This window comes from Chromobacterium piscinae (genome assembly GCF_021129175.1).
In the GTDB taxonomy this organism is placed as follows: Bacteria; Pseudomonadota; Gammaproteobacteria; order Burkholderiales; family Chromobacteriaceae; genus Chromobacterium; species Chromobacterium piscinae.
Genome location: NZ_JAJOHV010000003.1, coordinates 1 through 113,278, shown reverse-complemented (window position 1 = coordinate 113,278; position 113,278 = coordinate 1). Strand labels below are relative to the sequence as shown.

Genomic DNA, 113,278 nt, shown 5'->3' with positions numbered 1-113,278 from the left:
GCGCCCGCTCCAGGTCCGCGATCAGCGCCGCTTCGCCCTCGACGCCGACCGAGAGGCGGATCAGGTTGTCGTGTATGCCCAGCGCCGCGCGGCGCTCCGCCGGAATCGACGCATGGGTCATCGCCGCCGGCAGGCAGACCAGACTCTCGACGCCGCCCAGGCTCTCGGCCAGCGTGAACAGTTTCAGCCTGGACAGGAAGGCCTTGACGTCTCCCTTCAGGTAGAACGACACGATGCCGCCGTAGCCCTGCATCTGGCGGCGCGCCAGCTCATGCTGCGGATGGCTCTCCAAGCCCGGATACAGCACTTTCTCCACCCAAGGCTGTGCTTCCAGCCAGCGCGCGATGGCCAGGCCGTTGCGGTTGTGCTGCTCGATGCGCAGCGCCAGCGTGCGCAGGCCGCGCAGCACCAGGAAGCTGGGGAAGGCGTCCAGGATGGCGCCCACCGCGTTGTGTAGGAAAGCCAGCTGCTCGGCCAGCTCCGGCTTGTCGCGGCTGACCACGGCCACGCCGGCCACCACGTCGGAATGGCCGTTCAGGTACTTGGTGGCGGAGTGGACGACGATGTCGAAGCCGAAGTCCAGCGGCCGCTGGTTGACCGGCGAGGCGAAGGTGTTGTCGACCACACCGATCAAGCCGTGGCGGCGGGCGATGGCGGACACCTGCTGCAGATCCACCAGCTGGTTCAGCGGATTGGACGGCGTTTCCACCCAGATCATCCGCGTGTTCGGCCGGATCGCGGCCTCCAGCGCGGCGCTGTCCTCGGAGGCGACATAGGTCACTTCCAGATTGGCGCTGGCCTTGCGCACCTTCTCGAACAGGCGGTAGGTGCCGCCATACAGGTCGTTGACCGCGATCAGGTGGCTGCCGGCCGGCAGCAGCTCCAGCACGGTGGAAATCGCCGCCAGGCCGGAACCGAAGGCGTAGCCGCGGGCGCCGCCCTCCAGTTCGGCCACCGCCCGCTCCAGCGCTTCGCGAGTCGGGTTCTGCGAGCGGGAATACTCATAGCCGGTATGTTCGCCCGGCGCGCTCTGGCGGTAGGTGGAGGTCGCGTAGATCGGCGGCATCACCGCGCCGAACGGGTCCTCGTGGGCGCCTGCGGTCACGGCCAGGGTGTGGAAATCGGTCATGTTTTATCCTTTCTCAAAATCATGCGCCCCGGCGCATGGCGCCGGGGCGGAAAATCGGTTTAAGCAGCGCGCGGCTGGCGTCGCCAGAACGACAGCAGGTCGGCCTGGGTAATCAGGCCCAGATAGCGTCCCTTGTCGACGATCAGCGCGATGTGGCCGTCGTTGAACACCTGCAGCAGATCCTGCAGCGAGGCCTGCGGCGACAGCGTGCGCACATGGCCGCTCATCGCCGTGGCCACGGTCTGGCGGAAGTTCTCCGGCTCGCCATGCACCGACAGCAGCAGATCCCACTCGTCCAGCACGCCAACCACCTTGTCGTCGTCCAGCACCGGCATCTGCGACACGTCGTGCAGCCGCATCCGCTGGTAGGCGACGTTGAGCGGCTCGTCCGGATGGCACGACACGGTGCTGCCGTCCTGATGGCGGCGGACGATCAGGTCGGTCAGCCCGCCCACCTCGGGCAGGCGCAGCATGCCCTGGTCCACCAGCCAGTCGCGGTTGTACATCTTGGACAGATACTTGTTGCCGCTGTCGCACACCAGCGTCACCACCCGCTTGGGCTCAGTCTGCTCGCGGCAGTAACGCAACGCCGCCGCCAGCAGCGCGCCGGACGACGAGCCGGCCAGAATGCCTTCGCTGCTCAGCAGTTGCTGCGCTGTGTCGAAGCTTTCCTGGTCGCTGATGCGGAAGGCGCGCTTCACCATCGACAGGTCGGTCAGCGGCGGGATGAAATCCTCGCCTATGCCCTCGATCAGCCAGCTGCCCGCCTGGCCGAAACTGCCGGTCTCGACGTAGTCGGCCATCACCGAGCCCACCGGGTCGGCCAGCACAAAGGCGGTGGCAGGCGATTGCGCGCGGAAGAAACGGGTCAGGCCGGTCAGCGTGCCACTGGAGCCGACGCCGACCACCACCGCGTCCACTTCGCCGTTCATCTGGCGGAAGATCTCTGGTCCGGTGGTGGTTTCGTGCGCCAGCGGATTGGCCGGATTGTTGAACTGGTCGATGTAGTAAGCGCCCGGCGTCTCGCTGGCGATGCGCGCCGCCATGTCCTGGTAATACTCCGGGTGGCCCTTGCCGACATCCGAGCGGGTCAGCACCACTTGGGCGCCCAGCGCCTGCAGGTGCAGAATCTTTTCCCGGCTCATTTTGTCCGGCACCACCAGCGTCAGTGGATAGCCCTTCTGCGCCGCCACCAGCGCGAGGCCGAGCCCGGTGTTGCCCGCGGTGGCCTCGATGATGGCGCCGCCGGGCTTCAGTTTGCCGTCGCGCTCGGCCGCCTCGATCATGGTCAGCGCGATGCGGTCCTTGATCGAGCCGCCCGGATTGTGGCTTTCCAGCTTCAGATACAACTCGCACGGGCCGGTGTCCAGATGGCTGACGCGGACCAGCGGCGTATTGCCGATCAACGATAGAACGCTATTTTCCTGCATTTCCATACTCCTGGCTATTTTAAAATTACTTTTAGTAATTTTTTGTTATATAAAAATTGCAAAAACTTCTACAAAATCGAAGTAGTCCTACTAAATATAATAAGCCTTCACACCACCGCACTGGCCTGCATGAAGCTGTAGAAGAATACCAGTTCCGGGTCGCTCCTAAGCAACCTCAATTCCTTTGTCATTGACTCGACCAGCTCGGCATCCACCCTGCCCGCTTCTATCAACTGGTCGGCGGCGGACAGCAAGAGCTCAGTCCAGTAATCCAGCACCTGCTGGCGCCGGTGCGGCTCGCGGCTGTCCAGATGCCAGGTTTTCACCTTGGTCTCCACATGGCGGAAGCCAAGCCGCATCAGGATGTTGCCCAGCTTGGCGCCGACAAAGGGATCGCCGCCCACCGACAGCTGGTGGTCGTTGAAAGCCATCCAGTACTTTTGCAGATTGGCCGAATACGGCGCCAGGAAGAAGGTGGCGTTCATCGCCTCCGTCGCGTACAACCTAGCGCCGGGCTTCAGCACCCGCCTCACTTCAGCCAGCACGCGCTCCGGCGAATGCACATGCTCGAGAATCCAGCACAGGAAGGCGCCGTCGAAGCTGGCGGGCGGGAAGTCCAGATCCTCGGCGTCCATGTGCAGCAGCGTCGCCCTGCCGTGCTCGGGGCTGCCTTGCAAGCGCTGGCGCGCCACCGCCAGCTGCCGCTGGCTGAAATCCAGGCCGGTGATGTCCACCTCTGGGAAGCGGCGCAGCAGAATCTCGGTCTGCGCGCCCACGCCGCAACCGACCTCCAGCAGCTTTTGCACGCCGGAAAAATCGACGTCGCGGTACACCATCGCCTCGGAAAAGCGCGCCTGGCGCACCAGCCTCGCCTGCTCGGTGGCGGAAAACCCGTGGATGTAAGGCAGATCGGACTGCGTCTGCGTCAATTGCAATGCACTCATCTCGATGACCTCGCTCGAATAGCAACAGGCCATCATTATATTTCTTTCAGCTATTTTGAAATCAAACTTTATTTTCTATTTGAATATAGAAAAAAACTCTAACGGCATGTCGGGCGATAAAAAACCCCGCATCGTCGGATGCGGGGTTGGCAATGAAAACGGGAATCAGGCGTCAGGCCAGCGCGGTCTGCCTCAGATTCTGCGAGAAACGCTGCAGCGCGGCGATGCCGGACGCTTCGGCGCGCGCGCACCAGTCCTGCAACTCCTGCAGCAATTGCTCGCGGGTCAGGCTGGAACGCTCCCACAGACGGGTCAGCTCCTGGCGCATATTGTAGATGGTCGCCAGCACGTGGCTCTGCTCCAGGATGCGGGCCAGTTGGTCGCGGTCGCACTCGGGCAGGTCTTTGGCGTCCTGCTTCAGCCACACCTTCATCTTGCGCGGCAGGTTGACCTGCGGCAACTCGGGCAGGCTCAGCTTGGCCAATTCCGCGCCGCACTCGGCCTTCAGCTCCCGCGCGTAACGCGAGGCGATCGCGTAGCGGTTGGCAATGATGGCCTGCAGGTGTTCCAGATCCAGCTGCGGGCGCGACGGATCGTGGGCCAGTTGCGGCGCCACCTTGCGCACCTTGGCCAGGCCGCAGATTTCCAGCATGCGGATGTACATCCAGCCGATGTCGAACTCGTACCACTTGTACGACAGTTTGGCCGAGGTGCCGAAGGTATGGTGATTATTGTGCAGCTCCTCGCCGCCCACCAGGATGCCCCAAGGCACCAGATTGGTGGAAGCGTCCTCGTTCTCGAAGTTGCGGTAGCCCCAGAAGTGGCCCAGGCCGTTGATCACGCCGGCGGCCCAGAACGGAATCCACACCATCTGCACGGCCCAGATCGACAGGCCGATCGGCCCGAACAGCGCCAGATCGATGAGCAGCATCAGCACGATGCCTTTGGCGTTGTGCTTGCTGTAGACATTGCGCTCCAGCCAGTCGTCAGGTGTGCCGTGGCCGAACTTGTCCATGATGGACTGGTCCTTGCAGGCGGCGCGGTACAGTTCGGCCCCTTCCCACAGCACCTTCTTGATGCCGAGCACCTGCGGGCTGTGCGGGTCTTCCTGGGTTTCGCAGCGCGCGTGGTGCTTGCGATGGATGGCCGCCCACTGCTTGGTGACCATGCCGGTGGTCAGCCACAACCAGAAACGGAAGAAGTGGCTGGGAATCGGGTGCAGGTCCAGCGCGCGGTGGGCCTGGTGGCGGTGCAGGAAAATCGTGACCGCGGCGATGGTGATGTGGGTCAGGATCAGGGCGGCGACGATATTGCCCCACCATGGCAGATCCAATAGACCGTTGAGCCAGTTCAGGTTCATGTATTCGATGCGTCCGTCGACTTAGAGACAAAGCTCTATTCTATAACAAGCCCTGCCGCCATGCAGAACCAAATTTGCCGGTCAAGCGCGCTGGGAGCGCATCCGCCGGTGCATTGGTGTACCATAGGGCATCATTTCACCCTAGTTCAGAAAAATACTAGTGTTGCCAAAACGTCGACTGATCATTGCCGGCGCCGCCATCGGCGGCTTGTTCGTCCTATACGCGGGCTCCAGCTACTGGGCCGGCGTCAAGGCCGAGGAAACCTTGCAGGAGCAGTACCGGATGCTCTCCGGCCTGCCGCTGTTCAAGGTCAAATCGCACAGCTATCAACGCGGCTGGTTCTCGTCCACCGAGACCACCGAGCTGGTGTTCAACCGCCATCTGTCCGGCCCGTACGAGAACATGCTGCCGGACAATATGAAGCCGCTGCTGAACTCCACGATCAAGTTCACCAACAACGTCAAGCACGGCCCGCTGCCGGGCCTGGCTGGCTTTGACTTCCGCCCCGGCCGCGCGCTGGTGCGCACCGAGTTCGCGATGAGCGACGCCACCCGCAAGACGCTGAAGACCTTCTTCGGCGACAAGGAGCCGATCGCCATCACCAACCGCATCGGCTTCGGCGGCGGCGGCCTGCTGGAAGTGGCGGTGCCCGCCTTCGACTACGAAGAGGCGCTGTCCGGCGTCAAGATGAAATGGAAAGGCTTCGACCTCAAGGTCGATTACGCCAACGGCTACAAGGAATACAAGACCGAGGCGCTGTCGCCCGGCTTCCTGCTGGAAGCCGCCAGCAAGGGCAGCATCTCGTTCGAAGGCGTGCGTTATGTGTCCGACATGCGTCCGGGCAACACCGGCATCAAGCTCGGCACCAGCGAACTGACCATAGGCAATGTGCAGCTGAGCTCGCGTGAGAGCGTGCCGTACAGCATCAAGCTGAACGAGCTGATCTACCTGATGACCCGCGTCCGCGTCGGCGAGTTCGTCAATCCGTCCGGCGAGTTCAAGCCGTCGTCGGTGGTGCTGAAGAACTTCAGCTACCAGATCGTCACCAGCGAGCAGGACGAATTCGTCAACACCCGCGGCAAGGTGAACTTCGCAGAGCTGAGCTTCAACGCCAACCGCTACGGCCCGCTGCGGCTGGACGTGTCCGCCAACCACCTGCACGGCCCGACGCTGGTGAAGCTGGACAAGGCGATCAGCGAGATTCCGTTCGAAGGCGTGGATCCGGCGGTGCTGCGCAAGCAATACGTCGACACCATCAAGAAGAACGCGATCCCGCTGCTGGAAAACAATCCCAAGCTGCTGATCAACGAGTTCTACCTGAAGATGCCGGCCGGCGAGGCCAAGCTGCAGGGCAGCCTGGGCATCAACGGCTTCACCCCGGCCGACTTGAACGACATCACGCAGCTGGCCAAGCGCATCGAAGCCGACGCCAAGCTGAGCCTGCCGCGCCAGACGCTGGAAGAGCTGGTGCTGACCCAGGCCCGCAACCTGTTCACTGTCGATCAGAGCGCCGAAGAGCAGCCGAACATGCAGGAAGTGGAAGACCTGGCCAGAAGCCTGCTGGACAGCCAGCTGACGCAATGGAAATCGGGCGGCTATCTGGTGGAGGACAACGGCCAGATTTCCACCGACCTGAAATACGACGCCAAGGGCCTGACCATACACCAGCAGAAGGTGCCGCTGCCGTGGGAGGAAAGCGAGGAAACCATCGACGCCTCCGCTCCCGCCGCGGAACCAAGCAAGCCTGCGGCGAAGAAATAAGCCGGACGCAAAAAAGGGCTGTCGCAACGACAGCCCTTTTTTCTTGCATCCCACAGATCAGGAAGCGTCTTCCATCTGGCTTTGCAGATAGTTCTGCAGGCCGACTTTCTCGATCAGGCCCAGCTGGGTCTCCAGCCAGTCCACGTGCTCTTCCTCGCTCTCCAGGATGTCTTCCAGCATGTCGCGGCTGACGTAGTCCTTGGAGGTTTCACAGTAGGCGATGGCCTCGCGCAGCAGCGGCAGCGCCTCCAGCTCCAGCTTCAGGTCGCACTCCAGCATTTCCTTCGGATTCTCGCCGATGTGCAGCTTGCCCAGGTCCTGCAGATTGGGCAGCCCTTCCAGAAACAGCACGCGCTCGATCAGCTTGTCGGCGTGCTTCATTTCGTCGATGGATTCTTCATACTCGTGCTCGTTCAGCTTCTTCAAGCCCCAGTTCTTGTACATGCGGGCATGCAGGAAGTACTGGTTGATCGCGGTGAGCTCGTTCTTGAGAATCTGGTTCAGGTACTTGATGACCTTCTTGTCGCCTTGCATGTCATATTCTCCTGAAAAATCGTCCAGGCATTATGGCACAGCAGGCGCATAGCTCAAGGCATAAATGGGAACAGCCAGCTCGCGGGCTGGCAGAAGGGCGGCTTGCCCCCTTGGGAGAAGATCAGGCGGCGGTGCGGGCCACCGAGCAAGCGGTCAGTTCGCTTTGCGCGTCCTTGCGTATCTGATTGGCCATGCAGGCGCACTTGCCGCAATCGGAGGCGACGCCCAATTCCCGACGCAGGTCGCACATGCGCGTGGCACCGCCATGAACCGCCTGGCGGATCTGGCTGTCGGTCACTGCATTGCACAAGCAGACATACATCGGAAGCCCCCTCTGGCTTACAATCAAGAATAATTATCATCATCATAGAAATAAACAAGAATGATTGTCAATAACAAAGCGCGTCAGTGGAAGCCAAATGCAACAGTCGCCGCCATCATCGAGCGCGACGGCCGCTTCCTGATGATCGAGGAGGAAACGCCGGACGGCCTGCGGCTCAACCAGCCCGCCGGCCATCTGGAGCGCGGCGAGACGCTGCTGCAAGCGGTGGCGCGCGAGACCCGGGAGGAAAGCGGCTGGCTGTTCACGCCGCGCGGCCTCACCGGCATCTACCTGGCCGACGCTCAGGATGGCGACATCACCTATATGCGCTTCGCCTTCCACGGCGATGCCGTCCCGCCCGGCTCCCCGCCGCGGCTGGACGAGGGCATCGTCGCCGTGCACTGGCTGGCCTACGAGGACATCGCCACGCAGACTGCGCGGCTGCGCAGCCCGGTGGTGCTGCAATGCCTGGCAGACTATCGCAATGGCATCGCGTATCCTCTGCAACTGATAAGCGACCTGCGCTGACCCGCCCGCCACAGGATGTCCGATGCGACTATTGATACCGCTGCTGCTTGCCCTGCTCCTTCCCGCCGCGCGCGCCGACGGGCTAAACATCTGTTATCATTACGGATGTTCCAGGCACGCCCAATTCGACATCTCCGACGAGGAGCATGACTGGCTGGCCGCGCGCATGAGCCGATCCGACTCCGCCGCGTCCGAGCGCGAAGCGGTGGCCGACGCCGTTCTGACGCTGTATCGCATCGCCGCGCGCGACACGCCGATCTGGCAGGACAAAGGCGGCAATTTCCGCGACGGCCCGGCTCAAGGCCGGATGGACTGCGTGGACCACAGCAGCAACGTCACCACTTTCCTCAACTACCTGCAGCGGCAGGGATGGTTGAAATTCCACCGCGCGGCGCCACCTGAATGGCGGGCGCCGTGGATTCTGGATCTGCACTACACCGGCGTGCTGCACGACAACGCCGCCAATCAGGATTGGGCGGTGGACACCTGGTTCAAGGATTTCGGGGAACCGCCCGTGGTGGTTCCCCTTTCAATTTGGATGACGGGATACGAGCCCCCGGCCGTATCCGAGCCTGTCAGACAGGCAAGCAAAAGCAAGGAAGGAAACGCCCCGTGACGGGTAAGAAACGCATAGTCGTCGGCATGTCCGGCGGCGTGGATTCGTCGGTGACCGCCTGGCTGCTGAAGCAGCAAGGCCATGAAGTGATCGGCGTGTTCATGCAGAACTGGGAAGACGACAACGACGACGAATACTGCTCGATCAAGCAGGACGCGCTGGACGCGATGAGCGTGGCCGACATCGTCGGCATCGACATGGAAATCGTCAACTTCGCCAAGGAATACAAGGACCGCGTGTTCTCGTACTTCCTGAAGGAATACTCGGCCGGCCGCACGCCGAACCCGGACGTGCTGTGCAACGCCGAAATCAAGTTCAAGGCCTTCCTCGACTACGCGATGGAGCTGGGCGCCGACTGCATCGCCACCGGCCACTACGCCCGCAAGCTGGAACAGGACGGCACCCACTACCTGATGAAGGCGGTGGACCACACCAAAGACCAGAGCTACTTCCTGTACCGCCTGCAGCAGCATCAACTGGCCAAGGCCATCTTCCCGCTGGGCGACATCCGCAAGACAGAAGTCCGCCAGCTGGCCGAACAGGCCGGCCTGCCGACCGCGGCCAAGAAGGACTCCACCGGCATCTGCTTCATCGGCGAACGCCCGTTCCGCGAATTCCTGAAGCGCTACCTGCCCACCTCGCCCGGCCAGATGGTGACGCCGGACGGCAAGGTGGTGGGCGAGCACATCGGCCTGATGTACTACACGCTGGGCCAGCGCAAGGGCCTGACCATAGGCGGTTCGCGCGACGGCAACGGCGAGCCGTGGTTCGTCGCCGGCAAGGATATCCCGGCCAACAGGCTGATTGTGGTCCAGGGCCACGACCACCCGCTGCTGCTGAAGCCGACGCTGGCGATGGCCGACCTCAGTTGGACGCTGCCGGACGCGCCGCAGCCTGGCGAATACAGCGCCAAGAACCGCTACCGGATGGCGGACGCCGCCTGTTCGCTGTCGCCCATCGTCGACGGCCAGGCCACGCTTACCTTCACGGAAAAGCAATGGGCGGTCACCCCCGGCCAATCGGCCGTGCTCTACCACGGCGACATCTGCCTGGGCGGCGGCATCATCCGCTAAGCCCCGACAGACAAAGCCCCGCAACGCGGGGCTTTTTCATTGCTGGTTCAGGCCTGCGGCAAGGGTTGCAGCCGCCTCAGCCATAAACTGACCCCCATCAGGACCAGCAAGGCCAGCGCCAACGCCGAAGCCACGCCGTGCCAGCCGCCGCGCCCCCACATCAAGCCCGACATCGTGCCGAACACGCTGGAGCCCAGATAGTAGGCAGTCAGATACAGCGCCGAAGCTAAGGCCCTGCCCTCTCGGGCTCTCAGGCCCACCCAGCTGCTGGCCACCGAGTGCGCGGCGAAGAAGCCGAAGGTGAACAGCGCCACGCCCGGCACCAGCAGCCACAAGGTGTCGCCCAGCGTCAGCAGCAGTCCCGCCAGCATCATCGCCACCATCATCCACAACACATTGCGCCGCCCCAGGCCGTCGGCCAGCCGGCCCACCCAGGCGGACGACCAGATGCCCACCACATACAGCGAGAACACCAGCGCCAGCGCGCTCTGGCTCAGATTGAACGGCGCGGCCAGCAGGCGGAAGCCCAAATAGTTGTACAGGCTGACGAAACAACCCATCAACAGGAAGGCGGTGAGGAACAGCCACGGCAGGCCGCCGTCACGCAGCATGCCGCGCAACTCGCGCCCCATGCGGGCGAAATCATGGCGTCGGGGTTGGAAATGGCGCGAGGCCGGCAGCAAGCGCCAGAACTGCCAGGCGCCGACGCAGCCGATCACGGCCAACGCCAGCACCGCGCCGCGCCAGCCGACGTGATCGGCCAGCAGCGAAGCCAACAGCCGGCCGCACATGCCGCCCAAGGCGTTGCCGGCGATGTAGAGCCCCATGGAATGGCCCAGCGATTTGGCGTCCACCTCCTCGCTCAAATAGGCCATCGCCACCGCCGGCAAGCCGGCCATCACCAGGCCGAACACCGCCCGCAACTGCAGAAAAGCGCCAAAGCCAGCGACGAAGGCCGACATCAGCATCAACACCGCGCCCAAGGCCAGCGCCAAATTCATCAAAACGCGGCGGCCGAAGCGGTCGGCCAGCAGACTGGCCGGAATCAAGGCCAGCGCCAGCGCGCCGGTGGACATCGACACCACGCCGCTGGCCGCGGCCGGCGTCAGCGAAAAATCATGGGCGAACAGCGGCATCAAGGGCTGGGTGCCGTAAACCATGGAGAAGGTGCAGAAACCGCCGATGAACATGGCGCGCGCGGTAGAGCGGAAAGCCGGCGTGCCGGCATGCAGCTTGGCGGCGGGCGGCTCGGAAATGGTTTGGCTGTCTTGCAGCGCAACGGAGGGGACGGACACGGCATCAATCTCTTCTTCAACGACACCGTCAGCTTAGGCTTGGGAAAAACCTCAGTCCAATATATATTTCAACCACGATTAATACTTTTAAAATATCAATATGGAACTGCGCCATCTGCGCTACTTCATCGCCGTGGCCGAAGAGCTGCACTTCACCCGCGCGGCCGAGCGGCTGCACATCGGCCAGCCGCCGCTGAGCCAGCAGATCCAGGCGCTGGAGGCAGAGCTGGGCGCGCCGCTGTTCCGCCGCCACCAGCGCAAGGTGGAGCTGACGCCCGCCGGGCAACAGCTATTGCCGCGCGCGCGCCAGATCCTGGCCGACAGCGCGGCCGCCGCCGCCGCGGTGCGCCGCGCCGCCAACGGCGAAACCGGCGAGCTGCGCATCGGCTTCACCTCGTCCTTGCCACTGACGCCCATCCTGCACCACAGCCTGCAGCATTACCGTCGGGACTATCCCGAAGTCAGGCTGACGCTAAGCGAAATGTTCACCGCCGGCCAATTCGACGCGCTGGAGCGCCGCCAGCTGGACCTGGGTTTCGTCCGTTTCAACGGCCCAACGCCCAGCCCCTTGATCCGGGTGGAGGAGCTGCACCGCGACCGGCTGCTGGCGGTGGTGCCCAGCGCCCATCCGCTGGCCGCGGAAAAAGCGCTGGCGCTGAGCCGGCTGGCCGGCGAGCCGCTGATCGGCTATCCGCGCGAATCCGGCTCCGGCCTCAGCGATGTGGTGCGCCAACTGGCGCTGCAGAACGGGCTGGAATTGAAAATGGTGCAGGAGGCGGGCGAGGCGATCACCCAGATCGGCCTAGTGGCGGCCGGCGTCGGCATCGCCATCCTGCCCTCGCCGCTGGAATGCGTGCAGATACCGGCGGTGCGCTACGTGCCGCTAGCCGACGACGGCGCCTATCTGTCGATGGGCATCGCCGTCCGCCGCGACGAGAACTCGCCGCTGGTGGCCAATTTCCTGGCCGGAGTGCGGGGAGACTAACGGCCGCCCGACACGTCCAGCAGGCTGCCGGTGCAGAATGAGGCGGCGTCGGACAGCAGCCAGACGATGGCCTCCGCCACCTCTTCCGGCTGGCCGCCGCGCCGCATCGGCACCGTAGGCGCCAGCCGCGCCACGCGACCCACCTCGCCGCTGGCGGCGTGGATATCGGTTGCAATCAGGCCGGGACGCACCGCGTTGACGCGTATGCCCTCTTCCGCCACCTCGCGCGCCAGGCCCAGGGTCAGCGTGTCTATCGCGCCCTTGCTGGCGGCGTAATCGATGTATTCGCCAGCGGAACCCAGCCGCGACGCGGCCGAGGACACATTGACGATGGCGCCGCCGTCGCCGCCATGGCGGGTGGACATGCGCCTCACCGCCTCGCGGCAGCACAGCAGCGGCCCCAGCACGTTGACGCGCAACACCCGCTCCACCCGCTCGGCGCTGTAATCCTCCAGCCGGCACATCGGCGCGGTGACGCCGGCGTTGTTGACCAGCCCGTCCAGCCTGCCGTAATGGCACATCGCATCGTCGAAGAGCCTGACAATGGCCTTTTCATCGGACGCGTCGGCGCGGAACAGCTGCACCGCATCGCCCAGCTCGGCCTTCAGCGCGGCGGCGCTGGCTTCGTCCGTACAGTAATTGGCAGCCACCCGCCAGCCGGCGGCGACCAGCAAGCGCGTGGTGGCCGCGCCGATTCCGCGCGTGCCGCCGGTCACCAAGGCGACTTTGCCGTCCATCCTAGCCTCTCCTCAGAAATTGCTGATGCCAGCGGGTGCGTGCGGCGCGCGCCTCGCCGAACAAACGGTTCAGGCCCTCCGCATCGCCGGCTTCCAGCAACGCTGCCATCCGGTCCAGGCCGGCTCGGTAATCGGCCAGCTCGGCCAGCAAGGCATCGCGGTTGGCCAGGCTGATGTCGGTCCACATCTCGGGATGGCTGCCGGCGATGCGGGTGAAATCGCGGAAGCCGGTGGCGGCGAAATCGAAGCAGCGCTCGGCGTTAGCCTTGGCCGCCACCCGGTCCACATAGGCGAAGGCCAGCAAATGGGGAAGATGGCTGACGCTGGCGAACACCGCATCGTGCTCGGCGGCGTCCATGCAGTGGATTTCCGCGCCGCAGGCGCGCCACAGATCCGCCACGGCGTCCACCGCCTCGGGCGCGGTTTCCGCCAGCGGCGTCAGCACCACGCGGCGGTTCTCGTACAGGCCGTATTGGGCGGCCACCGCGCCCGACATGTCGGAGCCGGCGATCGGGTGGGCCGGCACGCACCACGGCAGGTGATCGGGCAAGTATTGGCGGTACAACGCGGCCACATCGCTCTTGGTGCTGCCGCCGTCGGTGACCACCGTCCCCGGACGCAGCTCCGGCGCCAGCGCCGCCAGCAACGCGCCCATCTGGCCCACCGGCGACGCCAGCAGCACCATGTCGGCGCGATGGGCGACAGCGCCGATGTCCTGGCTGATCTCGTCCGCCACGCCCAACGTCAGCGCTTTTTCCAGATTGGCCAGCGTGCGCCCGACGCCGATCACGGTCTTCACCCTGCCGGCGCGCTTGAGCGCCAGCGCGAACGAGCCGCCGATCAGGCCGACGCCCGCCACCACCAGGGTGTCTATCTGCTGCTGCACCTGCATCCCCCTTGTCCTGCCGCCACTTCCGCGGCGAGAAGGTCTATCATAAACAATTTTGCCGCCATGGCCAGTCTGGAGATTTGGATGACCGCGACGCTGTATTGTTACTTCAAGGCGCCTGCCGAGCCTGAAACCGTGCTGGGCAGATTCCGCGCGCTGCAGATGGAGCTGGCCGCCGCCGGCTGGACCGGCGAGCTGCTGCGCCGCTGCGACGACGCCGACACCTGGATGGAGGTCTACCCCGGCATCGCCGACCGCGACGTATTCCGCTCGGCCTGGCAGGCGGCCCGCCTGCGCCATGGTCTGTCCCTGCCGGCCAGCGAGGAATGGTTTCAGCCGCTATAGCCGCAAAACGGACGGGCAAGAAAAAGCCGGGCGCGCGGCCCGGCCAAAACAAACACGATTAACGAGAGAAACCGAAACCCCCGCGCTGAGGCGGCAGCCAAACGGTCAGGCGAACACTATAACCAGCGCCGCCCATTCTCCCAAATCACTTGTTCTGCTTAGCAAATCACCGTCAGCCGCGCTGGACGGCCGCCTCGCCTGCCGGCTGCGGAGCGCGGCCCACCAGGCGGTCCACCCACAACGCGACCACGCCGTCGCCGGCCACATTGCAGGCGGTGCCGAAACTGTCCTGCGCCAGATAGAGCGCGATCATCAGCGCCAGGCTGGCTTCGGGGAAACCCAATACGCTAGACAGGATGCCCAGCGCCGACATCACGCCGCCGCCCGGCGCACCCGGGGCGGCCACCATGGTCACGCCCAGCAGCAGGATGAAGGGCAGCATCACGTCCCAGCCTGGCACTTCCAGACCATGGGTCATCAGCATCACCGCGGTAGCGCAGCTCACCAGCGTGATGGTGGAGCCGCACAGGTGAATGGTGGCGCACAGCGGCATCACGAAATTCACCACCGGCGGCGACACCTTCATTTTGCCGGCCGAGCGCAGCGCCACCGGGATGGTGGCGGCGGACGACATGGTGCCCAGCGCGGTGAAATAGGCCGGCAGCATCGCGCGCAGCAGCGACAGCGGATTGCGGCCCAGCAGCGTGCCGCTGGCGCCGTACAGCGCGGCCAGCCACAGCCAGTGCAGGGCAATCGCCATCAGCAACACCACGCCGAAGGTTTTCAGCGTGGCGAAGGCGGTGCCGGCGGCGGCCATGTCGGCGAATTCGCAGGCGATGTAGGCCGGCAGCAGCGGCACCAGCACACGCGCCAGCACCATCTCGACAATGTCCTTGCCCTGATCGGCGATCTCGCGCAGCCGCGCCGCGCCGGTGGCGGCGATGCCCAGGCCGAAGACGAAGGCCAGCATCAGCGCCGTCATCACGTCGAACAGCGGCTTGATCTCCAGCTTGAACAGCGGCGCCAGCTTGTCGGCGGCGGCCGGAACGGCGGCTGCCTCGCCCAGCCATTGCGGCAGAAATGTGGATGCCGCGGCAAAAGCCAGCACGCCGGACAGAATGGTGGACGCGTAAGCCAGGCCCACGGTCCAGCCCAGCATGCGGCCGGACCCGGTCTCCAGCGCGGCGATGCCGCTCATGATGTAGAACACGATGATCAGCGGGATCATGAAGCCGATGAACTGGCTGAACAGTCCTTTGAAAGTCAGCATCAGCGTCAGCAGCGGTCCGGGCGCGTACAGGCCCAGCAGCAGGCCGACCGCCATGCCGGCCAGCAGTTTAAGAATCAATTTCACAGGCAACCTCTTCCGGGTTATCCAGCCCGCCGCGCCTGGCGCGACGCCGGACAAAACCCGTCCGCTCCGGCGCGATCGGATCGATTCGGAAGAAGAGAGGGAGCCGGCCGGCGCGGCAAGCGGAACATTGCGCCGACGTTCCCCGGCGCCATGCATCAGGCTTGTTGTAGTAAGGCTTGCCGCAATGCCTGCAGCAAAGGTGAAGGCATCCAGACGCGCTCGCCCAGGCGAGCCAGCGGCCAGATGCCTATCAGGCTATTGGAGAGAAACACCGCGTCAGCGTCAATCAAATCGGCAGCAGAAAGTCGCTTTTCTGAAAATTTAAGTCCGAAATTTGAAATATTATCCGTCAACCAATCCCGCACCGCGCCGTTCACGCCGCAGCGATCGAGCAAAGGGGTCTGGATCTCCCCGCACCGCAGCAGGTAGACATTGCTCATCGTGCCCTCGGCCAGCCAGCCATCCTGGTCCAGCAATAGGCCTTCCTGTATCGCCGGGTCGTTCCATTCGGACCGCGCCAGCACGCTCTCCAGCCGGTTCAGGTGCTTGACGCCGGCCAGGCGCGGCTGCAGCGACAGCCTCAGCTCGCACCAGCGCGCCTCGATGCCCCGCTCGCCGTACTCTGCCGGATAACCGTCCCACGATACGGCCGATACGATGCGTGTCGGGGCGCCGGCGCCGGCCATCGCGTAGCCGCGCGCGCCGACGCCGCGGGTGATCACGATCTTGCCCACCGCCAACGCGTGTTCGCTGCCCAGCGCCATCAATTCGTCCAGCAACAGCTGCTCGTCCGGCAGCGTCAATGCCAGCCGCGCGGCGTCGTCGGCCAGCCGCGCGTACTGCCAGCGCCACATCCATGGCCGGCCGTGGCGCAACTGCATGGTGCGGAACACGCCGTCGCCGTAATTGAAGCCGCGGTCCAGCGCCGACACCGCCTCGCCCGGCAGACCGTTGACCAGCATCGCCATCAGGCCTGCTCCACGCCCAGCGCCCTGAGCAGGCCCCGCGCCTTGTGGCGGGTTTCCTGCAATTCGCGCTCGGGATCGGAATCGGCGACGATGCCGCCGCCGGCGCGGAAGCGCAGCTTGCCGCCTTCCTGCATGAAGGTGCGGATCAGGATGTTGAAGTCCATGGTGCCGTCGCGGTTCAGATAGCCGAGGCTGCCGGTATAGGCCCGGCGCGCGCTGTTTTCCAGCTCGCGGATGATCTGCATGGTCCGCACCTTGGGACAGCCGGTGATAGTGCCGCCGGGGAACAGCGCGCGCAGCACGTCCGCCGGCGCGACGTCGTCGCGCAGCTTGCCGCGGACATTGGACTCGATGTGATGGACGTAGGCATAGCTGGCCACCGCCATCAGCTCGTTGACCTCGACCGTGCCCGGGCGGCTGATGCGGCCCAGATCGTTGCGCTCCAGATCGATCAGCATCACATGCTCGGCGCGCTCCTTGATGCTGGTGATCAGCCGCTTCTTCAGCTCGGCGTCCTCGGCCGGATCGGTCGAACGCGGATGGGTGCCGGCGATCGGCCGGGTCTCGGCCCAGCCGTCGCGCACCCGCACCAGCCGCTCCGGCGACGAGCTGACGATCTGCGCGTCGCCGAAGTCCGCCAGCGCCGAGAACGGCGCCGGATTGGCGCGGCGCAGCGCGGCGAACAGATCCGGCGCGGCGATGCCATCGGCCAGCTCCGCCCGCCAGCCGCGCGAGATGTTCACCTGGAACACGTCGCCTTCGTAGATGTAGCGCTTGAGACGGGCCACCGCGTCGGTGTACCACTCCGGCGGATCCTCCTCCAGGCCGGCCAGCGCCACCGCCTTGGGCGCGAAAGCCGGCTTCGCCGCCACCAAGCGTTCCAGCGCATGCCAGTCGTCGGCGGTCTCGCCGACCAGCCAGGCCTCGTTCTTGGCGCGGTCCACCAGCACCGCGGCGGGCGCGCGCGCCCATACCGCCAATGGGAAGCTGTCCGGCAAGGCTGAGGGCACACGCGGCTCGAATTCCGACAACAGATCGTAAGCTAGGTAGACGAACCAGCCGCCGACGAAAGGCAGGCCGTGCGGATTGGACACCGCCTGCGGCCTGAATGCGCGCACCTCGTCGAGAAAAGCCTGCCCCTCGCCCGCCATGAACACGCGCCGCTCGCTCTGCATCAGCAGCAGATCCCAGCCGCCGTCGCCGGACGATTGCATCAGATAGGGAAAGTTTTCGCGATCGGCGGCATGCAGCGCCAACAGATCGGGAATGAAGTCGAGTTTCTGAGTGAACATCTACGATCCTGGGCCGGCAAGGCCCGGCACTGATTTGCAACACCGCCGCCCACCTTGAGCGGCGGCGAAAAAAGAAAAACCGCTGCGAGTGTAACGCAGCGGTTCGCTCTGTCAATCGCCTGCGGCGACGATCAGACCCGTTTGAACACCAGGGTGCCGTTGGTGCCGCCGAAACCGAAGGAGTTGGAAATACCCACCTCGATCTTCATGTCGCGCGCGGTGTTGGCCACGTAATCCAGATCGCAGCCGGCCTCCAGATCCTGCTCGACCAGATTGATGGTCGGCGGGGACACCTGGTTGTGGATCGCCAGAATGGTGTAAATCGCCTCCACGCCGCCTGCGCCGCCCAGCAAATGGCCGGTCATCGACTTGGTGGAGTTGACCACCAGCTTCTTGGCGTGATCGCCGAAAGCCATTTTGATGGCAGTCGTTTCGTTGGCGTCGCCCAGCGGAGTGGACGTGCCATGAGCGTTCACGTACTGCACCGCGTCGGCGTTGATGCCGGCGTCGCGCAGCGCGTTGCTTACGCCGCGGGCCGGACCTTCGGAGCTGGGCGCGGTGATGTGGTGCGCGTCCGAACTCATGCCGAAGCCGATCAGCTCTGCATAGATCTTGGCGCCGCGCTTCACCGCATGGTCATAATCCTCCAGCACCAGCACACCGGCGCCTTCGCCCATCACGAAACCGTCGCGGCCCTTGTCCCATGGTCGGGACGCGGCCTCGGGGTCGTCGTTGCGGGTGGACATCGCCTTCATCGCGGCGAAGCCGCCGATGCCCAGGCGCGAAACCGCGCCCTCGGAACCGCCGGCCACCATGATATCGGCGTCGCCGTACTGAATCAGGCGAGCGGCGTCGCCGATGCAGTGCGCGCCGGTGGTGCAGGCGGACACGATGCCGTAGCTGGGTCCCTGATAGCCCTTCAGGATGGAAACCTGGCCGGCGATCAGGTTGATCAGCGAGCCCGGAATGAAGAACGGGCCGATCTTGCGCGGACCGCCCTCCATCAGCGCCACGCCGGTATCCTCGATCAGCGGCAAGCCGCCGATGCCGGAACCGATGTTGACGCCGACGCGGGTCTTGTCCAGACCCGGGATGTCATCCAGCCCGGCGTCGGCGACGGCCTGCAGGGCCGCGGCGATGCCGTAATGAATGAACAGATCGTTGCGCCGCGCTTCCTTCGGCGTAATGTAATCGCCGATATTGAAGCCCTTGACCTCGCCCGCGATCTGGCAAGCCATGTCGCTGGCGTCGAATCGGGTGATCTTGGCGATGCCGCTCTTGCCGGCCAACAGGTTGGCCCAGCCGGTGGCGACATCGTTGCCGACCGGGGACACATGGCCCAGGCCGGTGACTACTACTCTGCGTTTGGACACGAAGAATCTCCGTGATAGATGGGAGGGCAGTCTCCCGATGAAACCACGCGCGTCTGACAAGCACAAGTCAGGTTCAAACGCGCGTTTGGAACCTTCTTAACAAAAGAACCTCTGCAGGCGAGCCGAAGCACCACCACGCAGAGGTCCTGGTCCCGAAAAGAGGGATTACTTGTTCAGATGGCCAGTCACGTAGTCGATGGCTTGTTGAACCGTGGTGATCTTCTCGGCTTCTTCGTCCGGGATCTCGCACTCGAACTCTTCTTCCAGTGCCATCACCAGTTCAACGGTATCCAGGGAATCGGCGCCCAGATCGTCGACGAAAGAGCTTTCCACCTTGATTTCGGCTTCGTTCACGCCCAGTTGCTCGGCAACGATCTTCTTGACGCGCGCTTCGATGTTTTCCATTTGTTTAAACCCTTGACCTTTCTGATTCGGGATCACAAAACCCCGGTATTCTACAAAAAAAAATTAGAGCAGCCTACCTAAATCTCTATCCAGCGCTAGCCGGACAGAAATTAAGGCATCAGCATGCCGCCATTAACGTGCAAAGTCTGGCCCGTAATGTAGGATGCCCGGTCCGACGCCAGGAATACCACGGCATCGGCAATGTCCTTGGCATCGCCCAAACGGCCCAGCGAAATCTGCCCAACCAGCGTCTCGCGCTGCGCTTCCGGCAGCGCGCGGGTCATGTCGGTGTCGATAAAGCCCGGAGCCACGCAGTTGACTGTGATGTTGCGGCTGCCTACCTCGCGAGCCATTGACTTGGTGAAGCCCATGATGCCAGCCTTGGCGGCCGCATAATTGGCCTGACCGGCGTTGCCCATCGCGCCCACCACAGAGGCGATGTTGATGATGCGGCCGCTACGGACCTTCATCATGCCGCGCATCACGGCCTTGGACGTCTTGAACACCGACTTCAGATTGGTATCCATGATCGCGTCCCAATCCTCATCCTTCATCCGCATCAGAAGACCGTCGCGGGTGATGCCGGCATTATTGACAAGAACCGCCACGGCGCCGAACTCCTTCTCAACCGACTCGATCAGCGCCTCGACGGCGCCCTCCTCGGTGACGTTCAGCACGCGGCCGGCCCCGCCGGCTGCCGACAGGCGCTCATGAATGGCGGCCGCGCCGGATTCGGACGTGGCGGTGCCGACGACCACTGCGCCCTCGGCGGCCAGCGCGTCGGCGATCGCCGCGCCTATGCCGCGCGAGGCGCCGGTCACCAACGCCACTTTGCCTTGCAGACTCATCAATGTGTCTCCTTATTGTCAACATCCCACCCGGCACCAGCCTAGAGAGGGACGATAGCAACCCGGCATCAAGCCGGCCCGCTGGAATTTCCCGTCAGACCAACTCTTCGCGCGCGGCTTCGAGCGCCGCGCGGTTGGTCAGCGCCAGGCACGTGATGTCACTGTCGATGCGCTTGGCAAGCCCGGCCAACACTTTACCCGGACCGCATTCCGCCATCATCGTCACGCCGTCAGCGGCCAACTTCTGGATTGTCTCAGTCCAGCGCACCGGCATGTAAAGCTGGCGAATCAGCGCGTCGCGGATCTGCGATACATCGCTGTAACTGGCGACATCAGCGTTGTGCAGCACCGGAATCGCCGGCGCGCTCAGATGCACGTCTTGCAACGCCTCGGCCAGACGCTCGGCAGCCGGCCGCATCAACGAGCAATGCGACGGCACCGATACCGGCAAAGGCAGCGCGCGTTTGGCGCCCTTGGCCTTGCACAGCTCTATCGCCCGCTCCACCGCAGCCGTGTGTCCCGCGATCACCACCTGGCCCGAGGAGTTGAAATTGGCGGCCTCCACCACTTCACCCTGAGCGGCCTCAATGCAGGCCGCATGGATGTCTTCGTTGGACAGATTGATGATGGCTGCCATAGCGCCGGCTCCAGCCGGCACCGCGGCCTGCATCGCCTCGGCGCGCACGCGCACCAGCTTCACCGCCTCGGAAAACGGCAGCGCGCCAGCCGCCACCAGGGCGGTGTATTCGCCCAAGCTATGGCCGGCCACGATGGACGGCTGCTTGCCGTTCAGCTCCTGCCACGCCAGATAAGTGGCATAACCAGCGGCCAGCATGATGGGCTGGGTGTTCACGGTAGCGTTTCTCGCATCGGCGCCATCGGCCTGCAACATCGCCCACAGATCCAGCGACAAGGTGTCCGACGCTTCTTCGAAAGTATGTTGCACCACGGGCAGGTCGGCGAAGCCGTCCATCATTTTCAGACTCTGCGAGCCCTGTCCCGGAAAAAGAAAAGCAAAAGCCATAGTCGACTCCACAGAATTCGACGCAAAGGATGACGCAAAGCGGCCGGTCGCGCCACGCCGCCGATCAATAAACGTTGTCATTATCGGCGATCATGCGGCGAAAAAGCCACTTTGCGGAATTCCAATCAGAAGGTCAGCAGCACCGCGCCCCAGGCGAAACCGCCGCCGATGCCCTCCAGCATCACGGTTTGGCCACGCTGAATACGCCCATCCCTCACCGCGACATCCAGCGCCAGCGGGATGGAGGCTGCCGAAGTATTGCCCTGCTCCGGCAAAGTGACGACAACCTTATCCATGGACAGGCCCAAATGCTTGGCCGTGGACTCGATAATGCGTAGATTGGCCTGGTGCGGGACCAACCAATCCAGATCGGCCTTATCGACGCCCGCCTCGGCCAGCGTGGCAGCGGCGATTTCAGACAGCGACTTGACGGCGAACTTGAACACCGCCGGGCCATCCATGTGCAGATAGGGCATGCCCTGAATCTTGCCGCCGGAGATTTGCGCCGGAGTATTCAGCAAGCCCTGATAACGACCGTCGGCCGCCAGCTTGGCATGCAGGATGCCGGGCTCGTCGGACGCGCCCAGCACCACCGCGCCGGCGCCGTCGCCGAACAGCACGCAGGTCCGGCGATCATCCCAGTCCAGCACGCGCGACATGATTTCCGCGCCGATCACCAGCGCCTTCTTCGACATGCCGCTCTTGATGTAGGCGTTGGCGGTGGCCAGCGCGTAAGCGAAGCCGGCGCACACCGCCTGCACGTCGAAAGCCGGCACGCCGGGCAAGCCCAGCTTCTCCTGCAAGATGCAGGCGGTGCTGGGGAAAATCATGTCGGGAGTAGTGGTGGCGACGATGATCAGGTCGATCTCGCCCTTGTCGATGCCGGCGCTGGCGATGGCGGCTTCCGCCGCCCTCAGCGCCAGATCGCTGGTCTTGTGCCCTTCATCGGCAATATGGCGCGCGCGGATGCCGGTGCGAGAGACAATCCACTCGTCGCTGGTTTCCACCCGTTCGGCCAATTGCGCATTGGTGAGCACCTGGGACGGCAGGAAGCTGCCAGTGCCGAGAATGCGGGAATAGCCCATATGTTTCAGTTCGCTTCCGCCTCGGATTGCTTGAGGTTGTCTAGTTGTTTGGCAACCCGATCGGCGATGTGTGCAATCACGTCGGAACCGGCCTCCTCGCATGCCTGCGCCAACGCGTAACGAAATCCCGTGACATCGGCGCCGCCGTGGCTTTTCACCACGATGCCGCGCAGGCCCAGCAAGCTGGCCCCATTGTAGCGGCGCGGATCGATGCGCTTCTTGAAAAGGCCCAGCACCGGCAGCGCGGCCAACGCGCACAAGCGCGTCCACCAGCTGCGGCCGAACTCTTCCTTCAGGAATACGGCGAACATGTGCGCCAGCCCCTCAGCTGTCTTGAGCGCCACATTGCCGGTAAAACCATCGCAGACTACCACATCGGTCGTGCCCTTGCAGATGTCGTCACCTTCCACGTTGCCGTAGAAATTCAGCTCCGACTGGCGCAACAGCTCGGCAGTCTTCTTGATATTGTCGTTGCCCTTGATATCTTCGCTGCCGATATTCAACAGGCCGACGGAAGGATTGGCCTTGCCTTGCAGGCAGGCCATCAGTTCGGAACCCATGATGCCGAACTGCAAAAGTTGTTCTGGGGTGCAATCGACGTTGGCGCCCAGATCCAGCACGCAGGAAGTGCCCTTTACATTGGGCAGCAGCTTGGCGATGGCGGGACGGTCGATGCCCGGAATGGTCTTGAGGACGAAGCGCGCGGTAGCCATCAGCGCGCCGGTGTTGCCGGCGGAGACTGCGGCCTGCGCCCTGCCTTCCTTGACCAGATTGATCGCCACCCGCATCGACGAATCTTTTTTATTCTTGAGGGCGAGCTGAGGCGCCTCGTCCATTCCCACCACTTGGGTGGCGTGCTGGATGAGGATGCGCTCACGCACGGCGCCATCGTGCAGGGCCAATTCAGCCTCCAGGGCTGGCTGGTCGCCTACGAGAATCAGATGGATGTCGGGGTGGTCTTGCAGGAATTGGATCGATGCCGGGACGGTAACCTTGAGGCCAACGTCACCGCCCATAGCATCAACCGCGACGGTGATAGTCATCAACGATTGCGGTATAAAGTGCCTACCAAAAAAGGAAAGGAAGTGAGGACGGGGAGATTACTCGCCCTTGGTCTTCACAACCTTGCGGCCACGGTAGAAGCCGTTCGGGCTGATGTGGTGACGCAGGTGGGCTTCACCGGTGCTGGCTTCAACTGCCAGGGCCGGGGCGGTCAGAAAATCGTGTGCACGATGCATGCCGCGCTTGGACGGGGACTTTTTGTTCTGTTGAACAGCCATGGTCGACTCCTAAGAAATTCAAGTAGATTCTAATGCGAATCCGGGTTACTCGGACTTGGGTCTCTTAAGCGCCGCCAGCACCGCAAACGGGTTGGGCTTGTCAGCCTTGGCGAGCGAGAGAGTATCCCTGCTGCATTCGTCGTGTTTCGGCGAATGCGGCAAGCCCATGATGATTTCGTCTTCGATCAGCGCAATCACGTCCAGTTCGGGTTCGGCGAGAACCGCGTCCAGCTCTTCATCCTGCTCGCAGGCCTCGTCCAGCTTTTCCTGGCTGGCGAACAGCGTGACCACCGAATCGGTGTCCAGGCTGAACGGCATGCCGTCCAGGCAACGCTGACAGGTGACTCGCAGGTCCGCCGTCAGGCGGATGCGCAGCGTAAAACGCTGCAGCTCGTCGCGAGAGCCGTCGAGCTGATAAGACACCTCGCCAGAGGTGTCCGACAGGTCGCTATGAACGCGCTCATCCAACCCGCCGACCGGCAGTTTGCCGGACAGCGAGCGCCCCTCCCGGGCGAACTTGAGCGGATCGATCAAAATCGGTTTAGACATAAACTCCGCATGGTACAATCCATTCCCCTGATTTGTCAAAAGAAACAAGGCAAGGCCGAACCGTGGCCGCCGGCCGACGCGGCCGCGCCGCCGGCGTTGCCGTCAACCGGCTCGCATCATGCACATCGTACTGGCTTCCACCTCCCGCTACCGCCAAGAAATCATCGCCCGCCTGGGTCTGCCTTTCAGCGCCGAACCGCCGATCTGCGACGAAACGCCGCTAGCCGGCGAAACCGCGCTGGAAACCGCAGTGCGCCTGGCCCGCACCAAGGCGCAATCGCTGGCCGGCAAGCATCCCGGCGCGCTGATCATAGGCTCCGATCAAGTAGCGCTGCTGGATGGCAAACAGATCGGCAAACCCGGCGGCTTCGAACAGGGCGTGGAGATGCTGATGTGGATGAGCGGCCGCACCGTAGTCTTCCACTCGGCGTTGGCGCTATACAACAGCGCCAGCGGCCGGCTGCAGGAATGCGTGGGCATCACCCGCGTCACGCTGCGCGCGCTGACCGAGGCGCAGATCCGTAATTACCTCACCCGCGAACCAGATGCCCTCCACTGCGCGGGCAGCGCCAAAAGCGAGGGCCTGGGCGGCGCGCTGCTGGAAAAAGTGGAATCCGACGACCCCAACGCGCTGATCGGCGTGCCGCTGTTCCAGTTGATATCCATGCTGGGCAACGAGGGCGTGGAGGTGCTGAAATGAGCAGCACCCTATTCCTGATTCCCGCTCCACTGGGCGACGAAAACATCGCTTGGCTGCCGGAAGGCGAGCGCGCCAAAGTCGTCCACATCAGCCATTTCGTTGTCGAGGCGGAAAAGACCGCGCGCAAGCACCTGAAAGCGCTGGGCGTGACAACGCCGATCCGCGAGCTATCCATGAGCACGCTGAACGAGCACACCAAGGAGGCGGATGTCGCCGCGCTGCTGGCGCCGCTGAAGGCCGGACACGATGTCGGCCTGATCTCCGAGGCCGGCTGCCCGGCCGTGGCCGACCCCGGCGCTCAACTAGTGGCGCTGGCGCACAAGCACGGCATCCACGTCGAGCCGCTGATCGGCCCCTCCTCCATTCTGCTGGCGCTAATGGCCAGCGGCGCCAATGGCCAGTGCTTCGCCTTCCACGGCTACCTGCCGGTGGACGCCACCGACAAAGCCAAGCTGGTGAAAGAACTGGAACAACGCTCGCGCAAAAACAACGAAACCCAATTGTTCATCGAAACGCCATACCGCAACAACGCTCTGCTGGCCCAGCTGCGCGAAACGCTGGCGCCCTCCACCCGGCTCGCGGTAGCCTGCGACCTGACCCTGCCGACGCAGACCATCGTCAGCCATCGGGTGCAGGACTGGCCGCAAAACCCGCCCGATCTGCACAAACGGCCGGCGATCTTCGTGATCCACGCCGCCTGAGAAGCGCCATGCCCAAGAACACGCCCATCATCCAGTCGCTGCTGGATACCGATCTTTACAAGTTCACCATGCTGCAAGTGGTGCTGCACCAATTCCCCGCCGCCCACGGCGAGTACGAATTCCGCTGCCGCAATCATCCGGATACGCCGCTGACGCAATTGAGGCAACAGCTGGAAGCGCAGCTGGACCTGCTGTGCGAACTGCGCTTCAGCCAGGACGAGCTGGATTACCTGCGCGGCCTGCGCTTCATCAAAAGCGATTATGTCGACTATCTGGAACTGTTCCACCTGCAACGCCGCTTCATCAGCGTAAGCGAGGAAGGCGAGCAGCTGGCCATCCGGATCAAAGGCCCGATGGTGCAAGCGATGTTCTTCGAGATCTTCGTGCTGGCAATCGTCAACGAGCTGTATTTCCGACCACTGGACAGCAAGGCGGTGCGCGAGGAAGGCCGCCGCCGGCTGGAAGCCAAGCTGGCCGAACTGGAGCGCTTCCAGCGCGAAGAGGCCGCCGGCCAGCGCTTTCCGCTGCTGATCGCCGACTTCGGCACTCGCCGCCGTTTCAGCCGCGACTGGCAGGCCCACGTGGTGGAGAGGCTGAACCATGCGCTGCCGCAGGTATTCCGCGGCACCAGCAACGTCTACCTGGCCCGCAAGCTGGGCATCACGCCGATCGGCACCATGGCCCACGAATTCTTCCAAGCATTTCAGGCGCTGGGCGTGCGGCTGCGGGACTTCCAGAAAGCGGCGCTGGAATCGTGGGTGCAGGAATACCGCGGCGACCTGGGCATCGCGCTGACCGACGTGGTCGGCATGGACGCCTTTCTGGCCGACTTCGACCTCTATTTCGCCAAGCTGTTCGACGGCCTGCGCCACGACAGCGGCGATCCTTATATATGGGGAGAGCGAGCGATCGCCCATTACCGCAAGCTGCGGATCGATCCGGCGACCAAGATGCTGACCTTCAGCGACGGACTCAGCGTCGACAGCGCGCTGGCGCTGCAGCGCTACTTCAGCCCGCACATCCAGGTCAGCTTCGGCATCGGCACCCACTTCACCAACGACATGGGGCTGGAGCCGCTGCAAATCGTGCTGAAGTTGGTCAGCTGCAACGGCCAGCCGGTGGCCAAGCTGTCCGACAGCCCGGGCAAGACCATGTGCAGCGACGAAACCTTCCTCGCCTACCTGCGCCAGGTATTCAAGGTGCCCGCCCCGCGCCAAGAGCCGCCGACAACCCCCTGACCCTGCGCTGCGCCTATTCGACTGGCACCGCCCGCGTCGTCGCGCCTTGTTCAGGCGCTCCGCGAGCTTTTGCCAGGCGCCAAGCCGGCTCAGTACAGCAGCGCCAGCAACTGCTGGCGCGCCGGCTCCTGCAGGCGCTCCCCGGCCAGCGCCGCCACCTGGCGGCCCAGCGCGCGGTAGGCGGGAAGCAAGCCGGTATCGGCCAGCACCTCCAGATGGCGCTCGACAGTGCCGATATCCCCGCGCAGGATAGGCCCGGTCAGCGCGTCGTACGGCCCCATCTCCAGCGCATTGTCCAGCGTCTGCCGCATCAAGCCGCCCAGCAAAGGCTGCGTCAATTCCGGCGGCACGCCGGCGCGGACCGTCAGCTGCCGCGCCATCTCGGTCAGCGCCACCAGAAAATTGGACGCCACCGACAAGCCTGCGTGATAGGCGGCCTTGCCGCCAGGCGCCAGCCGGAACGGCCGCCCGCCCAGCGCGCGCGCGAAAGCCTCCAGCCTGCGGCAGGCTTCCTCGTCGCCCTCCAGCGCGCACAGCGTGCCGGCAAAGCCCTCCACCGCCCGCCCAGGATCGGCGAAGGAAAACGCCGGGTGCAAGCTGGCGGTCAGCGCCCCCTGCTCCGCCAGCGGCTGCAACAACGAAGCGTCGCCCACGCCGCTGGCGTGAAACACCACAGAGCCCTCAGGCGCCACGCCCGCCGCCGCCAGCGCGCGCGCGCAGGATGCGATGGCGGCATCCGGCACCGCCAGCAGATACAGGTCGGCCCGCGCCAACTGCCTCATGTCGCTCACCAGCCGCCCGGCGCCGACAAAGGCGCGCGCCTCCTCCAGCGGCGGCAAACGCCGCCCCATCACATCGAGCAGACGATACGCGCCGCTCAACGCCGCCAGCCTGGCCACGCTGCGCCCCAATCTGCCCAGCCCCACCACTGTCAGTGTTTGCATACCTTATATATACCTGGCCGCAGCCTCGAATCCGAAGGCGACATTGTAGGGGATTTCCGCCATCGCCAGCCGCCGCGCCAGGCACGCATCAAGCCCCCAAACGCATGATTTCGTAGCCAAAATGCCTCACCACAGGACGATAGGTGCGCATTTTTGCAACTTATTCGACATGTAAATTTTCAAACAAAATCAATACGTTGAATACAATCCACATTAACAAATAATTCAAAAATAGAATATCCACTCCATTTACAGAGTCAACGCTTTCTTTTATCATGATTGAAAGCGAATTCACGTGGATGCAATCCGCGCCTGCTGGATTCACTTCAAGTCACGTTGATTTTTCAGCCCGCCCCTTCCGGACGGGCTATTTTTTTGCCAGTTGCAGGCAGCCATCCTCATAAAACCCAATAATCATAAGCATTTCATAACATTGATGCTTTTTTGCAACACACTCTAAAGCCACACACAACCACAGTAACAATCCTGACGATTCAGCAACTTACAACAAACAAAATCGAATTTCGTACTGCGCAAAACACAACAAGAGTTGCTTGATAGCAACACAATTCGGCAGGTGAAGTTGCATTTTCACAACCCAGCCAATAGCATTTGCTCACATTCCTAAACCTAAAAAAGGATGACTTGACCATGAAAAAGAGTCTGATCGCCCTGCTGGTAGCCACCCTGCCGGCTGCCGCATTCGCCGACGTAACCATCTACGGCAAAATCAAAGGCGGCGTTGAATACGTCGACAACGGTTCCACCAAGCAAACCAACGTTGACGATCTGGGTTCCCGCATCGGCTTCAAGGGTTCCGAAGACCTGGGCAACGGCCTGAAGACCATCTGGCAAGTTGAAACCGGTTTCGGCATCGACGGTACCAGCAGCAAGCCTTCCGACAGCGGCACCTTCGCTAACCGTGAGTCCTTCATCGGTCTGCAAGGCGGCTTCGGCACCGTACGCCTGGGTAACGTGTCCAACTTCCTGGACAGCGACATGGGCACCGTTGACACCTGGGAATACAAGAGCGACGCTCTGGGCCTGAGCATCTTCACCCGCGACGGCGACCGTCTGAAGAACTCCGTACGCTACGATCTGCCGACCGTGGTTCCGGGCCTGACCGCCGCTCTGCAATACGGCGTGAAGGAAAACAAGGGCACCGCCATCGGCCAGCCTAACAAAGATCGCGAAACCACCGTTCTGGGCCTGGGTTACGAAAACAGCGGCTTCTTCGGCAAGTACGCTTACACCCATCAGAGCAAGGCAACTTCTTCGGTTAGCGCCTCCATCGATGGCGTTACTCTGAATAACACCGCCAACGACAAGCATCGCCTGGAAGTTGGCTACAACGCCAACAACCTGTTCGTAGGCTTCGGCTATCAACAAGCCAAGGGCGGCGTTGACGTTGTCGGTTCTTCTTGGTACGGCCTGGTTAGCAATGACCTGACCTTCTCCGCCGTTCCGGATGTAAATGGCAAGGTCAAGACCCGCGAATACGCTCTGACCGCTGCCTACACCTTCGGCGCCATCACTCCGAAGTTCTCCTACGTGCACGGCGACAAGGTTGAAGTTGGCGGCGTGAAGGTAGGCAACTCCCAGTACGACCAGTACGTTCTGGGCGCTGACTACGCCATCTCCAAGCGCACCACCTTCGGCGCTCAATACGGCCAGATCGCCGTTAAGGGCAAGAACGAAGACCTGAAGGCTTTCGGCCTGAACATGGTTCACAAGTTCTAATAGCCGGTTCGACGCAAGAACCTGCGAACTTAGACGCAAAAAAGACCCGCTCCGGTGGGTCTTTTTTCATATCTGCTTCAAATGAATAGCGACTGAGCCGCGCGGGCGGCAAACGCCGTCGCATAGCTGGCAAACCCTTCAGTTAGCCTCCTGCCAGCGTCAAGACAGATAGGCAAACAAAAACCCCGCCGCAGGCGACGGGGTTTTCAGCTGAAAAACGGATATTCAGAACGGCAGCTGGTAAACCGGGTTACGGGTATCCGCCCCTTCCTGCCGTATCCGCTCCAGCTCGGCTCTCAACGCGGACAGAAGCCATTGCTCGCGCATCTTGTCGCCTTCCGGATGCTCTGCCAGCGTGCGGTACAGCGCCATGCCGTGCATCGTGGTCATCATGGTGAGCAGGGTGGCGAAGAAGCCGGTGGAGATCGCATAGCGCGGAAACAGCGAGGCCATCATCGCGACGAAGCGGTCGCGGAAATAGGTGCTGGAGCTGCCCAGGAAGATGTCGCGCAGATCCGGCGTGGTGCGCGCCGCCATCAGCAGCTCCAGCAGCACGATGTGGCGCGGCGACATCACCAGCGCCTTCATCAACGCGATGATGCGCTCCTCCTCGGACATGCCGGCAGGCAATTGCGCCGCCAACGAGAGCGCGGACTCGAAGATGTCGTCCACCACCTTGCGCCCCACCGGCTGCATCAGCTCGTTCTTGGTGGCGAAGTGGCGGAACAGCGCGCCTTGCGAAACGCCGGCGCGGCCGCAGATCAGTTGCACGCTGGTGCCGTGGTAGCCGCTCTCCATCAGGCATTCGATCGCCGCCTCCACCAGTTTACCTATGGTGGACTCCCTGCGGCTTTGCTGTGTTCGTCTAGTTTGCATCTATTGTTTTATCATTTATCGGCCCGAGCCCGGCGGATGATACGCGAAAGCGCATGTTCAAGCGAGGGCGGGCACATTCTAAGAACAAGCAAGACACGCCAACGGCAAGGCGCTCCTCTCTCTCCTGACGGCCGCGCCAAACGCGACCGCTCCAGCAATACTACCAAATCCCGGCATCCTGCATGCAACTGGCAACGCGGCTCAAAGCACTTTGTCGCGGCAATCACTCATCCTGCGCGCCATCAAGCATTATCTCCGCCCGGGACGAATGCGGCTTTGCTTTGGCGCAAGCTCCAAAAAAAGAAAGAGACCACTCTGTTTATAAAACGGAGTGGTCTATTTTTACTCGAGAAATCGTTTATTTCAAGCCAACACTAGCGAAATTGACCCGTCCATAAGGATTAACCACATAACCCGTCACCTCCTTGCGAGCCAAGCCATAAGCGATCGGATGCGCCAGCGGCAGCCACAGCGCCTGCTCGTGGATGGCGTGCTGGGCGGCTTGGTACAATTTGGCTCTGGCCTTGAAATCGCTGGTTTTCTTGCCGTCGGCGATCAGCTTGTCCAGCTTGCTGTCGCAATAACGAGCGAAATTGGTGCCGGACTGCACTGCGGCGCAGGAAAACTGCGGCGTCAGGAAGTTGTCCGGATCGCCGTTGTCGCCGGCCCAGCCCATGAACAGCATCTCGTGCTCGCCGGCCTTGCCGCGCTTGATCAGCTCGCCCCACTCCAGCACCTTGATCTGCAGCCGGATGCCCACTTTGGCCAAGTCGGCCTGCAACAGCTCCGCGCCGGCCTTGGGATTGGGGTTCAGCGTGCTGCCGCTGGGCCGCACCCACACCGAAACATCAAAACCGTTGGGGTAGCCCGCCTGGGCCAGCAGCTTCTTCGCCTGCGCCGGATCATAGGCGTAGGGCTTGATAGTCTTGTCGTAGCTCCAGGTATTGGGCGGATAGACCAGGTTGGCGGCGCTGGCGGCATTGCCGAACACCGTCTTCAAATAACTTGCCTTGTCGAAGGCGAGATTGATCGCCTGCCGCACCTGCGGGTTGTCCAACGGCTTCTTCTGGCTGTTGAAGGCGACGAAGGCGGTCATGAAGGCAGGCGTCTGCGATATCTGCAGCTTGCCGTCCGCCTTGGCTGCCTGCACGTCCTGCGGCTTGGGCGACAGCGCGATCTGGCATTCGCCGGCGCGCAGCTTCTGCAGACGCACATTGGAATCCGGCGTGATCGCGTAGATCAGCGCGGATACTTTGGGCTTGGCGCCGAAATAGACCGGATTGGGCGCGTAGCGCACCAAGGCATCCTTGGCGAAGCTCTTGAACACGAAAGGCCCAGTGCCGACAGGCTTGCTGTTGAGCTCGCCGGTCTTGCCGGCAGCCAACAGCTGCGACATGTATTCGGCGGAATAGATGGAAGCGAAGCCCATGGTCAGGCTGGACAGGAAGGTGGCTTCCGGATAATTGAGCTCGAAGCGCACCGTCAGCGGATCGAGCTTGCGCACCGCCTTGATCAGCTTGGGAAACTGCATCGCCTGCGCATGCGGATAGCCGGCCGGCGCGGTCTTGTACCAGGGATTGTCCGGATTCAGCATCCGGTCGAAAGTGATCGCCACATCGTCGGCGTTCAGCTTGCGCGTCGGCTTGAAGTAGTCGGTGCTATGGAAGCCGACGTTGGGCCGCAGATGGAAGGTGTAGCTCAGGCCGTCCGCGCTCACCTCCCAGCTGCTGGCCAGGCCCGGCTGCAGCTTGCCGGCGGCGGCGTCGTACTCCACCAGGCGGTTCATCAATACGTCGGCGGAAGCGTTGGTGGTGACCAGCGAGTTGTACTGCACCACATCGAAGCCTTCTGGATTGGCGTCGGTGCATACGGTCAGGGGCTTGGCCGCGACAGCGGCCATCGGCAGCAGGGCCGCCAGCGCGGCGGCGCACAATGTCTTCATCTCATTCTCCTTGCCGCAGGCCGGAACATGCCGCCTGCATTACCGGCATAGGGTAAGCGAAGAATGCCGCGAATCCAACGATTTAATCCACATATTGATATAAAGAGGCCGTCCATGGCGCCCGGCGACCGTGGAGCAGAAACGATTATCAGGGGCCGCTCTCGCCTCCCCCGCCTATCGACAGCGCTAGAACAAGCGCTGCAGGAATTCCTGCGCGGACAAGGCCGGGCTGCACAGATAGCCCTGGTATTCCTGGCAGCCGCGCTCGGCCAGCCAGGCCAGCTGCGCTTCGGTTTCCACCCCCTCCGCCACCATGTTCAGTCCCATCATCCGGCACAGAGTCGTGATCAGCTCGGTGATGGCCGACTTGTCGTCCAGATCGGCGATGAAGGAACGGTCTATCTTCAGCGAGGTAAGCGGATAGCGCTGCAGGTAGGCCAGATTGGAATAGCCGGTGCCGAAATCGTCCACCGCGATGCTCAGACCCAGCGCGCGCAAGGCCTGCAAGGTGTGCATGGTTTGCTCGTCGTGCCCCAGCAGCACCGACTCGGTGATCTCCAACTCCAGCTTGTCCGGCTGGCAGCCGCTGTCGGCGAGTATCTGCTCCACCAGGGCAGGCAGGCCGGGATCGACAAACTGGCTGGCGGACAGATTGACCGACACCAGCAAGTCCAGTCCCCGGTCGCGCCACAGGCGCTGCTGGCGCGCGGCCTGAACCAGGATCTGCCGGCCCAGCTCCATCACCATGCCGCAGTCCTCGCAAATGGGAATGAAGCTGTCCGGCATCAGCAAGCCGCGCAAGGGGTGGCGCCAGCGCGCCAAGGCTTCGGCGCCGACCACCTGTCCGCTGGCAATATCCACCCGCGGCTGGAAATAGGCGATGAATTCGCCGTGCTCCAGGCCTCGGCGGATATCGTTCTCTAGCGCCAGCTGCGCCTGGCTGCGCGCCTCCAGCGCCGGCGTGAAGAACATCAGGTTGTTGCGCCCCGCATCCTTGGCGGCATACATCGCCAAGTCCGCATGGCGCATCATCTGCTCCAGGTCCAGCGTCCGGCCCTCGCACACGCTGACGCCGATGGACGCCGACACGCCGACGTCCATGCCCTCCAGCCGCATCGGCACCGCCAGCGCCTGCAGGATGCGGCGCCCCAGCGCCTCGGCCCGCTCCGCCACCTGCGGCGCGCTCAGCATCACCAGGAACTCGTCGCCGCCCAGCCGCGCCGCCTTCTCGTCATGGCCAAGCAAGCCGACCAGCCGCCCGGCCATCCGGATCAGCAGCTCGTCTCCGCAGGCGTGGCCCAGCGAATCGTTGACGTTCTTGAAGCGGTCCAAATCGATGAACATCAACGCCACCTGGCGGCCATTGCGCAGCGCCTGCTGCAGATGCGGCAACAACTCGCTGCGGATGCCGTTGCGGTTGGGCAAGCCAGTCAGCACGTCGTGATTGGCCAGGAAGCTGGCGCGTGCCTCGGCGTGCTTGAGATCGGTGATGTCCACCTCGCTGACCAGCAGCGCATCTTGCCCTGTGACCGCGTCGCGGCAGGCGCGGGCTGACACTTCGTGCCAGCGCATGCCTTCCCGCGTATTCACCCGCGCCAGCAGCCGCGATTCACCGCACGCGGCCACGCCTTGCCGCAACTGCTGCCAGTCGCTGTCGTGGACGAAATGCTGGCGCCAGCCTTCGCCGGCCACCGCCACCTGCTCACGCGACGCGGGGTTGCGATACAGCGCGCCGCCGTTGCCGTCGTAAAGCGTGATCAGCACCGAGGTATGCAGCAATGCTTCCGTGCTGCGCAGGGACGCCGGGTCGGCGCTGAGGCTGTTCTGCGCCTCGCAGAACATCAGCATCCGGCCATTCACCCGTATGCCGCGGAACTTCACCTTGAGCACGCTGGGCCGGCCGTTGGGATACAGCGTCCAGCTTTCCACGAAACAAGCGCCTTCGCGTTCGAAGTCCTGCTGATACTGGGCCAGCCTTTGCGCCACCGACACCGACATGTCCTGCGACATGTCGCGCGCCTGCAATTCCAGCAGGCTGGCCGCTCCCCACACCTGCAGCCCGGCCTCGTTGGCCCAGAACACCCGCTTGTGGTCGATATCGAAAATCCATACCGGCAGGCTCAAGGCCTCCAGCAGTTCCAGGTCGGCCCCCTGCCAGGAAAGTACGCTTCTTATCGGCATGTCCGCCGCTAACCTTTTATTTATTCATCAAAAAAGCGCCGCGCGACTGCCATCGCGGGCGCCTGCCATTGTAACAAACACGTCTCATTTCCTGACGCGTTTTTTGCTCATCGGGGAAGCAAGCCCGGGTGATCCTGGCCCGATGCGCATTCCCGCTATGCATTCCTGCAATGAAAAACAGGGCTTGCGCCCTGTTTTCTTGGTTTGCGATCGCGCGCTCAGGCGGCCTGCTTATAAGCGAACAACCTGGCCATGCTGTGATGGTGCGGATGCCCATGGCTGAGATCCAGCGCGAACTCTTCCTGGTATGCCAGAGGAGTCAATCCGGAAAACTGCTCGCGCAGCTCGCCCGGCTGGTAGTAGTGGCGGACATAAGCCGCGGTTTCGCTGACGCCCCCGCCCGTTCCTGAGCAGCCTGGGTCGTCCACCATGAACACCGCGGCGAACAGATAGCCGCCCGGCTCCAACCCCTCCATCATCGCCTGGGCCAGCCGCTCGCCGGCGGCGGCGTCGACATGGTCCAGCGCGGTATAGGCGACAATGATGCGGTAACGCTGCGGCTCGATTTCCAGCTCGGTCAGATTGACCACCTTGCCGCTGACATCCAGACGCCGCCTATCGGCCTGCTCGCCCATCTTGGACACGGCCTCGGACGATTCGTCCACGCCGAACATGGAGAATCCGCGGTTCGCAAGGTACAGCGCGTTGCGTCCCTGGCCGCAAGCCAGATCTAGCCCTCTTCCGCCGCCGCCCACGCCGTACTTCTCCAGGAAATACATCAGCGACAGCGCCGGCCGGTCGCCATAAAAGGAATCGTTCCCTCGATAAAAAGCATCAAAATTAGCGACACACATTTCCGCTCACTCCCGCTTGCCTCTTGCCCCAGATATGCGCCTGCGCGCCTTCCCCACCAGGCCGCGTTGCATCCCCCTTAGTGATAGTTCGTACGTGAACGTATGACTACTTAGTTACTATTTCTAAGTATTTACCCTTACACATTTATCAGACATAAAAAACCCGCCGACTGAATGCGGCGGGTTGAGGTTGAACCGGCAAGTCCTGCAGGCGTTTACGCGTAGTTTTCCATCCCCGGGCAGCTGCATACCACGTTGCGGTCGCCGTAGACGTCGTCGATGCGGTTCACACTCGGCCAGAACTTGTTTTCCAGCACATAAGGCAGCGGGAACAGGCCCTGCTCTCGGCTGTACGGGCGGTTCCAGTCGCCGGCGATGTCAGCCTTGCTGTGCGGCGCGTTGCAGAGCGGATTGTTGTCCGCCGGCCACGCGCCGCTTTGCACCTGGTCGATCTCGGCGCGAATGGAAGCCATCGCCGCGATGAAGCGGTCTAGCTCGGCCTTGGGCTCCGACTCGGTCGGCTCGATCATCAGCGTGCCCGGCACCGGGAAGCTCATGGTCGGCGCGTGGAAGCCGTAGTCCATCAGGCGCTTGGCCACGTCCACTTCGGTCACGCCGGAGGCCGCCTTCAGCGGGCGCAGGTCGATGATGCACTCGTGGGCGACGCGGCCGTTGGCGCCGGTGTACAGCACCGGGAAATGCTCGGCCAGGCGGGTAGCCAGATAGTTGGCCGACAGCAGCGCGTTCTCGGTCGCCTGCTTCATGCCCTCGGCGCCCATCATCGCGATGTACATGTACGAGATCGGCAGAATGGAGGCCGAGCCGAACGGCGCGGCCGAGACCGCAGTTTGTCCTTCCACCGCGCCCGGCACCGGCGCCACCACGTGGTTGGCGATGAACGGCGCCAGATGGGCCTTCAGGCCGATCGGGCCCATGCCCGGCCCGCCGCCGCCGTGCGGGATGCAGAAGGTCTTGTGCAGGTTCATGTGCGACACGTCGGCGCCGATGTCGGCCGGGCGGGTCAGGCCCACCTGGGCGTTCAGGTTGGCGCCGTCCATGTAGACCTGGCCGCCGTGGGCGTGAACGATCTCGCAGATCTGTTTGATGCCCTGCTCGAACACCCCGTGGGTGGACGGATAGGTGATCATCAGCGCGGCCAGATTGGCGGCGTGCTGCTCGGCCTTGGCCTTCAGGTCGGCCACGTCGACGTTGCCGGCCTCGTCGCACTTCACCACCACCACTTGCATATTCATCATCTGCGCGGTGGCCGGATTGGTGCCGTGCGCCGATTGCGGAATCAGGCAGATGTCGCGGTGGCCTTCGCCGCGCGACTCATGGTAGCGGCTGATGGCCAACAGGCCGGCGTACTCGCCCTGGGCGCCGGAGTTGGGCTGCATCGAGATGACGTCGAAGCCGGTGATGGCGCGCAGCTGCTTCTCCAGGCCGGCAATCATTTCCAGATAGCCGACGGTCTGCTCGCGCGGCGCGAACGGGTGCATATTGGCGAATTCCGGCCAGGTGATCGGGATCATCTCGCTGGTGGCGTTCAGCTTCATGGTGCAGCTGCCTAGCGAAATCATCGAGTGGTTCATCGCCAGGTCGCGGTTTTCCAGCTTCTTCATATAGCGCAGCATCTCGTGCTCGCTATGGTGGGTGTTGAACACCGGGTGGGTCAGGATGGCTGACTCGCGCTTCAGCGCCGCCGGGATGGCATCCTGGGCGGCGGCGTCCAAGGCGGCGATATCCGCCGGTTTGCCGGTAAACAGCTCAATCAGCTTGGCCAGGTCCGCCTCGGTGGCGGCCTCATGGAAGGCCACGCCCAGCACGGTCTTGCCGACGCGGCGCAGGTTGTAGCCGGCGGCCAGCGCGGCGGCGTAGATGGCGTCGGCCTTGGGCGCGTCCACCTGCACGGTATCGAAGAAGCGGTCGAACGCCAGCTTGCCGCCGGCCTCTTTCACCGCGTGGGCGAAGATGGCGGCTAGGCGATGGATGCGGGCGGCGATGCGCTGCACGCCTTCCGCGCCATGGTAGACCGCGTACAGGCCGGCGATATTGGCCAGCAGCACCTGGCTGGTGCAGATGTTGGAGTTGGCCTTTTCGCGGCGGATGTGCTGCTCGCGAGTCTGCAGCGCCATGCGCAGCGCGGTCTTACCCTTGGCGTCGATCGACACGCCGATGATGCGGCCCGGCGCCGAGCGCTTCATCTCATCCTTGAACGCGAAGTAAGCAGCGTGCGGGCCGCCGAAGCCCATCGGCACGCCGAAGCGCTGGGTATTGCCCAGGGCGATGTCGGCCCCCATCTCGGCCGGCGACTTCAGCGCCACCAGCGCCATCACGTCGGCGGCGACGGCGACCACGCCGCCCTTGGCCTTGATCGCGGCGATGTGCGGGGTCAGGTCGATCAGGTCGCCGGCTTCGCCCGGATACTGGAACAGCGCGCCGAAGTAATCGCCGTTGCCGGCCTCTTCCGGATGGCCCAGCACCAGCTCGAAACCGAAGTACTTGGCGCGGGTCTTCATCACATCCAGCGTCTGCGGCAGCACGCGGCTGTCGACGAAGAAGCTGGCGGACTTGGACTTGGACACGCGCTTGGCCATCGCCATCGCCTCGGCGGCGGCGGTAGCCTCGTCCAACAGCGAGGCGTTGGCCATTTCCAGGCCGGTCAGGTCTATCACCATCTGCTGGAAGTTCAGCAATGCTTCCAGACGGCCCTGGGCGATCTCGGCCTGGTACGGGGTGTAAGCGGTGTACCAACCCGGGTTTTCCAGCACATTGCGCAGGATGACGGTGGGCGTCAGCACCGGGTAGTAGCCCAGGCCGATGAAGGATTTGTTGACCACGTTCTTGGAGGCGACAGCCTTCAGCGCGGCCAGCGCCTCGGCTTCCGGCTGCGGCGACGGCAGGTCCAGCCGGCGGTTCAGGCGGATATCGGCCGGCAGGGTCTGGTCGACCAGCGCGTCGATGGACGGCAGGCCGACGGCGGCCAGCATCTCGGCGCGCTCGGCGTCGGACGGGCCAATGTGGCGGGCGATGAATTCGTGGCGATTGAAGAGTTCGGAGAGCGACATGCTTGAGACTTCCTTCTTTGCGGCGGCCTGCGCGAGGCCGCGCCGGGAAAAACAACGCCCCGGCGTCTTGCGACGGCGGGGCGGTCAGGCTATCAGGCGCCGATTTCCTTGGCGTAGGCGGCGGCGTCCATCAGGCCGTCCAGATCCGCGGCGTTGGCCGGCTTGATCTTGAAGAACCAGCCGTCGCCGTACGGATCGCTGTTGGCCAGTTCCGGCTCGCCTTCCAGCTCCTCGTTGACGGCGAGCACTTCGCCGGCGATCGGACAGTAGACGTCGGAAGCGGCCTTCACCGACTCCACCACGCCGGCCTGCTCATCCTTGGCCAGATTCGCGCCGGCTTTCGGCAGCTCGACGAAGACGATGTCGCCCAGCAATTCCTGCGCGTGCGCGGTGATGCCCACGGTGACGGAACCGTCGGCTTCCAGGCGCAGCCATTCGTGGCTGTCGACGTATTTCAGTTCGGCGGGAATGTTGCTCATCTTGAAGTTCTCCAGCTTAAGATCAGATCAATGGTGACGGCAGTCGCCTCGAGGCGCTGCCCGATTATTCGAAAACTTTCTTGCCGTTGCGCACGAACGGCATCTTCACCACGCGGACGTCGGTAAGCGTGCCGCGCAGGTCCACCTGGGCGGCGGCGCCGGTGGCGGCCGGCACGCGGGCGATGGCGATGGAATGCTTCAGCGTGGGCGAGAAGGTGCCGCTGGTGATCACGCCTTCGCCGACGCCCTCCACCACCACCTTCAAGCCTTCGCGCAGCACGCCGCGGCCTTCCAGCACCAGGCCCACCTGCTTCATCTTCACGCCGGCGGCCTTTTGCGCCTCCAGCGCCTCGCGGCCGTTGAACTTGCGCTCGGCCGGCTCCCAGGCGATGGTCCAGCCCATGCCGGCCTCCAGCGGCGACACGGTCTCGTCCATGTCGTGGCCGTACAGATTCATGCCGGCTTCCAGGCGCAGCGTGTCGCGCGCGCCCAGGCCGATGGGCGACACGCCGGCATCTTGCAATTGATTGAAGAAGGCGATGGCCTGATCGGCCGGAACCATGATTTCCAGACCGTCTTCGCCGGTATAGCCGGTGCGGGCATAGAACCATTCGTCCTGCGGCAGGCCCTGGAATACTTTCAGCGCGCGGATGGCGTCGGCCAGTTCCGGCTTCACGGCGCAGACTTTGTCTATGGCTTGCGGGCCCTGCACCGCCAGCATCGCCAGATCGCGGCGCACCTTCAGCGCCACGTCGAAGCCGGCCTTCTGGCTCTCCATCCAGGCCAAGTCTTTTTCGGTGGTGCCGGCGTTGACCACCATGCGGTAGCCATAAGAAGTGAGATAGACGATCAGGTCGTCGACGACAGTGCCTTCCGGGGTCAGCATGCCGGAATACAGCGCCTTGCCCTCGAAGCCGAGCTTGGAAACGTCGTTGGCGATCAGTTTTTGCAGCCAGGCTTTGGCGTCGGAGCCGGTGATGTCGACCACCGTCATGTGGGAAACGTCGAACATGCCCGCGTCGGCGCGGACGATCTCATGCTCTTTCAGCTGGGAACCATAATGGATGGGCATTTCCCAACCGGCGAAATCGACCATCTTGGCGCCGGCGGCGAGGTGGGCTTCATACAGCGGAGTACGTTTCGGGGCCGTCATGGCGCGGTTCCTTCGAGCAAAGTGTGGATATCCTCTATCAACCACACCCCTCTGTCCCTGCACCTGAGATTTTCCGGCCGGATAAGCCGTTAGCCCCTTCGGTGGACGCCGCGCGGGCGCCGCTCTCCAGATTGCGCGAACCGGCTGCCGCCGGCCGATAATACAGTCCTTTTGCCTGAGCGATTGCGGGTGCGCTTGCGCCTTCGGCGGCGGCCGAAAAGCCGCTCTCTCCTGTATGACCCGGCGATTATGGTGTCAATATCCGGACCTTGGCAAGCCAATATTATTTCTATATCAAACAGTCTGGATAAATGTTTTTCAAGGAAAAAAACCGCTCATTTTCATGCACCAAAATGGTTCGAAAACGAAAAAAGCGCAGGCTATCGCGCTGCGCTTTTTCTCTGATCGGGACACCGGTCAATCTCTGGCGAACCGTTCCTTCAACTGCCAGACATAAATGGGCAGGCCCATCAGCAACAGCAACATGCCCCACATCACGATGTCGGCGCCGGAGCCGTACAGCGCCCACAGCGAATAAACGAAGCCGATACCGGCGAAGAAGCCGGGCGCGACGTAATCCTTGGGCGAGAACTCCTTGCCGCGCATCAGCATGATCGCGATCAGCGCCATCGAGCAGAACGCGTAGGGCAGCAGCGTGGTGGCGGTGGCCAGCAGGATGATGAACTCGAAGATCTTCACGCCGCTGTCGCCGCCGGCATACTTCATCGCCATCAGAATGGTGACCAGCGCGCTGGACAGCACCAAGCCGAAGATGGGCACGCCGGCCGCGTTGCGCTGGTCGAAACGGCTGGGGAACAGGCCATCCTTGGCCGCGGCCGCCGGCACGTGCGCCTGCATCAGGCTCCAGCCGTTGAGCGCGCCGAAGCAGGACACCACCGCGCCGAAGCCCACCAGCCAGTAGCCCCAGTCGCCCCACATCAGTTTGGCCGCGTCGGCGAACGGCGCCTGCGAAGCCGCCAACGTATCCGCCGGCATCAGGCCCATCAGCGACACCGTGGACAGGATATAGAGCACGGTGGCCAGCAAAGTGCCGATCACGGTGGCGCGCGGGATGGTCTTCTCCGGCTCCACCACGTCGCCGGCCGGCACCGACGCCGACTCCAGGCCAAGGAAGGCCCACAAGGTCAGCGCCATCGTCGCGGACAACGAGGACAGCAGCGGCTTGTTGTGCGGATTGAATGCTAGGTTTTCCGGCTGGAAATGGAAGAAGCCTATGAAGGTGACCGCCGCCAGCGGCAGCAGCTTCAGCAGCGTGGTCACCACCGCCACCACGCCGGAGCTGCGCGCGCCGCGGCTGTTGATCCAGGTGACGATCCAGATCAGGCCGATGGCGACCGCTCCGGCCAGCGGCTCGCTGTGCCCCAATACCGGGAAAAACACCTGCATATAGCTGGTGGCCGCCACCGCCAGCGCGGCGTTGCCGGCCCATAGCGCGATCCAGTAACCCCAGGCGATCCAGAAGCCGGCGAAATCGCCGAAGCCCGCGTGGATGTACGCGTAAGGCCCGCCCTCGCGCGGCAGAATGGCCGACAGGCGGGCGAACACCAGCGCCAGGCAGATGGCGCCGCAGGAGGTCAGCAGCCAGCCCAGCATCGACACGCCGCCAAACGGCGCCAGCGAGGCCGGCAGCAGGAAAACGCCGGAGCCTATCATATTGCCCACCACCAGGGCGGTGCACATCCAGACTCCGAGCGAGCCCTTCTTTTGAGTGGAACTGTTTTCGTTCAAACCTGACTCTCCGTGGGAACGAAAGCATCGCGCGCCGGGATAGTCACACCCGGCGCCAGACATGCGGAAAAAGTCAAAACCGCATCGACAGGCCTATGGGCCATGGCTTCAAGATAGCCGAAGCCGGAACGCTCGGCTGCGCCGCAGCCGGGTGCGGCCTGCCGCCGCGCCAAAAAAAGGGCGCATTAAAACACAGTTTTGACGTAAAAACATGTCGCATTGACGATTTTTTTCATCAAAAAACCGTTAGCAGACATATGCTTATGTCATTCACGTGGAAAATCGTCAGGAATGAGGAAGTTGCAAGGGGCCGGCCGGCACGCGGCTCAATAACCAATTCGCCGCCGCCCAGCGCCACAGATCGTCCAGGCTCTCGCAGTCTGCCGGCGGGACATGCCCCAGCAGCTCAAGCGCCGCGCGCAACTGCCGCGCGGCGTCGCGGGTCGATATCGCCGGCGCCAGCGTCTGCTTGGACAATTTCTCTCCGGCTGCGTTGGTCAGCACCGGCAGGTGGCAATAACCGGGCGCGGGCAGGCCGAGCGCGTCGTAAACCGCCAACTGGCGCGGCGTGGACACCAACAGATCGGCGCCGCGGACGATGTCGGTGACGCCCTGCTCGGCATCGTCCACCACCACCGCGAGTTGATAGGCCCAGAAGCCATCTGCGCGCAGCAGCACGAAATCGCCAATATCGCGCGCCAGATCCTGCCGGTACGCGCCCTGCAGCCTGTCGTCCACCACCGCGTCCCCTTCGGCCACGGCCAAACGCCAGGCCCGGCCCTCGCGGCCGTCGGGACAGCCGCGCCGGCAGGTGCCCGGGTAAACATAGCCATCCAAGCCGCGCCGGGCATGCGCGGCGATTTCCTTGCGGGTGCAGCAGCAGGCGTAGGCTTGGCCAGATGCGGCCAACCGTTCCAGCGCGGCGCGGTACAAGCCATGGCGGCGGCTCTGGTACGCCACCTCGCCGTCCCACTCGAAGCCGAAAGCTTCCAGCGTGCGCAAGATGTCGTCGGCCGCGCCCGGCACCTCGCGTGGCGGATCCAGATCCTCCATCCGCAGCAGCCATTCGCCGCCGCGGCTGCGCGCTTCCAGGTAGCTGCCGACGGCGGTGCTGAGCGAGCCCGCGTGCAGCAGGCCGGTGGGACTGGGGGCGAAACGGCCCCGGTAGATCGCATTGGACATCTTGAGGAATTTGCCGGAGCGTCAGAAAGGAAATTTACCGCTAAAATGACGATTATCCCGAATCACGATCCAGCCTTACTGAGGATACACGAATGGCGTACGTTGTAACCGATGCCTGTATCAAATGCAAATACACCGACTGCGTCGAGGTTTGCCCGGTCGACTGCTTCCGCGAAGGACCCAACTTCCTGGCGATAGACCCGGACGAGTGCATCGACTGCTCGCTATGCGTGCCTGAATGCCCCGTCAGCGCCATCTACGCGGAAGACGACGTGCCCAAGGACCAGCAAGGATTCATCGCGCTCAATGCGGAACTGGCCAAGAACTGGCCGAGCATCGTCGAGCGCATCGATCCGCTGCCCGACCACGCGGACTGGGCCGACGTGAAGGACAAGCTGCCTCATCTGGAACGCTAACCCGCATTCCGCTCAAAACCAGAGGCGGCCTTCCGGCCGCCTTTTTCGTTCAGGGCCCGCTCGCCGGCTCAGATGAACAGATCGATGTCGCCGGTCCTGGCCCCTTCGTTCTGATCCACGATGCGGCCGCGATACGGCTGCTCTTGCTTGATCGCCGCGCTGGTGCGCTTCAATTTCTTGATCAGCACCTTGCCCGTCTCCGTGAAGAAATACACTTTGCGCGCGTACTCGCCCAATAAATCCTCGGCCAAGATGGGAATCTGCTCGTTGGCCAGGTAGCTGCGGATGAAATGGCTGTTGCGCTCCCCCACCCTGACCATCGTCATGCCGTCCAGCACATTGCCGGCTCCGAAAATCTTGGCCTCCAGCCGGTTGCGCATCGCGCCGAGCTTTTGCATGTCGGTGATCAGCAGTTCCATCGCGTTGACGCCGAAGCGGGCGGCAGACGCGCCGGAACCCAGCTCCAGCGAGCCTTCGGGCAGCAGAAAGTGGTTCATGCCGGCCACGCCGGAAAGGCGATCGCTCAAACAGACTGACACGCAGGAACCCAGCAACGTCATCAGCAGTCTGGGCTGGTTGGTGGCGTGGTACTCGCCGGGAAACACCTTGACCGCCATGATCTGGAAATGCTTGTCGTAGTACTGGTGGCTGTAGCTGGGCGCCGGATCGGCATGGCTCATGTAATCGCCCCTTCGGCGTGGCCCTGCAGGCGCTCGACCACCTTTTCCGCCAACCGGCTCAAAGGATGCACATGCATCACCGCGCCTATCTTGAACGCTTCGCGCGGCATGCCATATACCACACAGCTGGCTTCATCCTGCCCGAAGGTGGCGGCACCGGCGTGGCGCATCTGCAACAAGCCTTCCGCTCCGTCCTTGCCCATGCCAGTGAGGATCACGCCGATGGCCTTCTTGCCCAGCAGTCTGGCCGCGGACTCGAACAAAGGGTCTACCGCCGGCCGGTGGCGGTTGACCTTTTCCCCCTGGTCCAGCGCGATCCGGAAGCCGCCGCCGGCGGCCGGTGCCACCCGCATATGTGAATGACCAGGCGCGATGTAGGCGACCCCCGGCTTCACCGCTTCTCCATCCTCCGCCTCCTTTACCCGTATCGGGCACAGCCGGTCCAGCCGCATCGCAAAAGTGAAAGTAAAGTGCTCGGGCATATGCTGAACGATCAGAATGGGCGGTCCATCGGCCGGCATGCCCATCAGAAAGTCCTTGATCGCCTCGGTTCCTCCGGTAGAGGCCCCGACGAATACCAGCACGTCCTTTCTCAGCAGCGCGGCCATGCCCATACGCCTCGCCGGTCCCGGCTGGAGGAATCGGCTTGGCTGCCTCAACCGGGCCGCGGCGGCCGTCCTGATCTTCTCGCGTATTTCCTCGGCGTACTCCTGCATATGCCGCGCGATGTCGTTAGCCGGTTTATGGATGAAGTCGACGGCGCCGATCTCAAGCGCTGCGAGCGTGGTTTCCGATCCCGCGTCGGTAAAGGACGAGATCATCAGCACCGGCGTCGGCCTCAGCCGCATCAGGCGGCGCAGGAATTCCAGCCCGTCCATCCGCGGCATTTCCACATCCAGCGTCACCACGTCGGGACTGGTTTCCCGTATTTTTTCCCGGGCGATGATGGGATCGGCCGCCGTCGCCGCCACCTCCATGTCCGGCGCCTCGTTGACGATGGCGGTCAGCAGGCTGCGCACCAGCGCCGAATCATCGACCACCACCACTCTTATCTTCCTGCCCGCAGCGCTCATCCGCCCTCCTCCCCTCCGTCAGGGTACGCCAGCCGGTAGGTGGTTCTGCCGCAGCCGGCATAGGCGTCGGTCAGGTGCGTGATGTTTTCCGAGTGTCCGAGCATCAGCAAGCCATCCGGCCGCAGACAGGCTGCCATCCGGCTCAGAATGCCGGCCTGGGTGGGCTTGTCGAAATAGATCATCACATTGCGGCAGAAGATCGCGTCGAAGCGGCCGATGTCCGGCCAGCTTGGCGCCACCAGGTTGAACTGGAAGAAGGACACCGCCTCTCTCACCTGCCGCTTGAGCCGGATCAAGCCTTCGTTGCGGCCCACTCCCTTGTCGAAATATCGCTGGAGCTGGGCGCCGGACACCTTCTCGGCCCGCTCCCTGGCATAGATGCCGTGCGCCGCCTGCTGCAGCACATTAGTATCGATATCGGACGCCAGCAGCTGGAAGGTCCCTCCGCCGGCCTCCCGCCACAGCTCGAGCAAGGTGATCGCGATCGAGTACGGCTCCTCCCCGGTGGACGACGCCGCGCTCCATACCCGGAACGTTTCACCGGGCTTCCGGCGCGCCCTGGCGTGCTCGCGCAAAATATCGAAATGATGGGACTCGCGGAAGAACGAGGTCAGATTGGTGGTCAGCGCATTGATGAAACCTTGCCACTCATCGCTTTCCTCACTGCTCTGCAGCAAATCCAGATAGTCGGAAAAGCTGCGCAGCCCGCGTGAACGTACCCGCTTGGACAGCCGGGCGTACGCCATATGGGTCTTGGAATCGCTGAGCGAAATGCCTACCCGCTGATAGATCATCTCGCGAACCCGCTTGAAGTCGTTACGGGTGAACTTGAGTTCCGTTTCGTCGGCCATTCCGCGCCCCCTGGCGCAACCGCCATCACTGCGGCTGCGCTTCCCATGTCCAGCCCGTCCTCAGAACTCTTCCCAGCCGTCTTCGCCGTCTTTTTGCGGCTGGATCGGCTCAACCACCTTGGGCTTGATCTGGTAGCGGCCTGGATGCTGGCTGGCCTTGCGCTCCAGCTCTCCGGCCAAACCTACCTGAGGCAGGGCTCCGCCCGCCGGGCGCGGAGCCGGCTTGGATACGGGCGGCCTGCCATGCTGCGGCTTGTCATCCAGTTTGAACACCGCCACCGCGTCGGACAGATAACGGGCCTGCTCCTCCAGCGACTCCGCCGCCGCCGCCGCCTGCTCGACCAGCGCCGCGTTTTTCTGGGTGTTCTCGTCCATCTGGGTGACGGCGAGATTGACTTGCTCGATGCCGGAGCTCTGCTCCATCGACGCCGCCGAAATATCGCTCATGATGTCGGCGACGCGGCGGATCGACACCACGATCTCGTTCATCGTGCGGCCGGCTTCATCCACCAGCCGGCTGCCGGACTCCACCTTGTCCACCGAATTGCCGATCAGCGACTTGATCTCCTTGGCCGCGGCCGCGGAACGCTGGGCCAGGTTACGCACCTCGCTCGCCACCACCGCGAAGCCGCGGCCCTGCTCGCCGGCCCGCGCGGCCTCCACCGCGGCATTCAGCGCCAGAATATTGGTCTGGAACGCGATGCCGTCGATCACGCTGATGATGTCGACGATCTTCTTCGCGCTCTCGTTGATCTCGTTCATCGTCGACACCACGTCGCCGACCACCTTGCCGCCCCGCGCGGCGATGTCCGACGCGCCGGTGGCCAGCGAATTGGCCTTCCTGGCGTTTTCCGCGTTCTGTTTAACAGTGCTGGTGATCTCCTCCATGCTGGAGGCCGTCTGCTCCAGACTGGCAGCCTGCTGTTCGGTGCGGTTGGACAGATTGGAGTTGCCCGCGGCGATTTCCTTGGCCGCGGTGTTGATCGCGTCGGTGGAGTCCTTGATGTTGGTGACGATCTCCAACAAACGCTCCACCGTTGCATTGCTGTCCGTCTTCAACTGGCCGAACAGGCCGTCGTAATCGGAATGGATGGTCTTGGTCAGATCGCCGCCGGCCAGCGCGCCCAGCACGTTGGCGATATCGTTCAGGCCGCGGCTGGTGACATCCAGCAACTGGTTGATGCCCTCTCCCAGCAACCGGAAGAAGCCCTGCTTGCCTTCCGCTGCGATCCGCTTGCCGAACTCGCCCGCCGACGCTGCCCTGACGATCTCCGACACCTCGCGCTCGATATCCACCTCGGCGGTGCGATCCTTCCACTCCACCACCGACCCAAGGCGCTCGCCGTCGGCGTCGAACACCGGATTGGCCACCAGCGAGAAGGTCCTGCCCGCCACCTGGATTTCAGTGCGATAGGTGGAGCGCAAATTGGCCAGCAGCTCGCGCTGATGGGCCGGGCTCTTATGGAATTCGTCGATGCTGGCGCCTATCAGCCGGCGCACATCGAAATTGGGCAGCGCCTTGCGCAAGTCCGACTCCACCCCGCGCAGCATGTCGGTGACGCTGTGGTTCATGTAGATGATCTTGCGTTCGTTGTCGGCGATCATCACATTGGTGGTGCAGTTGTCGAGCGCGCTGCGGATGCGCGCGTTCTCGCTCGCGACGCGGGCGACCTCGACGGCCTTGGCATCGGCCTCCTCTTGCAGCCGCAGCGTCTCGGTATTGTCCTGCCACTCGACCACCGCGCCCAGCCGCTCGCCCTCGGCATTGACGATGGGCGACAGAATCAAGCTGAAAGTCCGTCCCCCGACCACGATGGACGAGCGGTGCGTGCTTCTGACCTGCTGCAACACGCCATGCTGATAAGATGGATTCTTGTGGAATTCGTCTATCTTGCCGCCCAGCAGCCCTGCAGCCGAGAAGCGGGGGATCTCGCGCCGGATGTCGGTTTCCGCCTGCTGGAACATTCTCAGCACAGCCTGATTAGCGTAGATGATGTGATGAGTTTCGTCCGCGATCATCACATTGGTGGTGCAGACGTCCAGCGCGCTACGGATGCGGGCGTTCTCAGCCGCCAGCTTGCTTTCCTTGTCGGCGCGCAGGTCGGCCTCGCGCTTCAGCCTTAGCATCTCGGTATTGTCCTGCCACTCCACCACATCCCCCAGGCGCTCTCCCCTTGAGCCGACGATGGGGGTCAGAATCAGGCCGAAGGTGCGGCCGCCTACGGTGATGGACGAGCGGTGCGTCTCCCTCACCTGCTGCAGCAGGCCCCGCTGGTACGATGGGTTCTTGTGGAAATCGTCGATATTGCTGCCGATCAACCCCGTAACCGAGAAACGGGGGATATCGCGGCGGATGTCTGCCTCCGCCTGCTGGAACATTTTCAGCACCGACTGGTTGGTATAGATGATGCAATGGTCCTCGTCTGCGATCATCACATTGGTGGTGCAAACATCCAGCGCGCTGCGGATGCGGGCGTTTTCCGCAGCCGCGCGCCGGTCGGCGGCGAGGCGGGCCTCCTCGGCGGCCTTCAACTCCAGCTCCCGAGTGGTATCCAACCACTCCACCACCGAGCCCAATTTGCGGTTCTGGCCATCGCGAATAGGCGTCAGCACCAGGCTGAAGGTGCGCCCTCCCACCCTGATGGTGCCCCGATGGGTGCCGTCCAGCTGCTGCAACATCCCGCGCTGATAAGAGGGATTGCGGTGGAAGTTGTCGATATTGCTGCCCAGAATGGCCCGGGCGGAAAACTGCGGCAATTCCTGGCGGATGTCGGACTCCGCCTGTTGGAACATGTCCAGCACCGCGCGGTTGGCGTACACCACTTGGTGGTTGTCGTCCGCGATCATCACATTGGTGGTGCAGACATCCAGCGCGTTGCGCACTCTCAGGTTTTCCCGGGCATGCGCGACCACCTCGGCCAGACAGGCGAGCAGGCTGCTCCTGTCGTCCGGCCGCACCCGGAATTCGGTACGGACTTCGCCGTCGGCCAGCTCGCGCAACACGGCGGCCAGCAGCTGCGGATCGCCGCCGAACTGGCGGTCCAGCGCGCGGCGCAACAGCCAGGCCAGCGCGGCTGCCAGCAACAGCAGCGCGGCGCCCATGCTGATCAACTCGTTGCTTATCATCCCGGCGGAAACGGCATCGCCCTCGGGCGCGGCGTTCGCCGCCTGCTCGCCTTCGAAGCGAGCGTACTGGCCGATCGCGTCCTGGTATTTGAGCGCCGCCGGCCACAGCGTGGCCGACAGGTAGCCGCTCGCCTCTTCTCCCCGCCCTCCCGCCAGCAACTGGCGATAGGCGGCGATCTGGTTGCGCAGCGGGCCATCGAGATTGCGGGCGGCGTCCAGCCGCGCCTTGGCGTCGGCAGAAGCATGCGCCGACAGGCTGTTGAGACGCCCGGTCACGCCGTCCAGCGCATTGTCCAGCGGCGCTTGAGCCGCGCGCTGCGCCGGCAGCGCGGCCTCGGGCAACAAGCCGCCCAGCTGCCTCACCAGCAGCTGCGATGCCTGCTGGGCCTGGCCGGCCAGCGCCAACTGACTGATCCGGGCCGCCTGGCCGCCGGCCAGATCGTCGGCCGCGCCCTGCAGGCGATGCAACTGCGCCTGGGCGAGATACAGGGCAGCCGCCATCGCCACCATCAGCAAGCCGATACCCAGCGTCAACTGCTGCTTCAACTTGATGTCGCTCATGCTCTCCTCCCTACTCGGTACCCGGCCTCAGGCCCGGGCAGCCACTTCGTCGGTCAGCGCCATTTCCTCGCTGCGCATCAGACGCTCGATATCGACAACGATGATCATCTGCTCCCCCACCGTGCCCAGCCCCTCGATATAAGCGGTATCGACGGTGGAGCCGAATTCCGGCGGCGCGCGCATGGCTTCCTCGCTCAACTGGATCACATCGGACACGCCGTCCACCACGATGCCGACCGTGCGCTTGCCGATATTGAGGATGATCACCACGGTGAATTCGTTGTAATGCGGTTCGCCCAGGCCGAACTTGAGGCGCAGATCGACGATGGGCACGATGCTGCCGCGCAGATTGATCACGCCCTTGATGAACTCCGGCGCGTTGGCGATGCGGGTGACCGTGTCGTAGCCGCGTATCTCCTGCACTTTGAGGATGTCTAGCCCATACTCCTCGTCGCCCAGCGTGAACACCAGCAGCTCCCGGGCTCCTTCACCCCTCGCCTGGGCATCGCTCAGATTGTCCAGTTGCATATCTCGTCTCCGGCTGTCATTCGACGATGGCCGCCATCTGCGCGGCCGATCCGCGCGAGCCGCCATTGCTGCGGGCTATCGTGGAGATGTCGAGGATTAGCGCCACCTGTCCATCCCCCAGTATCGTGGCACCGGACAAGCCATCCACCTTGCGGTAGTTGGTTTCCAGATTCTTGACCACGAACTGCTGCTGCCCGATCAGATCGTCCACCAGCAAGGCCACCCTGGCGCCGGACGCCTCCACGATTACCAGAATGCCCTCGTCAGCCCGCTGCCTGGCCGTGCCCACATTGAAATACCGCCCCAGCGCGACGATGGGCAAGTATTCGCCGCGGATGTGCACCACCTCGCCGCGCCCGGCCACCGTCTTGATCGCCGCCGGCTCCGGCTGCAGCGACTCCAGGATGAAACCCAGCGGCAACACGTAAATCTCGTGCCCGACCCTCACCGACATGCCGTCCATGATCGCCAGCGTCAACGGCAGGCGTATGCTCATCGTGGTGCCGACGTCGGCCATGGAGTCGATCTCGATCCGGCCGCCCATGTTCTGGATATTGCGCTTGACCACGTCCATGCCCACGCCGCGGCCGGACACGTCGGTCACCTCGGCCGCAGTGGAAAAGCCCGCCTCGAAGATCAGCCCCCACACTTCGGCATCGGACATATTGTCGCTGACCGGCATGCCCCGCTCGCGCGCCTTGGCCAGGATGCGTTCGCGGTTGAGTCCCGCACCGTCGTCGCTTACCTCGATCACGATGCTGCCGCCTTGATGGAAGGCTCGTAGCGTCAGCCGCCCGGCTGGCGGCTTGCCCTTGGCCACCCGCGCGTCCGGCGACTCGATGCCGTGGTCCAGGCTGTTTCGCACCAGGTGGGTCAAAGGATCAGATAGTTTTTCGATGAAGCCTTTGTCCAGCTCGGTGTTCTCTCCCACCATTTTCAGATCGATCTGCTTCCCCAGCTTGCCCGCCAGATCGCGGACTACGCGCGGAAAACGATTGAACACAAAGGCGATCGGCGTCATGCGGATGGACATCACGGCCTCCTGCAATTCGCGCGAGTTGCGCTGCAGGGAACTGATGCCATTGAGCAAGCGCTCATGCTCCACCGGGTCCAGCGCGCTGCCGGACTGCATCAACATGGACTGGGTAATCACCAGCTCGCCCACCAAGTTCAGCAGCATGTCGACTTTCTCGATATTGACCCGGATCGAATTCTCGCCCGCCGCCGCAGCGCCCTTGTCCGGCTGCGGGCGCGCCGACGCGGCCGGTTTCGCCTCCGGCGATGCGGCATCAGACTCCTTTGCGGCGCCCACGCCAGGCGCGCCGCCGAACAAGCCGAAGCCATCGCCTTCTACATCCTTCGCTCCGCTTCCCTCCGGGCAGGCCCGCGGTTCGAACAAACCGAAGCTGCCATCCTGCTCCATCTGCGCCAACCTCCGCGATCCGGCATCCTCGCCAGGCGCATCCAATCCGGGCAGCGGCTCGAACAAGCCGAAGCCGCCATCGTCATCCATATAGGAGACGTGCCCCGGCAGCCCGCGCCCGCCCGGCTCCACTCGGTCGTCCGGCAGGAAAAAACCGTATGCGTCCCCGCCTTCGCCGCCACGGTCCACGCTGACCCTGAACTGTTCCGCCGCCAGCGTGAACGCCAGCGACTCGGCGACCTCGTCCGCAGCCAAAGACGACGTGAACACTGCCACCCAGGGCAGCTCGTCATCCAGCCGGCCCTCTTGAACGATGGTCAGATCTCCCTGCGCCGCCAGGTTCGCCAGCAGAGGACGGATATCCTGGCTGGCAAAGGGCGTCAACTCGAGAAACAACGTCCACAGCGACGCTGCCTCCTGGGGAATATCCTGCTCAAGCGCGAGGGCACCGCAATCCGTCGCCTGGCTTTCGATTTCCTCCAGCCGCCGCTGGATCTCCTCCCGCTGCTCTCCGTCCAGCACCTCGCCGTTCTTGTACGCGGCGAGCATCGCCTGCAGCGCGTCTTTCGCCTGTAGAAAAGCATCCACCATCTCCGCGGTCAGTCCCATCGCCCCTTTGCGCACCCTGTCCAACAGGTTTTCCTGCACATGGGTCAGTTCGGCCATTTCGGTAAAGCCGAAAGTGGCGGCGCCGCCCTTGATCGAATGGGCGGCGCGGAATATCGCATGAAGATCTTCTTGTTCGGGCTGAGCCACATCCATCGCCAAAAGAAGCGATTCCATCGTGGCCAGATGTTCCTCCGCCTCGTCGAAAAATACCTGGTGAAACTGGGACATATCGATCGTCACAATCGTCCCCTCTTGGCAATGGCCGGGTTAGCCAACCAGGCGCTTCACAACGTCCAGCAGTTTTTGCGGATCGAATGGCTTGACCAGCCAGCCTGAGGCGCCCGCGGCTCTGCCCAACGCCTTCATCTGGTCGCTGGATTCGGTGGTCAACATGAGAATGGGAGTGGCATTGTAGGAGGGTTGCTTGCGCAGCGAACGGATCAGCGTCAGCCCATCCATACCCGGCATGTTCTGGTCGGTCAGAACCAGATCGAACTGCATGCCCTGCGCCTTGCTCAAGCCCGCGTTACCGTCGGCAGCTTCGGCCACGTCATACCCGGCGCTCTTTAGCGTGAAGCTGACCATCTGGCGAATCGATGCGGAATCGTCCACCGTGAGAATTTTCTTAGACATGGCGTTCCCGTTATCGAGAGACTCCTATTGACATACACATGGCCCTACTCGCATGGCCTCCAACGAACCGACCATGCCGACGCAACCAAGCATCGGGAGCGTCCCCAGTCTGGAATCTGCCGGCGACCTCCAGGCTAGGTAGGCGGAAACGCCAGCTCGACGTCATTAATATTCAAAGAAAGATCGACCCAGCGCCATCGAGATGGCCCATTCATCCGCAGCCATGGCCGGTTGGCTCGAGCGCATCATGCCCACTGCCGCCTTTATTACGTGATCAACCATAAATGCGGACGAATCAAGCAACAGGCGCTTAAAATCAAGCGTTTTACGTAGATCGCATGCCTCAGCGATGGGCAAAAAAACCTCGGCAAAAGCAAAGCCGCAAGTCCGCGGCCGGAGGGAACGCTTTGGCCGCGCCGAAAGCGCCTCTGACCAAGAGCCGAACCGGGCTAAAACTTGGAAGATAAGCTCGCGCGCCGCGCGAGCATGCCGACGGCGGCGCAAGCAACGCTCATGTTCAGGCAGCAGGCCGAATCGTGAACATCTTGTTGAAGCAGGCGATCTCGAAAACCTGCATCACCGCCTCCCGGCAATTGACCAGCACCATCGTTTTCTTCTGTCCCGCAGCCCGCTCCTTCAACAGCAGCAGCATGCCCAACGCAGAGCTGTCAAGAAACGGCACCTGATCGAAATCGACCTGGATTTCCTGCACATCGGGCGTGTCCAGCAGTTCCTGGCTGGCTTGTCGGAATTCCTTGTGCAGGTTGAAATCAAACTGCCCAATCAGCACCATCTTCCCGACATTCCCCTCGACTTTGACTATCGGTCTCATCACTGGTCCTCGGCTTTCCTTAGGTTCGCTGACAAATTGAACGGACGCATCCGGCATCACGCCGGAGATGCCGGCAGCCTCAATTCGAAACAGGCACCGCCCGCCACCTTATTGTAACAACGTACACTTCCCCCCAGCTCTTCAGCCACCTTCTTCACGATCGCCAGCCCCAGGCCCGTTCCGCCGGGCCGCTGAGTGAAGAACGGTTCGAAAATCCGCTCTCGGACCGCCTCGTCCACTCCTGGGCCATCGTCGTCTACGCAGAATACGACGTCATCGCCATCCTGCACCACCGCCAGGCCAACCCTTCCTCCTGACGGCGCAAACTGCAAAGCATTCTCCAGCAGGTTGATCAACGCCCCCTGCAGCGCCTTGCGGTCTATCAAGACCGTTATGGCAGACTCGGCGGATAGATTGCAATCAAAAAACACACCTTTGTCATGACACTGCGGCGCCAACACCGCGCAAACATCCTCCAGCAGCGGGGCCACTTTCGCCGTCTCCAGCGATGAAACCTGACCGCGCACAAACCCAAGCATGTTCTGGATCAAACCTTCCAACGCGCGCATGCGCGCCAAGCTCTTGTCGACAAAGCGCGCCCGGTCTTCCGGGCGGGGAATATCCTGCTTCAAGTTGGCCGTATACAACATCGCGCTGGCCAGCGGCGTCCGCAGCTGATGCGCCAGAGATGCCGCCATGCTGCCCATCGACGCCAGATTCTGCTGCTGGGCAAGCTCGCTATTGAGCTGATGCAGCCGAGTCACGTCGTGAATAAGCACAATCCGTCCACCCGACGCCGGCAGATCCTGATACTGCAGCGTCAAACGCCTAGGCTCGCCATCGCCGCCCTGCGCGAAGCTTCCATCGGCCTCCTGACTAAGCAGTCTCTCCAGCAAAATCTCCCATTTCTCTCCTATATAACAACCACTTAACAGAGACTCCGCTGCCAGATTCTCGGCGATCACCTTACCCTCTGGCGATAGCTCCACCACGCCTGCGGGCAGCATTTTGAGCAGCGACGCCAGTCGTTCGGCGAGCTCGGCGTTCTCGTCGCGCTGTTTTCGCAACTGACTGTTCGCTTCATCCAACTGGGCGTTCAAAACATTGACCTGGACCTCAAGTTGTCTATATGCATCAATGAGTTGACTAGAAACCGCATTGAATTGCTCGAACGCGGCCTCGAGCTGCTGCTGATCCTTCAGGCTTGAAACCATAGTAGGCATCGCTTCACTGTCATTTGTAAAAACCACTTAAACGGTATGATAATGATCAGCCCATAGCGCGCCAACATGCAGTTGACGTCGCCAAGAGCAAAAAAAAACGGGAAAAACCAATATCTGGCGTATAAAGGGAAGTAGTGCGCCATTCCAAAAGATGCTGTGGAGGTTTCTGTGTCAGAGCTTCTCAAAAAAATCGACGCCAGAACCAAACTGGCAGGCACCAACAAGCTGGAAATCCTTCTGTTTTCCTTGGGGCATGACCAGCGCACTGGTCGCAAAGAAATTTTTGGTATCAACGTATTCAAGGTCCGCGAAGTGATGCGCACCCCGGAGATCACCTCCGCTCCGGAAATGCCATCCTCGGTGGAAGGCATGGTCAGCCTGCGTGGCGCGCTGGTACCCGTGATCGACTTGGCCAAATACTCCGGTATCGTGACCAGCAATCGGCCGGAAATCATGATCGTCACCGAGTACAACGGCCATACCCAGGGCTTTCTGGTCGAAGCGGTGGACACCATTCTGCGTCTAGACTGGTCTGCGATGCGCGTGCCGCCGGACATGATCACCAACCGCATGGCCGGCCTGGTGACGGCCGTCACCGAGCTGGACAACGGCACGCTGGTGATGATGATGGACGTGGAAAAGGTGTTGGCGGAAACCAGCATCATCGACGACGGCCACAGCTTCATCAATATTGAGCCGGTCAAGGAAGACCGCCGTATCTTCTTCGCCGACGACAGCGCAGTCGCCCGCAAGCAGATCGAACGCACGCTGGAAGTAATGAACATCCGCTATACCTCGGCGATCAACGGCATGCGCGGCTGGGAGGACCTCCAGAAGATGGCCCAGCAAGCAGAGGCCGCCGGACGCAAGCTGTCCGACGAGCTGCACTTGGTGCTGACCGACGTGGAAATGCCTGAGATGGACGGCTATATGCTGACCAAGATGATCAAGAGCGACCCGCGATTTGCCGGCATTCCAGTGCTGATGCACTCGTCGCTTTCCGGTTCGTCCAACCAAAAACTGGGCGAATCCGTCGGCGTGGACGCCTACGTATCGAAGTTCGAACCGCAGAAGCTCGCCAGCAAGCTGCGCCAGATGCTGAAACTGGAACCCAGCAACTAACAGGCCTTCTTCAAGATTTTCAAGGGATAGGGATACGACATGCCTAGCACCGACGCCTCCTTGCTCGCCAGTGTTGACGCCAGGACCAAGCTAGCCGGCTCCAACAAGATGGAGATTCTGCTGTTCTCGCTGGGAACGCGCGAAACATTCGGCATCAATGTGTTCAAGGTGCGCGAAGTCTCGCAGACGCCGACCATCACCAAGACGCCCAATATGCCGTTCGGGGTGGAAGGCGTGCTGTCGTTGCGCGGCAATATCATCCCGGTGATCTCGCTGGCCAAGTTCATCGGCCATGACCACGGCGGCAGCAAGTTCGACACGATGATCGTCACCGAGTTCAACAAAAGCACCCAGGCCTTCCTGGTTGACTCGGTTGACCGCATCATCCGTGTCGACTGGGACAAGGTGCGCGCGCCAGAAAACATCATGGCGGCCGCCGGCACCAATCAGAACCTGATCACCGCGGTCACCGAACTGGAAAACGGCAAACTGGTTTCCATTCTGGACGTAGAGCAGATTCTGGCCAGCGTAGTCGGCGAGCCACGGCTGCCCGACGTGCCCACCGCCCAGCTAGAAATCGACCAGTACATCTTCTTCGTCGACGACTCGGTGGTGGCCCGCAAGGAAATCACCGGCGTGCTGGAAAAGATGGGCATCAAATTCCAGCAAGCGACCAACGGCCGGGAAGCCTGGGATCGCCTGCAGGTACTGGCTGGCCGAAACTGGGCCGATGGAGAATGCCTGCACGACTACCTGAAAATCATTCTGGTGGATGCCGAAATGCCGGAAATGGACGGCTACGTGCTGACCAAGCTGATCAAATCCGATCAGCGCTTCAAGGGCATTCCGGTGATCATGCACTCGTCGCTGTCGTCCAACGCCAACCGCGCGATGGGCTCCAGTGTCGGGGTGGATTCCTACGTTGCCAAGTTCGACCCGGGCGTACTGGCAGAAACTTTGATTCCATTCCTGCAAAGGTAGTCGCTACAATGTGCGCCTTGATGGAACATAGATAATTTAGGATATACCTCGATGTCAGACAAGAATATGCGATTCCTGGTCGTGGACGACTTCTCCACCATGCGCAGAATCGTCCGCAACCTGCTGAAAGAATTGGGTTTTACCAACGTCGACGAGGCCGAAGACGGCCAGGTCGCGTTGCATAAGCTGAAAACCCAAAGCTTCGACTTCGTCGTCTCCGATTGGAACATGCCCAATATGACGGGTATCGAGCTCCTCAAGGCCGTGCGGGCAGACCCGCAGCTGAAGCATCTGCCGTTCATGATGATTACTGCCGAAGCCAAGAGAGAAAACATCATTGAGGCAGCCATGGCCGGCGCCAGCGGCTACATCGTAAAACCGTTCACCGCTGCCACCATGGAAGAGAAGATGAGCAAAATCTTCCAGAACATGAACAAGCCAGCCTGAGCGTCAGCATCACACAAAGCTGCCCGCATTTGCATTGAGGAGGATTGAACGTGCCGGACCATATTATGGAGAACGGAGACTCGCCGGAACTGGAGGCGCTGTTCAACAGCATCGCCCAGCAGCAAGGTAGCGAACCCGAACCGCCCGCCGCTGCGGCCCCCGCAGGCGAAGAGGCTGGTGCCAAATTGTTCTCGAGCGAGACCAGTCCTTCGACAATGTATGAACATATCGGACAGATGACCCGCAAGATGCACGACGCCCTTCGCGATCTGGGCTACGACAAGTCCCTGGAAAAAGTGGCTGAAACCATTCCCGACGCGAAAGATCGCCTGGCCTACATCGCCACGCTGACCGAAAACTCGGCCGAGCGCGTGCTGAACGCAACCGATATCGCCAAGCCATTCCAAGACAAGCTGGAAAGCCAGGCCACGGCGCTAAGCGAGCGCTGGGAAAAGCTATTCGCTAATCTGCTGAGCATCGAAGAGTTCAAGAATCTGGCAGCGGAAACCCAGCAATATCTGAAAGACGTGCCCAATCAAACTCAGGCTACCAATGCCCAATTACTTGAAATCGTCATGGCTCAGGATTTTCAGGACCTGACGGGTCAAGTGATCAAGAAAATGATGGGCATGGTCAAGATCCTGGAGACCGAATTGGTCAGCTTCCTGATTGAGTTCTCCCCCGATGAAAAGAAGGGAGAGCTGAATACCAGCCTGCTCAACGGCCCGGTCATCAACCCGGAAGGCAGGACCGATGTGGTCAACAGCCAGCAGCAAGTGGACGACCTGCTGGAAAGCCTGGGCTTCTAAAGCAACGCAAGCAAGACAACGCAGAACGCGTGGGGTGGAAAAATGAGCGAATTTGGCGGCATGGAAGAGTTGCTAGGCGACTTCCTGATGGAGTCTACCGACCTCCTGTCCGATGTGGACAACAAGCTGGTCGAACTTGAAAAGCGCCCGGAAGACAAGGCTCTGCTCAATGACATCTTCCGCGGCTTCCATACCATCAAGGGTGGCGCAGGCTTCCTCAACGTCATCCCGATGGTGAATCTGTGCCACCGCACGGAAAACTTGTTCGACAAGCTGCGCAACGGCGAATTGCATATCACGTCGGAAGTGATGGACGTGATTCTGGACGCCACCGGCATTGTCCGCGATATGTTCGGCACACTGAGCCAGGGCCTGATGCCCGGAGATGCCGACGCCCGCGTGCTCGCCGCGCTTGACGCCGCTCTGGCAGGCCAGCCTCTCGCGGCCGAGGCTCCGCCTGAACCAGCAGTCGTCGCGGCCCCAGCGGCTGCGCCAGCCGCAGCAGCCCCCTCTGGCAGCGGTCCCGACTGGAATCAACTGTATCAGGCCGTAGCTCCAGCCTCTGCCGCAGCGCCCGCTACACCGGCACCGGCGCCTGCTGCCACCCCGGCCGCAGCAGCTCTGGCACCCGCCCCCCAGCCTCCCGCGGTTGCCAAACCCGCGCCCAAGCCAGCCCCCGCCAAGACCGGCGGCGGTGGACCGGCTGCCAGCGGCCCGCAGGAAAACACCATACGCATCGACACAGTGCGCCTGGACATGGTGCTCAACCTGTCCGGCGAGATCGGCCTGACCAAGAACCGCCTGACCACGCTGCGCACCGAGATCCTGCAGGGCAATCGCGACACCAACACCTTGCGCTCGCTGGACGAAGCGATCAGCCAGCTGGACCTGCTGGTCGGCGATCTGCAGAACGCGGTGATGAAGACCCGCATGCAGCCGATCGGCCGCCTATTCCAGAAATACCCGCGCTTGGCCCGCGATTTGGCCCGCCAACTGGGCAAGGAAGTGGAGCTGGTGCTGTCAGGCGAAGAAACCGAGCTCGACAAGACCATGATCGAGGATCTGAATGATCCGCTGGTCCACTTGGTCCGCAACGCGGTCGACCATGGCATCGAATCTCCCGAAGACCGCATCGCCTCCGGCAAAAAGCCGCAGGCTCTGGTTCAACTGACCGCAGAACAAGTGGGCGACCACATCCTGATCGAGATCACCGACGACGGCAAGGGCATGAACCCGGACGCGTTGCGCCGCAAGGCCATCGAGAAGGGTCTGATCGATCAGGAAACCGCCAATACTCTTGACGAGAAGCAGTGCCTACAGCTGATCTTCCTACCCGGCTTCTCCACCAAGGACCAGATTTCCAGCGTATCCGGCCGCGGCGTCGGCATGGATGTGGTCCGCACCAACATCCAGAAACTGAATGGCCGGATCGACATCAGCTCGGCGGCGGGCGAAGGCACCCGCATCAGCATCTCGCTGCCGCTGACGCTGGCCATCCTGCCCGTGCTGGTGGTCCGCGCCTGCAACCAGCCGTTCGCCGTACCGCTGGCGATGGTTCGCGAAATCATCACCATCGACGGCAACGCGATCCAGGAAGTGTCAGGCAAGCCCACCATCGTAGTGCGCGACGAAATCCTGCCGTTGAAAACGCTGGCCAGCCTGTTGAGCTGGGAGCCCACCCAGAAACCTTACTTCGGCGTGCTGATGCAGTCCGCGGAAAAGTCCTTCATTCTGGCAATCGACTCTTTTGTCGGCCGTGACGACGTGGTGATCAAGCCGTTGCAGAATATCCGCCCGAAAGGCGTGGCCGGCGCCACCCTTTCCGGCGACGGCTCCGTCGTGCTGGTGCTCGACATGGAAGATCTTCTCGCCTCCAGCGAGAACAACAATACCCAGGCGCGGACGACGGATATGATTGCCACCTAAAACACAGGGTGCAGTGATGACCACCAACACCGCCTTCATAGGAAGGCAGCCGGTACTGAACCGCAACCAGCAGCTCATAGGTTATGAGCTGCTTTTTCGTCCCAACGGGGATGCCGTCGGCGTCGGTCGCCACACAGAGCTCCAGGCCGACACCGACGTGCTGGTCAACACGCTCAACAATATGGGCACCAGCTGGCTGATCGGCAACAAGCTGGCCTTCATCAACGTCGGCGAAGCCATGCTCAATAGCGACTTTCTGGAGCTGCTGCCGCCTCGCCGCATCATTCTGGATCTGTCGCCCCGCATCGTCCCCAGCAATGAGCTGCTTTCCCGCGCGCGCCATCTGCGCTCGATGGGCTTCGGCATCGCGCTGGACGATTTCAGTTTCGAGTCTCCGGCCGCGGCCTTTCTGGAGCTCGCCAACTACGTCAAGCTGGATATTCAGAGCCAGGACACCACCCGCTTCCAGATGCTGGCCGCGCGCCTGCGCAGCTATCCGCTGATCCGCATCGCCGAACGGGTGGAAACCCACGCCCAGTTCCATCTGTGCAAAGAGCTGGGCATGGACGGCTTTCAAGGCTATTACTTCGCCCGTCCCGAAACGCTGGCGGCCAAAGTGATTCATCCAGCCTTCAGCAACACGCTGGAGCTACTGAACCTGCTGCGCATAGACGCCGACATCCGCGACATCGAACAGGTGCTCAAACGCGACGTCGCGCTATCCTACAAGCTGCTGCGCTACGTCAACTCCGCCGCCGCCGGCCTCAACACCACGATCAGCTCCTTCTCTCATGCCGTGACCGTTCTGGGTTACCAGAAGCTCTACCGCTGGCTGACCTTGCTGCTGGTGACCGCCTCCGACGACAACAACGCTCCGCCAGCCCTGCAAAAGACCGCCATCACACGCGGCCGCTTCATGGAGCTGCTGGGCGTCGAGCTGGGCGAGCGCCACGACGTCAACGACAACCTATTCATCGTCGGGCTGTTCAGCCTGCTAGACGTGCTATTCGACATGCCGATGGACAAGATCATCGAGCACCTGCAGCTTCCGCCTCAAGTCATGGACGCCCTGCTTCACGAGCGCGGCGCGATCAGCCTCTACCTGAAGCTGGCCCGCGCCTGCGAGGACGGGGAGCTGGACGGCGTGCCGCAATTATGCGACCAACTGGGCCTGTCCAGCGAACAGCTGAACCAAGCCCACATCTCCGCGCTCGCCTGGGTCGAGGAACTGGGCTTATAATTCCCAGCCTTGCAAGGTTGTATCAAGCCCAATGAAACTGTTAGCCCTAGACACCTCCACCACCTATCTTTCCCTGGCGCTGAGCCTGGAAACGGAAACGCTGGTCTTCCACGAATGCGTCGCGCAAAAGCACGCCGAGCGCACGCTGCCGGAGGTGTCGCGCCTGCTCGCCGAAGCCGGCTTCGCGTTGTCGTCGCTGGACGGCATCGTATTCGGACAGGGCCCGGGCTCGTTCACCGGCCTGCGCATCGCCTGCGGCGTCGCTCAGGGCCTGGCCTACTCCGCCGACCTGCCCGTCACCGCCATACCCACGCTGGACAATCTGGCCTGGCAGGCCGGTAATGGGCTGGTGCAGGTTTGCTTCGACGCCCGCATGCAGCAGGTATACAGCGCACTCTACCGCGTCGGACCTGACTGGGAACGGCTCAGCCCGATCGCAGTCGTCTCGCCCGAAGACGTGTCGCTGCCCGAAGGCGTGTCCATGCTTGCCGGCGACGGTTTCGACAGCTACCCCCAGCTACTGGCCGACGCCCGACAACGTCTGCCGCTATCGCCCCACTCTCGCCCTCATGCCGCCGCCTATATCCGGCTGGCGGAAAGCGGCCGCTACCCCGCTCGCCATCCACGCGAGGCCGAACTGCTCTACGTGCGCAACAAGGTGGCGTTGACTTCGATCGAACAACAGCAGGCTCGCAACCGATGAGCACGGTCCGCCTCTTCCGCCCCACGGATCCGCAGCAGCTGGCCGACCTGGAACAACAGGCGACGCCGCACCCGTGGCGAGTCGGCCTATACCGTGACAGTCTGGCTGCCGACTACCCCTGCTACGGCCTATTCGGCGACGACGGCTCGCTGATGGGCTTCGCGCTGATCATGCGCGTGCTGGACGAGGCGGAAATTCTCAATATCGTCATCGCCAAAGAACACCAGGGCCAAGGCTTCGGATTGCAACTGATGCAGTCCATGCTGCAAAACCTACGCGACGATTGCTGCCACAGGCTGTTTCTGGAAGTGCGGGAAAGCAATGCGCCGGCCCGCAAGCTCTACCAGCGCTGCGGCTTCCGCCAGTGCGGGCTGCGCAAAAACTACTATCCCGTCAACGGCGGCCGCGAGCACGCGATTCTGATGGAGGCATCGCTATGAACCGCGCCAGCCTGCAGCAACAGGAAATGGGCCTGGGACCGGCCTGGCAGCCCCGTGCCGGATGGTTCGGGCAGCACCCGGCGCAACTGCTGCGCCAGTCGCTGCAAACTGCCGTCGCACAAACCGAGCCACCCGCCATGGCCATGGCCGCAACCCCACCCGACCCCCTTCCCGCTCACCGCGCGGAATTGGCTGCGCCGCCGGAAGCGCCTCAGATCGCAGCGCAGGCTCCTGAACCAACCCCTATCATTTCGAGCCTCGTCGAACGCGCGCCCACGACCGAGCCGCTGCGCGCCGAAGCTCACGCAGAACTCGTCCCTGTGGACTGGCCCCTGCTGCAACGCAAAGTCGCCGACTGCCAGGACTGCCGCCTATGCGAAACCCGCACCCAGACGGTATTTGGCCGTGGCACCCCCCAGGCGCGCTGGATGCTGATAGGAGAAGCGCCAGGCGAAAACGAGGACCGCCAGGGCCTGCCCTTCGTCGGCCGCGCTGGCCAGCTACTGGACAACATGCTATCCGCCGCCGGGCTGGACCGGGACCAAGACGTCTATATCGCCAACGTGCTCAAATGCCGCCCGCCGGGCAACCGCAATCCCGCCCCGGACGAAATCGCCGCTTGCAATGGCTATCTGCTGCAACAGATTCGCCATATCCAGCCGACACTGATCATCGCACTGGGCCGCTTCGCCGCACAGACGCTGCTGGAAACCGAAGACTCCATCGGCAGACTGCGCGGCAAGGTGCATCGCTACCAGGGCGTGCCGCTGGTGGTCAGTTACCACCCTGCCTACCTACTGCGCAACCAGCCGGACAAGGCCAAGGCCTGGCAGGACCTGCTGCTGGCGAGAAAAATCTTCCGCCAAGCCGAATCCTGACAAAACCCACTGCCCAATGAAAAAAGCCAGTCATGCGACTGGCTTTTTTCGCGCACTACCGGCAAAACCCGCCGGGCAAACAAAAAACCCTTCTCCGTGCACCAGAGAAGGGCTCTTTACCAACCAGAAAACCAGCTTATTTCAGCTTGGTTTCCTTGTACAGAACATGCTTGCGGGCGACGGGATCAAATTTTTTGATCTCCATCTTTTCCGGCATGGTGCGCTTGTTCTTGGTGGTGGTGTAGAAGTGGCCGGTACCAGCAGTGGATTCCAGCTTGATCTTATCGCGCATGATGTATACCTCAGTGCTTTATCTGGTTGACCGCTTAGATCTCGCCGCGAGCGCGCAGATCAGCCAGCACTACATCAATGCCCACCTTGTCGATGGTACGCAGTGCAGCGTTGGATACGCGCAGGCGCACCCAGCGGTTTTCGCTTTCCACCCAGAACTTGCGATATTGCAGGTTCGGCAGGAAACGACGTTTAGTCTTGTTATTGGCGTGGGAAACATTGTTCCCGGTCATCGGACGCTTGCCGGTGACTTTGCAAACACGCGCCATGGTTAAACTCCCAAAACCGGTAAAAGCTGGCTTTATAACATATAAAAAGCCAGTAATTCAAGCGGAACGAGCACCCGACGCGTTGACGGGCGCTCTCTCAATTAATGAAACAGTCGGCGGGCATTGTAACGGATTCGCCACAGCCACGCGAGCTTTATCGCCGGGTGTCTATAGTGAGTGTTGCATTCTGCGCCGGCCAAGGGCGGCAACAAGATGCAGCAAGTGATTCAACTTCGTTCGATTTCAGGGTAAAATCCCGGATTCCCACAGAGCCGTAATCTCATGACCAAGTACATCTTCGTAACCGGTGGCGTGGTGTCCTCCCTGGGCAAGGGCATTGCCGCTGCGTCCATCGCCGCGATCCTCGAATCCCGCGGGCTGAAAGTCACCATGCTGAAGCTCGACCCCTACATCAATGTCGACCCGGGCACCATGAGCCCCTTCCAGCACGGCGAAGTGTTCGTCACCGAAGACGGCGCGGAAACCGACCTCGACCTCGGCCACTACGAGCGCTTCATCCACGCCAAGATGAAGAAGAGCAACAACTTCACCACCGGCCAGGTGTACGAATCGGTCATTACCAAGGAACGCCGCGGCGACTACCTGGGCGGCACCGTCCAAGTGATCCCGCACATCACCGACGAAATCAAGCTGAAGATGGGCGAAGGCGCGGCTGACGCCGACGTCGCCATCGTCGAGATCGGCGGCACCGTGGGCGACATCGAATCGCTGCCCTTCCTGGAAGCCATCCGCCAGATGCGCTCCAACCACGGCCGCAAGAACACGCTGTACGTGCACCTGTCCTACGTGCCGTACATCGCCACCGCCGGCGAGATCAAGACCAAACCGACCCAGCACTCGGTGAAGGAGCTGCGCGAGATCGGCATTCAGCCGGACATCCTGCTGTGCCGGATGGACCGCGAGTTGCCGGAAGACGAAAAACGCAAGATCGCGCTGTTCTGCAACGTCGAAGAGAACGCGGTGATCGGCTGCTACGACTCCGACTCCATCTACAAAGTGCCGGCCATGCTGCACGGCCAAGGCATCGACGACATCATCGCCGAACAGCTGCAACTGGATCTGCCCAAGGCCGACCTGTCCGCCTGGGAAGGCATCATCGACGCGATCGAGAAGCCTGACCACGCGATCAAGATCGCGATGGTGGGCAAGTACGTCGATCTGACCGAGTCATACAAGTCGCTGACCGAAGCGCTGAAGCACGCCGGCATCCACACTCGCACCAAGGTCGACATCATCTACGTCGACTCGGAAGAGATCGAGCGCGACGGCGCCGAATCGCTGCGCGACATGGACGCCATCCTGGTCCCGGGCGGCTTCGGCAAGCGCGGCGTGGAAGGCAAGATCAAGGCGGTGAAGTTCGCCCGCGAGAACGACATCCCCTACCTCGGCATTTGCCTGGGCATGCAGATCGCGCTGATCGAGTACGCACGCGACGTGGCCGGCATGGCCGGCGCCAACTCCACCGAGTTCGACCTCGACACCAACTTCCCGGTGGTGGCGCTGATCGACGAGTGGGTGAACCACGACGGCAAGATCGAAAAACGCGACGAGAACTCCAATATGGGCGGCACCATGCGCCTGGGCGGCCAGCAATGCGACCTGGTTCCCGGCTCGCTGGCCGCGCGCGTGTACGGCAATGCCGAGATCACCGAGCGCCATCGCCATCGCTACGAGGTCAACAACTACTACATCCAGCGCCTGGAACAGGCTGGCCTGACCATCAGCGGCCGCTCCGCCGGCCATGAGAAGCTGGTCGAGACCATCGAGCTGTCCAATCACCGCTGGTTCTTCGCCTGTCAGTTCCACCCGGAATTCACCTCCACTCCGCGTGACGGCCACCCGCTGTTCATCGCCTACGTGAAGGCCGCGCTGGCGCACCAGGCCGACAAGCAAGCCGGCTGATCGGCGATTGCTGACCACGCTCAATGCGCCGGACGAGCGTGCGCGGCACAATCCCAAGCTGAGCGCTCGCTGTAATACACAGCTGGTAATGTCCGCCCGATCCGTCGGGCGGACCGCCCTCTGCAAGTTCAACTGAAAGCTATGAAGGGAAAGACAATGAGTTCGATCGTTGACGTGGTAGCTCGCGAAATCCTGGACTCCCGCGGCAATCCGACCGTGGAAGCGGACGTGCTGCTGGAATCCGGCGTCATGGGCCGCGCGGCGGTGCCGTCCGGCGCCTCCACCGGCACCCGGGAAGCCCTGGAACTGCGCGATGGCGACAAGAGCCGCTATCTGGGCAAAGGCGTGCTGAAGGCCGTTGACAACATCAACACCGAGATTTGCGAAGCCATCATCGGCTTGGATGCTTCCGACCAGTCCTTCATCGACAAAACCCTGATCGAACTCGACGGCACCGAGACCAAGTCCCGCCTCGGCGCCAACGCCATGCTGGCCGTCTCCATGGCCGTGGCCCGCGCCGCCGCCGAAGACGCCGGCCTGCCGCTGTACCGCTACCTGGGCGGCGCCGGTCCGATGGCGCTGCCGGTGCCGATGATGAACGTCATCAACGGTGGCGAACACGCCAACAACACCCTGGATATCCAGGAATTCATGATCATTCCGGTCGGCGCGCAAACCTTCCGCGAAGCGCTGCGCATGGGCGCCGAGATCTTCCATCACCTGAAGAAGATCTGCGACCGCCACGGCTACGCCACCACCGTCGGCGACGAAGGCGGCTTCGCGCCCAACCTGGAAAGCCACGAAGACGCGATCAAGCTGATCCTGGAAGCCGTCGACGCGGCAGGCTACGTGGCCGGCCAGGACGTGATGATCGCGCTGGACTGCGCCGCTTCGGAATTCTTCCGCGACGGCAAGTACCACCTGACCGCCGAAAAACTGTCGCTGAGCTCGGAAGAGTTCGCCGACTACCTGGAAAACCTGGCCGACAAGTACCCGATCATCTCGATCGAAGACGGCATGGCCGAACAGGACTGGGCAGGCTGGAAGCTGCTGACCGAACGCCTGGGCCAGACGGTGCAGATCGTCGGCGACGACGTATTCGTCACCAATCCCAAAATCCTGGCAGACGGCATCGCCAAGGGCGTAGCCAACTCGCTGCTGGTGAAGGTCAACCAGATCGGCACATTGTCGGAAACCCTGAAAGCAGTTGATCTGGCCAAGCGTTCCCGCTATACCTGCGTTATGAGCCACCGCTCCGGCGAAACCGAGGACAGCACCATTGCCGACCTCGCCGTCGCCACCAACTGCATGCAGATCAAGACCGGCTCGCTGTCGCGCTCGGACCGCATGGCCAAGTACAACCAACTGCTGCGCATCGAGGAAGAACTGGGCGACGCCGCCCACTACCCCGGCCGTGCCGCTTTCTACCATTTGAAGTAATTGCATGCGCTGGCTGACCGTGACCCTGGTAACCGTGATCCTCGCCCTGCAATGGCCGCTTTGGTTCGGCAAGGGCAGTTGGCTCAGGGTCTGGCAGCTGGACAAGCAGCTGCAGGAACAGCGGGCGACCACCCAAAAGCTGGTCGCCCGCAACGCCGCCCTGGATGCAGAAGTGCGCGATCTGAAACAAGGCAGTGACGCGATCGAAGAAAGAGCTAGGAACGAACTTGGCATGATTCGCAACGGCGAGGTGTTTTTCCAGTTGCTGGATCCCAGCAAGTCCTCCTCTCCGGCGAACCGTCGATAACGCACACCCACCCACTGACGACCGATGATGGCAGGCCGCCTTAAAAGCACCAAGGTTTGGGCAATGACGACACAGAATCCCATCGAAGTGGCAAGAGAAACCCTGAAGCAGCTGTCCATGCGCAAGCTGCTTCCGACACCTGAAAACTTCGAGCGGGTCTACCATGAGTTGACGCAAACCCCCATCGGGCGCGACAACAAACTGGCAGTGCTGCTGTTGCGAGCTCTGGAAACGCTGCCCCAGGACAATGTCCAGGCCAAGGTCACCATGACCCGCTTGCGCCAGGTGCTGGATGAAAACCGCTGGGAACAAGCCCCCCAGTTGATCATCGACTTCCTGCGCGGCATTTTCTCGGCCCAACAATTAACGCAAAGCTGGGGCCAACTGATCCAGACTCTGGTCAAGAGCTGGGATCTGCGCCAGCCCGACCTCCCCCAGCACCACAAGCAAAGCACGCTGGAGCGGGTGCTGATCAATTACGGCAACCAGCCCGAAGAGCTCAACCAGAAGCTGGTCGCTCTGCTGCAAAACTGGAACGCCGCGCCGTCCAGCCGCACTCTGCCGCCTCCCGACCCTCTGCCCGCGCTAGACGCCGACGACGAACAGCCCGCCGAGACCGCAAGCAGCTGGCAGGCATGGCAGCGCACGCTGTCCTTCGCGCTCAAGCATGGCCTGGAGCCGCGCCTGGCCGACTACCCCGATCTGGTGGACGGCCTGGAGACGCTGCTGCAAGAACTGGACGGCATCGCCGACGACGCCAGCCTGAACGTGTTCATGCCCAAACTCCGGGCGTTCATGATCAAGCTGGAGCTGCAATCCCAGCAGGAAGGACGCCTGGCCAGCGGCCTCGCCAACCTGCTCAAGCTGATGCTGGACAATGTAGCCGAACTGAACCGCTCCGACGAATACCTTCTCGGCCAGGTCGGCTCCTTGCAGGAAATCCTGTCTCACGAGCCGCTGTCGATGCAGCAGATCTACCAGCTGGAAACCAGCCTGAAAGAGGTGATCCGCAAGCAGGGCATGCTGAAGACCTCGCTGGACGAAGCCGCCAGCTCGCTGCGCGCGCTGTTGGACCGCTTCGTCAGCCGGCTGGCGATGATGACCGACAGCACCGACGAATTCCACGGCAAGATCCAAGCACACAGCGAAAAGCTGAAGCAAATGCCGGACGTCGACGAATTGAGCGGCATCATAGGCTCGCTGATGGAAGACACCTCCATCATGCAACTGGACCTGACTCGCTCCCGCGACGAGCTGGTTTCCGCCAAAGAACAAGTGGAGGCTGCCGAGCACCGCATCAGCGAGCTGGAAACCGCGCTGGAGGCCGCCAGCGCCAAAGTGAAGGAAGACCAGCTGACCGGCGCTTACAACCGCCGCGGCCTGGCCGAGTACTTCCAGCGCGAGATCGGCCGCGCCGAGCGCACCGCCGCGCCGCTGTCAGTCGCGCTTATCGACGTCGACAACTTCAAGCAGTTGAATGACCGCTACGGTCACCTGGCTGGCGACGACGCGCTGAAATATCTGGTGGACACCATCAAGCTCACCCTGCGCCCGGCCGACATCGTCGCCCGCTTCGGCGGCGAGGAGTTCGTGATCCTGATGCCGGACACGCCGGAAACCGAAGCGGTGCAAGCCGTGCAACGGCTGCAGCGCGAATTGACCAAAACCTTCTTCCTGGCCAACAACGACAAGCTCTTGATCACCTTCAGCGCCGGCGTCGCGCGCTGGCACCTGGGCGAGCAAGAAGCCGACGTGCTGGAGCGCGCCGACCACGCGATGTACCAGGCCAAGATCAACGGCAAGAACCGCGTCTGCTCGGCCGAAGACATGCCAGGCTGAACCGCGCTTCCCCAATAAAAAAGGATGGCCTCCAGGCCATCCTTTTTTTCTCCCACCCGCCAGGCTCAACCACCCTTTTTCATCGTCTTACCCGCCTCCGCGCGCCGCCTGCGCACTTCTTTGGGATCAGCCAGCAACGGACGGTAGATTTCCACCCGGTCATGATCGCGCAAGACGGCGTCAGGCTTGGCGGCCTTGCCGAACACGCCCAGCTTCAAAGCCGCCTCGTCCAGCTCCGGGCACGACGCCAGAATGCCTGATGCGCGCACCGCGTCCAGCGCGACAGCTCCAGCCGGCAGGCTCACCTCGACTAGCCACTGCCGATCCGGCCGGGCATAAGCCACTTCCACGCTCAACCCCTCAGTCATCACCGTGCTTCCTGTCCGCTTCCTTGATGAAAGCATCCACCAGCGAGCCGGAAATGTGGCCGAACACCGGCCCGATCAGCTTTTCCAGAATGCGGCTGGAGAATTGGTAACGCAGGCTGAATTCTATCTTGCAGCCAAAATCGCCCAGCGGCTTGAAATGCCACACGCCCTCCAACAACTCGAACGGCCCCTCCACCAATTCCATCCGGATCGATTCGTTCTCCACGTTGTGGTTGCGGGTGGTGAAATGCTGGCGCACCTTCAGATAATCGATGTGCAGGCTGGCCACCACCTGGCCGCCATCGCGCGACAGCACCTCCGTCTTGCCGCACCAGGGCAGGAAGCGGCTGTAGTGCTCGATATCGTCCACCAGTGCGTACATCTGCGCCGGCGTATGCGCCACCAGGACGCTCTTTTCGACAAGCTGCATCGGCAAAAACCCGGCGCGGCCGGGGTCTCGAAACTGACAATCAAGCCGCAATTCTAGCAAAAAGCGCCTACCGCCGCCCATCCAGGCTTCACGGCGCGACCGCGGCCAAGTCCTTTCACATCAAACCACTGAAAAGACACGATTTTGGTTGCGGCCCGGCTTCTGATACAATGTCGGATTCAAAGGAACCCGCCACACATGAGCATCATCCAGAACCGCAAGGCTTTCCACGACTACTTCATCGAGGAAAAACTCGAGGCCGGGCTTGTGCTGGAAGGGTGGGAAGTCAAGGCCATCCGCGCCGGCCGCGTCCAGTTGAAAGAAAGCTACGTCGACTGGAAAAACGGCGCCTTCTGGCTGATCGGCTGCCACATCACTCCGTTGCAGTCCGCCTCCACCCACGTCAATCCGGACCCTGTCCGCCCGCGCAAACTGCTGATGTCGCAAGAGCAGATCAACCGCTTCATCGGCAAGGTGGAACGCGCCGGCTACACCATGATGGCGCTGGATCTGCACTACACCAAAGGCAATGTGAAGGCCGAAGTCGGCCTCGCCAAAGGCAAGAAGCTGCACGACAAGCGCGACACCGAAAAAGACCGCGAATGGCAGCGCGAGAAGCAGCGCGTGATGAAGAACCAGCGGGGCGCGGCATGATGAAGCGCGGCGCGGCTCTTCCCATCGCCCTGATCTGCGTCGGCAGCGTATGGCTGCTGAAAAGCACCGCCCTGCTGCCCAATACCTCCACCCTGCTCGCCCTGCTGCTGTTCGCGGCGGGCGTGTTGCTATTCGCGCTTGACGGCTTCAACAAGTCCACGCTGGTCACCAGCCCGATGCTGGCCTATGCCGGCGCCAGCGTCTACGCGATAGACCAGCTTGGCCTGCGCGCCACCCACTTCGTGGCGCTGGGCATGGTGCTGATGGGCGTGTTGCTGCTGGCCGCCCGCAGCGACCGCGTGCCAGAGCGCTCGGAACCGCCGCGTCGGCTGCCGCCCAGCGAAGATTGAGCACCCGGAAACCACGGAATTATTTTTAGCATTGACGATAATGGCCTTAACGGCCTGCATTACTTTTCAAGGATAGGCATGGACAAGATCCTCATTCTCGACTTCGGCTCTCAGGTCACCCAGCTGATCGCCCGCCGCGTACGCGAAGCTCACGTTTACTGTGAGCTTCATTCTTTCGACATGCCCATCGAAGAGATCAAGGCCTTCGCGCCCAAGGCCATCATCCTGTCCGGCGGCCCCAACTCGGTGTACGAGTCCGACTACCAGGCCGATCCCAAGCTGTTCGAGCTGGGCGTGCCGGTGCTGGGCATCTGCTACGGCATGCAGTTCATGGCCCAGACCCTGGGCGGCAAGGTGGAAAGCGGCGACAAGCGCGAGTTCGGCTACGCCCAGATCAAGGCCCGTCACCACTCCAAGCTGCTGGAAGGCCTGCAGGACCAGATCGACGACGCCGGTAACGGCTTCCTCGACGTCTGGATGAGCCACGGCGACAAGGTGACAGCGCTGCCGGCCGGCTTCCAGGTGATCGCCGAAACCCCGTCCTGCCCGTACGCGGCGATGGCGGACGAAGCCCGCGGCTTCTACGGCGTGCAGTTCCACCCGGAAGTGACCCACACCAAGCGCGGCACCGAGATGATCCACCGCTTCGTGCTGCACGTGGCCGGCTGCAAGCCCAGCTGGACCATGCCGAACTACATCGACGAAGCGGTGAAGAAGATCCGCGAACAAGTCGGCGACGAAGAAGTGATCCTCGGCCTGTCCGGCGGCGTGGATTCCTCTGTGGCCGCCGCGCTGATCCACCGCGCCATCGGCGATCAACTCACCTGCGTCTTCGTCGACCACGGCCTCTTGCGCCTGAACGAAGGCAAGATGGTGATGGAAATGTTCGCCCAGAACCTAGGCGTCAAGGTTGTCCACGTGCAGGCCGAAGCGGACTTCATGGCCAAGCTGGCCGGAGAAAGCGACCCGGAGAAAAAGCGCAAGATCATCGGCGCCGAATTCATCGAAGTGTTCGACCGCGAATCCGGCAAGCTGACCAACGCCAAGTGGCTGGCCCAGGGCACCATCTACCCGGACGTGATCGAATCGGCCGGCGCCAAGACCAAGAAGGCGCACACCATCAAGAGCCACCACAATGTGGGCGGCCTGCCGGAAGACATGAACCTGAAGCTGCTGGAGCCGCTGCGCGAGCTGTTCAAGGACGAAGTGCGCCAGCTGGGCGTGGCGCTCGGCCTGCCGCACGACATGGTCTACCGCCACCCGTTCCCGGGTCCGGGCCTGGGCGTGCGCATCCTCGGCGAAGTGAAGAAGGAATACGCCGACCTGCTGCGCCAGGCCGACGCCATCTTCATCGAAGAGCTGCGCAACACTGTCGACGAGAAGACCGGCAAGAACTGGTACGAGCTGACCAGCCAAGCCTTCGCCGTGTTCCTGCCGGTGAAGTCGGTCGGCGTGATGGGCGACGGCCGCACTTACGACTACGTCGTCGCATTGCGCGCCGTGGTGACCAGCGACTTCATGACCGCGCACTGGGCGGAGCTGCCGTACAGCCTGCTGGGCCGCGCGTCCAACCGCATCATCAACGAAGTCCGCGGCATCAACCGCGTGGTCTACGATGTGAGCGGCAAGCCGCCGGCGACAATCGAGTGGGAATGATCTGACGTCTGGCGCCTACAGGCGCCAAAACATTCACAAGCCCGCATAATTGCGGGCTTTTTTCTTTTCCGTTTGGCAACATCTTCATCGGCCCTGCTGCTCTAGACACTCTTGAGTCGGGGGTGGACTGCGACTTGCTCATGACGCCTCCTTACTAGACCTGGCGCAAGGCTCTTGAGGTGTCTAGGAAAGGATAAACGATTCAGTTATTCTGCATCACCAATGGCATTGCGTGCCCGTTGGGTTGCCGAGCGATTACGGCCAAGCCGGCTACTGAAACATCAAACCAAGGAAACGAGTCATGTGGAAATCAACGGCCACTGCCCTTGCCCTGCTGATCCTCGCCGGCGCGGCCACTGCCGGCGCGCAGCATTCCTGCGAACGCCTGCTCCGAAAATTAGGCCCTCAGCTCGCCGACGCCAGTTGCGTCGAAAGCCCCGATCTGACGACCCGAAACCCCAGCACTACGCCAAAAGATAACTCCTTGCCCGGCCTGCCTGATTTGGCGTTCATGCCGCGTGCCGACCGCGACATACTCGTGGCGGATCCTGCCCGCAGGCCGCCCATCAAGAAAGCGGTCCCCGGCCTGCAGATTCAGGCTCGCTTCGCCAAGGATCCGCTGGGGCAGGCGCGCTTCCTGCTGCGGCTGCCCAAGGACTGGAATGGCCGCCTCGTGGTTGCCGGCGCCTCCGGCGCCCGCAGCGAATTCAACGGCGACTTCGTCTGGAGCGATTACGTGCTGCAGCAGGGCTATGCCTATGCATCGCAGAACAAGGGCGTGCTCAGCGCGCACGCGAGCACGGCGGCGGATCCGCTAGCCTGCCGAACCGGGCCTCCGGATGATCCGCACTATGTCCACTACTACGACGACGATCCTGGCCAGGAATTCACCCGCTGGCGCGACTTCATGGTGATGGCCTCCGATCTCGCGCACCGCGGCGTAGAGGCGCAGTATGGCCACAAGCCACGCTATACCTATGCGGTCGGCACCTCGAACGGCGGCTATCAGGTGCGCCGCGCGATCGAAACCGCGCCGGAATACTTCGACGGCGGCGTGGAGTGGGCGGGCACTTTCGTCGATCCCCGCGGGCCGAACCTGCTGACGGGCCTGCCACCGGCGATCCTCAACTACCCCGACTATCTCGCCACCGGCCGCTCGCCGACCAGCACCGCCGCGCTGAACATCATGGCGGCCGGCTATCCACCCGATCTCGCCGCCGACACAGCGAATGGCCGGGTCTCACTATGGGGCAATCACTATGGCTCATTCTGGCAGCCCACGCAGTGCCAATGGCAAAAACGCTTGGATCCTGACTACAACACCTATGGCGCTGGGCTAGGCAGGTACAACTATTTGGCGAGGCTGTCCGCCTCGACAGTGGGCCGCAATGTGGCGGCCATCGCCACCAGCGGCAAGATCAAGCGTCCGCTGATCACGGTCGCCGGCACCATGGATGCGCTGCTGCCCATCGACCACCATGCGCGAGCCTATGCGCGGCTGGTTGCCGCGGAAGGCGGCAAGCACGCCCAAGCCTATCGCCTCTACGAGATCCAGAACGGCAATCATGTCGAGAGCTACACGAACACATTCCCTCAGCTTGAGCTGATCGAGCCGCACGCGCAGCATGCCTTCGACCTGCTTGTCCGCTTTGTCGAACGGAAAACGCCGCTACCGCCCGACCAGTGCGTCGCTCGCGGCGGCACAATCAGCGATGCGCCAGCGCAACTGCGGCACTGCCCAAATTTGCTGGCGCCTTGAGAAACGCCCCATCGGGGTTTGCGGGCGGATGTCGCGTCGCCCCAGGGACAATAGGTACGATCGCAAGTGTATTTAAAGGAATACGGAAATGTTGAAAGCCACCGCCGGGAAGATGCGAGCCGCTTCTTTCTGGACGTTCATTGGCGCAGGGATGGCGCTGTGCCATCTGATGATAAGCGCCAACGCTCGGGCCGACGACAACACCATCAGATGGCAAATGCCGGGCAATCCACCGGTCACCATCACCGACGGCCCCGACAAGGGCCAAGGGTACGCTGACGTTTTTCTGCGATATTTCATTGAGCGCACGCCCGAGTACAACAGCGTGATCGAACGCGCCAGCCTGGCTCGCGTCTCCGGCCTGATGAAGCAGGACCAGCACGTTTGCCAGCCTAGCCTGCTCAAAACCAGCGAGCGTGAAGCGTATATGGAATTCAGCAAGCCGGTCGAATTCGTGCTGCCGTATTACGTCGTCGTGCGATCCGATCGGGCGGCCCGCCTGGCGGCTTACCGCAATGCCGACGGGGCCGTAGACATCGCCCGGCTGATGCATGAGATATCGTTGACCACCGTCCGCCAAGAGATGCGGGGATATCCCCCTGTGATTCTGTCGGCTTTCACGGCTGCGGCCGGACAAAAGAACATCCTCCAGACGAGCGCCGACGACGTGGCGCCTTTCAGCCAGTTGGCCAGCGGGTGGGTGGACTACATCATCGCCTATCCGGACGAGGTCTATTGGTTCGCCAGGCATTTGAAACTGCCCACATCAGTCGAATTTATTTACCTTCCAATCGCCGGCCATTCTGAATACACGCTAGGGTATGCGGCTTGCACCAAGGGACCGTGGGGACGAAAGATCGTCAAGCGGGTCAATGAGATCGTCGCCAAGGCTGGCAGGCGTCCGCCATGGATCGAAGCGGAAGCCCGCTTGCTTGACCCGGAAGCCGCCAAACGGTACGAGGAGGTCTACGCCCGCTATTCGCCATTTCGTAGACAGGCCAAGTAAGCATGGACGCAAATCGCCAGACCAGAGATAGCGCCCGACTGCGCAATTTCCTTTTGATTTTCCTCGCCCCGCGTGGACTTGCGCGACGCATGCTGGTCTGGATCATCGGCATCAGCACGACGGCAGCGCTAATCGCGACCTCTGTACAACTATTCTTCGACTACCGAAGCGATGTGTCCGAACTCGAGCAGGGCATGCGCTACATCGAACAGAGCCAGCTGCCTGGCCTTGCCGATGCGGCCTGGAACTTCAACGTCGCCGGCATGCAGGTGCAGCTCGATGGCATCGGTCATTCGCCCTGGGTCGCCGGCGCCACGATCCACTACGGCCCCAGCCAGTCGGCCGCGCTGAAAACCGGGAAGCTTGATCCCGACGCGGGGAGGCTCTTCGAGTACGTTTTGCGGCGCAATGGAGTGGTCGTCGGCAAGATCTACATTGAGCCCAATCTGCACACGCTCTATCGCCGCACCCTTGATCGCATCGGCATCGTGTTGGCGACACAGGGCGGCAAGTCGTTGGTGACTTCGATCAGCATCCTCTTGCTGATCTCATGGATGATCACGCGACATTTGACGCAGATGGCGGAGTTCGCCAAGTCCTTCGAGCCGGGGAAGCGTTTCACGCCCTTTGTGCTGCGCCGTGGCCCGCAGGGGCCGTACGATGAGCTGAGCGTGCTGGTCGATAGGCTCAACGATGCCTATGGCCGACTCCAAACCGCGCACGAATTCCAGGTTCGCCACAACGAGATCCTGAGCCAGGAAGTCACGCAGCGAACGACCGAGCTGCTCGAAGCTCACCGGCAGCTAGCCCAGCTGGCCATAACCGACAAGCTGACCGGCGCGGTCAACCGACGAGGCCTGGATGAGGCTTTCAAGAGCGCCATCCCGCTGGCCGACCCTGACAGCCGCCCGCTTGCGGTGATCCTGGCCGACATCGACAAATTCAAGTCCGTCAACGACAGCCGTGGACATCTGGTTGGAGACATCCTGCTTCGGGAATTCACCAGCATCTTGAGACGCGCGGCGCGGGCGACCGACACCGTCGGTCGTTGGGGTGGCGAAGAGTTCCTGATACTTTGTCCTCAGACCACTCTGGAACAGGCGTTGCGCCTGGCCGAGCACTTGCGCGCCAGCGTGCAAGCGCATGTCTTTGCCGAGATTGGCAGCAAGACCAGCAGCTTCGGCGTTGCGGTTCTGCGCAAGGGAGAAACAGCGGACGATCTGGTGAAGCGGGCAGATGAAGCCCTGTATCAGGCCAAGGAGGGGGGGCGCAACAGAGTCTGCCCGGAAGCCCCGGATATTGAGAGCTGAGCTTGAAGGGAATTCGGATTCGCACGCAAGCAAGAGCGTCGCGCTCTTCGCTCCCAAGCAGCCCTCACTTGAGATGCTTGTCAATGGACGTGCACGGCGCCGAAGCCTCAACTTCACGCATCCAGTCTTCATGGCGCCGCCTGAGTTCAAAATAGTCCAAATTAAAATCAAATTGTTGCACGCAAAGCTGGCCATCAAATGGAGCAAGCTCCTTAGGCCCGACGCCCCACTCATGCGGAGCGTTTTTTTCATTGCCCCCGTCAGGCAACGCCTGCCTCACCCTTGCCGCGCTCCAGCAAAACCAGCGCCATCAACGCCGACGACAGCGTCAAGGCGATCAACAGATACAGCAATCGCTGGAAAGCCCAGTCATAGGCATGAATCAACCGTCCGATGTCCGCCATCGGCAATAGCGCATGGGCTTGCGACAAATTGCCCGACGCCAGCCGCTGCACTGCGGCGGCCGACGCGTTCAGGCCGGCATCGGCCAGCGCTCTGCCGGTGAGGCCTGCCATCAACGCGCCTATTGCGGCCAGCGCCATGCCCTCGCCCGCCACCCGGGTGGTGCTGAAAATGCCGCTGGCCATCCCGGCACGCTCTTTGGGCACCACGCTGACCGACAAGCCATCCATCAGCCCCCAAGGCAATCCGCTGCCGCCGCCGATCAATAGCAGCGCCAGCGCCATGGCGGGCGAGCCCGCCTGAGCCTGGCTGAGGCCGGCCAACCCCAGCGCAGCCGTCAGCAAGCCCGCCGCGGAAATGAAGCCGGCTGAACGCCAGCGCGTCAGCCATACCGCCAGCGACGGCATCGCCAGCATCGGCGCCGACAGCGCCAGCATCCACAAGCCCACCTCGGCCTCCCCTTGCCCATCCACGCCGATGAAGCGCAAGGGCAGCAGCACCAGCAAGGCGACATAGCAATAGCTGGTTGCCAGCGGCAGGCATTGCACGCCGACAAAGGCCGGGTAGCGGAACAAGGACAAATCCAGCATCGGCCGCGCCGCTCCCCGCTCCAGCCAGATGAAGGCCAGCAGCAAGGCCAGCGCTCCCGCCAGCAGCGCCATCACCGGCAGGCTGCGCCATCCCTGCTGCGGCCCCTGCAGCAGCGCGGTCGTGAACAAGGCCAGCATCGAGGTGAAACTGAGCGCGCCCGGCCAATCCAGCCCCACTGCATCCGGATCGCGCGATTCGCGCATGCGCGGCAGCGCCAGCAACAGCGCCGCCGCACCGATCGCCGCGCCGCAGGCGAAGATGGCGCGCCAGTCCAGCCATTGGATCAGGCCACCGGACAACAGCGGGCCAAAGGCTAACCCCAAGCCGAAAGTCGTGCCCAACAGACTGAAGGCGCGCGTCCTCGCCTCTCCTTCATATTCCTGCGCCAACGCGGCCGAACCGCCAGCCATCGCGGCGGCGGCGGCCAGCCCCTGCGCGGCGCGCAAGCCATTCAGCCACCACAAATCCGGCGCCAGACTGATGGCCAGCGACGACGCCGCGAACAAGCCGATGCCGATGCCGAACAGGCGCTTGCGGCCATACTGATCGGCCAGCGCGCCAGCGGCCATCAAGCAACTGCCGAAGCTGAGCATGAAGGCGCTGGTCACCCAACCCAGCGCCTGCGGGCTGCCGCCCAGCTCCCGCCCAATGGCCGGCGTCGCCACCGCGCCGCCGACAAAGCTCCATGGCATCGCCAGCGCGGCCAAGCAGACCGCTGCCAGCACCGACCATTTCCCACCATGCCGTTCCATTTGCTTTCTTTGCATTCGCCTCTCCTTTCATCCAGCGCGCGGCCATCGCCAAGCGCGTTTTTTGATGCGGCAAATGATAGGCAGGGCAATTGCATGTAAAAACAGGCATAATGTCATTTAATTAATGAAATTTTGTCAGCAAAGGAGGCGCGGCATGAATGGCATGGACAGCTTGAGCGGCCTGCTCGCCTTTGTCCGCGCGGCGGAGCTGGGCAGCTTCGTCGCCGCCGGCGAGCGCTTGGGCATTTCGGCCTCGGCCGTCAGCAAAAGCGTCAGCCGGCTGGAGGGCAAGCTGGCGGCGCGGCTGTTTCACCGCAGCACCCGCCGCATCCGCCTGACCCAAGAAGGGTTGCTGCTGTTCGAACGCAGCCGCCGCATCCTGGCGGAACTGGACGAGGCCTCGGCGGAACTGGCGCACAGCGCCGCCGCGCCGCGCGGCCGCCTGAAAGTCAGCTTGCCGCTGATCGGACACCGCATGTTGTCGCCGTTGCTGCCCGAATTCCACGCCCGTTACCCGGAAATCACGCTGGAGTTGGACTTCAGCGACCGCATGGTGGACCTGGTGGCGGAAGGCGTAGACGTGGCAGTGCGCAGCGGCGAACTGGACGACTCCAGGCTGCAGGCGCGGCTACTGGGGCCGTTCCGCTTCGTGCTGGTCGGCTCGCCCGACTATTTCCGCCGCCGCGGCGAACCGCAGCGGCCCGATGATTTGCAGGCCCATGCCTGCCTGCGCTACCGCTTTCCCTACAACGGCCAATTGCAGCCATGGGCGCTGCGCGTCCCGGCTGGCTCGCCGCCGCAACCGAACGCCTTTCTCAGCTGCAACAGCATAGAAGCGCTGGCCGCCGCCGCCAGCGACGGCCTGGGCATCGCGTGGCTGCCGGACTTCTCGGTCCGCCGCGAGCTGGGCGACGGCCGCCTGCGGCCGGTGCTGGAGGATTGGGCGGCCGAACCCGGAAAGTTCTCCGCCGTCTGGCCCGCCAGCCGCCATCTGCCGCCCAAACAGCGGGTGTTCATCGACTTTCTTGCGGAAAACCTGCTGCCCACCCGATAAGGCGGACCTGATTTCATTCGGACGAAAAATGCAAACAGAATATGATTATTCCCGCAGGATGCGATTCCCGCGCTAAACTGGCGGCCATGCGCGAACGAGCCTCCGGCCAAGGCCTGGCTCGCTCTTTACCATAGCGATGCCGCAGACAGGCATCCCAGCACTCCGTGATTGATCCATGACTGACTCCCGCTCCACCCCGCTCACCCGCGCCGACTACCAGACCCTGGGCCTGGCCGCGCTGGGCGGCGCGCTGGAAATCTACGATTTCATCATCTTCGCCTTCTTCGCCACCACGCTGAGCAAGCTGTTCTTCCCGCCCGACATGCCCGAATGGCTGCGCCTGCTGCAAACCTTCGGCATCTTCGCCACTGGTTATCTGGCTCGGCCGCTGGGCGGCATCCTGATGGCCCACTTCGCCGACCGCCTGGGCCGCAAGCGCGTGTTCAGCCTCACCATCCTGATGATGGCCGGCCCCTGTCTGCTGATCGGCCTGATGCCCACTTACGCCGACATCGGCATCCTGGCTCCGCTGCTGTTGCTGTCTCTGCGCATCCTGCAGGGCGCGGCGGTGGGCGGCGAAGTGCCCAGCGCCTGGTCCTTCGTCGCCGAGCACGCGCCGCGAGGCCGCCGCGGCTACGCGCTGGGCGTGCTGCAAGCCGGCCTGACCTTCGGCTATCTATTGGGCGCGCTGACCGCCACGCTGCTGGCGCGCGTGTTCACGCCGCAGGAGATGCTGGACTACGGCTGGCGCATCCCCTTCCTGCTGGGCGGCCCATTCGGCCTGCTCGGCGTCTGGCTGCGGCGCTGGCTGAGCGAGACGCCGGTGTTCCTGGCAATGAGGGATCGCCAGGACGAGCGCGCCGCCTACCCCTTGCTGAACGTGCTGCGTCAGCATAAGCACACGCTGCTGCCGGCGGCCGCGCTGACCTGCGTGCTCACCTCCGCGGTGGTGGTGCTGGTGGTGGTGACGCCCACCTTGCTGCAGCAACGCTTCGGCATGCACGCCGACCGCGCCTTCGCGCTCAGCAGCGTGGGCATCGTGTTTCTCAACATCGGCTGCGTGATCGCCGGCCATGTCTGCGACCGCATCGGCCAGCGCCGCAGCCTGATCCTCTACAGCCTGCTGCTGCCGGTCGGCATCGCCGCGCTGTACGCCGACCTGATCGCCGGCTGGGGCTGGCCCGGCCTCGCCTACGCCTTCGCCGGCCTGTGCTGCGGCATCGTCGGCGTGGTGCCGTCCATCATGGTGGCCATGTTTCCGGCCGAGGTGCGGGTATCGGGCATTTCCTTCACCTACAACGTCGCCTACTCGGCATGGGCCAGCGTCACGCCGCTGCTGTTGATCGCCGCGATGCCCTGGAGCCCATGGATCTGCGTGCTCTACTGCGCGCTGATGGCGCTGGCCGGCCTGCTCTGCGTCCGCGCGGCCCAAAGCCCGCAGGAACCTTCGCTGGACGATGCGCTCTACCAACATGGGTAGACCGCCGCGCGGCGGTTTGACTCGGCCACGCCGGCCTGTTAGCTTGGACTCCGGCGCGGCGGGCCATGCCGCGTCGCGCCGGATCGCTTTATTTTCAATATTCGCCAGGAGGTAGTCATGTCCACCGCCGCTAGCGCCAAGGAAAAAGAGCAATTGCTGGATGATGTGCGCCAGGTGCTGAACAGCACCGAGGAATTGATCAACTCTACCGTCGATGATGGCAGCCAGCACGCCAAGGAGCTGCGCAAGCGCCTCTCCGACAAGCTGGGCACCGCCAAGGCCAAGCTGCGCGACGCAGAAGTCGCCGTGGTAGGCAAGGCCAAGGAAGCCGCCAAGGCCACCGACCAGTACGTCCACGACAATCCGTGGAAATCCATCGGCATCGCCGCCGGCGTCGCCTTCCTGCTGGGCATGCTGGTCTCCCGCCGCTGAGCCCCATGTCCGATCCCGCCCAAGCCCCCCGCCCCGGCACCCTGCGCTCGTTCGCGGGCGGCTTGGCGTCGCTGTTCCTGACCCGCGCCGAGCTGCTGGCGCTGGAAGCCCAGGAATTGAAGGACGAGATCGTCGGCAATCTGCTGCAGGGCATGCTGGGCCTGGTTCTGCTGGGCTGCGGCCTGATCGCCGCGGTGCTCGCCCTGTGGGCGCTGACGCCGCAGGAGTGGCGAATCGCCGTCATGACCAGCCTCGCCCTGCTGTTGTGCGGCGGCGGCATCGCGCTGCTGCTGGGCCTGCGCCGGCGCCTGAGGCGGCAAGCCGCGCCGTTCTCAACCACCCTCGAGGAAATCCGGAAAGACTGGACAGCCTTGGGCCCTGGCGGGGAGCGCGCGTGACGCCGCAGGACCGGGAACTGAAGAAACAGCTGCTGGTGATGAAGGGGGAAGCCCTGCGCGTCAAACTGAAGCTGGAGAAGCAAAGGTTGCTCCAGCCGATGCGGCTGGCCGGCTCAGGCTTCTCGCTGTGGCGCGAAGGCTGGGTCGGTTCGACGCTGGAAACGCTGGGCAAACTATTGCCGAGTCCGCGCCTGCGCCGCTGGCTGCAGGGCGGCGCCCGGCTATGGGTGATCTGGCGGATTGTCCGGCGCGCCTTCGCGCGCTGAAGTCCGCAGCGTTCGAGGCTCAGGCGGTCACATTGATGTTGCTTGCGACATCGCTGATGTTGACGCTCATCTGCTCCCCCATCGCCGCTTCCGCCTCCGGTCCGCCCTTGAGTATCTTGTCGACATCGCCCAGCGCCTTTTCCGCGCTCTGCAGATCGTCCTGCGTTTCCCGCTTGTCCTTCATCTGCTGCATCTGCTGCTTGATGAACTCCTTGACCATTTTCAGCGTCATTTGCATTTCCAGGATGTCAGAATCCCCTGCCACCGGATTGCCCTTGCCGCCGGACTGCGCGCTCTGCTGCGCCGCACGGGGATCGGCAGCCTGGGCCTGGCTGTTTCCTGCCGGCTGGGCACCGCCGCCTTGCTCCTTCGCGTTCGCATCGCTTGCCGTGCGGTCGGCCGCGCTCTGTCCGTTGCTAGCCTGCTGCGCCGATGCGGCATCGGCCCCGGAGGATGCGCCGCCTCCCTCATCGGAAGATGCCGCCTCGCCGACAAACGACGATGCCGCGCCGTCCGAGCTCTGGACTCCGTCCGCACCGCTACCCTGCAACGCCGCGTCGCCCGCAGCCTGATCGCCGCCGACACTCACCGTCATCTGGCTATCGGCCGAGTTCTGGCTCATGCTCTCCACCAAACCCTTCAACTCCTTGGCCAAACGGGCCAGTTCGGAAGCCAGCGCGCGCAGACTGGCCTTGTCATGCGCCATCATCATCATCCGGCGCAGCCCCTCCACCCGCTGCTTGAGCACGGTTTTCTGCATGGCGTCGGCCTCGCTGCTCTGGCGCTTCACCGGGCGGTTCAGATCCACTTTCAGCTTCTGCATATAGTCCTGCAAACCTTGGCTCAGCGATTTTTGCAGCTCGCTGCGCGGATCCGGCAGCTTGGGCTGCAATGGACTCTGCGCATCGGCGTCGCCATTGACGGCGGAAGACGCGGGGGAGGAAGGCTGGCTCGCGCTATTAGACAGCGCTGCCGGGAAAAGGCTTTGCCGCCAGATGCTGGGGCCTGACGGAGATGAGATCACGGACATGGGCCGACTTTCTGGTGTTTTCCAATCATATCGTCAACATCCGCGATTTCTTTATGCCAATATCAGCCACAGAAGCATAAAAAATTCTTCACGGCATGATGGGCATAGAATCACCATAACGCTATTCTCCGGGTTTGGTTCACGGCGGGAAACACGCGATAATGACGGTATTGCCGCAACCCTCTCGCTGCCAGATTCCGTGACGCTCACCTCCCCTCCGCTGCCTCCCGCCGCCATCGCCTGGCTGGCCGAGCTGGACATCCACACCCGTCAGCAACTGCTCGCACGCGGCGCCGTTACCGCCTTCCTCCTGCTGAAAGCCGCTGGCCACACCGCGACCCGCCGCTTGCTGTTCGCGCTGGAAGCCGCGGCGCGAGGCATCCATTGGCAACAACTGGCAGAAGGCGACAAGGTGGCGTTGCTGCGCCAGCTGTCCGAACACCCCCCGGTGGCCCTGCCACCGCGCGCGGAAGAACGCCGGCGTTACATGGACATGGCCAGAGCGCTGGCCGAACAAGCATCCGCCGAAGGCGAGGTGCCAGTGGGGGCGCTGGTGGTAAAAGACGGAGAGATCATAGGCCGCGGCTACAATCAGCCGATAGGCCGGCACGATCCGTCGGCGCATGCCGAAATGCAGGCGCTGCGCGACGCGGCCACTCGCCTGGGCAACTACCGGCTGGACGGCTGCGACCTGTACGTGACGCTGGAGCCCTGCCCGATGTGCAGCGGCGCCATCCTGCACGCGCGCATCGCCCGCGTGATCTACGGCGCCGCCGACGCCAAGACTGGCGCGGCGGGCAGCACGGTCAATCTGTTCGCCGACGCGCGGCTCAACCACCATGCGGCGGTATTCGGCGGCGTGGAGGCGGAGGCCTGCGCAGAACAGTTGTCCGCCTTCTTCCGCCAGCGGCGCCGATCCGCCGGGGAGGAATGAAATGCGCGTGAGACTCGCCATTCTGCTGGCCAGCCTGACCCAGCCCTGCTTGGCCGCCGACGACGCGGCGCTGATCCTGCAGGCGCAAACCGAAGGCCCGCTGCAAGCCACCTATCCCAACGCCCGCCATTACGGCTCGCCCTGGATCTGGGTAGGCGTCAAGTCGCAGACGCTGCGCCTGCTCGACGATTGGGGGCGAGTCCAGAAGGAATACGTGGTGTCGACTGCAAAGAACGGCGTCGGCGAAACCAGCGGCAGCTACCAGACCCCGCGCGGCTGGCACGCCGTGTGCGAAAAGCTGGGCGACGGCGCGGAAGCGAACACCATCATCTTCCGCCGCCAGGTGACGCCGTGGAAATACACCCCCGAGCTGCACGCGCAATACCCGAACAAGGACTGGATCCTCACCCGCATCCTGTGGCTGTGCGGCCAGGAGCCCGGCCTCAACCAGGGCGGCAATGTCGACAGCTACGAGCGCGCCATCTACATCCACGGCGCCGGCGATCATGTACCATGGGGCCGGCCCAGCTCGCTGGGCTGCGTCCGCATGAAAAACCGCGATGTGATTGAACTGTTCGATGCCGCGCCCAACGGCACCGACGTATGGATAGACGAGAACTCCTGATGCACTCCGCTCTGAATCTGGCCACCCCGGCCCTGCTATTCCCCGCCGTCTCGCTGCTGCTGCTAGCCTATACCAACCGTTTTCTCGGCCTGGCGGGCATCATCCGCAATCTATACGAGGAATACCGCGACAGCCAGGACCCAAAAATCCTGCGCCAGATCGGCAACCTGCGCACCCGGATCACGCTGATCAAGTGGATGCAGTTCATGGGCATCGCCAGCCTGTTCCTGTGCACGGTGGCGATGTTCCAGATTTATACCGGCTGGCAGGCGACCGGGGAAGTCACCTTCGGCGCCAGCCTGCTGTGCATGATCGCCTCGCTGGCGGTGTCGCTGCTGGAGCTGGTGCGTTCGTCGGACGCGCTCAACATCCTGCTGTCCGACTTGCAGGCGGAATACGACCGCCGCCATTGACCCTTGCCGCAAACGACAAAGCGCCCGCGATCGGGCGCTTTTTTACGTCGATTAGGCTGGATCAGCCGATGAGGCCAGTCGCGCCATCCTTGCGCGCCACCATCACGTGCAGAGGCAGATCGACGCGCCGCACTTGGCTCCGCGGCCCCCAGGCCCGGGTGATGCGCTGACAGGAATCGTCCAGGATGCTCTCCCCCAGGGCCTGCTTGCACAACTTGCTGGCCGAGGTAGTGTTGAGGAAACCCAAGAAATGATCCAGCGTCCAGTCGCTGCTGATGGTGAAGCTTGGCGCTTTCAGCAGCGGCAACGGACAGCCGCTGCCGCGGAAGTCGTCCCACAGCAGCTGGCAACGGCTGGACCAGAACGGCTCGATGATCGACCACAGCACGCTGCAGGCGCGGTCAATCTCCGGCGACACCACGCAATGATGGTAGCCCCAGGCAGCGAAGATGCCGCCCGGCTTCAGCACCCTCTGCATCTCCGGCCAGAACGACGGCAAATGGAACCAATGCAGCGCCTGCGACACGCAGATCAGGTCGAAGCAATCGTCGTCAAACGGCGTCACCTCGGCCGGGCACTCGCGGTAATACACCTGATTGTGCGGCTCGGCCGCCGACAGCTGCGACGAGCTGATGTCGGTGGCGTCGACTCGCGCGAAACTCTCACCCAGCCTCACCGCGGTCTGGCCGCTGCCGGTCGCGCAGTCCCAAGCGCGTCCGCGCCCCGGGCACAGCTGCAGCAGCCAATCGTACAGTTCCTCCGGATAGGATGGGCGAAAGCGCGCATACAAGTCCGGGTACAGATTGAAGGTGGCGACGGAACCGAGTTCCATATTCATTACTCGCTAGGTAGAAACACTAAAACAATGCCGTGAACATTTTCAGTATTTATGCCGTAAGTCAAAGATTTGCAAGATAAAAAATGAAAATATGCTGCAGACGATCTATCTGTGCCGCTAGTCTGCAACAGACTATCGTTTCTCCCCCCCCAACACGGCCGATGCGCCATAAAAAATGCCGCCCCTATCGGAACGGCATTCCTCAATCGATGGGACAGGCTCAGCCCGCATTCACCGGGATCTTCCCGATCTTCACCCGCCATTCCGCCGGACCGGTGTTATGCACCGAAGTGCCACAGGAGTCCACCGCCACCGTCACCGGCATGTCCTTGACCTCGAACTCATAGATCGCCTCCATGCCCAGGTCGGCGAAGCCCACCACCTTGGACGCCTTGATCGCCTTGGATACCAAGTAGGCGGAACCGCCGACGGCCATCAGGTACACCGCCTTGTTGTCCTTGATCGCCTCGATCGCCGCCGGGCCGCGCTCGGCCTTGCCTATCATGCCCAGCAAGCCGGTCTGCTCCAGCATCTGCCGGGTGAACTTGTCCATCCGCGTAGCCGTTGTCGGGCCGGCCGGGCCGACAACCTCCTCGCGCACCGGATCAACCGGGCCGACGTAATAAATGAAGCGGTTGGTGAAATCCACCGGCAGTTTCTCGCCCTTGTTCAGCATGTCCACCATGCGCTTGTGCGCGGCGTCGCGGCCGGTGAGTATCTTGCCGTTGAGCAGCAGCACATCGCCCGGCTGCCAGCTGGCCACTTCTTCCTTGGTGATCTTGTCCAGATCCACGCGCTTGCCGTTGGACGGATCGTAAGTGATGTCCGGCCAGTCTTCCAGGCTAGGCGTTTCCAAATGCGCCGGGCCGTTGCCGTCCAGGTGGAAATGGATGTGGCGGGTGGCGGCGCAGTTCGGGATCATCGCCACCGGCAGGGATGCCGCGTGGGTCGGGTAATCCAGGATCTTGACGTCCAGCACCGTGGTCAGGCCGCCCAGGCCCTGAGCGCCGATGCCCAGCGCGTTGACCTTGTCGAACAGCTCCAGGCGCAGCGCCTCGACGCGGGACAGCTCAGTGCCGGCCGCGGCCTTGGCCTTCAGCTCGTGGATGTCGACGTGATCCATCAGCGATTCTTTCGCCAGCAGCATCGCCTTCTCCGGCGTGCCGCCGATGCCCAGGCCGAGAATGCCCGGCGGACACCAGCCGGCGCCCATGGTCGGCACGGTCTTCAGCACCCAGTCGACGATGGAGTCGGACGGATTCAGCATCACCATCTTGGACTTGTTCTCCGAGCCGCCGCCCTTGGCCGCGCAGATCACGTCCACCTGGTCGCCTTCGACGATCTCGAAGTGCACCACCGCCGGGGTATTGTCCTTGGAGTTCTGGCGTTTGCCGGCCGGGTCCAGCAACACCGACGCGCGCAGCTTGTTGTCCGGATGGTTGTAGGCGCGGCGCACGCCCTCGTTGACCATCTCCTGCACGCTGAGCTGGGCGTCCCACTGCACTTTCATGCCCACTTTCAGGAACACCACGGCGATGCCGGTATCCTGGCAGATCGGGCGCTGCCCTTCCGCGCACATGCGGCTGTTGACCAGGATCTGCGCCATCGCGTCCTTGGCGGCGGCGCTCTCCTCGTTCAGGTAAGCCTGATACAGCGCGTCGATATAATCTTTAGGGTGGTAGCAACTGATGTACTGGAAGGCATCGGCAATGCTCTGGATGAAGTCTTCCTGGCGGATGATGGTCATAAGGCTGTCTCGAGAAACCGGGCGCCGGTGGGGCCGCCCGTGGATTACCCCGCCGCCGGCGCCTGATTCTGGCTGCGCCCTGCGGCAACTAAAAACCTAATGTTGATTGTAACACCGTCTGTCATGAACTTTGACCCCGGACAAGGCGCGCGGCCGGCTATCCCGCCCGGCATCGGGCGCAAAAAAGCCGCCAGCGCCTAAAGGCTGCGGCGGCTGATGCCGGAAAGACTTGCGCTCACTCGCTGGTGCTGGTGTTCCAGTAAGCCTGGCTGATGTACGGCTTGGCCGCCAGCTCGGCGGCGATGCGGTCCAGTTCGTCGGAATCCACCGAGGTGGCCAGCAGCGTGGCGGTCATCTCCACCTCGTCGTCGCCGAAGGCTTCGACATCCAGATCGCCCACTGGGTAATTGGCTTTCTCCAGCAATTGCCCCACCTGGGCCAGCGCCTGCTTCTGCTCCTCGCGGGTGGCGATCACGCATAGCTGGTAAGTGACTTCGCTGGCGTCGTCGTCTATCGGGCGGCGATTGATGGAATTGACCACCGGCCGCAGCAGCGTGTTCACCGCCAGCACGAACACCGTGGTCAGGATGGCCTGGCCCAGCATGCCCGCGCCGGCGCAGGCGCCGGTGGCGGCCGAACCCCACAACGTGGCGGCGGTATTCAGGCCGCGCACATTCAGACCTTCCTTCATGATGGTGCCGGCGCCGAGGAAACCGACGCCGGAAACCACATAAGCCACCACCCGCGACGCGCTGCCGGAGCCATCCAGTTGCAAGGCCATATTGACGAAGGCCGCGGCGCTGACCGCTACCAGCGCGTTGGTGCGCAGGCCCGCCGTGCGCTGGCGGTATTGCCGCTCCAGGCCGATCACGGTACCGCAGACGAAGGCCATGGCCAGGCAGATCAACGAATGCAGCAGGCCGAACCAATCCAGCTCAAACATATTATGCAGGTTGTAATGCATGTTCTCTCCTCAGCGCCGCCGGCAAAACCCCTGACTCTGCGCCGGTGCCTTGGCACGGGCACTTCTCGAGGTTTTGCAAACGGCTCTTGTTATCCGGTTTCTTACTAAGGAACATGCATGGTGGTTTTCCGTGAAAGCCACCATGCACCGGTCCCTAACATGGCAAAAGCCGATGCCACGCTCTGCGCGGCACCGGCCCCACCTTAACCCGACGCTTACTGGCCGAGCAAGGCGACCTGCGTCACCTTGTACACCACCATGATGACAGCCACCACCAGATAGCCGCGCAACACAGCCATCCACATGCGGTTGCTGCGGGACAGCGCCATCGGCTTCAGCTGAGCCAAGGGCGGCATGCGCCAGGTCTGCATGTACAACTTGGTCGGCTTGACCTCTTCCCGCAGATCCGCGCCGCTTTCAGCGTCGCGGCGCAGCTTGACGGTATGCGCGGCGATCACCACGATGCCGCCGATAATGCCGCCGCCCACCAGCACGTTGACGATGGTCTGGCTGGAGATGTCCGGCCACAATACCGACGCGGTCAGGATCACCGACAGCAGCACCAATACCGCCGCCACCAGGCCGGTGAACAGATTGGTCCAGCGGCCGTTCACCCACGGGCCCAGCACTTCCTTGTCATTGCAGAGCAACAGCAGGAACACCGAAGCGGACGGCAGCAGCACGCCGGCCAGCGTCTGCACCGCGTTGGTCAGCAGGCCCAGCGGCACGCCCGGAATCAGCACCAGGGACGCGGCGCCGGCGATCAGCAGGAAATACACCAGGTAGAAGGCGCGGGCGTCGGATGGCTTGCGATGCAGCGAATGCTTCATGTTCAGCACATCGGCCAACGCGTAGGCGGTGGACAGCGACACCGCGCTGGCGCCGATCAGGCTGGCGTCGATCAGCGCGACCGCGAACAGCACGCCGGCCAGACGACTGTGGTATTTGGAGAGGCCCGCGGCGACCGCGCCGGCGTCCTGGAAGTTGCCGAATTCCGGCTTGCCGGCAAACAGCGCGGCCGACATGCCGATGATGGCGACGGCGCCGATCAGCACCAGCACGATGCCCAGCCACAGGTCGGCGCGCTCGTACTTGATGAAGCGCGGCGTGATGCGCTTGTCGATCACATAGCTTTGCTGGAAGAACAGCTGCCATGGCGCCACGGTGGTGCCGACGATGCCGATGATCAGCAGCATCACGTCGGACAGCTTGCCGCCGGCCGGCATGCCCGGCACGAACAGGTCATGGCCGATCTGGGACATCGGCGGATGCACCATCATGAACACCGGCACCAGCAGCAGGCTGAATACCACCAAGATCATCGAAAAGCGTTCGAAACGGCGGAAATCGCCGGTGCTGGCCGCGGCCATCACCAGGCCGGCGGCGGCGATCACGCCCCACTCCTTGGGCAGGCCCAGGTACTGCAGGCCCAGCGTGATGCCGATGAATTCGGTGACGATGGTCAGCGCGTTCAGCAAGAACAAGTCGATGGCGCTGAAGGCGCCCCAGAATTTGCCGAAGCGCTCCAGGATCAGCCGGGCATGGCCGACACCGGTGACGGCGCCCAGGCGCAGCACCATTTCCTGGTTCACGTACAAAACCGGGATCAGCAGGATCAGCGTCCACAGCAGCGAGGTGCCGTAGTTCTGACCAGCCTGGGCATAGGTGCTGAAGGCGCCGGCGTCGTTGTCGCCGACCATCACGATCAGGCCGGGGCCCAGGATGGCCAGCAGCGTGCGCAGCCGCTGCCAGACGCTGTTGCGGGCGGCCACGTCGCCGTGGCGGATGGTGCCGAAAGCGCCGCGGATGTCTCCGACGTGGGCGCTGTCGAGTACAGCTTCGTTCTTGACGTTATTAGTCATTGTCATCGTCTCCGAACAGGCGGCGCAAGCGGGGACCGCCCGTCGTTTTTCAAGCAAACGAAGGCATGCGGGCATGAGCGCGGCTGCGCCGGCCGGGCGGACAAACGCCGGGCGCACGCAAACGCGAAGATGCGCAAACCTGATTTAGGCGTCCGACAGGGTTCGGTACGCGGTCATCAGCAGTAACGGTATTGGGGTAAGCACGCGGCTGCGGCGGAGCGGCCGAGCCTGGGATGCGCACTGTCTAGCCTCGCGGCAGGACAGCGGCCAATGAAATGGTGACGATGCCTTTGCCGGTCAGCACGACCCGGTGGATAACCAACTACTACTGCAACTTTCCAAGGCATCAGCCCCCAGTTATGAAAACGCCGCGATGGTAATCCTGGCGCGAAATAGACGTCAACACCCCGATGACAATGCGTTTTTGCGCTGCATCACGGCCACCCGCAGCAATCTGCCACGGCATGGCCGCGCATCGATCCAACACGCGGATTTACCTTCGCTCTCGAACTATAAGCGCAATAAAACGCCACATCGCTCAGGTGAATTTTTGTTAATGGATTGTGTTATTTATTTACAAAAGCCATCTTTTTCGCGCTGCCCAGCTTCAGCATGCCCTGCCCCAGCGCCACGCCCAGCAGGATCAGGCCGCCGCCCAGCCAGTGGTAATGATGGATGGTTTCGCCCAGCAGCGCGCTGGCCAACACCGCTGTGAACAGCGGCAGCAGGTTCATGAAGATGGCGGTGCGCTCGCTGCCCAGCTTCTGGATGCCGCGCATCCATAAATAAGCCGCCAGCAGCGAAGAACCGATGCCGGCGAACAGCACCAGGCCGATGCCCTTGGCCGGAATCGCCATGCTCTGCGCGGTCAGCGTCAGCGGCAGCAGCAGCAATACCGCCAGGCTGGCCTGCAGATACAGATTGAGCCAGGCGCCGAACGGCGGCGCCCAGCGCCGCAGCAGAATGCCGTACAGCGCGTAGGACGCGGCGCCGGCCAAAATCAGCGCGTCGCCGGTATTGACGCCGTTGGCGAGCAAGCTGAGCGGATCTCCCTTGCCCAGCAGGTAAACCACGCCGGCCAGCGACACCGCCACGCCCAGCCAGGCCAGGCCGCTCACCTTCTGGCGAAACACGGCGGCGTTCAGCAACAGGCCCAGCAAGGGCACCAGGGCGGTGATCACGCCCATATTGGTGGCGCTGGTGCTGTGCGCCGCGTAGTAGGCCAGGCACTGGAACATCACCATGCCCAGCATCGCCAGCGCCAGCAGCTTGCCCAGCCAGGGCTTCAGCTCGCCGGCGCGGCGGCGCAGCACGGACAGGCAAAACGGCGTCAGCACCAGCGCCGCCAGCAGCCAGCGGTAAATGGAAATCGCAGCCGGGTCCAGCACCTGGGCGGCGGCCTTGGAAACAATGGTATTGGCGGCCCAGATCAGCACCGCCAGCAGGGGAAACAGCATGGCCATCACAGCCTCCTTCGACTTTACCCCATCCATTCTAGATTCGTCTGTTATGGAGCATATAATTCAAAACGGACAAACCACTGGGGCAAACCGGACAATATGGACGCCGACAACCACGACGGCTACTTCGCCAGCGATCAGAGCCTGCTGGCGCCGGCGCCGCTGATATTCCGCTATCACCGCTTCACGCCCAAGAGCGAGTTCGCCCGCCATCGCCACCGTTGGGGCCAGCTCAGCCGCATCAATCTGGGCATGATGGAGCTGCTGCTGGACGACAGGCGCGTGGTGGCCACCGCGCAATACCTGCTGTGGACGCCGCCGGTCGAGCCGCACGCCGCCTACATCCACCAGGCGATGCACTACACCTCGATCTACGTCGGCGACGAAATGGCCGCGCAATTGCCACCCTCCACCTGCCTGCTGGAGCAGACGCCGCTGGTGCGCGCGCTGCTGGACGATTTCGGCCAGCGCCAGATCACGGTGCCGACCGAGCCATGGGACGTCCGCCAGGCCGAGCTGCTGTGCCAGCGCATCCTGCAATCCGGCCGCGAGGCCAGCTACCTGCCCGACAGCCGGCAACGGCTGCTGCAACCGATACTGGACGCGATCCGCCAGGACCCGGCCGACGCCACGCCGCTGAAAGACTGGGCGGAGCGCGTGTTCAGCACCGAGCGCACGCTGGCGCGGCTGTTCCAGCGCGAGCTGGGCATGAGCTTCGGCCAATGGCGCGGCCGGGCGCGCCTGCTGGAAGCGCTATCGCGGCTGAAGCAGGGCGACAGCGTGCAGGACATCTCGGCGCGGCTGGGCTACGCCACGCCGTCGGCCTTCATCGCGATGTTCCAGAAACAGCTGGGCGACTCGCCGGAGCGCTACCGCCGCCAATTGCTGGAAAGCGGCGGCTGGCCGGACGAGTTCAGCGCTTGAACAAGGCCAGCGCCAATTCGCGCTGAACCGCGTGGTCGACCGCCGGCAGCGGGTAGTCGCGCCCAAGCTTCACGCCGGCGTCCGCCAGCTGCTCCGGCTTGGCCAGCCACGGCGCGTGGATCAGTTTGTCCGGCAGCCGCGCCAGCTCCGGCACGTAGCGGCGGATGAAGCGGCCATCCGGGTCGAACTTCTCGCTCTGGCTGACCGGATTGAAGATGCGGAAGTAAGGCTGGGCGTCGCAGCCGGTGCTGGCCGCCCACTGCCAGCCGCCGTTGTTGGCGGCCAGATCGAAATCCAGCAATTTCTCGGCGAAATACCGCTCGCCCCAGCGCCAGTCGATCAGCAGATCCTTGACCAAGAAGCTGGCCGCCACCATCCGCAGCCGGTTGTGCATATAGCCGCTGCGGTTCAGCTGCCGCATCGCCGCGTCCACCAGCGGGTAGCCGGTGCGGCCCTCGCGCCAGGCATCGAACCATTCCGGGTCATTGGGGAAAAGCAGCGCGTCGTATTCCGGCTTGAACGCGTGCTCCACCACGTCCGGCCGGTGCCACAGCACCTGCTGGTAGAAGTCGCGCCAGATCAGCTCGCTCAGCCAGGTCATCGCGCCCTCGCCGCCATCGTGCCAGGCATAGGAGGCCAGTTGGCGGATGGAAATGGTGCCGAAGCGCAGATGGACGCTGAGATAGGACACGCCCTTGACGCCGGGAAAATCGCGCTGTGTCTTGTAGCGCTCGATGCGGCCGGCGAAATCGGCGAACAGCGCCTCGGCTCCGGCCGCGCCGGGCTGGATGGGCAGGCTGGTCAAATCGCTGGATTGGAAGCCGATATCGGCCAGGCTGGGCATGGGCTCAGGCTTGCGCGGCATCAGCGCGGCCAGGTAGCGCCGCACCGGATAGGCCTGCAGGTGGAACGGCGTCAGTTTCTTCAGCCAGGCGTTCTTGTACGGCGTGAATACCGAGAACGGCTTGCCGGCGCCGGTCAAGACTTCGTCGGTCTCGAAAATCACCTGATCTTTGCTGTCATGGAAGGCGATGCCGCGCTCAGACAGCTGCCGCGCCACCTCGGCGTCGCGTTCGCGGGCGGCCGGCTCGTAGTCGCGGTTGCAGAACACCGCATCGGCGCCCAGCTCCGCCGCCAGCCGCGGAATCTCATCGACAGGCAGGCCATGGCGGACCAGCAGGTCGCCGCCCAGCTGGTTCAGCTCGGCTTTCAACGCCGCCGCGCTCTGCCAGATGAAATCCACGCGCCGGTCGTCGCGCGGCAAGGCATCCAGTATTGAGCTATCGAACACGAACACCGGCAGCACAGCCTCGCTGTGCTTCAGCGCGTGGTAGAAGGCGGCGTGGTCGTCCAGCCGCAGGTCGCGGCGCAGCCAGACCAGCGCCTTGCCTATAGTCTTGCTCATAGCTGTTTCCCATTTGGCAATGCCAGCAAAGATGCGGGCAGGCCGCGATCCCACAAGGGCAGATCGCCGCCCAACTTCTCTTCGAGAAAATCGATGAAGACCCGCGCCTTGGCCGGCAAGCGCCGCCGCTCGGGATACACCACATGGATGGCGTGGCGGGGCAAGGGATAATCCGTCAACACCGCCTTGAGCCTTCCTGCCGCCAGGTCCGGCCCGACGATAAAGGTGGGCATTTCGCAGATGCCCAGCCCGGCCAGCAAGGCATCGCGCCGCGCCTCGCTGTTGTTGACCTGGTAATTTCCGCGCGGCTGGACGCGGATTTCGCCGTCCGGCCCCTGAAAAGTCCAGTAGGCGCCGCCGCGGTAATAGGAGTAATGGATGCAGTTGTGCCGCGCCAGCTCGGCCGGATGCGCCGGCTCGCCGTGCGCGGCCAGATAGTCCGGCGACGCGCACACCACCACCCGGCAAGGCGCGAGGCGGCGCGCCACCATGCGGTTGTCCGGCAGATTGCCGATGCGCACCGCCAGGTCGTAGCCGCCCTCCACCAAGTCCACCATCCGGTCGTCCATCGCCATGTCCAGCTGGATGTCCGGATAGCAGCGCAGGAATTCCGCCGCCAGCGGCGACAGGTGCAGCCGGCCGAAAGCCATCGGCGCCGCCACCCGGAGCAGGCCCTGCGGCCGGCCCTGCAAACCAGCGGCCACCTCCTCCGCCTCGCTGGCCAGCGCCAGCGCCCCGCGGACGCGGTCGTAATAACGCTCGCCGGCCTCGGTCAGGCTCAGGCTGCGCGTGGTCCGTTGCAGCAAGCGCACGTTCAGCCCGGCCTCCAGTTGCTGTACGCGCTTGCTGACCGCGGATTTGGTCAGCCCCAGCCGTTCGGCGGCGGCGGAAAAACTGCCGGCCTCGACCACGGCGACAAAGATCGGTATCGCGGCGAAATGTTCCATCTTATTGTCCACTTTTCATCCGCAATCAGTTTCCAAAAACATGGATTATCAGTCAATGAGACACAATGTACAGTTCTGGCATCCGGCCTCGCCGTGTTCATTCAAGACCTAAAGGATTTCCATGCATACCCATCATTCCGCCGCACAGCCGCTCACGGAGTACGGGCTGAGCGCGCTGGCGCTGCTGGCCGGCGCGCTGCTCGCGCTGATGATCCATTGCAACAGCCGGCTCGCCGCTTACGGCAACCCGCTGACCGCGTCATGGCTGGCCCACGCCATCGGCCTGCTGACCGCCCTGCTGCTGTGGAAGGCTCTGCGCCAGACAAGGCCCCATGCCGGCCGGCCTCCCCGCTGGGCCTACTTGGGCGGCGTGCCCGGCGCCTTGACAGTGGCGCTGGCCGCCATCGCCGTCAATAGCCCGCTGGCGCTGTCCGGCACCCTGGCGCTGGGCATGGTCGGACAAGTGCTGTTCGGCCTGCTGTCCGACCGCTTCGGCCTGTTCGGCATGCCCCGCCGTCCGCTTCGCCTAAACGACGCCCTGGCGCTGCCGCTGGTGCTGTCCGGCTGCGCGATCGTGATTTTCGGAGCTTGAACATGCTGTTTTTCATGACCTTGGCCATCGCCAACGGCCTGTGCATAGGCGGCAGCCGCTCCCTCAACGGCAAGCTGGCGCAACACGATGGCGCCCTAGCCGCGTCGTTCTGGAACCATCTGGGCGGCTTCCTGTTTTTGAGCCTGTTGCTGGCCGGCGGCGCGGCGACGCTTCGCCTGCCGCTGGACGCGCCCTGGACCGCCTGGTGCGGCGGCGTCATCGGTGCCTTGTTCGTCGCGCTCAACGGCTTCGCCCTGCCGCGGCTGGGCACGATGAAAACCGCGCTGCTGGTGATCGCCGGCCAGATGGTGGCCGGCGTGCTGATCGACCGCCTGGCAGGAGGCGGCGGCAAATCGGCACTGGCTCAAGCGGCCGGCGTCGCGCTGATCACCGCTGGCCTCTATGTGTCCAGACGCGGCCATGCCAAACCAGCGGCGGCGCGTGCGATGCCTTGATCCTTTGCCCCCTACCCGCGCGGCGCCAGCATGATCACCGCCATGCCGGCCAGCGCCAGCGCGCAGCCGATCGCGTCCCAGCGATCCGGCCGCACGCCGTCCACCAGCCACAGCCAGCCTATCGCCACCGTCACGTAGACGCCGCCGTAAGCGGCGTAAGTGCGGCCGGCCGCCACAGGATGCAGGGTCAGCAGCCAGGCGAATAGCGCCAGCGACAACGCGGCCGGAACCAGCAGCCACAAGGTCTTCCCCTCGCGCAATACCAGCCACGGCAGATAACAGCCGATGATCTCGGCCAATGCGGTCAACACGAACAGGCCCGCCACGCGCGGCAGGCCGAACAGCCACTCCATACTTCCTCCAGCGTCTTCGCGCCGATCCCGGCGCTATCGACGTCATGAAAAATAACAATTTAACAATAAAATATCATTTAAATATCATATGATCATCAACAACTAACAGGAGAAGACGATGACTCCGTTCAATATTCTCGGACTTGATCATATCGTGTTGCGCGTCGCCGATCCCGCCCGCTCCGAACGCTTCTATCTGGAAACGCTGGGCTGCCGGGTGGTGAAGAGACAGGAAAAACTGGGATTGGTGCATCTGGATGCCGGCACCGCGCTGATCGACCTGCTGATGGCGAAAGAAGGAGAAGCGCCCGGCCGCAATGTCGATCACTTCTGCCTGCGGGTGGAGCCGTTCGACGAGGACGCCATCCGCGCCCATCTGATTCAGCTAGGCATCGCCGTCGAGCCGGCCAAGCAACGCTTCGGCGCCGAAGGCACCGGCCCGTCGATCTACCTGCGCGATCCCGACGGCAACGGCGTCGAGCTGAAAGGCCCCGCGGCGGCCTAAGCGTAGACTCGGACAGTACACATCGTACGGCCAGGGACACAATGCAGGATGACTCAAACACTAGAGCCGCTGATAACGCCCTGAGTCAAGACGCGCCGACGCAGACAGTACGCATCGTACGGCAAGGAGGCTCAACGCAGGATCAGGGCGCCATCAGTTGCTCAGACGATGCAGACGGATGATGGCCTCGCCGGTTGGACTGGCCACGATGTCGCGCAGCGTATAGCCGTCCAGCGACAGGAAAAAGGCCGCCAGCGCCTCGTCCAGCGCGCCTTTCAGCAAACAGCCTCGGCTCAGCGCGCACGGAGGCTCGGCGCAGTCTATCAACTGCGGCTTGCCTTCCAGCGTGCGCACCACCTCGCCCAGCCGGTAGTGTTCGGGCTGCCGCGCCAACGCCATGCCGCCGCCCTTGCCCCGGGAGGTGGCCAGCCAGCCCTGCTGCGCCATGAAGTGCACCACCTTGACCAGGTGGTTGCGCGACACCTCGAACCGCTCGGCGATCTCCGGGATGGTGGCCAGCTGGCCGGGCTGCTGCCCAGTCAGGTACATCAGCACGCGCAGTCCTAGGTCGGTGAATCGGGTCAGTTGCATGTCTATCTTCAGTGCGGGGAGTCGGCGGCAGCATACCGCGTCTGGCCGATGGCCTCAATCGTCGCCGGGGTGGGAGCCGAACACTTCGTAATGGATGCGGTCGGCCGCCACGCCCAGGCCGCGCAGGCTGTCGCGCTGCGCGCGCATGAAGCCCAGCGGGCCGCACAGGTAATAGTCGGCATCCGGCAGCAGCGCCAGGTTTTGGATCTCGTCCAGGCTCAGGCGGCCGGCCGCGTGGTAATCGGCGCCGATCACATCCTGCGCGCGCGGCGTCTCGTAACAAACATGAATCCGTAACTGCGGATGGCGTTCGGCCAACTGGCGCACTTTCGCGCCCATCGCGTGCGCGCCGCCGTGCCGGGCCGCGTGCAGGAAACGCACCTCGCGGCCGCCGCGCTTGAGCAGCTGGCCCAGCATCGCCTGCATCGGCGTCTGCCCGACGCCGGCGCTGATCAGCACCGCTGGACCGTTCCGCTCTTCGTGCAGGAAGAAATCGCCTTGCGGCGCGCTCAGCTCCAGCATGTCGCCGACCTGGACCTCGCGATGCAGCAGATTGGACATGCGGCCGGCCGGCTTGCCTTCGCCCGCGTCTTCGCGCTTGACCGAAATGCGCAGGTACTCGCCGTTGGGCGCGTCGGACAGGCTGTACTGGCGCGGCTGGCTCAGCCCCCACTCGACGACGAAACGCTTCACCGACACGTACTGGCCGGGCTTGAACGGCGGCAGCGCGCCGCCGTCGCTGGGCTCCAGATAGAACGACGCGATCTCCTCGCTCTCCATTTCCCTTTTCGCCACCCGGAACGGCCGCCAGCCGCTCCAGCCGCCATCGGCGTTGGTGGTATCGCGGTACATGCCGTTTTCGATGCCGATCAGCGTGTCCGCCAGCAAGCCGTAGGCCTCGGCCCAGGCCTGGATCAGATCGTCTCCGGCCGCCTCGCCCAGCACCTCGCGGATGGAGGCCAGCAGATGCTTGCCGACGATGGGATAGTGCTCGGCGCGTATGCCCAGGCTGACATGCTTGTGCGCGACGCGAGTCAGCACCGGCAGCAGCGGCGACGGGTCGTCGATATGCTGGGCATAGGCCAACACCGCCATCGCCAGCGCCTGCTGCTGCTGGCCGGAATGCTGATGGCCCTGGTTGAAAACATTCTTCAGCTCCGGGTTGTGTTCGAACATGCGGCGGTAGAAATGGCTGGTCAACGCCACGCCGTGCTGCTGCAGCACCGGCACGGTGGCTTTGACCAGGGATCGGGTTTGTTCGCTCAGCATGTCAGCTCCTTAAGATATTCAAAAAATACATCTTCATTGTCGAAAAAAAGCCCCTGAACGCCGGGGACTCTTAAAGATATACAAATAATACATGTTTATTTGATCTGTGTCACAAAACTACAGCGGCAACGCCGCGCGCGTCATATGAAATTGAAATCGATCACCTGGTAGAAGGCGTTGCCGGTGTCCGCCACCTCCCATACCGCCAGCACCACGTGATAACCGCGGCGCTCCGGCAGACGGACCTGGTGGATCGTAGGCTGCGGCGGAGTCAGTTCCGCCTGGTGTTCCCAGAACGGCTGCGCGGTCAGCTCCGCCTTGTAGAACGGCTCCGCCTCGAACTGGGCGCGGGTCAGCGGCCGGTTCGGATCCCAATCCGCCTTGGTGATGAAGTAGTTCCAGCGGCGGGTCAGGTGGATGGCGTGGTAGCTCCATTTGAATTCCAGCGTCTGGCCGGGCCTCGCCGGATGCTTGTGCCAGCGATCGGCGCTCTGCTCGTCAAGTACCGCCGAGTGCGCTTGCCCGGCGCTCGCTATCCTGCCATCGACGGGGGGCTGGGCGTTGACGGCGTCGGTCGGCGCCAGCGGGTCGTGCAGATTGGCCTCCGCGGCCGGAAAGAATTTGCCGCCTTCCAGGCCGTTGACCTGCCAGCTCTGCAGCGGACATTGCGCGTTGACGCCGTCCACGCACAGCTGGCCTCGCGAAGCGGGCTCGAATATTTGGCCGTGGCGAGGCTGGGCGACGGACTGTGACTCCACCTTGGTCTGGCTCATTGCATCCCCCTGTATCGGTATGGGTTGGAAAACCGGACAGTTTGCCCGGCTGTTGGCAGCGTAAGCGCCGCGAGGCCCGCCTCGCCCCATCCTTTGTGCCGGCAGGCCGGCTCGGCGCATGCCCTCCCATCCCAACGGCCTGGCGGAGCTTGCGTTTCACCGCGGCCTGTACTCCCGAACACTCGCGCGGGCGCGCGCCGCCGTCGTTTCATTTATTTGGTATATTGCGTAACAAAATTACAATGACATTGAGCCGCAAGGCTTCGTCAACGCCAGTAAAACCAAGAGGAGACAATAACCATGCCCCATCCGTCCCTGACCCGCCCCGCGCTTTTAGGCGTTCTGATCGCCGCCCTGCTCTCGCCCGCCATCCAGGCCGCGGAGGCGTTCGGCTCGCCCGGCGGCGTGCCGGTGCGCGGCCCGGCGGCCAAGTCCTTCGTCGGCACCGCGGTCAACAGCCCTTCCCGCGTCTACTTCACCGGCTATCGCGGCATCGTGTCCGAGGTGTACTACCCGGCGCTGGACACGCCGGAATCGGTGGATCTGCAGTTTCTGGTCGGCGACGCCGGCCAGACCTTCGTCGACGAGGAGAAACGCCAGGCCTACTCCGCCAGCCAGAGCGACAAGCGCACGATGAGCTGGATCGCCAGCACCGGCAACGACGGCCACAATTGGCGGATCAGCAAACGCATCTTCGCCGACCCCAGTCGCGACGCGCTGGTGCAGCGCGTGACCTTCACCGCATTGAACGGCCATACGGTCGGCGACTTCAAACTATACGTGTTGTTCAAGCCCTATCTGGACAATGCCGGCGGCGGCAACAGCGCCCAGACCGTCGCCGTAGCCGGCGGCTACGCGCTGGCGGCCAGCCGCAACAGCCGCGCCTCGGCGCTGATGGCCAGCCGGCCGTGGAAGACCATCAACGGCCAGGCCATGCTGTCCAACGGCTTCGTCGGCCAGAGCGACGGCTGGACCGATCTGATAGGCAGCGGCGACAGCAAGATGGATTGGACCTTCAGCTCGGCCACCAACGGCAACGTCGCCCAGACCGGCTGGCTGGACCTGGGCAATCCCGCCGCGGCCAGCGTGTCTTTCGACATGGTGCTGGGTTTCGGCAAGAGCCAGGGCGACGCCGTCAACGCCGCCGCCGCGTCCTTGGGCAGCGATCTTTCAACCGCGCAACAGCAGTACGACAACGCCTGGCACGCCTACGCCGCCGGCCTGTCCGCCCAGGGCGGCCTGGCCGATGACCGCTACTATCTGGCGGCGATGACGCTGAAGACCATGCAGGACAAGAGCAACGGCGCAATGATCGCCGGCATCGGCACGCCATGGGGCGAGACCCAGGGCGACGCCAACCAGGGAGGCTACCATCTGGTGTGGCCGCGCGACCTGTTCAAGTTCGCCAACGCCCTCTACACCGCCGGCGACGCCGCCACCGCCACGACCGTGGTCAACTATCTGTTCAACACGCTGCAGCAGAACAGCGACTGCGGCGCGGCGGAATACAACGCGCCCGGCTGCGCCGCCGGCTACAGCCGCGTCGGCCGCTTCCCGCAGAACGCCTGGGTCAGCGGCTGGCCGTACTGGCAGGGCACGCAGATGGACGAGCAGGCGATGCCCATCCTGCTGGCCTGGCGGCTGGGGCCGTCCGTTTCCAATCCGCTGTGGCCCAAGATCAAGCAGACCGCCGACTACATCGTCGCCACCGGCCCGTGGAGCTACCAGGAGCGCTGGGAAGAGAACGCCGGCTACTCGCCGTCGACGATCGCAGCCGAGATCGCCGGCCTGGCGGCCGCCGCCGACATCGCCCGCGCCAACGGCGACGACGCCAGCGCCGGCCGCTATCTGTCCGCCGCCGACTACTGGCAGCAGAACGTCGCCGCCTGGACCTACACCACCAGCGGCGGCTTCGGCAACGGCAGCTACTACATCCGGATCAACCCAGCCAATCGCGCGGGAAGCGGCGCCGACCGCGCCAGCTTCAACCCGGCGGCTGGGCCGGACACGCCGCAGACGCTGACGGTCAAGAATGGCGGCGGCAGCCACGATGCCCGCCGCGTGGTGGACGGCGGCTTCCTGGAGCTGGTGCGGATGGGCGTCAAGCGCGCCGACGATCCCACCATCGTCAACACCATGGCTGTGTTCGACAGCGTACTCGGCCAATATCTTGCGCTGCCCGGCGCGCCCAAGCTGCCGGCCAACGCCTGGTTCCGCTACAACTTCGACGGCTACGGCGAGCACAACGACGGCAGCGATTTCAACGGCACCGGCGCCGGCCGGCTGTGGCCGATCTTCACCGCCGAACGCGGCATGTACGAGATCGCCCGCCAGGGAGCGGGCAGCGCCGGCCAGCCCTACTTCGCCACGCTGAAGCTGCTGGCCACGCCGGAAGGCATGCTGCCGGAGCAGGTGTGGTCCAACAGCGCCACGCTGCCGGACGGCTGGGCGGTGACCACGCCGGCCGGCTACCAGCCGGGCAGCGCCACCAAGTCGATGGGGCCCTTGAACTGGGCGATGGGCGAATACATCAGCCTGCTGGCCTCGATCAACGCCGGCCGCATCATCGACATCCCGCAAGTGGTCTGCGCGCGCTACAACAACTGCCGCGCCGCGCCCAAGGCCGGCGAAGTGGCAGTCGCCATCAACGCCGCCGCCGGCACGCAGTGGGGGCAGCAGCTCTACGTCACCGGCAATGCGCGGGCGCTGGGCAACTGGAACACCGACCTCGGCATCCCGTTGGACGCGGCCGCCTACCCGTCATGGCGCAACGGCGTCAACCTGCCCGCCAGCCAGCAAATCGCCTACAAGTATTACCGCAAGAACGCTGACGGCAGCGTGAGCTGGGAAAATCGGTCCAGCAACCGCAGCCTGCAGACGCCGGCCAGCGGCAGCCTCAACCTGAACGACCAGGTGAGCTGGTGATCCCGCGCCGCGCCGGACTCGCCATCCTGATAGGCCTGGCGGTGGCAGGCGGCGCGGCCTGGCTGCTGCGGCAAGCGGAGCACCCTCCTCCTCCACCGGCCACCGCCAAAGCGGCCGCCGCGCCTCCGGTCCAACCCATCGTCCATCAAGCCACGCCCGCCACTCAGTGGCGGCCGCCAGCCCGTCCGGCGCTGTCGCCGGTGAAAAAAGGCGGCGACAGCTGGCGGCCGGATGCCGCGCCGGTAGTGGCCAAAGTAGAAGTCCAACGCGGCGCGCCGGATATTCCCGACGCGCAGCCGCTGCCCAGGCCGCCCGATCCCTGATCCGGCCGCGGCGTCTTGCGGCTTCGATGACGAAGGCCCGGTCTCCCGGGCCTTTTTCTTGCTTCACCATCAAGCCCGCGTGCCCAGAAACAGAAAACAGGAGACTCAAAATGACGCAGCTGGAAATCATCGCGCTCGACGCCGCGCAAACCCAAGCCCGCATACCAGAGTTGGCCGAACTCTTGCACGTCTGCGTGCATGACGGCGCCAGCATCCATTTCATGTTGCCGTTTTCCATCGAACAAGCCGCCGCCTTCTGGCGCGACAAGACGCTGCCCGGCGTCGCCGGCGGCGGCCGGGTACTGCTGGCCGCGCTAGTAGACGGCGAACTGGCCGGCAGCGCGCAGCTGGACTGCGACACCCCGCCCAACCAGCCGCACCGCGCCGAGGCATGCAAGCTGATGGTGCATCCGCGCCATCGCCGCCTGGGCCTGGCACGCGCGCTGATGGCGGAACTGGAGGTCCAGGCGCGGCAACGCGGCCGCAGCCTGCTGACGCTGGACACCGCCAGCGGCGACAAGGCCGAGCCGCTGTACCTGTCGCTGGGCTATCTGGCCGCCGGCCGGATTCCCGGCTACGCCTGGGATGGCCGCGGCAAAAAACTGCAAGCCACCACGCTGATGTACAAGACGCTGTAAGCGCGAAAAAGCCGGGCAAGCCCGGCTTTTTCCATTCCTCCCCCCCCGCTCACGCCCGTTGCGCCGCGGCAGCCTTCCGGCCGCCCCAGCCCAGCAGCCTCAGGGCGAAGCGGCCCAGATACAGCACGCCCAGCGCGAACACGATGTCGCCCGGCACCCGCAGCCACACCAGATTCTGCATCAGCACCGAGTGCACCACCTCCGGCGAGCGCGCATACCACAAGCCATGCTCGATGCTGGCCCAGGCCTGGTAGATGCCGGAGGGCAGGATGGACATGAACACCATCATGAACAGGCCGATATTGAGCATCCAGAAGGTAGGCTTCAACAGGCCGTCATCCCATTGCTCCGCCTCCGACACGCCGCGCAGGCAGAACAGCATCAGGCCGATGCCCAGCATGCCGTAGACGCCGAACAGAGCCGCGTGGCCGTGGGCCGGCGTCATGTTCAGCCCCTGCACGTAGTACAGCGAGATCGGCGGGTTGATGGCGAAGCCCAGCAGGCCGGCGCCCACGGTATTCCACAAGCCGACCGCGACGAAGCACAGGATGGCCCACTTGTAGCGCGCCACCCACGGCGCGGCGCCGCCGCGGCGGTAAGTCTGCCAGCCCTCGAAACCCACCAGCGCCAGCGGCACCACTTCGAACGCAGAGAACACCGCGCCGATGGAAATCACCGCGGTGGACGCGCCGGTGAAGTACAGATGGTGCAGCGTGCCCAGGATGCCGCCGAACAGGAAGACAATGGTTTCCAGCACGATGGCGCGATTGGCGCTGGCCATGCGGATCAGGCCCAGCCGCGCGAAGATCAGCGCGATCACCGCGGTGGCGAACACTTCGAAGAAGCCTTCCACCCACAGATGCACCAGCCACCAGCGCCAGTACTCGATCATCGAGTAATGAGTGTGTTGGCCCCAGGCCAGCGAGGTGGCGTAGAACAGGCCGATGCAGGCGGCGGACAGCAGCAGCATCGCGATCAGGCTGCGGCCCTCGGTCTCGGGATTGCGCAGCGCCGACAGCAGCGCGCGCGCCACCAGGAACAGCCAGAACAGCAAGCCGACGAACAGCAGTATCTGCCACACCCGGCCCATGCTGGTGTAGGCGAGGCCCTGGTTGCCGATCCAGAAGCTGAAGTCGGTGCCCAGCCGCTGCAGCGTGCCCAGCCAGCCGCAGACGGTGGAGCCGACCACGATAAAGATCAGCGCCCAGAACAGCACGTCCACGCCCAGCTTCTGATGTTTGGGCTCATGGCCGGACAGCAGCGGCGCGATGTAGAGGCCGGTGGCCAGCCAGGCGGTGGCGATCCACAGCACGCCGAACTGGGTATGGATGGTGCGGCTCACCACCCAGGGCAGCACCTCGGCCAGCGGCAGGCCGAAGAAGCTGTGGCCTTCCACCGCGTAGTGGGCGGTGATGGCGCCCATGCCCACCTGGGTCAGCAACAGGCCGATCACCACATAGAAATACTTGCGGGTGGCGCGCATCGACGGCGTGGCCTTGAGCCGGCCCAGCGGATCGGCATCCGGCACCTGCGCGGGCTCCTCGCCCTCGCCGGCGGCCATGTGGTACCACACCATGGCGGCGATGCCGGCCAGCATCAGAATCACGCTGGCGATAGACCACATGCCATTGGCCGCGGTGGGCGCGTTGCCGACCAGCGGCTCGTGCGGCCAATTATTGGTGTAGGACACGCCGGCCTCGCCCGGACGGTCGGCGGCGGCGGACCAGGCCGACCAGAAGAAGAACGCCGACACCGCCAGGCGGTCGTCGGCCGACGGCAGCGCGTTGGCAGTCATCGCGTACTGCTCGCGCAGCTTGTCGAAAGCCGGATCGGCGCCGTACAGGCCCTGATAATGCCCGGCCACCTCGCGCGCGGCGGCGGCGCGGGCCGCGCTCAGCGTCAGCGTGTCGCTGGCCGCGTCATAGCCGTTGGCGCGCATCTCGCGGCGCAGCTCGGCGTCCAGCATGCCCTGATGGCCGACATCCAGCCGCGCGTAAGGCTTGCCGAAGCGTTGCCTGGCCCACTCCTCCCTCAGCGCCAGCGCCTCGCGGTGCAGCCAGTCGGCCGACCAGTCCGGCGCCACATAGCTGCCATGCCCCCACACCGTGCCCAGCTGCTGGCCGCCGGACGCCAGCCAGGCCTGCTGGCCGCGGCGTATCTGCTCGCCGGTGAACAGCGCCTTGCCGTCGGCGCCCTGCACCACCGTCGGAATCGGCGGCGCCGCCTGATAGATTTCCTTGCCCATATAGAGCAGGACCGAGAATGACAGCAGGCAGATCACCGCCAGCCATCCCCATAGTCTTCGCGTGTTTTTCATATGCGCTCCCTTCGCGGGCCTCCCAAGTAACTGACTCAGTCCGCAGCCTACATGCTGAAATTAAAGATGTATACATTACACATCTTTAAGCATGATACAGATCAAGGCCTCGGAATCCATTCCTTGAAAACGCATGAAAAAAGGCGGCCCCGCGCGGGAGCCGCCCTTGCCGCCCTATCCAGCCGATCAAGCCAAGTGCGACCAGCCGGACCAGCCCAAGTACAAACCCACCAGCATGATCAGCGCGCCGGAGACATACGGCGCTTTCCTCACCCATTCGCCGAAACCGCTCCAGCGCCCCGCCACATGCTTGACGCTCAGCGCCGCCAGCACGCCGGACGCCACCATGGTCAGCGCCAAGCCGATGCTGAAGCACAACACCAGCGTCGCGCCCAGCGCCACCTGTTTCAGTTGCAAGCACAGCAGCAGCACGGTGATGGAGGCCGGGCACGGCACCAGGCCGCCGGTCAGGCCGAACACCACGATCTGGCCGGTGGTGACGTCGCGGCCGGCGAAGCGGCGGCGGATATCGTTGGCGTGCGCCAGCTCGTGCGGATCCTGGTAGCCGGGGGCGGACACATCCAAGCCGGCGTACTCCCCCACCGCGTGAGCATGGTCGTGTTCGACGAATTCCACATCGTAATCATGGCTGTGGTGGCCATGGCCCAGTTGCAGCCTGGCGACGAATTCGTGCGGCTCCGGTATCTCCTCCGCCGACTCGAGGAAGCCACCGGCCTCCCGGAAGGAAAACGCCTGCCGCGCGCCATCCGCGCGCTCGGTTTCCAGCCTGACCTGCTCGGCGCGCCAGCCCAGCTTGCGGCCATCGGCGGCGGCCAGCCGGAAGCGCGGCGGCGCGCCGGTTTCGAATATCCGCAGCGCCACCACGCCATGGCCGGTGTCAATGCGCTTGGCCTCGCCGTGGCCGTGCTCATGGCCGTGCTCATGTTCGTGGCGATGGCCATGCCCGCTGTGACGCCAAGTGCGCCACATCATCCACCCGGCCACGGCCATCACCAGCGCCGCCGACGCGATCTGGAAATACGGCTCCGCGGTTTCCGCGTTCCAGCTGCGGCCGAAATGCAAGCCAATCAGCGCCACCAGCCACACCACCGCGGTATGGGACACGGTGGCGGCCAGGCCCAGCAGCACGGCCTGGCGCACCGTGCCGCGGATAGCGACGATGAAGGCGGCCATCATGGTCTTGGAGTGGCCCGGCTCCAGGCCGTGCAAGGCGCCGAGCGCGATGGCGCTGGGCATGAACAGCCAGGCGTTGCCCTGTTGCAACAAGGCGGAGAACGAGGTCATGGCGATTTCCGGGTAGGGGGTAGATGCGCCACATTATACTCACCCCCAGTATCAATATACTAGCCCCCAGTATCTGCCATGCTAAGATCAGGCGATCGAAAACGGAGAACCACACGATGTCGCACACGGTACGGGACAAGGCCAAGCTGCTGGCGCGGGTGCGCCGCCTGAAGGGCCAGGCCGCCGCGCTGGAGAAGCAGCTGGAAAACGATGGCGACTGTTCGGCCATCCTGCAGCAGATCGCCGCGATACGCGGCGCGGTCAACGGGCTGATGCTGGCGGTGATGGAAGGCCATCTGACCGACCACGTGGTCAAGGAGCCGGAGCTGGAGCAGCGCCAGCACGACCTGGACGCCGTGCTGCAGGTGCTCCGCTCCTATCTGAAGTAAACCCGCTCAGGGCTTGCGCACGTGCACCACGCCGGTCATGTACGGGTGCACCGCGCAGAAGTAGGCGTAATCGCCCTCCTTGTCGAACACATGCTCGTAGCGGTCGTCGGTGTCCATCGCCTTGGAGACAAAAGTCTTGTCCCGGCCGGACACGGTGTGGGGAATCTCGTCGTGGTTGACCCACACCACCTTGGTCCCCGGCGCCACCGCCACCTCCTTCGGCGTGAACGCGAATTTGCTGATGTCCACCTGCTGCGGCCCGGCCCAGGCCATGGCGGCGGCCAGCCAAGCGCCCAGCGCCGCTCCCGTTTTCCAAGCGCCCATGCCATCCCCCTCTCTCAATGATCCAGCGGCGTATCGACCATCGCCAGCTGGCCGCTGCCCGGAACGATGGTCAGCTGCCGCGTGCCCAGCAACTTGCCCAACTCCCCGGCCGGCACCTTGACCGGCGCCGGCTCGCCGAAACCGGCCTGGCCCGGCGTCGGCAGCGGATAGGCCAGCGAGCGCGCGGTGTGGAAGGCGACATGGCCCTCCACTTTTTGCATCACCTGGTGGATATGGCCGTTCAAAACCGTCACCGAGCCGAACGGCCGCAGCAGCGCCATCGCCCGGTCGGCGTCGGCGGTGCCCCAGCCCCACGGCTCGTAAACCGTCCACAAGGGAATGTGCGCCAGCACGATGATGGGGGTGGAGCGCGACAGCCGGGCCAGATCGCGCTTGAGCCAGGCCAGTTGCTCGTCGCCCAGCGCCGCCAGCCGGCTGGTGGAGAAGTTCAGCACATTATTGAGCGCGACGAAGTGGACGCCGCCCTGGTCGAAGCTGTACCAGGCCTTGCCCTTGCCGTCATGGTCGAAGAACTTCAGATAGCCGGACACGCCGTCGTCCAGCGCATCATGCTCGCCGGGGATGGTGTGGACGCGGTCGACGCGGATCTCCTTGAACATCTGCCGGCCCAGATCGAACTCCTCCGGCTTGGACAGGTGGCTGACGTCGCCGGTGTGCACGGCGAAGGCCGGCACCCGCTGCAAGGCGTTGATGTCGGCGATCGCGCGGCGCAGGCTGCCCTGCACATCGGGATTGGCCTCGCGGTGGAAGCCCAGGTGGGTGTCGCTGATCTGGACGAAACTCAAGCCGCCCTCGCCCGCGCCGATAGCCCCTGCAGCCTGCGCCCGCGGCACCCCGCCCGCCATGGTCCACACCAGCGCCGCGCCGGACCAGGCGGCCAGACAGCCCAAGGCCTCGCGGCGGCCGGCATCCGGCGCGCCCTCTTGCTCCGTCGAATCCTTCTCGTCCATCGCCCGCTCCTTTCGCAAGGCGCCGCCGCCCAGCCGTCCGACCGGATCGGCCGCTTGGCGGCGACGCGCTGAGCTGGTTGTAGGATGGGCATCCGGCGCAGTCAAGCCGCGCCGCTGTGGAATGAAAACGACAACGGTTTGAGAGTTGGCGGATAATTTTCTTGAAACTAGACGACTGGTCTAGTAGTATTCAGCGCATGTCACGAGCCAATCATTCAGCCGACACCCGCGAGCACCTGCTGGCCACCGGCGAGGAAATCATCCTCGGCAAAGGCTTCGCAGCCGTCGGGCTGGCGGAGATACTCTCCACCGCCGGCGTGCCCAAGGGGTCGTTTTACCATTACTTTCCGTCCAAGGAAGGCTACGGCGTGGAAATGCTGCGCCGCTACTTCCTGAGTTACGACGAAAGACTGGTAGTGCTGCTGCGGCCCGAGTCCGGCAATGCCCGCGACTGCCTGATCCGCTATTTCCAGGGCTGGCTGGACACCCACCGCTGCACCGAACAGAGCCATACCTGCCTGGCGGTGAAACTGGCGGCGGAAGTGTCCGACCTGTCCGAGCCGATGCGCGAAATGTTGGCCGAAGGCATGGGCCGGCTGATCTCCCGCCTGGCCGACGCCATACGCCGCGGCCAAGCCGAAGGCAGCCTGTGCACCTATCTGGAAGCCGACGAGTTGGCCGCCAGCCTGTATAGCCTGTGGGTAGGCAGCGCGCTGCTGTACAAGGTGCAGCGCTCCGACCAACCGATGCACAACGCCTACCGCTTGACGGAAACCATGCTGCCGCAGCCTGACAACGCCAGCTGTAAACGATAAAAGATCATCCCGCCGCATCCGGCGGGTTTTCTTAAAGCCAATACTAGACGACTGGTCTACTCAATTAACTAAAATGGAGCGAATCATGAACGAAACCTTGCAACTGATGCACAGCCATCGCAGCGTGCGCAGCTATCAGGACAAACCCGTCGCCCCGGAATTGCTGGATGCCGTGCTGGATGCCGCCTGGAAAGGCCCGACCTCGATCAACGGCCAGCAGGTCTCGCTGGTGGTGGTGCAAGACGCCGAGCGCCGCGCGCGCATCGCCGAAATCGCCGGCGGCCAGCCCTGGATCGCCCAGGCGCCGGTGTTCGTCGCCGTGGTGATGGACTTCCACAAGACCCGCCTGGGCGTGGAGATGGCCGGCGAGAAGCAGGTGATACACGACAGCGTCGAAGCTTTCGCCGTCGGTTCGGTGGACGCCGGCATCGCGCTGGGCAATCTGATCACCGCCGCCCACGCCGTCGGCCTGGGCGCGGTGCCGATCGGCGGCATCCGCCGCGATCCGCAGGCGATGATAGAGCTGCTGGATCTGCCGGAGCTGACTTTCCCGCTGGCCGGCGTGGTGATCGGCCACATCCAGCACGACGGCGAACAGAAGCCCCGCCTGCCGCGCGCCAGCTTCATCCACCGAGAGCGTTACCACGCCGAAGATTTGGCCGGCCATATCGCCGCCTACGACGACACGCTGAGCCGCCACTGGCAGGACATCGGCCGCGCCGACGGCGAGCCCTGGACCGCCAACACCGCCCGCTACTACCGCCAGGTTTACTTCCCCAAGGTCGCGCCCGCCGCGCGCGCCCAGGGTTTTGGCTTCGAGCAGTAACTCCGACCACTCTTCTAAGGAAACCGACATGCAAGCCGACAAACTGCTGACCCCGCTGCAAATGGGCGCCGTCGCCCTGGCCAACCGCGTGGCCATGGCCCCGCTGACCCGCCTGCGCAACATCGAACCGGGCGACGTGCCCGGCCCGCTGGCCAAGGAATACTACCGCCAGCGCGCCAGCGCCGGCCTGATCGTGGCCGAAGGCACCCATATCTCCGCCACCGCCAAGGGCTATGCCGGCGCGCCCGGCATCTACAGCGAAGAGCAGGTCCGCGCCTGGAGCGAAGTGACCGACGCCGTGCACCAGGCCGGCGGCAAGATCGCGCTGCAGCTGTGGCACACCGGCCGCATCTCGCATCGCTCGCTGCAGCCTAACGGCGACGCGCCGGTCGGCCCGTCCGCCATCCAGGCCGACAGCCGCACCAATATCCGCGCCGCAGACGGCAGCTTGGTGCGCGAGCAGTGCGACACCCCGCGCGCGCTGGAAATCGAGGAGATAGCCGACATCATCGAGGACTACCGCCGCGCCACCGACAACGCGCGCCGCGCCGGTTTCGACCTGGTGGAGATCCACGGCGCCCACGGCTACCTGCTGGACCAATTCCTGTCGCCGCAGGCCAATGTCCGCGCCGACCAATACGGCGGCAGCGTGGAAAACCGCGCCCGCTTCCTGCTGGAAGTGGTGGACGCGGTGGTGGCCGAGTGGGACGCCGATCACGTTGGCATCCGCATCTCGCCGCTGGGCATCTTCAACGGCGTCAGCAACACCGATCAACTGGAAATGGCGCTGTACCTGGCCGAGCAGCTGGCCAAGCGCAAGCTGGCCTTCCTGCACATCTCCGAGCCGGACTGGGCCGGCGGCCCGGTGCTGGACGACGGCTTCCGCGCCGAGCTGCGCCAGCGCTATCCGGGGGTGATCGTCGGCGCCGGCGGCTACACCGCGGAAAAAGCCGAAACGCTGCTGAGAAAGGGCTATATCGATGCCGCCGCCTTCGGCCGCAGCTACATCGCCAACCCGGATCTGGTGGAGCGACTGAAGCGGAACGCCCCGCTCAACCCGCCCAAGCCGGACAGCTTCTACGGCGGCGGCGCGGAAGGCTATACCGACTACCCCGCGCTGTAAGCTGCCAGCCAAGCCCCGCCCGCCGCGGGGCTTTTTCACGGCCGATCAGCCGATCGACGCCTGCGCCTGGCGTTCGACAATGGCGCTGGCGATCCGCTGCGCAAGCGCGCCGGCATCGGCGATGGACCGGTTCTGAGCGGCGACCTGCGCGCCCTCGAACACCAGCATCAGTTCGCTCGCCGTGTCCTCGGGCGACGCGAGGCAGGCGGCCCGGCACAAACCCGCCAGCCGCCGCCACTGGCCTTGCTTGTATTCCTCTATCAGTTTGCGGCCGACGTGCTCCCGGTCCGGCAGCTCCGCGATCGAATTGATGAACGGACAGCCGCGGTGCGACCAGGCGCCGGCGTCATCGGCGAAAAAGGCCCCCCAAGCCAAGATCTGCGCGCGCGGATCGCCGGCGTGCTCGGCTTCGATGGCGTCGAACTTGCGCCAGTACCCAGCGATCACCTGGCGCAGCCATTCCGCCAGCAACGCGTCTTTCGACTGGAAATGGCGGTACAGCGCCATCTTGGTAGTATTCGCCCGGGCAGCGATCGCCTCGACGCCGGTCGCCCGGATGCCATCGTTGTAAAACAGCTCGCCTGCCGCCTCGAGGAGGCGCTCCCGCGGCGGGACCGAAAACTCGGCCGCTTTTCCCTGGTTCATTTTTTCCATCCGTATTGACGACGATACCGATCGGTATCATCATACCCATGCAGCGATACCGAACGGTATCACCACTCTCCGGCTCATGTCGAGCCGGGGCATCCTCCATGGGAATCAGCGATGAAGCTTTCGGAATATGCGCAATATGACGCGGTGGGACTGGGCAATCTGGTCGCGCGGGGCGAAGTCAGCCCGCAGGAGCTCGCCGATGCGGCGCTGCGGGCGTGCGCGGCGGTCAACCCTCAAATCAACGCGGTCATCGAAACCTGGCAGCCCGAACTGTCGGGCATCGCCTCGGCGCTGGAACGGGGCTCGCCGCTCGCCGGCGTGCCCTTCCTGATCAAGGATGTAGGCGTAACCATGGCGGGCAGGAAGATAGAATTCGGCAGCCGGCTGGCGCAAGGCTTCACCGCCGCGGGCGACTCCATCCTGATGCGGCGCTTCCGCGAAGCGGGACTGGCGACGCTGGGGCGGACCACCACGCCCGAGTTCGCCTGGAGCGGCACCACCGAATCCGCGCTCTGCGGCCCGACCCGCAACCCCTGGAACCCGGCGCGCGGCGCGGGCGGCTCCAGCGG

At 63.5% G+C, this 113,278-nt stretch carries 111 protein-coding genes and 2 riboswitches (1 of these 113 cut by a window edge); of the genes, 50 read left to right on the top strand and 61 right to left on the bottom strand.

The genetic code is table 11. The annotated features are described in order from the left end of the window. The 4 genes from LQR33_RS01020 to LQR33_RS01005 form a co-directional block, all read right to left on the bottom strand. On the bottom strand, positions 1–1,129 hold the 5' portion of the coding sequence (locus tag LQR33_RS01020) for a trans-sulfuration enzyme family protein (protein ID WP_166437972.1). It extends 14 nt beyond the left edge of the window; only the first 1,129 of its 1,143 coding nucleotides appear in the window; it begins with the start codon at positions 1,127–1,129; its stop codon lies beyond the left edge, outside the window. Positions 1,130–1,188: 59 nt separating this feature from the next. Beyond that, a complete protein-coding gene (locus LQR33_RS01015) occupies positions 1,189–2,559 on the bottom strand; it encodes a pyridoxal-phosphate dependent enzyme (protein ID WP_166437971.1) in 1,371 nt (456 codons plus the stop codon). Between the two features lie 107 nt (positions 2,560–2,666). Further along, positions 2,667–3,503, bottom strand: a complete 837-nt coding sequence (locus LQR33_RS01010; protein ID WP_104948164.1) for a class I SAM-dependent methyltransferase — start codon at positions 3,501–3,503, stop codon at positions 2,667–2,669. A gap of 172 nt (positions 3,504–3,675) precedes the next feature. Continuing rightward, positions 3,676–4,863 carry a DesA family fatty acid desaturase gene (locus LQR33_RS01005; protein ID WP_021478610.1) on the bottom strand — a complete coding sequence of 396 codons (1,188 nt, stop codon included), beginning with the start codon at positions 4,861–4,863 and terminating at the stop codon, positions 3,676–3,678. Between the two features lie 160 nt (positions 4,864–5,023). On the opposite strand from LQR33_RS01005, the gene LQR33_RS01000 reads away from it, so the two are divergent. Beyond that, a complete protein-coding gene (locus tag LQR33_RS01000; RefSeq protein WP_231467052.1) occupies positions 5,024–6,625 on the top strand; it encodes a YdgA family protein in 1,602 nt (533 codons plus the stop codon). Positions 6,626–6,682: 57 nt separating this feature from the next. Here LQR33_RS01000 and bfr read toward each other — a convergent pair whose 3' ends face one another. Together bfr and LQR33_RS00990 are read right to left on the bottom strand one after the other, a co-directional pair. Then, the gene (gene bfr, locus LQR33_RS00995; protein WP_046155655.1) at positions 6,683–7,159 is read right to left on the bottom strand and encodes a bacterioferritin; all 477 of its coding nucleotides are present in this window, start codon (positions 7,157–7,159) and stop codon (positions 6,683–6,685) included. A gap of 121 nt (positions 7,160–7,280) precedes the next feature. Continuing rightward, the gene (locus LQR33_RS00990) at positions 7,281–7,481 is read right to left on the bottom strand and encodes a (2Fe-2S)-binding protein (protein WP_114059845.1); all 201 of its coding nucleotides are present in this window, start codon (positions 7,479–7,481) and stop codon (positions 7,281–7,283) included. Between the two features lie 60 nt (positions 7,482–7,541). On the opposite strand from LQR33_RS00990, the gene LQR33_RS00985 reads away from it, so the two are divergent. The 3 genes from LQR33_RS00985 to mnmA are packed head-to-tail and all read left to right on the top strand — an operon-like array spanning position 7,542 to position 9,698. Next, positions 7,542–8,009 carry an NUDIX hydrolase gene (locus tag LQR33_RS00985; RefSeq protein ID WP_231467050.1) on the top strand — a complete coding sequence of 156 codons (468 nt, stop codon included), beginning with the start codon at positions 7,542–7,544 and terminating at the stop codon, positions 8,007–8,009. 22 nt (positions 8,010–8,031) lie between these two features. Then, positions 8,032–8,625: a hypothetical protein gene (locus LQR33_RS00980; protein WP_221664289.1), complete on the top strand. Its 594-nt coding sequence runs from the start codon at positions 8,032–8,034 to the stop codon at positions 8,623–8,625. Next, positions 8,622–9,698 (top strand): tRNA 2-thiouridine(34) synthase MnmA, encoded by a 1,077-nt coding sequence (gene mnmA, locus LQR33_RS00975; protein WP_221667064.1) that lies wholly within the window; start codon positions 8,622–8,624, stop codon positions 9,696–9,698. The genes LQR33_RS00980 and mnmA overlap by 4 nt, the downstream gene beginning before the upstream one ends. A 47-nt stretch (positions 9,699–9,745) precedes the next feature. On the opposite strand, the gene LQR33_RS00970 is transcribed toward mnmA, so the two are convergent. Then, the gene (locus LQR33_RS00970) at positions 9,746–10,993 is read right to left on the bottom strand and encodes an MFS transporter (protein WP_321206494.1); all 1,248 of its coding nucleotides are present in this window, start codon (positions 10,991–10,993) and stop codon (positions 9,746–9,748) included. Between the two features lie 100 nt (positions 10,994–11,093). On the opposite strand from LQR33_RS00970, the gene LQR33_RS00965 reads away from it, so the two are divergent. Further along, positions 11,094–11,978 (top strand): LysR family transcriptional regulator, encoded by an 885-nt coding sequence (locus tag LQR33_RS00965; protein ID WP_166437968.1) that lies wholly within the window; start codon positions 11,094–11,096, stop codon positions 11,976–11,978. On the opposite strand, the gene LQR33_RS00960 is transcribed toward LQR33_RS00965, so the two are convergent. Together LQR33_RS00960 and LQR33_RS00955 are read right to left on the bottom strand one after the other, a co-directional pair. Then, on the bottom strand, positions 11,975–12,715 hold the full coding sequence (locus LQR33_RS00960) for an SDR family oxidoreductase (protein WP_231467048.1): 741 nt from the start codon (positions 12,713–12,715) through the stop codon (positions 11,975–11,977). The genes LQR33_RS00965 and LQR33_RS00960 overlap by 4 nt on opposite strands. 1 nt (position 12,716) lies before the next feature. Then, positions 12,717–13,607 carry a prephenate dehydrogenase gene (locus tag LQR33_RS00955; RefSeq protein WP_205692329.1) on the bottom strand — a complete coding sequence of 297 codons (891 nt, stop codon included), beginning with the start codon at positions 13,605–13,607 and terminating at the stop codon, positions 12,717–12,719. Positions 13,608–13,688: 81 nt separating this feature from the next. Here LQR33_RS00955 and LQR33_RS00950 point away from each other — a divergent pair, with 81 nt between their 5' ends. Continuing rightward, complete coding sequence (locus LQR33_RS00950; RefSeq protein ID WP_166437966.1) at positions 13,689–13,949, top strand: DUF4936 family protein; 261 nt, start codon at positions 13,689–13,691, stop codon at positions 13,947–13,949. A 172-nt stretch (positions 13,950–14,121) separates the two neighbouring features. Here LQR33_RS00950 and LQR33_RS00945 read toward each other — a convergent pair whose 3' ends face one another. The 11 genes from LQR33_RS00945 to LQR33_RS00895 form a co-directional block, all read right to left on the bottom strand. Beyond that, positions 14,122–15,303 (bottom strand): dicarboxylate/amino acid:cation symporter, encoded by a 1,182-nt coding sequence (locus LQR33_RS00945; RefSeq protein WP_231467045.1) that lies wholly within the window; start codon positions 15,301–15,303, stop codon positions 14,122–14,124. A gap of 155 nt (positions 15,304–15,458) precedes the next feature. Then, positions 15,459–16,271: an aminodeoxychorismate lyase gene (gene pabC / locus LQR33_RS00940; RefSeq protein WP_231467043.1), complete on the bottom strand. Its 813-nt coding sequence runs from the start codon at positions 16,269–16,271 to the stop codon at positions 15,459–15,461. Continuing rightward, positions 16,271–17,563, bottom strand: coding sequence for an aminodeoxychorismate synthase component I (locus LQR33_RS00935; protein WP_231467041.1), 1,293 nt, complete (start codon positions 17,561–17,563; stop codon positions 16,271–16,273). The genes pabC and LQR33_RS00935 overlap by 1 nt, the downstream gene beginning before the upstream one ends. A 131-nt stretch (positions 17,564–17,694) precedes the next feature. After that, entirely contained in the window at positions 17,695–18,936 is a 1,242-nt protein-coding gene (gene fabF / locus LQR33_RS00930) for a beta-ketoacyl-ACP synthase II (RefSeq protein WP_166437962.1), read from the bottom strand. Between the two features lie 165 nt (positions 18,937–19,101). Then, the gene (acpP, locus tag LQR33_RS00925) at positions 19,102–19,341 is read right to left on the bottom strand and encodes an acyl carrier protein (RefSeq protein ID WP_043596572.1); all 240 of its coding nucleotides are present in this window, start codon (positions 19,339–19,341) and stop codon (positions 19,102–19,104) included. A 110-nt stretch (positions 19,342–19,451) separates the two neighbouring features. Then, entirely contained in the window at positions 19,452–20,189 is a 738-nt protein-coding gene (fabG, locus tag LQR33_RS00920; protein ID WP_166437961.1) for a 3-oxoacyl-ACP reductase FabG, read from the bottom strand. Positions 20,190–20,283: 94 nt separating this feature from the next. After that, positions 20,284–21,213: an ACP S-malonyltransferase gene (fabD, locus tag LQR33_RS00915; RefSeq protein WP_166437960.1), complete on the bottom strand. Its 930-nt coding sequence runs from the start codon at positions 21,211–21,213 to the stop codon at positions 20,284–20,286. Positions 21,214–21,338: 125 nt separating this feature from the next. Next, a complete protein-coding gene (locus LQR33_RS00910; RefSeq protein ID WP_166437959.1) occupies positions 21,339–22,298 on the bottom strand; it encodes a beta-ketoacyl-ACP synthase III in 960 nt (319 codons plus the stop codon). A gap of 5 nt (positions 22,299–22,303) precedes the next feature. Continuing rightward, entirely contained in the window at positions 22,304–23,341 is a 1,038-nt protein-coding gene (gene plsX / locus LQR33_RS00905) for a phosphate acyltransferase PlsX (RefSeq protein WP_166437958.1), read from the bottom strand. 57 nt (positions 23,342–23,398) lie between these two features. Further along, positions 23,399–23,578, bottom strand: a complete 180-nt coding sequence (gene rpmF / locus LQR33_RS00900) for a 50S ribosomal protein L32 (protein WP_011136965.1) — start codon at positions 23,576–23,578, stop codon at positions 23,399–23,401. Positions 23,579–23,623: 45 nt separating this feature from the next. Continuing rightward, the gene (locus tag LQR33_RS00895; RefSeq protein ID WP_221664302.1) at positions 23,624–24,127 is read right to left on the bottom strand and encodes a YceD family protein; all 504 of its coding nucleotides are present in this window, start codon (positions 24,125–24,127) and stop codon (positions 23,624–23,626) included. A gap of 118 nt (positions 24,128–24,245) precedes the next feature. Between LQR33_RS00895 and LQR33_RS00890 the strand changes: the two genes are divergently transcribed. The 3 genes from LQR33_RS00890 to pncB are packed head-to-tail and all read left to right on the top strand — an operon-like array spanning position 24,246 to position 26,766. Beyond that, positions 24,246–24,827, top strand: coding sequence for a Maf family protein (locus LQR33_RS00890; RefSeq protein ID WP_166437956.1), 582 nt, complete (start codon positions 24,246–24,248; stop codon positions 24,825–24,827). After that, complete coding sequence (locus LQR33_RS00885) at positions 24,824–25,528, top strand: SAM-dependent methyltransferase (RefSeq protein WP_166437955.1); 705 nt, start codon at positions 24,824–24,826, stop codon at positions 25,526–25,528. The genes LQR33_RS00890 and LQR33_RS00885 overlap by 4 nt, the downstream gene beginning before the upstream one ends. An 8-nt stretch (positions 25,529–25,536) precedes the next feature. Then, positions 25,537–26,766: a nicotinate phosphoribosyltransferase gene (gene pncB, locus LQR33_RS00880; protein WP_231179180.1), complete on the top strand. Its 1,230-nt coding sequence runs from the start codon at positions 25,537–25,539 to the stop codon at positions 26,764–26,766. A gap of 89 nt (positions 26,767–26,855) precedes the next feature. Here pncB and LQR33_RS00875 read toward each other — a convergent pair whose 3' ends face one another. Further along, positions 26,856–27,710: a Rossmann-like and DUF2520 domain-containing protein gene (locus LQR33_RS00875; RefSeq protein ID WP_231467039.1), complete on the bottom strand. Its 855-nt coding sequence runs from the start codon at positions 27,708–27,710 to the stop codon at positions 26,856–26,858. A gap of 651 nt (positions 27,711–28,361) precedes the next feature. On the opposite strand from LQR33_RS00875, the gene LQR33_RS00870 reads away from it, so the two are divergent. Next, positions 28,362–29,450 (top strand): porin, encoded by a 1,089-nt coding sequence (locus LQR33_RS00870; protein ID WP_231467036.1) that lies wholly within the window; start codon positions 28,362–28,364, stop codon positions 29,448–29,450. Between the two features lie 225 nt (positions 29,451–29,675). On the opposite strand, the gene LQR33_RS00865 is transcribed toward LQR33_RS00870, so the two are convergent. The 9 genes from LQR33_RS00865 to gluQRS form a co-directional block, all read right to left on the bottom strand. Then, positions 29,676–30,326 (bottom strand): TetR/AcrR family transcriptional regulator, encoded by a 651-nt coding sequence (locus LQR33_RS00865; protein ID WP_221664310.1) that lies wholly within the window; start codon positions 30,324–30,326, stop codon positions 29,676–29,678. Between the two features lie 358 nt (positions 30,327–30,684). Then, positions 30,685–32,268 carry an ABC transporter substrate-binding protein gene (locus LQR33_RS00860; protein WP_231467035.1) on the bottom strand — a complete coding sequence of 528 codons (1,584 nt, stop codon included), beginning with the start codon at positions 32,266–32,268 and terminating at the stop codon, positions 30,685–30,687. 186 nt (positions 32,269–32,454) lie between these two features. Next, complete coding sequence (locus LQR33_RS00855) at positions 32,455–34,449, bottom strand: putative bifunctional diguanylate cyclase/phosphodiesterase (protein WP_231467033.1); 1,995 nt, start codon at positions 34,447–34,449, stop codon at positions 32,455–32,457. Positions 34,450–34,667: 218 nt separating this feature from the next. Continuing rightward, on the bottom strand, positions 34,668–35,303 hold the full coding sequence (locus tag LQR33_RS00850) for a class I SAM-dependent methyltransferase (protein ID WP_221664314.1): 636 nt from the start codon (positions 35,301–35,303) through the stop codon (positions 34,668–34,670). A 215-nt stretch (positions 35,304–35,518) separates the two neighbouring features. After that, positions 35,519–38,371 (bottom strand): aminomethyl-transferring glycine dehydrogenase, encoded by a 2,853-nt coding sequence (gene gcvP, locus LQR33_RS00845; RefSeq protein ID WP_221664316.1) that lies wholly within the window; start codon positions 38,369–38,371, stop codon positions 35,519–35,521. Between the two features lie 92 nt (positions 38,372–38,463). After that, positions 38,464–38,850 carry a glycine cleavage system protein GcvH gene (gcvH, locus tag LQR33_RS00840; protein WP_021478577.1) on the bottom strand — a complete coding sequence of 129 codons (387 nt, stop codon included), beginning with the start codon at positions 38,848–38,850 and terminating at the stop codon, positions 38,464–38,466. A gap of 64 nt (positions 38,851–38,914) precedes the next feature. Beyond that, positions 38,915–40,003 carry a glycine cleavage system aminomethyltransferase GcvT gene (gene gcvT, locus LQR33_RS00835; RefSeq protein ID WP_166437949.1) on the bottom strand — a complete coding sequence of 363 codons (1,089 nt, stop codon included), beginning with the start codon at positions 40,001–40,003 and terminating at the stop codon, positions 38,915–38,917. Positions 40,004–40,044: 41 nt separating this feature from the next. Next, positions 40,045–40,143, bottom strand: a riboswitch (glycine riboswitch). Positions 40,144–40,156: 13 nt separating this feature from the next. Then, a riboswitch (glycine riboswitch) is annotated at positions 40,157–40,247 on the bottom strand. 173 nt (positions 40,248–40,420) lie between these two features. Beyond that, positions 40,421–41,704, bottom strand: coding sequence for an amino acid permease (locus LQR33_RS00830; protein WP_166437948.1), 1,284 nt, complete (start codon positions 41,702–41,704; stop codon positions 40,421–40,423). 333 nt (positions 41,705–42,037) lie between these two features. Further along, positions 42,038–42,922, bottom strand: a complete 885-nt coding sequence (gene gluQRS / locus LQR33_RS00825) for a tRNA glutamyl-Q(34) synthetase GluQRS (RefSeq protein WP_231467081.1) — start codon at positions 42,920–42,922, stop codon at positions 42,038–42,040. A gap of 104 nt (positions 42,923–43,026) precedes the next feature. Between gluQRS and fdxA the strand changes: the two genes are divergently transcribed. Then, positions 43,027–43,350 carry a ferredoxin FdxA gene (fdxA, locus tag LQR33_RS00820; RefSeq protein WP_021478572.1) on the top strand — a complete coding sequence of 108 codons (324 nt, stop codon included), beginning with the start codon at positions 43,027–43,029 and terminating at the stop codon, positions 43,348–43,350. A gap of 68 nt (positions 43,351–43,418) precedes the next feature. Here the strand turns inward: fdxA and cheD are convergent, their stop codons facing one another. The 9 genes from cheD to LQR33_RS00770 all read right to left on the bottom strand — a co-directional run bounded on the left by cheD (position 43,419) and on the right by LQR33_RS00770 (position 54,880). After that, the gene (gene cheD, locus LQR33_RS00815) at positions 43,419–44,030 is read right to left on the bottom strand and encodes a chemoreceptor glutamine deamidase CheD (RefSeq protein WP_231467031.1); all 612 of its coding nucleotides are present in this window, start codon (positions 44,028–44,030) and stop codon (positions 43,419–43,421) included. Further along, positions 44,027–45,103 carry a protein-glutamate methylesterase/protein-glutamine glutaminase gene (locus LQR33_RS00810; RefSeq protein WP_231467029.1) on the bottom strand — a complete coding sequence of 359 codons (1,077 nt, stop codon included), beginning with the start codon at positions 45,101–45,103 and terminating at the stop codon, positions 44,027–44,029. The genes cheD and LQR33_RS00810 overlap by 4 nt, the downstream gene beginning before the upstream one ends. Next, a complete protein-coding gene (locus LQR33_RS00805; protein WP_221664321.1) occupies positions 45,100–45,954 on the bottom strand; it encodes a CheR family methyltransferase in 855 nt (284 codons plus the stop codon). The genes LQR33_RS00810 and LQR33_RS00805 overlap by 4 nt, the downstream gene beginning before the upstream one ends. Before the next feature lie 60 nt (positions 45,955–46,014). Continuing rightward, positions 46,015–49,641: a methyl-accepting chemotaxis protein gene (locus LQR33_RS24295; RefSeq protein ID WP_331275376.1), complete on the bottom strand. Its 3,627-nt coding sequence runs from the start codon at positions 49,639–49,641 to the stop codon at positions 46,015–46,017. A gap of 27 nt (positions 49,642–49,668) precedes the next feature. Continuing rightward, complete coding sequence (locus LQR33_RS00790; protein WP_166437944.1) at positions 49,669–50,169, bottom strand: chemotaxis protein CheW; 501 nt, start codon at positions 50,167–50,169, stop codon at positions 49,669–49,671. A 16-nt stretch (positions 50,170–50,185) separates the two neighbouring features. Next, positions 50,186–52,441: a chemotaxis protein CheW gene (locus LQR33_RS00785; protein ID WP_231467027.1), complete on the bottom strand. Its 2,256-nt coding sequence runs from the start codon at positions 52,439–52,441 to the stop codon at positions 50,186–50,188. A 27-nt stretch (positions 52,442–52,468) separates the two neighbouring features. Then, entirely contained in the window at positions 52,469–52,834 is a 366-nt protein-coding gene (locus tag LQR33_RS00780; RefSeq protein WP_166437942.1) for a response regulator, read from the bottom strand. 517 nt (positions 52,835–53,351) lie between these two features. Then, positions 53,352–53,666 (bottom strand): STAS domain-containing protein, encoded by a 315-nt coding sequence (locus LQR33_RS00775; RefSeq protein ID WP_231179191.1) that lies wholly within the window; start codon positions 53,664–53,666, stop codon positions 53,352–53,354. Between the two features lie 56 nt (positions 53,667–53,722). Then, entirely contained in the window at positions 53,723–54,880 is a 1,158-nt protein-coding gene (locus tag LQR33_RS00770; protein ID WP_231179192.1) for a sensor histidine kinase, read from the bottom strand. 177 nt (positions 54,881–55,057) lie between these two features. Between LQR33_RS00770 and LQR33_RS00765 the strand changes: the two genes are divergently transcribed. Genes LQR33_RS00765 through LQR33_RS00725 form a run of 9 tightly spaced genes read left to right on the top strand, consistent with a single transcriptional unit; the run spans position 55,058 to position 63,435 of the window. Next, a complete protein-coding gene (locus tag LQR33_RS00765; RefSeq protein ID WP_021478562.1) occupies positions 55,058–56,011 on the top strand; it encodes a chemotaxis protein in 954 nt (317 codons plus the stop codon). Between the two features lie 39 nt (positions 56,012–56,050). After that, positions 56,051–56,992 (top strand): chemotaxis protein, encoded by a 942-nt coding sequence (locus tag LQR33_RS00760; RefSeq protein WP_166437941.1) that lies wholly within the window; start codon positions 56,051–56,053, stop codon positions 56,990–56,992. Between the two features lie 51 nt (positions 56,993–57,043). Then, positions 57,044–57,439, top strand: coding sequence for a chemotaxis response regulator CheY (gene cheY, locus LQR33_RS00755; RefSeq protein WP_021478560.1), 396 nt, complete (start codon positions 57,044–57,046; stop codon positions 57,437–57,439). Between the two features lie 50 nt (positions 57,440–57,489). After that, a complete protein-coding gene (cheZ, locus tag LQR33_RS00750) occupies positions 57,490–58,248 on the top strand; it encodes a protein phosphatase CheZ (protein ID WP_166437940.1) in 759 nt (252 codons plus the stop codon). Between the two features lie 42 nt (positions 58,249–58,290). Continuing rightward, positions 58,291–60,174, top strand: a complete 1,884-nt coding sequence (locus LQR33_RS00745) for a chemotaxis protein CheA (protein ID WP_231467025.1) — start codon at positions 58,291–58,293, stop codon at positions 60,172–60,174. Positions 60,175–60,190: 16 nt separating this feature from the next. Beyond that, on the top strand, positions 60,191–61,414 hold the full coding sequence (locus tag LQR33_RS00740) for an EAL and HDOD domain-containing protein (protein ID WP_166437938.1): 1,224 nt from the start codon (positions 60,191–60,193) through the stop codon (positions 61,412–61,414). A gap of 31 nt (positions 61,415–61,445) precedes the next feature. Beyond that, entirely contained in the window at positions 61,446–62,117 is a 672-nt protein-coding gene (tsaB, locus tag LQR33_RS00735) for a tRNA (adenosine(37)-N6)-threonylcarbamoyltransferase complex dimerization subunit type 1 TsaB (protein ID WP_231467023.1), read from the top strand. Then, complete coding sequence (rimI, locus tag LQR33_RS00730) at positions 62,114–62,557, top strand: ribosomal protein S18-alanine N-acetyltransferase (protein WP_221667054.1); 444 nt, start codon at positions 62,114–62,116, stop codon at positions 62,555–62,557. The genes tsaB and rimI overlap by 4 nt, the downstream gene beginning before the upstream one ends. Further along, the gene (locus tag LQR33_RS00725; protein WP_231467020.1) at positions 62,554–63,435 is read left to right on the top strand and encodes a uracil-DNA glycosylase; all 882 of its coding nucleotides are present in this window, start codon (positions 62,554–62,556) and stop codon (positions 63,433–63,435) included. The genes rimI and LQR33_RS00725 overlap by 4 nt, the downstream gene beginning before the upstream one ends. A 136-nt stretch (positions 63,436–63,571) precedes the next feature. Here the strand turns inward: LQR33_RS00725 and rpmG are convergent, their stop codons facing one another. Both rpmG and rpmB read right to left on the bottom strand, forming a co-directional pair. Then, a complete protein-coding gene (gene rpmG / locus LQR33_RS00720; protein ID WP_017506994.1) occupies positions 63,572–63,727 on the bottom strand; it encodes a 50S ribosomal protein L33 in 156 nt (51 codons plus the stop codon). Between the two features lie 34 nt (positions 63,728–63,761). Further along, entirely contained in the window at positions 63,762–63,995 is a 234-nt protein-coding gene (gene rpmB, locus LQR33_RS00715; RefSeq protein WP_011137003.1) for a 50S ribosomal protein L28, read from the bottom strand. 282 nt (positions 63,996–64,277) lie between these two features. Here rpmB and LQR33_RS00710 point away from each other — a divergent pair, with 282 nt between their 5' ends. The 4 genes from LQR33_RS00710 (at position 64,278) to LQR33_RS00695 (ending at position 69,504) form a co-directional block, all read left to right on the top strand. After that, on the top strand, positions 64,278–65,918 hold the full coding sequence (locus LQR33_RS00710) for a CTP synthase (protein WP_021477762.1): 1,641 nt from the start codon (positions 64,278–64,280) through the stop codon (positions 65,916–65,918). A 156-nt stretch (positions 65,919–66,074) separates the two neighbouring features. Then, complete coding sequence (gene eno / locus LQR33_RS00705; protein ID WP_166437933.1) at positions 66,075–67,358, top strand: phosphopyruvate hydratase; 1,284 nt, start codon at positions 66,075–66,077, stop codon at positions 67,356–67,358. 4 nt (positions 67,359–67,362) lie between these two features. Further along, positions 67,363–67,665 (top strand): cell division protein FtsB, encoded by a 303-nt coding sequence (gene ftsB, locus LQR33_RS00700; RefSeq protein ID WP_021477760.1) that lies wholly within the window; start codon positions 67,363–67,365, stop codon positions 67,663–67,665. 63 nt (positions 67,666–67,728) lie between these two features. Then, positions 67,729–69,504, top strand: coding sequence for a GGDEF domain-containing protein (locus LQR33_RS00695; RefSeq protein WP_166437932.1), 1,776 nt, complete (start codon positions 67,729–67,731; stop codon positions 69,502–69,504). A gap of 65 nt (positions 69,505–69,569) precedes the next feature. Here the strand turns inward: LQR33_RS00695 and LQR33_RS00690 are convergent, their stop codons facing one another. Together LQR33_RS00690 and LQR33_RS00685 are read right to left on the bottom strand one after the other, a co-directional pair. Continuing rightward, on the bottom strand, positions 69,570–69,872 hold the full coding sequence (locus LQR33_RS00690) for an RnfH family protein (RefSeq protein WP_166437931.1): 303 nt from the start codon (positions 69,870–69,872) through the stop codon (positions 69,570–69,572). Continuing rightward, the gene (locus tag LQR33_RS00685) at positions 69,865–70,302 is read right to left on the bottom strand and encodes a type II toxin-antitoxin system RatA family toxin (RefSeq protein ID WP_166437930.1); all 438 of its coding nucleotides are present in this window, start codon (positions 70,300–70,302) and stop codon (positions 69,865–69,867) included. The genes LQR33_RS00690 and LQR33_RS00685 overlap by 8 nt, the downstream gene beginning before the upstream one ends. A 177-nt stretch (positions 70,303–70,479) precedes the next feature. Between LQR33_RS00685 and smpB the strand changes: the two genes are divergently transcribed. The 6 genes from smpB (at position 70,480) to LQR33_RS00655 (ending at position 77,037) form a co-directional block, all read left to right on the top strand. After that, positions 70,480–70,956, top strand: coding sequence for an SsrA-binding protein SmpB (gene smpB / locus LQR33_RS00680; RefSeq protein ID WP_321206493.1), 477 nt, complete (start codon positions 70,480–70,482; stop codon positions 70,954–70,956). Then, positions 70,953–71,306 (top strand): hypothetical protein, encoded by a 354-nt coding sequence (locus LQR33_RS00675; protein ID WP_046157163.1) that lies wholly within the window; start codon positions 70,953–70,955, stop codon positions 71,304–71,306. The genes smpB and LQR33_RS00675 overlap by 4 nt, the downstream gene beginning before the upstream one ends. Before the next feature lie 72 nt (positions 71,307–71,378). Next, complete coding sequence (gene guaA / locus LQR33_RS00670) at positions 71,379–72,962, top strand: glutamine-hydrolyzing GMP synthase (protein WP_221664808.1); 1,584 nt, start codon at positions 71,379–71,381, stop codon at positions 72,960–72,962. A 301-nt stretch (positions 72,963–73,263) separates the two neighbouring features. Continuing rightward, the gene (locus LQR33_RS00665) at positions 73,264–74,721 is read left to right on the top strand and encodes a 3-hydroxybutyrate oligomer hydrolase family protein (RefSeq protein WP_221664802.1); all 1,458 of its coding nucleotides are present in this window, start codon (positions 73,264–73,266) and stop codon (positions 74,719–74,721) included. An 88-nt stretch (positions 74,722–74,809) separates the two neighbouring features. Further along, positions 74,810–75,727: a TIGR02285 family protein gene (locus tag LQR33_RS00660; RefSeq protein ID WP_231467018.1), complete on the top strand. Its 918-nt coding sequence runs from the start codon at positions 74,810–74,812 to the stop codon at positions 75,725–75,727. Positions 75,728–75,729: 2 nt separating this feature from the next. Next, positions 75,730–77,037, top strand: a complete 1,308-nt coding sequence (locus LQR33_RS00655) for a sensor domain-containing diguanylate cyclase (protein WP_221664800.1) — start codon at positions 75,730–75,732, stop codon at positions 77,035–77,037. A gap of 260 nt (positions 77,038–77,297) precedes the next feature. Here the strand turns inward: LQR33_RS00655 and LQR33_RS00650 are convergent, their stop codons facing one another. Continuing rightward, the gene (locus tag LQR33_RS00650) at positions 77,298–78,797 is read right to left on the bottom strand and encodes an MFS transporter (protein ID WP_231467016.1); all 1,500 of its coding nucleotides are present in this window, start codon (positions 78,795–78,797) and stop codon (positions 77,298–77,300) included. 139 nt (positions 78,798–78,936) lie between these two features. Here LQR33_RS00650 and LQR33_RS00645 point away from each other — a divergent pair, with 139 nt between their 5' ends. The 5 genes from LQR33_RS00645 to LQR33_RS00625 all read left to right on the top strand — a co-directional run bounded on the left by LQR33_RS00645 (position 78,937) and on the right by LQR33_RS00625 (position 82,412). Then, complete coding sequence (locus LQR33_RS00645) at positions 78,937–79,836, top strand: LysR family transcriptional regulator (protein WP_231467014.1); 900 nt, start codon at positions 78,937–78,939, stop codon at positions 79,834–79,836. Between the two features lie 175 nt (positions 79,837–80,011). Further along, positions 80,012–81,316 (top strand): MFS transporter, encoded by a 1,305-nt coding sequence (locus tag LQR33_RS00640; RefSeq protein WP_231467012.1) that lies wholly within the window; start codon positions 80,012–80,014, stop codon positions 81,314–81,316. Between the two features lie 117 nt (positions 81,317–81,433). Continuing rightward, entirely contained in the window at positions 81,434–81,748 is a 315-nt protein-coding gene (locus tag LQR33_RS00635; protein WP_021477747.1) for an ElaB/YgaM/YqjD family protein, read from the top strand. Positions 81,749–81,753: 5 nt separating this feature from the next. After that, positions 81,754–82,146, top strand: coding sequence for a phage holin family protein (locus LQR33_RS00630; RefSeq protein WP_231467010.1), 393 nt, complete (start codon positions 81,754–81,756; stop codon positions 82,144–82,146). Next, on the top strand, positions 82,143–82,412 hold the full coding sequence (locus tag LQR33_RS00625) for a hypothetical protein (protein WP_166437922.1): 270 nt from the start codon (positions 82,143–82,145) through the stop codon (positions 82,410–82,412). Before LQR33_RS00630 ends, LQR33_RS00625 begins: the two co-directional genes overlap by 4 nt. Positions 82,413–82,431: 19 nt before the next feature. Here the strand turns inward: LQR33_RS00625 and LQR33_RS00620 are convergent, their stop codons facing one another. Next, positions 82,432–83,442 (bottom strand): hypothetical protein, encoded by a 1,011-nt coding sequence (locus LQR33_RS00620; protein WP_231467008.1) that lies wholly within the window; start codon positions 83,440–83,442, stop codon positions 82,432–82,434. Between the two features lie 199 nt (positions 83,443–83,641). Here LQR33_RS00620 and tadA point away from each other — a divergent pair, with 199 nt between their 5' ends. The 3 genes from tadA to LQR33_RS00605 are packed head-to-tail and all read left to right on the top strand — an operon-like array spanning position 83,642 to position 85,414. After that, positions 83,642–84,376 carry a tRNA adenosine(34) deaminase TadA gene (gene tadA / locus LQR33_RS00615; protein WP_221668335.1) on the top strand — a complete coding sequence of 245 codons (735 nt, stop codon included), beginning with the start codon at positions 83,642–83,644 and terminating at the stop codon, positions 84,374–84,376. A 1-nt stretch (position 84,377) separates the two neighbouring features. Then, the gene (locus LQR33_RS00610) at positions 84,378–85,001 is read left to right on the top strand and encodes a L,D-transpeptidase (RefSeq protein WP_221668336.1); all 624 of its coding nucleotides are present in this window, start codon (positions 84,378–84,380) and stop codon (positions 84,999–85,001) included. Continuing rightward, positions 85,001–85,414 carry a DUF2721 domain-containing protein gene (locus LQR33_RS00605; protein ID WP_046157175.1) on the top strand — a complete coding sequence of 138 codons (414 nt, stop codon included), beginning with the start codon at positions 85,001–85,003 and terminating at the stop codon, positions 85,412–85,414. The genes LQR33_RS00610 and LQR33_RS00605 overlap by 1 nt, the downstream gene beginning before the upstream one ends. A gap of 61 nt (positions 85,415–85,475) precedes the next feature. Here LQR33_RS00605 and LQR33_RS00600 read toward each other — a convergent pair whose 3' ends face one another. The 5 genes from LQR33_RS00600 to LQR33_RS00580 all read right to left on the bottom strand — a co-directional run bounded on the left by LQR33_RS00600 (position 85,476) and on the right by LQR33_RS00580 (position 92,288). Further along, positions 85,476–86,246 (bottom strand): class I SAM-dependent methyltransferase, encoded by a 771-nt coding sequence (locus LQR33_RS00600; RefSeq protein ID WP_166437918.1) that lies wholly within the window; start codon positions 86,244–86,246, stop codon positions 85,476–85,478. A gap of 226 nt (positions 86,247–86,472) precedes the next feature. Beyond that, positions 86,473–87,999: a fumarate hydratase gene (locus LQR33_RS00595; protein ID WP_221668337.1), complete on the bottom strand. Its 1,527-nt coding sequence runs from the start codon at positions 87,997–87,999 to the stop codon at positions 86,473–86,475. Positions 88,000–88,234: 235 nt separating this feature from the next. Beyond that, a complete protein-coding gene (locus LQR33_RS00590; protein ID WP_021477736.1) occupies positions 88,235–88,963 on the bottom strand; it encodes an MgtC/SapB family protein in 729 nt (242 codons plus the stop codon). Between the two features lie 215 nt (positions 88,964–89,178). Then, positions 89,179–90,825: an NRAMP family divalent metal transporter gene (locus LQR33_RS00585; RefSeq protein WP_166437916.1), complete on the bottom strand. Its 1,647-nt coding sequence runs from the start codon at positions 90,823–90,825 to the stop codon at positions 89,179–89,181. 566 nt (positions 90,826–91,391) lie between these two features. After that, positions 91,392–92,288, bottom strand: coding sequence for a DMT family transporter (locus tag LQR33_RS00580; RefSeq protein WP_231467006.1), 897 nt, complete (start codon positions 92,286–92,288; stop codon positions 91,392–91,394). Between the two features lie 96 nt (positions 92,289–92,384). On the opposite strand from LQR33_RS00580, the gene LQR33_RS00575 reads away from it, so the two are divergent. After that, complete coding sequence (locus LQR33_RS00575; RefSeq protein WP_221666490.1) at positions 92,385–93,209, top strand: AraC family transcriptional regulator; 825 nt, start codon at positions 92,385–92,387, stop codon at positions 93,207–93,209. Here LQR33_RS00575 and LQR33_RS00570 read toward each other — a convergent pair. Beyond that, complete coding sequence (locus tag LQR33_RS00570; RefSeq protein ID WP_231467004.1) at positions 93,199–94,614, bottom strand: cryptochrome/photolyase family protein; 1,416 nt, start codon at positions 94,612–94,614, stop codon at positions 93,199–93,201. The two genes, LQR33_RS00575 and LQR33_RS00570, sit on opposite strands and share 11 nt — an antisense overlap. Beyond that, on the bottom strand, positions 94,611–95,561 hold the full coding sequence (locus tag LQR33_RS00565; RefSeq protein WP_231467002.1) for a LysR family transcriptional regulator: 951 nt from the start codon (positions 95,559–95,561) through the stop codon (positions 94,611–94,613). Before LQR33_RS00565 ends, LQR33_RS00570 begins: the two co-directional genes overlap by 4 nt. A gap of 121 nt (positions 95,562–95,682) precedes the next feature. On the opposite strand from LQR33_RS00565, the gene LQR33_RS00560 reads away from it, so the two are divergent. Further along, a complete protein-coding gene (locus tag LQR33_RS00560; RefSeq protein ID WP_221668341.1) occupies positions 95,683–96,153 on the top strand; it encodes a DMT family transporter in 471 nt (156 codons plus the stop codon). Between the two features lie 2 nt (positions 96,154–96,155). Continuing rightward, entirely contained in the window at positions 96,156–96,608 is a 453-nt protein-coding gene (locus tag LQR33_RS00555) for a DMT family transporter (RefSeq protein WP_231467000.1), read from the top strand. A gap of 11 nt (positions 96,609–96,619) precedes the next feature. Here the strand turns inward: LQR33_RS00555 and LQR33_RS00550 are convergent, their stop codons facing one another. Next, complete coding sequence (locus tag LQR33_RS00550) at positions 96,620–96,961, bottom strand: YnfA family protein (RefSeq protein WP_231466998.1); 342 nt, start codon at positions 96,959–96,961, stop codon at positions 96,620–96,622. A 118-nt stretch (positions 96,962–97,079) separates the two neighbouring features. Here LQR33_RS00550 and LQR33_RS00545 point away from each other — a divergent pair, with 118 nt between their 5' ends. Beyond that, positions 97,080–97,466, top strand: a complete 387-nt coding sequence (locus tag LQR33_RS00545; protein ID WP_221666494.1) for a VOC family protein — start codon at positions 97,080–97,082, stop codon at positions 97,464–97,466. Between the two features lie 153 nt (positions 97,467–97,619). Here LQR33_RS00545 and LQR33_RS00540 read toward each other — a convergent pair whose 3' ends face one another. From LQR33_RS00540 to LQR33_RS00530, 3 genes are all read right to left on the bottom strand, one after another. Next, on the bottom strand, positions 97,620–98,057 hold the full coding sequence (locus LQR33_RS00540) for an RrF2 family transcriptional regulator (RefSeq protein WP_231179208.1): 438 nt from the start codon (positions 98,055–98,057) through the stop codon (positions 97,620–97,622). Positions 98,058–98,111: 54 nt separating this feature from the next. Beyond that, a complete protein-coding gene (gene hmpA / locus LQR33_RS00535; protein ID WP_221668343.1) occupies positions 98,112–99,326 on the bottom strand; it encodes an NO-inducible flavohemoprotein in 1,215 nt (404 codons plus the stop codon). Positions 99,327–99,466: 140 nt separating this feature from the next. Further along, complete coding sequence (locus tag LQR33_RS00530; RefSeq protein WP_221668344.1) at positions 99,467–100,099, bottom strand: lytic polysaccharide monooxygenase auxiliary activity family 9 protein; 633 nt, start codon at positions 100,097–100,099, stop codon at positions 99,467–99,469. Between the two features lie 300 nt (positions 100,100–100,399). Here LQR33_RS00530 and LQR33_RS00525 point away from each other — a divergent pair, with 300 nt between their 5' ends. The 3 genes from LQR33_RS00525 to LQR33_RS00515 all read left to right on the top strand — a co-directional run bounded on the left by LQR33_RS00525 (position 100,400) and on the right by LQR33_RS00515 (position 103,985). Continuing rightward, complete coding sequence (locus tag LQR33_RS00525; protein WP_231466996.1) at positions 100,400–103,024, top strand: glycoside hydrolase family 15 protein; 2,625 nt, start codon at positions 100,400–100,402, stop codon at positions 103,022–103,024. Beyond that, positions 103,021–103,347 carry a hypothetical protein gene (locus LQR33_RS00520; RefSeq protein ID WP_221666498.1) on the top strand — a complete coding sequence of 109 codons (327 nt, stop codon included), beginning with the start codon at positions 103,021–103,023 and terminating at the stop codon, positions 103,345–103,347. Before LQR33_RS00525 ends, LQR33_RS00520 begins: the two co-directional genes overlap by 4 nt. Before the next feature lie 110 nt (positions 103,348–103,457). Beyond that, complete coding sequence (locus tag LQR33_RS00515; RefSeq protein ID WP_221666499.1) at positions 103,458–103,985, top strand: GNAT family N-acetyltransferase; 528 nt, start codon at positions 103,458–103,460, stop codon at positions 103,983–103,985. A gap of 49 nt (positions 103,986–104,034) precedes the next feature. Here the strand turns inward: LQR33_RS00515 and LQR33_RS00510 are convergent, their stop codons facing one another. Together LQR33_RS00510 and LQR33_RS00505 are read right to left on the bottom strand one after the other, a co-directional pair. Further along, the gene (locus tag LQR33_RS00510; RefSeq protein ID WP_231466994.1) at positions 104,035–106,302 is read right to left on the bottom strand and encodes a nitric-oxide reductase large subunit; all 2,268 of its coding nucleotides are present in this window, start codon (positions 106,300–106,302) and stop codon (positions 104,035–104,037) included. Positions 106,303–106,488: 186 nt separating this feature from the next. Beyond that, a complete protein-coding gene (locus tag LQR33_RS00505) occupies positions 106,489–107,607 on the bottom strand; it encodes a nickel/cobalt efflux transporter (protein ID WP_231466992.1) in 1,119 nt (372 codons plus the stop codon). 116 nt (positions 107,608–107,723) lie between these two features. Here LQR33_RS00505 and LQR33_RS00500 point away from each other — a divergent pair, with 116 nt between their 5' ends. After that, a complete protein-coding gene (locus tag LQR33_RS00500) occupies positions 107,724–107,996 on the top strand; it encodes a metal/formaldehyde-sensitive transcriptional repressor (RefSeq protein WP_166437902.1) in 273 nt (90 codons plus the stop codon). Positions 107,997–108,002: 6 nt separating this feature from the next. Here the strand turns inward: LQR33_RS00500 and LQR33_RS00495 are convergent, their stop codons facing one another. Further along, positions 108,003–108,320, bottom strand: a complete 318-nt coding sequence (locus tag LQR33_RS00495) for a cupredoxin domain-containing protein (RefSeq protein WP_231466990.1) — start codon at positions 108,318–108,320, stop codon at positions 108,003–108,005. A gap of 14 nt (positions 108,321–108,334) precedes the next feature. Further along, complete coding sequence (locus LQR33_RS00490; protein WP_231466988.1) at positions 108,335–109,291, bottom strand: metallophosphoesterase family protein; 957 nt, start codon at positions 109,289–109,291, stop codon at positions 108,335–108,337. Positions 109,292–109,488: 197 nt separating this feature from the next. On the opposite strand from LQR33_RS00490, the gene LQR33_RS00485 reads away from it, so the two are divergent. The 3 genes from LQR33_RS00485 (at position 109,489) to nemA (ending at position 112,055) form a co-directional block, all read left to right on the top strand. Next, on the top strand, positions 109,489–110,106 hold the full coding sequence (locus LQR33_RS00485) for a TetR/AcrR family transcriptional regulator (RefSeq protein WP_021477715.1): 618 nt from the start codon (positions 109,489–109,491) through the stop codon (positions 110,104–110,106). An 85-nt stretch (positions 110,107–110,191) separates the two neighbouring features. Beyond that, entirely contained in the window at positions 110,192–110,932 is a 741-nt protein-coding gene (locus LQR33_RS00480) for an NADPH-dependent oxidoreductase (protein WP_166437899.1), read from the top strand. Positions 110,933–110,960: 28 nt separating this feature from the next. Next, entirely contained in the window at positions 110,961–112,055 is a 1,095-nt protein-coding gene (nemA, locus tag LQR33_RS00475) for an alkene reductase (RefSeq protein ID WP_221666506.1), read from the top strand. Positions 112,056–112,100: 45 nt separating this feature from the next. On the opposite strand, the gene LQR33_RS00470 is transcribed toward nemA, so the two are convergent. Next, a complete protein-coding gene (locus LQR33_RS00470; protein ID WP_231466986.1) occupies positions 112,101–112,700 on the bottom strand; it encodes a TetR/AcrR family transcriptional regulator in 600 nt (199 codons plus the stop codon). Between the two features lie 120 nt (positions 112,701–112,820). Between LQR33_RS00470 and LQR33_RS00465 the strand changes: the two genes are divergently transcribed. Then, a partial coding sequence (locus tag LQR33_RS00465) for an amidase family protein (protein ID WP_269326165.1) occupies positions 112,821–113,278 on the top strand: 458 nt, incomplete at its 3' end.

Bases quoted from the DNA above. Each gene is read 5' to 3' on its own strand.
- LQR33_RS01015 (WP_166437971.1), bottom strand. From the start codon at position 2,559: ATGCAGGAAAATAGCGTTCTATCGTTGATCGGCAATACGCCGCTGGTC.
- LQR33_RS01010 (WP_104948164.1), bottom strand. From the start codon at position 3,503: ATGAGTGCATTGCAATTGACGCAGACGCAGTCCGATCTGCCTTACATC.
- LQR33_RS01005 (WP_021478610.1), bottom strand. From the start codon at position 4,863: ATGAACCTGAACTGGCTCAACGGTCTATTGGATCTGCCATGGTGGGGC.
- bfr (WP_046155655.1), bottom strand. From the start codon at position 7,159: ATGCAAGGCGACAAGAAGGTCATCAAGTACCTGAACCAGATTCTCAAG.
- LQR33_RS00990 (WP_114059845.1), bottom strand. From the start codon at position 7,481: ATGTATGTCTGCTTGTGCAATGCAGTGACCGACAGCCAGATCCGCCAG.
- LQR33_RS00985 (WP_231467050.1), top strand. From the start codon at position 7,542: ATGATTGTCAATAACAAAGCGCGTCAGTGGAAGCCAAATGCAACAGTC.
- LQR33_RS00980 (WP_221664289.1), top strand. From the start codon at position 8,032: ATGCGACTATTGATACCGCTGCTGCTTGCCCTGCTCCTTCCCGCCGCG.
- LQR33_RS00965 (WP_166437968.1), top strand. From the start codon at position 11,094: ATGGAACTGCGCCATCTGCGCTACTTCATCGCCGTGGCCGAAGAGCTG.
- LQR33_RS00960 (WP_231467048.1), bottom strand. From the start codon at position 12,715: ATGGACGGCAAAGTCGCCTTGGTGACCGGCGGCACGCGCGGAATCGGC.
- LQR33_RS00955 (WP_205692329.1), bottom strand. From the start codon at position 13,607: ATGCAGGTGCAGCAGCAGATAGACACCCTGGTGGTGGCGGGCGTCGGC.
- LQR33_RS00950 (WP_166437966.1), top strand. From the start codon at position 13,689: ATGACCGCGACGCTGTATTGTTACTTCAAGGCGCCTGCCGAGCCTGAA.
- pabC (WP_231467043.1), bottom strand. From the start codon at position 16,271: ATGGCGATGCTGGTCAACGGTCTGCCGGGCGAGGCGGTGTCGGCGCTG.
- LQR33_RS00935 (WP_231467041.1), bottom strand. From the start codon at position 17,563: ATGTTCACTCAGAAACTCGACTTCATTCCCGATCTGTTGGCGCTGCAT.
- acpP (WP_043596572.1), bottom strand. From the start codon at position 19,341: ATGGAAAACATCGAAGCGCGCGTCAAGAAGATCGTTGCCGAGCAACTG.
- fabG (WP_166437961.1), bottom strand. From the start codon at position 20,189: ATGAGTCTGCAAGGCAAAGTGGCGTTGGTGACCGGCGCCTCGCGCGGC.
- fabD (WP_166437960.1), bottom strand. From the start codon at position 21,213: ATGGCTTTTGCTTTTCTTTTTCCGGGACAGGGCTCGCAGAGTCTGAAA.
- LQR33_RS00910 (WP_166437959.1), bottom strand. From the start codon at position 22,298: ATGGGCTATTCCCGCATTCTCGGCACTGGCAGCTTCCTGCCGTCCCAG.
- plsX (WP_166437958.1), bottom strand. From the start codon at position 23,341: ATGACTATCACCGTCGCGGTTGATGCTATGGGCGGTGACGTTGGCCTC.
- rpmF (WP_011136965.1), bottom strand. From the start codon at position 23,578: ATGGCTGTTCAACAGAACAAAAAGTCCCCGTCCAAGCGCGGCATGCAT.
- LQR33_RS00895 (WP_221664302.1), bottom strand. From the start codon at position 24,127: ATGTCTAAACCGATTTTGATCGATCCGCTCAAGTTCGCCCGGGAGGGG.
- LQR33_RS00890 (WP_166437956.1), top strand. From the start codon at position 24,246: ATGCACATCGTACTGGCTTCCACCTCCCGCTACCGCCAAGAAATCATC.
- LQR33_RS00885 (WP_166437955.1), top strand. From the start codon at position 24,824: ATGAGCAGCACCCTATTCCTGATTCCCGCTCCACTGGGCGACGAAAAC.
- pncB (WP_231179180.1), top strand. From the start codon at position 25,537: ATGCCCAAGAACACGCCCATCATCCAGTCGCTGCTGGATACCGATCTT.
- LQR33_RS00875 (WP_231467039.1), bottom strand. From the start codon at position 27,710: ATGCAAACACTGACAGTGGTGGGGCTGGGCAGATTGGGGCGCAGCGTG.
- LQR33_RS00870 (WP_231467036.1), top strand. From the start codon at position 28,362: ATGAAAAAGAGTCTGATCGCCCTGCTGGTAGCCACCCTGCCGGCTGCC.
- LQR33_RS00865 (WP_221664310.1), bottom strand. From the start codon at position 30,326: ATGCAAACTAGACGAACACAGCAAAGCCGCAGGGAGTCCACCATAGGT.
- LQR33_RS00860 (WP_231467035.1), bottom strand. From the start codon at position 32,268: ATGAAGACATTGTGCGCCGCCGCGCTGGCGGCCCTGCTGCCGATGGCC.
- LQR33_RS00855 (WP_231467033.1), bottom strand. From the start codon at position 34,449: ATGCCGATAAGAAGCGTACTTTCCTGGCAGGGGGCCGACCTGGAACTG.
- LQR33_RS00850 (WP_221664314.1), bottom strand. From the start codon at position 35,303: ATGTGTGTCGCTAATTTTGATGCTTTTTATCGAGGGAACGATTCCTTT.
- gcvP (WP_221664316.1), bottom strand. From the start codon at position 38,371: ATGTCGCTCTCCGAACTCTTCAATCGCCACGAATTCATCGCCCGCCAC.
- gcvH (WP_021478577.1), bottom strand. From the start codon at position 38,850: ATGAGCAACATTCCCGCCGAACTGAAATACGTCGACAGCCACGAATGG.
- gcvT (WP_166437949.1), bottom strand. From the start codon at position 40,003: ATGACGGCCCCGAAACGTACTCCGCTGTATGAAGCCCACCTCGCCGCC.
- LQR33_RS00830 (WP_166437948.1), bottom strand. From the start codon at position 41,704: ATGTGCACCGCCCTGGTGGTGGGCAATATGATAGGCTCCGGCGTTTTC.
- fdxA (WP_021478572.1), top strand. From the start codon at position 43,027: ATGGCGTACGTTGTAACCGATGCCTGTATCAAATGCAAATACACCGAC.
- cheD (WP_231467031.1), bottom strand. From the start codon at position 44,030: ATGAGCCATGCCGATCCGGCGCCCAGCTACAGCCACCAGTACTACGAC.
- LQR33_RS00810 (WP_231467029.1), bottom strand. From the start codon at position 45,103: ATGAGCGCTGCGGGCAGGAAGATAAGAGTGGTGGTGGTCGATGATTCG.
- LQR33_RS00805 (WP_221664321.1), bottom strand. From the start codon at position 45,954: ATGGCCGACGAAACGGAACTCAAGTTCACCCGTAACGACTTCAAGCGG.
- LQR33_RS24295 (WP_331275376.1), bottom strand. From the start codon at position 49,641: ATGAGCGACATCAAGTTGAAGCAGCAGTTGACGCTGGGTATCGGCTTG.
- LQR33_RS00790 (WP_166437944.1), bottom strand. From the start codon at position 50,169: ATGCAACTGGACAATCTGAGCGATGCCCAGGCGAGGGGTGAAGGAGCC.
- LQR33_RS00780 (WP_166437942.1), bottom strand. From the start codon at position 52,834: ATGTCTAAGAAAATTCTCACGGTGGACGATTCCGCATCGATTCGCCAG.
- LQR33_RS00775 (WP_231179191.1), bottom strand. From the start codon at position 53,666: ATGAGACCGATAGTCAAAGTCGAGGGGAATGTCGGGAAGATGGTGCTG.
- LQR33_RS00770 (WP_231179192.1), bottom strand. From the start codon at position 54,880: ATGGTTTCAAGCCTGAAGGATCAGCAGCAGCTCGAGGCCGCGTTCGAG.
- LQR33_RS00760 (WP_166437941.1), top strand. From the start codon at position 56,051: ATGCCTAGCACCGACGCCTCCTTGCTCGCCAGTGTTGACGCCAGGACC.
- cheY (WP_021478560.1), top strand. From the start codon at position 57,044: ATGTCAGACAAGAATATGCGATTCCTGGTCGTGGACGACTTCTCCACC.
- LQR33_RS00745 (WP_231467025.1), top strand. From the start codon at position 58,291: ATGAGCGAATTTGGCGGCATGGAAGAGTTGCTAGGCGACTTCCTGATG.
- LQR33_RS00740 (WP_166437938.1), top strand. From the start codon at position 60,191: ATGACCACCAACACCGCCTTCATAGGAAGGCAGCCGGTACTGAACCGC.
- tsaB (WP_231467023.1), top strand. From the start codon at position 61,446: ATGAAACTGTTAGCCCTAGACACCTCCACCACCTATCTTTCCCTGGCG.
- rimI (WP_221667054.1), top strand. From the start codon at position 62,114: ATGAGCACGGTCCGCCTCTTCCGCCCCACGGATCCGCAGCAGCTGGCC.
- LQR33_RS00725 (WP_231467020.1), top strand. From the start codon at position 62,554: ATGAACCGCGCCAGCCTGCAGCAACAGGAAATGGGCCTGGGACCGGCC.
- rpmG (WP_017506994.1), bottom strand. From the start codon at position 63,727: ATGCGCGATAAGATCAAGCTGGAATCCACTGCTGGTACCGGCCACTTC.
- rpmB (WP_011137003.1), bottom strand. From the start codon at position 63,995: ATGGCGCGTGTTTGCAAAGTCACCGGCAAGCGTCCGATGACCGGGAAC.
- LQR33_RS00710 (WP_021477762.1), top strand. From the start codon at position 64,278: ATGACCAAGTACATCTTCGTAACCGGTGGCGTGGTGTCCTCCCTGGGC.
- eno (WP_166437933.1), top strand. From the start codon at position 66,075: ATGAGTTCGATCGTTGACGTGGTAGCTCGCGAAATCCTGGACTCCCGC.
- ftsB (WP_021477760.1), top strand. From the start codon at position 67,363: ATGCGCTGGCTGACCGTGACCCTGGTAACCGTGATCCTCGCCCTGCAA.
- LQR33_RS00695 (WP_166437932.1), top strand. From the start codon at position 67,729: ATGACGACACAGAATCCCATCGAAGTGGCAAGAGAAACCCTGAAGCAG.
- LQR33_RS00690 (WP_166437931.1), bottom strand. From the start codon at position 69,872: ATGACTGAGGGGTTGAGCGTGGAAGTGGCTTATGCCCGGCCGGATCGG.
- LQR33_RS00685 (WP_166437930.1), bottom strand. From the start codon at position 70,302: ATGCAGCTTGTCGAAAAGAGCGTCCTGGTGGCGCATACGCCGGCGCAG.
- LQR33_RS00675 (WP_046157163.1), top strand. From the start codon at position 70,953: ATGATGAAGCGCGGCGCGGCTCTTCCCATCGCCCTGATCTGCGTCGGC.
- LQR33_RS00665 (WP_221664802.1), top strand. From the start codon at position 73,264: ATGTGGAAATCAACGGCCACTGCCCTTGCCCTGCTGATCCTCGCCGGC.
- LQR33_RS00660 (WP_231467018.1), top strand. From the start codon at position 74,810: ATGTTGAAAGCCACCGCCGGGAAGATGCGAGCCGCTTCTTTCTGGACG.
- LQR33_RS00655 (WP_221664800.1), top strand. From the start codon at position 75,730: ATGGACGCAAATCGCCAGACCAGAGATAGCGCCCGACTGCGCAATTTC.
- LQR33_RS00650 (WP_231467016.1), bottom strand. From the start codon at position 78,797: ATGCAAAGAAAGCAAATGGAACGGCATGGTGGGAAATGGTCGGTGCTG.
- LQR33_RS00645 (WP_231467014.1), top strand. From the start codon at position 78,937: ATGAATGGCATGGACAGCTTGAGCGGCCTGCTCGCCTTTGTCCGCGCG.
- LQR33_RS00640 (WP_231467012.1), top strand. From the start codon at position 80,012: ATGACTGACTCCCGCTCCACCCCGCTCACCCGCGCCGACTACCAGACC.
- LQR33_RS00635 (WP_021477747.1), top strand. From the start codon at position 81,434: ATGTCCACCGCCGCTAGCGCCAAGGAAAAAGAGCAATTGCTGGATGAT.
- LQR33_RS00630 (WP_231467010.1), top strand. From the start codon at position 81,754: ATGTCCGATCCCGCCCAAGCCCCCCGCCCCGGCACCCTGCGCTCGTTC.
- LQR33_RS00620 (WP_231467008.1), bottom strand. From the start codon at position 83,442: ATGTCCGTGATCTCATCTCCGTCAGGCCCCAGCATCTGGCGGCAAAGC.
- LQR33_RS00610 (WP_221668336.1), top strand. From the start codon at position 84,378: ATGCGCGTGAGACTCGCCATTCTGCTGGCCAGCCTGACCCAGCCCTGC.
- LQR33_RS00605 (WP_046157175.1), top strand. From the start codon at position 85,001: ATGCACTCCGCTCTGAATCTGGCCACCCCGGCCCTGCTATTCCCCGCC.
- LQR33_RS00600 (WP_166437918.1), bottom strand. From the start codon at position 86,246: ATGGAACTCGGTTCCGTCGCCACCTTCAATCTGTACCCGGACTTGTAT.
- LQR33_RS00595 (WP_221668337.1), bottom strand. From the start codon at position 87,999: ATGACCATCATCCGCCAGGAAGACTTCATCCAGAGCATTGCCGATGCC.
- LQR33_RS00590 (WP_021477736.1), bottom strand. From the start codon at position 88,963: ATGCATTACAACCTGCATAATATGTTTGAGCTGGATTGGTTCGGCCTG.
- LQR33_RS00585 (WP_166437916.1), bottom strand. From the start codon at position 90,825: ATGACTAATAACGTCAAGAACGAAGCTGTACTCGACAGCGCCCACGTC.
- LQR33_RS00580 (WP_231467006.1), bottom strand. From the start codon at position 92,288: ATGGCCATGCTGTTTCCCCTGCTGGCGGTGCTGATCTGGGCCGCCAAT.
- LQR33_RS00575 (WP_221666490.1), top strand. From the start codon at position 92,385: ATGGACGCCGACAACCACGACGGCTACTTCGCCAGCGATCAGAGCCTG.
- LQR33_RS00570 (WP_231467004.1), bottom strand. From the start codon at position 94,614: ATGAGCAAGACTATAGGCAAGGCGCTGGTCTGGCTGCGCCGCGACCTG.
- LQR33_RS00565 (WP_231467002.1), bottom strand. From the start codon at position 95,561: ATGGAACATTTCGCCGCGATACCGATCTTTGTCGCCGTGGTCGAGGCC.
- LQR33_RS00560 (WP_221668341.1), top strand. From the start codon at position 95,683: ATGCATACCCATCATTCCGCCGCACAGCCGCTCACGGAGTACGGGCTG.
- LQR33_RS00555 (WP_231467000.1), top strand. From the start codon at position 96,156: ATGCTGTTTTTCATGACCTTGGCCATCGCCAACGGCCTGTGCATAGGC.
- LQR33_RS00550 (WP_231466998.1), bottom strand. From the start codon at position 96,961: ATGGAGTGGCTGTTCGGCCTGCCGCGCGTGGCGGGCCTGTTCGTGTTG.
- LQR33_RS00545 (WP_221666494.1), top strand. From the start codon at position 97,080: ATGACTCCGTTCAATATTCTCGGACTTGATCATATCGTGTTGCGCGTC.
- LQR33_RS00540 (WP_231179208.1), bottom strand. From the start codon at position 98,057: ATGCAACTGACCCGATTCACCGACCTAGGACTGCGCGTGCTGATGTAC.
- hmpA (WP_221668343.1), bottom strand. From the start codon at position 99,326: ATGCTGAGCGAACAAACCCGATCCCTGGTCAAAGCCACCGTGCCGGTG.
- LQR33_RS00530 (WP_221668344.1), bottom strand. From the start codon at position 100,099: ATGAGCCAGACCAAGGTGGAGTCACAGTCCGTCGCCCAGCCTCGCCAC.
- LQR33_RS00525 (WP_231466996.1), top strand. From the start codon at position 100,400: ATGCCCCATCCGTCCCTGACCCGCCCCGCGCTTTTAGGCGTTCTGATC.
- LQR33_RS00515 (WP_221666499.1), top strand. From the start codon at position 103,458: ATGACGCAGCTGGAAATCATCGCGCTCGACGCCGCGCAAACCCAAGCC.
- LQR33_RS00510 (WP_231466994.1), bottom strand. From the start codon at position 106,302: ATGAAAAACACGCGAAGACTATGGGGATGGCTGGCGGTGATCTGCCTG.
- LQR33_RS00505 (WP_231466992.1), bottom strand. From the start codon at position 107,607: ATGACCTCGTTCTCCGCCTTGTTGCAACAGGGCAACGCCTGGCTGTTC.
- LQR33_RS00500 (WP_166437902.1), top strand. From the start codon at position 107,724: ATGTCGCACACGGTACGGGACAAGGCCAAGCTGCTGGCGCGGGTGCGC.
- LQR33_RS00495 (WP_231466990.1), bottom strand. From the start codon at position 108,320: ATGGGCGCTTGGAAAACGGGAGCGGCGCTGGGCGCTTGGCTGGCCGCC.
- LQR33_RS00490 (WP_231466988.1), bottom strand. From the start codon at position 109,291: ATGGACGAGAAGGATTCGACGGAGCAAGAGGGCGCGCCGGATGCCGGC.
- LQR33_RS00485 (WP_021477715.1), top strand. From the start codon at position 109,489: ATGTCACGAGCCAATCATTCAGCCGACACCCGCGAGCACCTGCTGGCC.
- LQR33_RS00480 (WP_166437899.1), top strand. From the start codon at position 110,192: ATGAACGAAACCTTGCAACTGATGCACAGCCATCGCAGCGTGCGCAGC.
- nemA (WP_221666506.1), top strand. From the start codon at position 110,961: ATGCAAGCCGACAAACTGCTGACCCCGCTGCAAATGGGCGCCGTCGCC.
- LQR33_RS00470 (WP_231466986.1), bottom strand. From the start codon at position 112,700: ATGAACCAGGGAAAAGCGGCCGAGTTTTCGGTCCCGCCGCGGGAGCGC.